The following is a 115,343-nucleotide window of genomic DNA, read 5'->3' as shown; positions in this document are numbered from 1 at the left end:
GCCCGTCGCGCCAATCACTGAAGCGATATTGATAATTCGGCCTTTTCGCGCCTTGGTCATGCCGCGCAGACAGGCTTTTGACAGACGAAATACTGAGCTGAGATTGGTGTCAATCACCGCGTCCCATTCATCATTTTTCATCCGCATCAAAAGGTTATCGCGGGTAATCCCAGCGTTGTTAACCAAAATCGTCGGTGCGCCGAGCCGTTCAGTTATCTGCGCCAGCGTGGCATCAACCGAGGCTTGATCGGCGACATTCAGCACTAAACCGATGCCGGCATAACCTGCTTCGTTCAGCGCCTGCGCGATGCCCGCCGCGCCAGCTTCCGTCGTCGCCGTGCCTGCAACCGTTGCGCCCTGCGCCGCAAGCGCCATTAAAATCGCTCGCCCAATTCCCCGCGATGCACCCGTTACCAGTGCGATTTCACCGTTCAACATCAGTCATCAGCTCCAGCGCTGCATCCAAAGTCTTCGGATCAAAGACCGGCAGCATCGTCAAGGTGTCATCAATTCGTTTGGTCAATCCAGTCAATGTCTTACCGGGACCGCATTCCAGCGCCGCAGTGATTCCCTGCGCAGTCACGGCGCGTACTGTTTCCACCCAACGCACCGGGCTATAAAGCTGTTTGATTAACAATTCGCGCAGTTCGTCCACGCTGGCGGCAGCCGTCACGCTCGCGTTGTGTAACACCGGAACTGTCGGCAGCGTCAACGGCACTTCTGCTAATCGCTCGGCCAATCGCTCGGCAGCGGGGCGCATCAGATCACAATGCGACGGCACACTGACCGGCAGCAACATGGCTTTTCGTGCGCCAGCACTTTTTGCGGCAACGAGCGCCCGATGGACTGCTGCCGTCGTTCCGGCAATCACCACTTGACCAACTGCGTTGAAATTGACTGCCGCCAGCACGTCGCCTTGTGCTTGTTCCGCGCACAACGCAATCACTTGTTCATCGGTCAAATTAAGCACTGCGGCCATCGCGCCTTCACCAGCGGGAACGGCGCTTTGCATAAACTGCGCACGATCTGCTGCCAATTGCACTGCATCAGCAAAGGACAATGCGCCCGCTGCAACCAGTGCGGAGTATTCGCCCAAACTGTGCCCAGCCATCAGCGTTGCTGGCGCGGTCATTTGCGCTTGCCACACGCGCCACACAGCAATGCCGCTGCGAGCATGATCGGCTGAGTGTTTTCTGTTTGATCTAATTCTTCTTTCGAGCCGTCAGTGACCAGTTGCCACAGATTCCGCCCGAGCGCATCAGACGCTTCTTCAAATGTCTGTTGCACGCTGGGATAAACGGCAGCGAGCGCGTCGAGCATCCCAATGGATTGGGAACCCTGACCGGGGAAAAAAACCGCGAATGGTTGTGCCATGAACAGTGCGCTGTATTTGAATCAAAAATTAGTAACGGAGCAGAACCGAACCCCAAGTAAATCCACCACCGAACGCTTCCATCAGCAGCATTTGACCACGCTGAATGCGCCCATCGCGCACCGCTTGATCAAACGCCAGCGGAATCGAAGCAGATGACGTGTTGCCGTGATCGGCAACGGTCACAATCACGCGCTCCATCGGCAAATCCAATTTACGCGCAGTCGCTTGAATAATACGGATATTGGCTTGATGCGGAATCAGCCAGTCGATGTCGTCACGCGTGAGATTGTTGGCTTCCAGCGTTTCTTCACGATGCGTCCCAGCGTGGTGACAGCGATGCGGAAAACTTCGTTGCCCTTCATTTCCATAAACGCTGCTTCGGGGCGACCGTTGCCGTGACCGCCGGGAACCTGCAACAAATCTTTATACGCGCCGTCCGCATGAAGATGGGTAGAAATAATGCCCTGCTCTTCAGATGCGCCAAGTACAACTGCGCCAGCGCCGTCGCCAAATAACACGCAGGTGGTGCGATCCGTCCAATCCAGAATGCGTGAAATGGTTTCTGCGCCGACGACGAGGACGTGTTTTGCTGCGCCAGTGCGGATGAATTTATCCGCAACATCCAGCGCATAGACAAAACCTGCGCACACTGCTTGCAAATCGAACGCGGGGCAGCCGTGCACGTCAAGGCGTTGCTGCAACAGGCAGGCGTGCTGGGAAAAAATTGATCGGGCGTCGTCGTGGCAACCAGAATCAAATCGAGATCGGCAGCCGCAATTCCTGCTGCATCCAAAGCGTTACGCGCTGCGGCTTCAGCGAGATCGCAACAGGTTTCGCCATCAGAAACGAGATGGCGTTTTTCAATGCCAGTGCGTTCATGAATCCAACTGGCTGTGTTTCGACGATCGCTTCCAAATCCGTGTTGGTCATTACCCGCGCTGGCAGATAACTTCCTGTTCCAAGCACCCGTGAATACGTCATCAGGCGGTTTCCCTGTATTGTTCACTGCCGAGGTGGAGACCGACCTGCTCGCTAATCCGCTGGCGCGGATTTCTTTTTCAGCAATATAGATCGCATTTTCAAAGGCCAGCACATCTGCGCCGCCATGACTTTTAATCACGATGCCGCGCAGTCCGAGCAGACTGGCTCCGTTGTAGCGACGTGGGTCCATCGTCCGGCGAAAACTTTTGAGAATCGGCAGTGCTGCCAATCCCGCCAAGCGTGTCCACCACGTTCGTTTGAACTGCGCGGTGAGCGAATGGCGCACGAATTTCGCCACTCCTTCGCTGCATTTGAGCGCGACGTTACCGACGAAACCGTCGGACACGACCAGATCAACATCGCTCAAAAAGATGCCATCGCCTTCGACATAACCGATGTAATTCAAGCCACTACGCGCCAGCAATTCGTGCGCCTGCTTGACTTGGTCATTGCCTTTGATTTCTTCCTGCCCGATGTTGAGCAACGCCACTCGTGGTCTAGCGACGCTATCGACTGCCGCCACCAACTCGCTGCCCATCACTGCAAACTGAAACAGATGCTCGGCAGTGCAATCAACATTCGCGCCGAGATCGAGCATGTGCGTGTGACCGTAAATCGAGGGCACGGCAGTAATAATCGCCGGTCGATCTACATTCGGCAGCATTTTCAACACGAAGCGAGCGGTCGCCATCAGTGCACCGGTGTTGCCAGCACTGACGCAGGCATCGGCTTGACCGTTTTTCACCAAGTCAATCGCCACGCGCATGGAGGAATCTTTTTTATTGCGCAGGGCTTTTGACGGTGATTCGTCCATTGCCACTGTTTGCGTGGCTGGCTGAATACGAATGCGCTCGCGGGCGCTGTTGCCAAGGTGTTCGTTGATCTGCGCTTCTTGTCCAACCAAAATCAGGGTGACATGCGGATTATCCGCATGAAACCGCAACGCAGCCGGAACCACCACATCAGAACCGTGATCGCCGCCCATCGCATCCAGTGCGATGGTGCACGGTGGTGCGGTGGGACGTTTTTTGTCGTGACGGGAACGCATTAATTGCACAACGCCGCTGCGACCGGACTGGCTCACTCAGCCTTATCCAAAACCTTGCGACCACGATAAAAGCCGTCAGCGGTGATGTGATGACGGCGATGCGTTTCACCGCTGGTCGGATCAACCGACAACGTGGGTTTAGTCAGCGCATCGTGGGAACGGCGCATTCCGCGTTTGGACGGGGTTTTGCGATTTTGTTGAACAGCCATGCTTTTTAATCTCCACGCAGAATAGCAACCAGCACAGTAACCGCTGCTTCTGCAACACGTTTAAGGAATACAGGAATTGATCCTGCGTTTGAAAATCAGTGGTCTTGATCGCGCTTCAATCCGCGTAATATCGCAAACGGATGAGGCGCTTTTTCTGTACAAGCAGACGCGATATTTGCGCCTGATTCTTGGTTATTAATCAATGCTGGCGCTGGAGCCTGACAATCACCTTCGTCATGGCGCGGAATTGTTGGAATCGCCAGCAGCAGCTCGTCTTCAATCAGCGCCAGCGGTGACACTGATCGTCAATCACGATTAACGGTTCAAGATCAGACGGCAACGCTTCAGCCAGTGCTTCAGTCGTCACCAACCCCAAACTCAGCGGCACATCAATCGCAATTTCAACCACGCCTAAACACCGCTGACACGGCAGCCGCAAACGTGCTTGAACGCGCCCAGTAACCAACTTGTCGCCCTCGCGGCTGCGCGTAAAACGCAATTGATAATCCACTTGTGAGATGGCGTTATCCGTACCTGCGAGCACGATGGCGTTCAACCGCGTCAATTCAATTAGAGCAACCTGACCGACCAGCGAAAGTTCATTTCGCACTGCTCGCCAAGGATCAAGAGAATTGAGTAATTTAGTTGACATAAGCGCGTAAAGTTAACCGACTAGCAGTGATTTCGTCAATTTGTTTGGTTGTTCGCCAACGACAGACGATTCGCAAGCCAAGCGTTGATCGACAGGTTTATCATTGCGCGTCGCAACCGACACCTCATCGACAGCGCCCGAAGCACGGGCTTGCGGAGAAAATTATGCACAACGACAGAATCATTGCTTTCGTCATGGCTGGCGGGCAAGGCGCCAGATTGCAACCGCTGACAACTGGGCGCTCTAAACCCTCAGTGCCTTTTGGCGCTCGTTATCGCATCGTCGATTTCGTTTTGAGCAATTTGGTTAATTCCCAAATTTCAACGATCTATCTGCTGGTGCAGTATAAATCTCAGGCGTTGATCGAACATGTACGCAAAGCCTGGACCATTTCACCGCTGCTGCAAAGTCAATTTGTCACCGTCGTTCCGCCGCAGATGATGACCGGCGAACATTGGTTCCAAGGTACGGCAGACGCCATTACGCAAAATATCAACCTCATCGAAGAACATCGTCCCAACTTGGTCGCCGTGTTTGGCGCAGACCACATTTATCGCATGGACATTCGGCAAATGGTTGAATTTCATCAGCAACGCAAAGCTGATGTCACCATTGCCGCACTGCCGGTTCCGTTGCGTGATGCGCAGGGATTTGGCGTGATTGCTGCCGATAGCGATGGTCGCATTCAAGCCTTTGAAGAAAAACCCGATCATCCAACGCCAATGCCCACTGATCCCAGTCAAGCCTTTGCCTCGATGGGGAATTACATCTTTAATGCTGATGTTTTGGTCAAAGCATTAAAAGAAGCGCAGGAAGCTGGTGAAACTGATTTCGGACAACATGTTTTACCGCGATTGCTGCGGACACATCGGCTATTCGCATACGATTTTGCTACGAATGAAGTGCCGGGTATTTTACCGTATGAAAATCGCGTGTATTGGCGTGATCTTGGAACCATTGATGCGTATTTTGAAGCGCACCAAGATGTGCTGGGACACGAGCCAGTGTTTGATATGTTTAATCCTGATTGGCCAATCTTTTCAAGCAGCTATCAAGGGCCGGTGGCGCGAATTCTCGGTGGTGAGATTCGCAACAGCCTATTAGCTGCGGCAACGATGATTCATGAAGGAGCCAAGATTACCAATTCAATTATTCGCCGTGAAGCAGTGATTGAAGAAGATGTAGTTCTGGAAGATTGCGTCATTATGGATTATGCGCGAGTGTGTCGTGGAGCGCGATTGCGCAAAGTGATTGTCGATCGCCATAACATCATTGCCGCTGGCGATGAAATCGGTTTTGATCCATTGAAAGATCGGCAGCGTTTTCATGTCAGTGAAGGTGGCGTTACTGTAATTCCAATGGGACGAGTGAATTATTTTGCGCGTGATAATCGCGGTACTGGTGGACGCGGCGGTTATTCGGAATAACGTTAGCGAGTGAATTGGGATTAGCGTCACGGTGCGCTGTGACGCTTAATAATGGTGCTTCTATGGCACCATTTTTATTGCTTATTGTTATCCGCCAGTCATATTCATACAGCGGGTTAATGTTGAAGTCACTGCATGGGTGAATTCATGTCCCAGTGGTTTTAACATGACAGCGGCATAAATTGCCGATTTAACCCGTTGATCTTCAAGCGGATTAGCGCGAATCACGCGCCGCAAATCAATTGATTGTGTTTGGCCGAGGCAAGGCAATAAACTTCCCGCAGCAGTGATGCGAATACGATTACAACTAGCACAAAAATTGTGGCTGTATGGTGAAATAAATCCAATACGGCTGTTTGTTCCTGCAATACGATAATAATTCGCCGGTCCACCGCTGCGCTCGGTGGTGGGGATAAGTCAAATGCTTGATTAAGATCATTGCGAATAGCGTCGCTAGAATAATAAGTGGCACTGCGGTCGCCATTGATGCCGAGCGGCATTTCTTCAATAAAGCTGATGTCGATGCCGTGATTGATGGCGAAGCGAGCGAGATCAAGCACTTCATCGTGGTTATGGTGGTGGAGAATGACGCTGTTGAGTTTGATGTGCTGAAAACCGGTACGGATTGCGGCGTTGATTCCATTGAGGGTTTTGCTGAGTGTGCCGACACGAGTCAGTTGCTGGAAACGTGCTGGTTGCAGCGAATCAAGGCTGATGTTCACTCGTGTCACGCCGGCAGCGTGGAGTGCGCACGCATCGCGGGCAAGTTGCGTGCCGTTGGTGGTAATGCTGAGGTCGTGAAGTGCGGGAAGTGCGCCGAGTTGCTCAAACAGCCAGATGGCGTTGCGGCGGACGAGTGGCTCGCCGCCGGTGATGCGCAGTTTGGTGATGCCGAGTTCAGTCAAACATCTGCCGATGCGGGCAATTTCTTCTAATGTTAACAATTGGTTGCGTGGCAAAAAGCGCGTTCCTTCCGAAACACAGTAGATGCAGCGCAAATCACAACGGTCGGTGATCGAGAGTCGGGCATAGGTGATTTTCCGTCCAAAACGGTCGATTAAACCTGAGAATTCAGCGGGTAAGGGAGCAAGCATGTGACGCATTCGACTCAAATTTCCTATGTAGACAGATCGCAGTCATCAATCTGCTGGCGGGTGCGAGAGTGAAAACAAATCTAAATACTTTGCAGATTAAAGATTCTGCAACCGGAATTCATTATCAATGGTGTCTGAATTGTGCAGATAAAAATTTGAGCTAGACAAACGAAAAGACAGCCTTTAACATTGTCGGTCTCAGAAAGCATTGTTAATGAATGGGGCCATAGCTCAGCTGGGAGAGCGCAACACTGGCAGTGTTGAGGTCGGCGGTTCGATCCCGCCTGGCTCCACCAATAATTTAATTGCTAAAATAACTTATTCAGGTTTTAATTGATGACAAGTTTAGTCCCCATCGTCTAGTGGCCTAGGACATCGCCCTTTCACGGCGGTAACCGGGGTTCGAACCCCCGTGGGGACGCCATATTAAAACCCAGCATTCAATTATTGAATGCTGGGTTTCTTTTTATGCGCTGCGATTTAATGACGCGAAAAATTGCTTAATTATTTTCACACACAAATGCGCCAGCCTTCTCATTCATCGCAACGCCAGTGCTACGGTGTAATGCGTGCCCTGTTTGAGTTTATCGTAATTGCCAAAGACTTCAGTTAAATTGCGTTTCATATATTGGCGCAACCCGTTGATTGTCACCAAATACAGTCGCCCACCGGGGCGCAGCCGCGCATACGCATCGTGCAGCAACAGCGCCAGCAATTCTTTTCCCACTTTTGCCGGAACGTTGCTGGCAATCAGATCAAACTGTTGTCCCTGTTCAACCTGATCGAAACCGTTACTCAACTGGGCGCTGGCGTTTTGAATCCCATTCAGCCGAAGATTACGATTTGCGTAATCAACGGCAACAAAATCCTTATCAATCATCAGTGTGCGCCCTTGATGCGCCTGCACCGCCAGCGCCAGCCCAATCGCGCCATAACCACAACCTAAATCTAAACAATCGGCATTCGCCTCTGGCTGCAAATGGCTCAATAACAGTCGCGTTCCTTCATCAATTTCTCGCGGCGAAAATAATCCCCAAGTGCTCGTTAGTCGCAGATTGCGTCCGCCAAGTTCGACTTGAAATTGAATATCTCGCCGTAATTCAGCGAGTTGTGCAGCAGTCAGCATGAGATGCAATTCCAGAAACAGAAAAAAGCCCCCCTTTGAAAAAGGGGGGTTGGGGGATTTAAGCTCGGGCGGTTGAGAATTTTCAGGATTTCACAACAGCAACCGCCGAATATCGCCCAGCAATTGCGCCAGCAACGTGGTAAATCGCGCTCCGTCTGCGCCATCAACGACGCGATGGTCATATGACAATGACAGCGGCAGCAGCAGACGCGGCACAAATTCTGCGCCATTCCACACCGGCTGCATCGCCGAACGTGACACGCCGAGAATCGCTACTTCCGGCGCGTTGACGATGGGCGTAAATGCCGTGCCGCCGATTCCGCCGAGACTGGAAATCGAAAAGCAACCGCACTGTAAATCCGCTGGAGCGAGTTTGCCAGCGCGAGCTTTAGCACTTAAATCAACCAGTTCCTGCGCCAGCGCCGTGAGATTTTTCTGATCTACATCGCGCACCACCGGCACCAGCAAACCGTTCGGCGTATCCACCGCCACGCCGATATGCGTGAACTGTTTGAACACCAATTGCTCGCCGTCGCCGCTCAACGATGCTTTCAAAATTGGCATTCGTTGTAGCGCCACCGCAACAGCTTTGAGCAAAAACGCCAGCAACGTCAATTTGACACCGTCCGGCTGACTTTTGCGGAACGCCTCCAGCTCGGTAATGTCGGCTTGATCGAATTGCGTGACATGCGGCACGGTTAGCCAGCAGCGGTGCAAATGCCGTCCGCTGAGTTTTTTAATGCGCGACAAATCAACAACTTCAATCGCACCAAAGCGGCTGTAATCGACTTCTGGCGCAGCGGGAAATGCAAATGGCAGAGAAGCTGCTGCGCCACCAGCGTTGCCCTGCGCCAGCGTCTTTTTCACAAAACTCTGCACATCAGCTTTGGTCGCTCGCCCTTTCGCGCCAGAACCTTTCACTCGCGCCAAATCCACACCGAGTTCCCGTGCAAAGCGGCGCACCGTTGGGCTGGCGTGAGGTTTGCGCCCAGTCGCAATTGCGGTCATATCCGCTGGGCGCGGCAACACTGGCGCTTGACGGCGTTCAGCTTCACCGTGGGCGCGAGCTGGCGGTGTGGAATTTTGCTGATCCGGTTGTTCTAACAACGGATTTTCTGGTGCTTTCGCTGGCGCAACGGGCGCTGGAGTGGATTGCTCCACCGGACGCAGCATCAGCAATAAATCGCCGGGATTGAGCACATCGCCGATTTTGACCGCAATTTCTTCCACAATTCCGGCTTGCGGCGCAGGCACTTCCATCGTCGCTTTATCGGTTTCCAACGTCAGCAGCGACTGATTGGCGGTGATGCGATCGCCTGGGGCAACCAAAATTTCTACCACCGGCAAATCACTCAAATCGCCGATGTCCGGCAGAATGACGGAAATAATTTCTACTTCCGCCGCAGGAGCAACGGGCGGCAGTTCTGGTGTCACCGGCAGCGTATCAACAACCACTGCTGGCGCTGCATCAGGCGCACCTTCGCCCACTGCCAGCGTCATCAGTCGCGCTCCCTGACTGACTTTGTCGCCGATGCGCACAATCACTTCTTGAATCACGCCAACTCGCGGCGCAGGGATTTCAATCGTTGCTTTGTCACTTTCCACCGTGAGCAGCGACTGCTCCGCCAGCACTTGATCGCCGGGTGCGACCAGAATTTCAATCACTTCGACATTGGCAAAATCGCCGATGTCGGGAAGCACAATTTCTTCAATGGTTGCCACGCGCATTCTCCTTGAAGTCCGTTACACCGTGACCGGATTGGGTTTTTCTGGGTCAATGCGGTATTTGGCGATGGCCTCAGAAACCATCGTTGTGGGAATTTCGCCCTCATCCGCCAGAGCTTTAAGCGCCGCCAGCGCGATGTAATAACGATTGACTTCAAAGAACTTGCGCAACTGCACCCGCATGTCACTGCGTCCAAAGCCGTCGGTTCCCAGCACTGAATAGCGACGCGGCATATACGGACGAATCTGCTCGGCGTAAAGACGCATGTAATCGGTGGCAGCAATGATCGGACCGCGAGTTCCGGCCAATTGCGCCTCAACATAAGTGGTGCGCTGCTCCTGTTCGGGATGCAGCAGATTCCAACGTTCCACGTCGATTCCGTCACGGCGCAATTCGTTGAAACTGGTGACGCTCCACACCGCCGAACCGACATCAAAATCCTGCGCCAGCAACTCGGCAGCCGCGAGCACTTCGCGCAGAATCGTTCCTGATCCCAGCAATTGCACGCGATGACTGCGTTCTTCGCCGCGCTGGACGCGATACATGCCGCGCAAAATACCCGCCGCGCTGTCTTCTGGCATCGCAGGCTGCACGTAGTTTTCATTCATTGCGGTGATGTAATAGAAACAATCTTCTTGTTCCTGATACATCCGCCGCAGTCCATCGTGAACAATCACCGCCATTTCATAGGCATAGGCGGGATCGTAAACGACGCAGTTGGGAATGGTGGAAGCGAGAATCGGGCTGTGACCGTCTTGATGCTGCAAGCCTTCGCCTGCCAGCGTGGTGCGCCCAGCCGTGCCACCGATGAGGAAACCACGCGCCCGCATATCGCCAGCAGCCCAAGCAAGGTCGCCGATGCGCTGAAAACCGAACATCGAGTAATAGATGTAAAACGGAATCATGCTCTGACCGTGATTGGCATACGCAGTCGCTGCGGCGATCCACGATGACATCGCGCCAGCTTCGTTGATTCCTTCCTGCAAAATCTGCCCTTTTTTGTCCTCGCGGTAATACATCACTTGATCGGAATCCATCGGCTCGTACAACTGACCTTGCGAAGCGTAAATCCCGAGCTGGCGGAACATGCCTTCCATGCCGAAGGTGCGGGCTTCATCCGGCACGATCGGCACCACCAATTGACCGATATTTTTATCGCGCAAAATTGCGGTCAGCAGCCGCACCAGCGCCATCGTGGTAGACATTTCTTTTTCGCCACTGCCGTCGAGCAGCGGTTGAAACGTTTCCAATGGCGGTATTTCCAACGGCGCAGCAATCGGCTGGCGCGCTGGCAAAAAGCCGCCGAGCCGTTCGCGGACTTTATGCAGATATTTGATTTCTGGGCTATCAGCGGCGGGTTTATAAAACGGCGCTGCGCCAATCAGGTCATCAGAAATCGGAATGTTGAAGCGGTCGCGGAAGGCTTTGAGGTGCGTTTCGCCCATCTTTTTCTGCGAGTGGGTGATATTCATTCCCTCGCCAGCGACGCCCATGCCGTAACCCTTGACGGTTTTGGCCAAAATTACGGTCGGTTTGCCATTCGCAGTCATCGCCTGCGCATAGGCATTGAACACCTTGACTGGATCGTGTCCGCCGCGATTGAGTCGCCAAATGTCCTCGTCGGTCATGTTGGCAACCATTTCTTTTAATTCGGGATATTTGCCAAAAAAGTGCTCGCGGGTGTATGCACCGCCCCGCGCTTTGTAGGTTTGATAATCACCGTCCACGCATTCTTCCATGCGTTTGAGCAGCAAGCCGTTTTTATCCCGCGCCAGCAGCGGGTCCCAATAACTGCCCCAGACCACTTTGATGACGTTCCAGCCTGCGCCACGGAAGACTGCTTCTAATTCCTGAATAATCTGCCCGTTGCCGCGCACTGGACCATCCAATCGCTGCAAGTTGCAGTTGACGACAAAGACGAGATTGTCCAACCGCTCGCGGGCTGCCAGCGAAATCGCGCCGAGCGATTCCGGTTCGTCCATTTCGCCGTCGCCGAGAAATGCCCAAACCTTGCGTTTGGTGGTATCGACCAGTCCGCGATCATTTAGATAACGCATAAACCGCGCTTGATAGATCGCCATCAGCGGGCCGAGTCCCATCGACACGGTGGGGAATTGCCAGAAATTCGGCATCAGCCACGGATGCGGATAAGACGATAAGCCGTTGCCGTCTACTTCCTGCCGGAAGTTATAAAGCTGATCTTCGGTAATGCGTCCTTCCAGAAAGGCGCGAGCGTAAATGCCGGGCGCGGAATGCCCTTGAAAAAACACGAGATCGCCGCCGTGATTCTTGTCGCGGGCGTGGAGAAAATGGGTGTACGCCACATCCAGCAGCGTTGCCGAGGACGCGAAGCTGGCGATGTGTCCGCCAAGTTCGGTCGAAAGCCGATTGGCTTGCACCACCATCGCCATCGCGTTCCAGCGGACGAAGGAACGAATCCGCCGCTCCATCGCCCGATCACCGGGAAACGCTTGCTGGCGCTGCATCGGAATGGTGTTGAGATAGGCAGTGTTGGCGCTGTACGGCAAATAAGCGCCAGAACGTCGCGCCTTGTCAATCAGGCGTTCCAGCAGGAAATGGGCGCGTTCCACGCCTTCGTTTTCGAGCACGGCGTCGAGCGAGTCGAGCCATTCCTGAGTCTCTTGCGGATCAATGTCCGGCTTGTTGGTCATGGTGGGTCTCAAAGCAAAGTGCTCACCAGTGGCGGTGTGCGGGAAATGAGGAATTATAACGCTAGATTCTGCATCTTAATCAGGGTCATGCCGCAGCCTGATTTTTTGATTAAGGCGGCGATTACCAGCGTTACAAAATGTCGAATTTTTTGACAGTGGTCAGCGACGGGCAATTAAAAATAACTGCTTGACTTTGCAGGATAAAAATAAAAATCAGTGTTGATTCAGGCGATGGTCGCCAGCGTTGCTGGTGTTGAATTTTTTGACAGTGGTCAACGGCGGGCAATCAAAAATAACTGATTGATTTTACAAAATAAACACAAAAATCAGTGTTGCGAAGCGGGAATTCAGCCGCTGTGAACTGTCGATATTTTTGACAATTTCCGCCAGAAAATGCGGTTTTATTGTTAAGTATTCACTTAAATTATTGAAAAAATTGGGATTTTGATGGCTGGCATTTTTATTGAATGCTGGAGTCTGGTGGTGATTGATCGTTTCCGCAATGAATGCTGAATTCCCCGCGAAGAAGATTGCGGTTATGAGTGTTCTTCTTTTATTAACTTTTTGTTTTTAGATGTCAAGGGAACACTGATTTATTCGATTATTGCGTGATTAAAAATCAGATTGTTACCACGAGTCCCGCCATACGCTATTTAATCAATGTTTCCCTAACTCCATACACAAGAGAACTTGTATGTTGAAAATTAAACCAGTGCGCCGAAAACTCATATCCACGCTCGCAATAACACTGGGGCTGAGTGTTACTACGGTCAAGGCAACTACGATTTGGGATCCCGTCACCGAATTCAGCATCAATAACGGCAATCCCAATGGCGTCTGGTCATATGGCTGGATGCCCACGAATTTCAGCAGCTTTAATCCTTATACGAACGTCCGACCAACGACCCCGTACCCAGGATGGTATCGACCTGGTAGTAGCGGTGAATACTTGACACCTACGATTATGCGCAACGACAGTGGTACACAGGCATGGGGCGTCGCTCCCGGACAATTGACTTTGCACCCGGGGCGAAGCTACGAGCCTTCCGTACTGCGCTGGACAGCGCCCGCCAACATTACAGGATCGGTGACTATTCAAGGGCTGTTCTTGGCAGGCGATTCTGGGCAGATGCAGGTGGATGTCCGCAGAAACGGCGTCGAGATTTGGCAAGCACAGGATCACGGCGCGTTCGACTTGGTCGCCAACGTGGTGTCGGGCGACACGCTAGACTTTGCGGTATACGGTGGTTGGGCCTATGGAAACACACCCCTTGCGGCGCTCCTGACCCTCAGTGATACGCTTCTCGCTTCGACGCCGCCGGTGACAAACACTCCGCTTGCCAGCGCGGGTCCGACTTCTGCCGCTTATGTCCAAGGTGCTCAAACTCTGCCGGGTGCATTGAGCACTTCTACGTGTTCAGGTACAGCAGCCAATACGAGCGTGTCTTCATTGGAATTGCGAGCTGGCTCGGCGCTAACGATGTACGAAGGAGATAAACTTACTGCTCCTAACGGCGTTTTTATTGATGTCGGCGCTACGTTACAAGGTTCCGGCACCATCACCGGCGAGGTCATTAACAGCGGCACGATTCATATCCTTCTCCCTATTTCATGCGCTGATTTAAGTAGTGTTAGCAATATCACTGGTAACAGCATTGCCAATTTCGGCACTACCTATTTAGGAGGCGGCAGCGGCAGTAGTGGTAGCGGCGGCGGCAGCAGTGGTGGAAGTAGCGGTGGTTATTATGCTGGTGATATTACTAACGCTGGCACTATCTCATTTGAGCGAAATTTCGATGGTGAATTCCTTTTAGATGGTGATTTTTCTCAAACTGCCAGCGGGCAAACCATCTATGACATTGCTGGGTATCTCCAAGGCACACAATATAGTTATTTGCATGTCACAGGAGCGGCTGATCTTGCCGGCACATTCGCGGTTAATTTGCTTGATTCGTTCATTCCCACTGACGCATCCACTTTTGACATTTTTCAAGCTGATGGCGGAATCACATTTAATCCGGCAGACTTCAATTTAAGTATGCCCACCGGATTTGATTGGTCAGTTGTTGATAACAGTCTAATTAGATTGACCTATCATGGAATTAGCGATGGAGCCGTATCTGAACCCACAACATTAGCTCTTTTAGGTTTGGGCTTGTTGGGAGGAATGGCTTTCCGTTTATCTCGAAAAGCAGCGTAGACGTAGTGCCGTAGGTTGGGTTGCCGCTTTTGGCAACCCAACAACTAACAATAAGCATCTAATAACCAATTCAAAAGTGAAAAAGATGGCACTATTTTTTGGTATTTAATGGCACTCAGGTTTGATGATCCAGAAGATCAATAGAGATTGACTCCAGAAAATTTAGCAACCAATGAAGATTACGGAAATCTTAGCCATGCTTAAAGATGACGGCTGGTATTTGGTTGCTACAAAAGGGAGTCATCGTCAATTCAAACATCCGACAAAACCGGGGCGCGTAACAGTTCTTGGAAAACCAAATGATGATGTCGCACCTGGAACCAAAAACAGTGTCTTCAAACAGGCAGGCTGGAAGTAAAATGATGCGCTATGCAATTGTCATCGAAAAAGCAGCGGGCAATTTTTCCGCCTATGTTCCTGATCTTCCCGGTTGTATTGCTACGGGTAGCTCGGCTGAAGAAGTCGCAAAGGAAATCAAGGATGCTATTGATTTCCATTTGGAGGGTATGCGAGATGACGGAATCACACCGCCTATTCCACAAAGCTATGTCGAATATGTGGAAGTTGCAGCTTAACCAATTCAAAAGCAAACCTCGCTAACGCAGCCTTTATTGCAGAATGCTGCGTTAGCGGAGTCGCTTAACTTATTAAATAGGCATCGCTTTAACTGCCCACTTCTTCACAGAGATCAATTATGAAAGCAGTCAAATTTACATCTTGGAAGGATGGTGAGTTTTACATTGGTTTCCTCAATGATTATCCCGATTACATGACCCAAGGTTTAAGTCGGGCGACATGATTGGTATACGAACAAAAACAAAGCGATCCCAAATAAACCCAGTATTTTTCTCAATACAAACCAAAAAAGATCATCTATGCCTGCAATTTCTATGTTCTATGGAATTTTGATCTTGATGTATTTTTACGATGACAAAAAACATCATCTGCCTCACATTCACGCTGAATACGGAGAGTATGAAGCATCTATTGCGATAGAGGATGGTGCTGTCTTGAGTGGAAATCTTCCATCTTCAAAACTAAAGCTCGTTCAGGCATGGATTGAAATTCATCGTGAAGACTTGATTATGAATTGGAAGCTGGCGGTTTCTGGAGAGCCCGTATTTAAGATTGATCCGCTACGCTAAAGGAAATTTAAGTGGATAAAATAATTAAAGCCACACCGCTTGATGACTATAAAATAGAAATACTAACAAGCAATGGTATTTCAGGCATATTTGATGTGAAACCATATCTGAAAGGGAGTGCATTTAATGAACTAAAAAACCCATCATATTTCAAATTAGTTCGACCTGCACATCATGGAATATCATGGCCGCATGAGCAGGATTTAAGTTCGGACACGATTATTTATGACATTCAAAATGCTTAACATGGCACTACATTCAACGAAAGGAAATTTAGCAACCAACGAAAGTTTTAGTCATGTTCAAAGATGACGGCCGGAAGTAAAATGATGCGCTATGCAATTGTCATCGAAAAAGCAGCGGACAATTTTTCCGCTTACGTTCCTGATCTTCCCGGTTGTATTGCTACAGGGAGCTCGGCTGAAGAAGTCGCAAAGGAAATCAAGGAGGCTATTGATTTCCATTTGGAGGGTATGCGAGAGGATGGAATCACACCTCCTATTCCACAAAGCTATGTCGAATATGTGGAAGTTGCAGCCTAACAAGCGGTTCAAAAGCAATTTATGCAGCTCTTATTCTAAAATACCGTGCCGGCGGGATCGCTTAACCGATGCGTTAGGCGCAAAGTGAAAACCTAAAATGAGTCTCGCCATGAACAGCAAGATGAATATGATTTATTGGAAATCCGAAAAATTTTGGTTAGGTAAGCTTCTTGAGCATCCTGAGATTATGACTCAAGGTGAAACACTGGAAGAACTAGAAGTGAATTTGAAAGAAGCTTATTTGTTAATGGCAATGGAGGATGTACCAGAGCAATACGATATAAAAGAGATCGCGGTGTGAAAAGAAAGGAATTTATTAGAAGCCTAGAAACTCAAGGGTGTCGTCTCCAACGCCACGGATCGAACCATGATATTTTTCTGAATCCAATAAACGGTAAGAAGCAACCTGTGCCGAGGCATCCCGAAATCGATGACCAACTTGTAAAACATATCCGAAAGCACCTTGGTTTATAAGCGCCTAACAACCAATTAAAAAGCGAATCCCGCAGACGGCTCAACACTTATTCTACAACGCGGCGCTAGTGGTATAAAACAGAATCAAGACACTGAAGAAAATGACGATATGCGAGAAGAATATGATTTTTCCCGTATGAAGGATGGTATTCGAGGAAAAGACGCCAGTGTATTTGAAAACACGGCAATAACCGTCTTGCTTGATTCTGATGTTGCAAAAGTATTTCCAAATTCTCAGGCGGTAAATGAGGCTTTGCGTACCTTAGCCAGAGTATTAAGCAACGCAGAAATAAACGCTCAATAAGCACCATTTTAGACCATCACTCCTGCGCTAATGTGAATGAAAAAAGCCCCGCTAATGTGGGGCTTTTTTTGTGTCTGTATTTAATCGGCGCGTTTAACCCCAGCAGATGTCAAAATTCCTGACCCACGCCAATCCATCGCTGGCAAGCAGCGGTTTACCCGAAAACCGGAGCTTGGCAACGCAACTGCTAAACTGCGTGACCATTCGCATTTCATCGTTTTTCTGCTCGCGGGACATTTCAATCATGGAATTAAACAGCTTTGTCCTGTCTGCGATTGTGTTGCTGACCGCAGCGTCGCTGGCGGTCACGTTGTTCAAACATCTGGGGTTGGGATCAATTCTGGGGCTATTGGTCGCGGGCATCGCCGTTGGACCGCATTCGCCGGGACCGATCGTGACGCCACATGTTGATGACGTGCGCGATTTCACCGAATTGGGCGTGGTTCTACTGCTATTTGTCATTGGTTTGGAGATGCAGCCCAAACGATTGTGGGCGCTGCGCCGTGAAGTATTCGGGCTGGGCACGGTGCAAATTCTGCTCTGCGGCGGCGCAATTGCTGGCTACATCGCGCTTTATCAATCGACATGGCAAGCCGCGTTATTGATTGGCTTGACGTTGGCGCTGTCATCGACTGCGCTGGTAATGCAAATGCTTCACGAACGCGGCGATCTGGCGACTCGGCACGGCACGGCAGCGTTCGCAGTGCTGTTGATGCAGGATTTAGCGGTCGTTCCGCTGCTGGCGCTCGTCCCACTATTTGCGGATCGCGGCATCGAAAATCCCGCGCCCTGGTGGGAACAATGGCTGATAGTGGGCGGCATGATTGGCATGGTGTTAATGATGGGGCGTTATGTGCTGCCATTTGTATTAGAACGGCTGCTGCGCCAAAACAACCGCGATGCGTTTGCGCTGGTGGTATTGCTGTCAGTCTTTCTCGCCGCTGGCGCAATGCACCACGCTGGATTGTCAATGGCGCTCGGCGCATTTTTAATGGGAATGCTGCTGTCATCGACACGTTTTAGCTTTCAAATTCAAGCGCATATCGAACCATTCAAAGGCTTGTTAATGAGCTTATTTTTCGTCGCAGTTGGCATGTCAATTGATCTGCCAGCAATTGCTGCCGAGCCGCTGCTATTAACGCAGCATGTGCTGGTTATTCTGAGTATTAAATTGATCGTGCTGTTTTTAATTGCGCTGATTTTCGGATTATCACGCGGCACTGCGACCCGTTTAGCATTCATGCTGGCGCAGAGTGGCGAATTCGGTTTTGTATTATTTGGTTCTGCCAAATTGATGGACGTGATTGACAGCGACACCTTTGCGCTCGCAGTGAGCGTGATTTCCGTCAGCATGTTGGTGACGCCATTATTGGTGCGCCTTGGCGATGCGCTGGCAAAACACGCCGAGCACCGCAGCGGTATCACCAAATACTTCGATCAAGCCGCCACGGGAATTCCAGTGAAAGGGCGCGTGGTGCTCGCCGGCTACGGGCGCGTCGGACACACCATCGCCACGCTGTTAGAAGTCAATCAAATTCCGTTTATTGCGTTTGATACCAATCCGATTTATGTCGAACGCGGCGAGCGGGACGGACGAGCGGTGTATTACGGCGACATCGGCAATCCCGAATTGCTCCACGCCGCGCAAATCGGCAGTGCGGCGCTGGTGATTTTGACCATTGATCACGGCTTAACTGCGTTGCAAGCGGTGTCGCATATTCGCGTTGCTTATCCACATGTTCCCGTGATTGCCCGCGCCCGCGATTTGGAAGCCTGCGGCAATTTGCTCCGCGCTGGCGCGACTCGCGCTTATCCCGAAGCCATTGAAAGCAGTTTGCGGCTCGGCGCTGAAGCACTGGAAATGCTGGGCGTGTCCACCAGCGAAGTCGATCAACTGCTGTCTGGTGTACGCAGTCAAGGTTATGCGCCCGTCGTTGAATAGGCGCGGTTGCCGTCACTAGCGAAACTCAGTAGGCTCATTTACCACTAAAAACACAACACGTTAGAGGACAAACTCGCCATGAATGACCCCTTCGCCCAAGCCTGTTTCAACATGATTCAACAGCAAGTTCGCCCTTGGGATGTACTCAACGACCGCGCTTTGGAAGCCATGGCTGCGATTGCCCGCGAGCACTTTGTTCCAGAAGCGTATCGCGGGCTGGCGTATGCCGATTTTCCAGTGCCGATCACGCCTGAAGTGCAGATGCTCGCGCCAACCGTCGTCGGGCGACTGCTGCAAGCATTGGATGTGCAACCCGGTGAACGGGTACTCGAAATTGGTACCGGCAGCGGCTACATCACTGCCTGCCTGCATCATCTCGGCGGACGAGTGCTGAGTTTAGAAATTGATCCTGCGCTGGCTGCCGCAGCACGAGCACGGTTGGCTGCGTTAAAAATCAACGGCGTGGAAATCCGCGATGGCGACGCGCTTGCCGGTCCCGTCGCCGGTGGACCGTTTGATGCCATTGCGCTCAACGGCTCCATGCCGAGCGCCGCATTGTTGCCGCTGCTGCGCAAACAATTGGCAGTTGGCGGACGGCTGTTTGCCGTGATTGGCGATGCGCCAGCGATGACTGCAACCTTGATCACGCGCCACACCAGTCACCATTTCGACACAACCACGCTGTTTGAAACCTGCATTCCAGTACTGTCTGGCGTGGTGGAACCGGAACGATTTGTTTTCTAACGGCATCACCAGAATTCCAACGCATTAAAGTTGTCAGTTGATGGTTGTCAGTCAAAACAACGTTGTCACTGAAAACTGCACACTGACAACTCCATCAACTGCGCCACCTCTAGCATTTACCGAAACTATTAACCATGACTCCGACACAACATTTGCGAGCGTTGATTGAAGTGCTCTCAACGCAGGGCTGGGAACATCAGCACGGAATGCACTTGGCTGAAGTTGGGCGACAGATTCTTGAGCAATATCGAGGTTCTAGCTGGATCGAAGTGATCGGACGAGCAGAGGCGCTGATTGGCGTGTTGGGCGAATTCATGCGCGATACGCCGCTGATGTCGCGGCTGCTGCCGGTGTTACGAGCGGCGGAGGGTTTAGCCAATTTATTGGAAAAAGGTCAACAAATCTGCGAACTAGATTTAACGCTGTTGCCAGCACAACCGCAAAATTGGATGTTTGTGGCGATTCAAGACAACAAACTGCTGCCAACTACACTATTAACCGCACTGCGCACCCTCGGTTTTATCGTGGAGCTGCAACCCGCTCATACCGTACTGGAATTTCTGCGCCAGCACTTAAACCGGGTGCACACGATTTTACTGGTAGACAGCGCATGGTTGAGCACCTATGCCGCTGATTTACGAGCACTATTGCCGGAAGCAACCACGCTGACGCCGCCATGCTCACCGCTGGTGGTGGCATTACTCGACACCGAAGATTTTGCGGTGCAATTGGCAACCCGACAGGCCGGAGCGCGGCTGCTGCTGGAGCCGCCGATAACGTTGGAGCGCTTGCTCAGTGAACTTGCAGGCGTGGCATGGATGCCGAGAGTTCCTTATCGCGTGTTACTGCTCGATACGCCAGAGCAACTGGAACAACATCAACAGATATTGCACGAAGCCGGCTGCGCAGTGCTGGCGGGTTCCGATCTGCATGAACTGTGGTCACAAATTGATGCGTTTGCACCGGAAACCTGCGTGATTAACGCCACGTTGCCGACCTGTTTGGGCAGCGATGTCATTGCACTGCTGCGGCGGCAAAAACGCTTTGCGCGGCTCGCCGTCATTTCGCTCTCTGCCGCAGAAATTAACGGTCATCCGCTGGCCTGTTGTGACGGCAATGGCGAGGCGTTTTTTACCACGCCCGTAGTTCCGAAATGGCTGGTGATTGGCGTGATGGCGCGAGCGCGGCAGTTTCGGCGTTTTGAAACGGTGTATGCACAGCGGCGGCAGGCATGGCGCGAATTGAACGATTTGAAAAAAGCAATTGATCGTCATGCCATTGTTTCTATTGCCAGTGCTGACGGCACGATTACCAGCGTCAATGCGAAGTTCTGCGAAGTTAGCGGTTATCTGCGCGAGGAACTGATTGGGCGCAATCATCGGCTGATTAAATCCGGCTATCACCCGCCGGCGCTGTTTGAAGGCATGTGGCGCACCCTGACCAGCGGGCATATTTGGCAGGGCGAAGTGCAAAATCGGCGCAAAGATGGGCGACCTTACTGGGTGCAAGCGACGATCGCGCCGATTCTCAACGATCAAGGACAGCCTGAGCGTTATGTCTCCATTCGTACTGACATCACCGAACAAAAACGCCTGTTGAGTGAGCAAAAACGGCAGGGGCGCTTATTGGAATTGCAACGGCAGGCGCTGGCGCAATTCATCGCCACGCAAGACTTGAGTGCGACTTCATCGTTGTTGTTGGATGGTCTGCTGATTTTGACTAAAAGTGCGCATGGCTTGATTTTGGAAGCAGTTGAAAAACCTGATGGCAGCATCGGTTTTAAGCCGCAAGCCATCAGCGGCATTGCGTGGAATGATCAGACTCGGCAACTGCTGGAAGTAGCGCAGGTCGAGGGCATGGAATTTCGGAATCTGCAAAATCTATTCGGTACGATTTTGCGTGCTGGCGCAGCAGTCATCGTGAATGACTTTGATCATGCCGCTCACGCCTTGCCATTTCCAGTGGGGCATCCGGTCATTCATGCGTTTTTAGGAATGCCCATTCGCAACGGCGATCAATTACTGGGCATCGTCGGTTTAGCCAATCGCCCCGGTGGTTACGATCAAGCTGAAGTAGATTTTCTGCAAACGTTAACCATGACTTACGCCAGCATTCTCGATGCAGCGCGATTGAAAGTGGTGCAGCAGCGCGTTATTCGAGAATTAACGCGGACGCAAGTGGAAAATCCGCCCGCCAATAAATCTACACCCTGTTCTAAAAAATTGACTTCTTTGATCAATCCACCCAACCCCCCTTTGCCAAAAGAGGGCTTGTCAAGTATTCCAGTTTCGCCGAAGGATTCTGCAACTCCACGAGCAGGGGGGATTTCACCCGTGCCGCGCATCCTCATTGCCGAGGACAACATTGCAAATCAAGTGCTGCTGCGGATGCAGCTCGAATTGCTGGGTTATACCGCTGACATTGCAGCGGACGGCGCAGCGGCGTTGGCGAAATGGAAAGACGGCGGTCACGCGCTGTTATTAACCGATTTGAATATGCCGGGCATGGATGGTTTGGCGTTGACACGTTCGATCCGCGCTGCCGAGCAGGAACAAGGCGGTTATCTGCCGATCCTTGCGATCACGGCGTCTTGCCAGCCAGAAGTCGCGCCCGTTGTATGGCATCCGGCATGAGTGAGGTGCTGAATAAACCTGTTGATCTCCAAGACTTGCGTGACCGCATCGCCCACTGGTTGCCGCACACCGTCACCCATGACGACACCGTTGCGCCGATTCACACTCCGGCTGCATCCGACCATCGCGCCATTCTCGACACTGCGCACATCACCCGCATTGTCGGCAATCTCAGTCAACGACAAATCCGCGAGCTGGTCGATTTATTCACTTCGACGGTGCGCACCGAGCTGATTGCGGGGCGAGAGTTGTTGCGCACGGTGGATGCGCGGGCGCTGGCGCTGTTGATGCACAAAATCAAATCCTCGGCACGCATGGTTGGAGCGCTGCATTTTGCGGGGCTGGCGGAGCGACTGGAAACGGCAGCCAATGCCGGACGTCTTGACGCAGTGTCAGTGCTGTTTACTGAGTTAGAACATGCACTTGGTGACGTGGAAACCTTGGGCGAACAACTGAGTGTGTCGGCATCACCCGTCATCAATCACGAATTACCGCCAACGTTGCCACCCGAATCCTTGCCTTATAGCGTGTTGCTGGTGGATGACGATGTGATTGTGCGCCGCCAAACCGGGCTGCTGTTGTCGGCAATCGGCGTGACCGAAATTTTGACCGTCGCCAGCGGTGAAGCTGCGTTGCTGGAAATTGAACGCGCTGGCGTGATCGGTATTGATTTGTTGATTACTGATTTGAAAATGCCGGGCATGGACGGCATCGAATTTTTACGGCGGCTGGCGCAAGTCAATTATCCGGGCGATTTGATTATTGCCAGCGGCGTTGATGCGCAGTTATTGCATACGGTGGCGGATTTAGCGCGATCAAAAGGCTTGCATCTGCGCGGCGCAGTGAAAAAGCCATTAACCCGCGAAAGTTTGACTGAATTATTAACAGCACGGCGGCAAATGAGTCATCAAATCATTCCGGTGCTCGCGCCAGAAATTATGGGCGAAGACCTTCTGGACGGTATTGCCGGCGATGAATTCAGCATCATGTTTCAACCCAAAGTAGACGCAAATACATTAGAAGTTATTGGCGTTGAAGCGCTGGCGCGATGGCATCGCAATGGGCAAATGGTGCGCCCAGATTTATTCATTACTGCGGCGGAGCATTTGGGATTAATTGCGCCATTATCACGAGTGCTGCTGGCAAAAACGCTTGAAGGCGCGAATGAATTGTTTACGGCGGGTTTTAAGCTGGTGATTGCATTTAATCTTTCTGCTAATTGGTTATCTGATTTGCAATTGCCGGAGTTTATTGAAAATAGTCTGAGCAGCAGCTTGTTAATGCCGGAAAACTTAATTTTAGAAATTACCGAAACCACGCTGCTGTCCGATTTAGATGTTTCAATGGATGTGCTCACGCGCCTGCGCATCAAGGGTTTCAAGCTATCAATTGATGATTTCGGCACAGGTTATTCCTCAATGGAGCAGTTGCAGCGTATTCCCTTTGGTGAATTGAAAATTGACCGCAGTTTTGTACAGGGCGCAGGTGAGCGCCCCGCAGTACGCGCTATTCTCGCTGCCAGTATTAATATGGCACGCAAACTCAATCTTTCTACTGTTGCTGAAGGTGTAGAAACGCAAACTGATCTGGATTTAGTGCGCGGTTTAGGTTGCGATTTGGTGCAAGGCTGGCTGATTGCGAAAGCCATGCCTGCGGCGGAACTCATTGATTGGCTAAAGCGACGCAGCACTGAATGAGTAATTACAACAACACATTAAGTAGCACTGCATTATTTTTACTTGCGATAGGATTGGCGTTGGCAGCATTTTTTATTGAGCGCGTTAATGACCATCGTCACGCCGAAGTGATACGCCATTCGGTGCAAGATCGTCTTGAAATAGTGGAAAGCCGTTTAGAAAGCAATTTAATCAGTGATATGCAATTAGTGAAGGCTTTGGTTGCAGTTGTTGCAGCCGATCCTAATCTCGATCAGAAGCGTTTTACACGGGCAATGAAAACGCTATTTGAAGGTCATTCCCGACTAAAAAATATTTCCGCTGCGCCTGATTTAATCATTCGGATGATGTATCCAATTGAAGGTAATGAATTAGCCATTGGCTTAGATTATCGCACTCTTCCGAATCAATATCCTGCGGTTGCATTGGCGCAACGCACTCGAAAAATTATACTCAACGGTCCAATTAAATTGATACAAGGCGGCTGTGGTTTCATTGCCAGAATTCCAATTTATTTAGATACTGAAACCGCAAAAGAGGTATTTTGGGGTTTGAGTTCTACCGTGATTCACTGCGAAAAGCTCTATAAAGACAGCGGTTTATTGGATGAGACGCTGGAATTAGACATCGCCATTCGAGCGCGGAATGATGGCGAAGCATGGGGATCGGTGTTTTTTGGTTCTACTGAAGTGTTTGAAACTGCGCCAGTACTGACAGAAGTTTCATTACCTTATGGCGCATGGCAATTGGCCGCAATTCCACACGGCGGCTGGCCGCAACACGCTGAAAATCTATGGACGCTGCGTATTATTCTATTGATTGTGGGCGCACTGGTATTTTTTCCAGTTTGGGGATTATTACGCGCACTCCACCGTGCCAATGCTGCGCAAGAGAGTTTAGTGAATGCGCTGTCATTAACTGAAGCGACGCTAGAAGCAACGATAACGGCATTTTGGTAATCAAACACAAGGTCAAGTCGTATCGTTTAATCAACGCTTTGTAGAAATGTGGCGCATTCCAGATTTGTTATTAGATAATAAAGACGATCAGCTCTTTCTAGCGCACGTATTGGAACAATTGGAATCTCCGCAGCATTTTTTAGAAAAAGTGCAGACATTATATGCACAACCAGAATTGATTTCTCATGATACTGACGTTTATTGACGGGCGCATATTTGCGCGGTTTTCGCATCCGCAGCGAATTGGCACTACCATCGTTGGTCGTGTATGGAGCTTTTTGGATATTACTGAACAAGATCGCGCCGAACGCAGCGTGAAAGAATTAACCTGGATGGTGACAGAAGCATTAGATCGTTCTGAACGGCAGCGCGTCAATTAGAATCATTAATCGCAGCAATTCCCGATCCAGTGTGGATGAAAGATTCCAATGGCGTATTTTTATCATGCAATGCGAATTCAGCAAAATGATGGGTGCATCAATTACCGAAGTTATTGGCAAAACGGATGCGGATTTTTTCCCGCAGAAGTTGCTGCGCAGTTTCGCGCTGACGATCAAATTGCCGCTGAAAGCGCCACGCCTATTCTGTGCGAAGAGTGGATTACTTACCGTAGTGACGGTCATCGGGCGCTGTGGGCAACGGTAAAAACTGTTTGGTCAACGGATGGGCACAAATTGCTCGGCGTTCTCGGCATTGCCCGTGACATTACCGAACGTCAAACCTTGCTTGCTGAACTCAAACAAGCGCATCAAGCTGCGCTCGCTGCCAGCGACGCCAAAAGCAAGTTTTTATCTACCATGAGCCACGAATTGCGCACACCATTAAATATCATTATTGGTTTTGCGCAGATGCTTGATTTAGGTGCTCCTAATTCATTGTCATGCAACAGCGCGAAGCAGTAAATCACATTCTGAATAGCGGACACCATTTGCTCAATTTAATTAATGAAGTGCTTGATTTAGCGCGTATTGAATCGGGACTATTGGATTTACATCTCGAAAACGTAGCATTTTTACCGCTGCTTGATGAAGTTATTGGGCTGTCACATCCCGCTGCCGCAGCACGCCAGATTACTATTTACCGTGATGTGTCAGTCAAGAATTATGGCTACAAGCGAACGAAAGGCGACTGAAACAGGTATTACTCAATCTATTATCGAATGCTGTAAAATACAATCGTGATGGCGGTCAAATTAAAATTGATTGTGCGTATCAAGGTAATCAAGCACGAATTAGTATCGCCGACACTGGCGTTGGCATTCCACTGGAACATCACACTGAAGTATTCCAACCTTTTCATCGCTTTTCAGCGGAACAATCAATAATTGAAGGTACTGGAATTGGATTATCAATTTGTAAAAGTCTCATTGATGCAATGGGCGGAAAAATCGGTTTTGAAAGCACAGTTAATCAGGGGAGTTGTTTTTGGATTGAACTATTTAAATCCGAGCAACTTACGCCTGAAATTAATTCAGTTGCATTAAATACATGAATCTAATTACAGATGAAATTATTACTGCGATACTGCGATGGAATTTAGTATACACACCAGAGTTTTACTGCGGTTATTCAGTGGTTGGATTGTACTTTCACTGCTGATTGGCGGAATTGTTTTCTATTTTGAAATGAAAAAAGTTGATGATCGGGTGTTAAAGCTCGCAACGCAAGAAGTAAGCACCTTTACCATTGATATTCTTGATCATTTCAATCTGATTGACCAAACGCATGCCGATATTTTACAAAAAATTCAACTAAAAGTTGCTGATTTTTGCAACAGCATTTCATCGTTATTGAATTATACGACGCCTCTAAACAAAAATTTTTAGAGCAAACGAAACCCGAAGCAAAATTAATTGAAGCAGAACTAAAGCAATATACACATTCATTTCCGCTTGAAAACACGGTGCAATATAACAAGTTTTATATCCATTCCAAAATTTATATGCAGGTATTGCTTCCGCTCAAAAATAGCCAAGCAGTTAGCTGGATATTTTGAAGGTTTATATCAGGTTGATGATATTACGCTGCGCAGTATTCGCAATGATGTTGTGCATATTTTGTTATTGGTTGTTATTGTAGTATTTGCCACATCCATTGTGCTTTACCCGCTGATTATTTCACTAACCGCGATCTAATGAAGTTGTCTGATGATTTGCTTCAGGGTAACACAGAATTGATGGCGGTATTAGGCAGCGCCATTGCTAAACGCGATTCTGATACCAATAGCCACAATTACCGCGTCACCATTTATGCGATTCGTTTAGCAGAGGCTCTAAAATTAAATCCTTTTGATATTCATCGTTTAATCGCTGGGGCTTTTTTACATGATGTCGGAAAAATTGGGATTAGCGACAACATTTTGCTTAAACCCGACAAACTCACTGCGGAAGAGTTTGCGATTATGCGAACCCATGTGTTGCTTGGCGTAGAAATCATTGCCCATTCAGCATGGTTAATGGGAGCCCGCGAGGTCGTGGAATATCACCATGAGAAATACGACGGCAGTGGTTATTTGCAGGGTCTTAAAGGCGATGAAATTCCATTTAATGCGCGTATCTTTGCCGTTGTTGACGTATTCGATGCACTCACTTCGCGTCGTCCTTATAAAGCGCCTATGGAGTTCAATGATGCAATGGCAATTCTGCATCGTGATCGCGGTCGTCATTTTGATCCAATAGTTGTAGATGCCTTTAATGTTATTGCGCGAGATTTACATCAAACACGGGTTTAGCTTCTGATCAAGCATTGAAAGTAGAACTTGCTTGGCTGTTACAGCAATACAGGTCACTTTCTAATGCAATTAGAATTGATAAAAAAGCGCGTCAATCGTATTTAAAAATAAAAAAAGAATCTCCTTCCGTTGACTCGTTTTGGAGTTTATGATGATTTTGGCATTCAATCAGTCGTCGTATTCTCCTGCTCGCCGCGCATCACCACGCACTTTTTCTGCTGGATAGCGCACTGCGTTAATGGCGATTTTTTCATTTGCCGCAGCGATTAAATCAATATCTAATCGCTCAGATAGCGAATCAGGTACAGCAGAATATCCGCCATTTCATGCGCGACTTGCTGCTTTTTTTCATCGCTCAATGTTGCGCTTTGCGCTGCGGTTAGCCATTGAAAATGTTCTAACAGTTCACCAGTTTCGCCTGCCAGCGCCATCACTAAATTTTTGGCGTGTGAAATTGTTCCCAATCCCGTTCGTGGGCGAATTGCAGTAAACGTGCGTTTAATTGATCGAGACTATCTGACATTTAGAATTACCTATTAACCTAGTTAAAACCAATTTGCGCAGTCACGCGCTACCGGCAATTTAATGTGTACTGCATTATTTTGGTGAACTTTTTTGTAATCTATTGACTTAAACGCACAACACAAAATACTTCTATCCAGACAAATAATCAAGTGCTAGAATCGGTCACGCATGACCACCTTTTTACGATTGTATTAACCTGATAAAAACTGACCTTTACGCGGTTATTCGTTGTTTTTTATGAGAGCGCAGATGATGAAAAAAACGACACTCATTAGTTTAACATTGTTAGCAGGCAGTGGATTTGCATTTGCTGGACACGGTGCGCATTGGGATTATTCCGGCGCAGAAGGTCCTGAGCACTGGGGCGAACTCGATTCGCATTTTAGCACCTGTCAGAATGGCAAAGCGCAGACGCCAATTGATTTAACGCACATGGTCGATCAGCAATTGCCGCCGATTGATTTTCATTATCGCCCGGATGGAGATGATGAAATCAATAATGGTCACACGATTCAAATCAATTACGAGATGGGCAGTTCAATTACGCTCGACGGTCACGAATACATGCTCAAGCAATACCATTTTCACACGCCGAGTGAAAATCATATTGGGGGAAAAGAATTCCCAATGGAAGCGCATTTGGTACATGTCGATGCTGAAGGTCATCTCGCAGTCATTGCCGTGATGTTCCAAGAAGGTGCGGAAAATCTGGCGTTGACCGTGCCCTGGTCGGCGATGCCTGCGCATGTTGATGAGGAAACGCATTTGACCACTCGCGCTTCCGCTGAGGCGTTGCTGCCGCAAGATCGTAATTATTATCGGTTTACTGGCTCGCTGACCACGCCGCCGTGCACTGAAGGCGTAACTTGGTTGGTGATGAAACATCCGGTCACGGCGTCGGCAGCGCAGATTCACCAGTTTGCGCAGGTGATGGGGCATCCCAACAATCGCCCGATTCAGCCGCTGAATGCGCGAATCATTTTTGAATAAGCGGGATTTTTGCGAATGATGACGGCAACTGCACCGCTGCCGTCAGCGATTACTGGCGTGATTCTCGCTGGCGGGCGGGCGCGACGCATGGATGAACGCGATAAGGGATTGATGTTGTTGTCGAATCGCCCGCTGGTGGCATGGGCAATTGCGGCGCTGAAGCCGCAGGTGACGACGCTGCTGATTAGCGCCAATCGCAATGTGGCGCGTTATGCCGCCTACGGTTTTCCGGTGGTGACGGATGAAATAGCGGATTTTGCCGGACCGTTGGCGGGGATTTTGAGCGCGATGACAGTGGCGCAAACTGCGTGGTTATTGACGATGCCCTGCGATACGCCGCATTCACCGGTGGATTTAGGGCAGCGGCTGGCGCAGGCAGTGATCACGGAACAGGCGACGCTGGCGGTTGCAACTCTCGGTCGCCAGCGCCAGCCATTACACGCGCTATTGCCGGTGGCACTGGCGGCGGATTTGCGCGAATACCTCGCCAGCGGTGAGCGAAAAGTGGGCACTTGGTACGCTCGGCAGCGCGTGGCATGGGTCGATTTCAGCGACCGACCCAATGCGTTTATCAATCTCAATACCTCTGCTGAATTGCGCACTCTGGAATTAAAAATGCCGTCGAATCAATCGCCAAACAGCCGCGTCACTTCTGCCTGACTGCGCGTCAACGCATCTTCAATCGACACTCCGAAAAACCAGTTGCCCGTTACACCGAGACGCTTGCCAGCGAGCGCCGCATCCAGTTGTTGCACCACGTCAACATGCCCAAAACGCAACGCTGGCAGCCGATTATGAATCTGCGTGTGCGCAGCGATGCGCTGCGGAGAAACGTTCAACACTGCGCAGGCATGTTCAATCTGCGCTTCTTCGCACAGCACGCCGGGGCGGAAATGAAAGGCAAAACCGCGATAACGGTCATCAGGCAGAAAATCCCGCGATACCGCTGAATAAAACGCATCGTCCACTGCGATCAATCCGGCGAGCGGTTTCAGTGCTACATCCGCTGCACGAAACACCAGCACCAGCGTTTCAATTTCCGCCATGCCAATGTTTTTAACCAACATTTGCGCGGTTTCAAAACCTGCCGGCAGCAGACTGGCGGCAATATCCGGCGGCACGGCGAGCGTGAGATGACCGCAGCGCAGCGTGTCGCCATTTTCGATTTCAACGCGAAACCCGTCGCCATCACTGACAATTCCGCTGATGCGCTGACTGGTGCGCACCGTAATTGCGGGTTGCGCCGCAATTGCTTCGGCAATCGTCGCCAAACCTTCGGCGAAGGTGAACGCTTTAATCATGTCTTTGCGACGCGGTTTGCGGCGAAACAGCGCCTCGGTCGGATAATCGTCGGCTGGCTGGCAAATGACGGCAGCGAAAGCGTGACGCAGCAAATCCCGATAATTGCGTTGACCCAACACGCTGCCGTAATAATCAGCGACGCTGCGTCCGTCTTTCGGCGCAGTAAACAAGCGCGGAATGGAGCGCAGTGCCTCGAAAATATGCAGCGCCGACACAATCGACCGCCGCTTGCCGCCTTTCCACAACGAATAACCGACCTTGACTTTGGCTTGTGCCTGCGCAGTTAAGCCGAGATCGTCCAAAATGGTCAGCAAATTGCCGTAGCTGTTAAAGCAAGTGTGACCGCCAGCTTCGACCCAAAAATTATCAAGCGCGGCGAAATGCGGGCTGTTGAGACAACCGCCGACGCGGTCGCTGGCTTCCAACACCAACGTCGATAAACCTCGCCGAGCGGAAAAATGCGCCGCACCAAGACCGCTGATGCCTGCGCCGATGACGATATGGTCAAAATCTGTGCTCATAATTCTTCGCTGTCTTTTCGTTTGGGAGTGGTGGAATCAATCGCAGCAAGCGAGAGGTGACTGAGATCGGCGATTGGCGCTGGCGTGATGGGAATTTGGCAGTCTTCGAGACTCCAATTGGTTTCCGTCACGAGACTTAAATAACTGGTATCCAATGCTGACATGTTAACGACCGCCTCCTGCTCGATAAAGCCTTCTTGCGGCAGCACCGTCAACACTTCCGGCGCGTCAATGAAACGCGGATTGGCGCGATCAACGGCTTTTTCAGTGACGGCTGGCGCAACTGGTGTTGGTGTCTCCTCCACCACTGCGGCAATTGGCATCAACTGCAACACTGCGCCGATGCGGGCAAATGCCAATTCAAACTTTGCGGCGGTCGCGGCATCGGCATCGGCGCGTACCAACACCGGCTGCCCGCTAAACAATCGCTCCACGCCCGCCGCATCGAGTTTGAATAACGCTGCAAGTTGCTGGCGCACGAGCGCAGGATCAGTACCCGCCATCAGCGTTCCATCAAAATAAAGATCACAATGAGTATTGGTCATAAAAGTTACGCAGTTGAAAAAAGTTGGCAGTTGTCAGTTAGCAGTGATCAGCCAAAAATACAACGGTCACTGAAAACTTCTTTAATTACAACGGAGCGCCGAACATGGGTAAGGTGTGGTTTGTTGGAGCCGGTCCTGGTGCGCCGGACATGATTACGGTACGCGGTGCGCGATTACTCGCTGAAGCGGATGCCATTTTGTATACCGGTTCATTGGTGGCGGAAACTGTTTTGCAATGGGCAAAACCGGAATGTGAAATCACTGATTCTAAAACGATGGCGTTGGCAGAAGTCACTGCATGGTTATTGGATCGCGCCCAGCGCCACGCAGTGGTGGTGCGGCTGCAAACTGGCGATCCAACGTTATACGGCGTGGTTGCCGAGCTGGCGCGACCATTCGATGCAGCGGGAATTCCGGTTGGTATTGTCTCTGGCGTGTCCTCAGCAATGGCATCCGCTGCTGCCGCTGCCGGTGAATGTTTGACGCTGCCGAACTCACGCAAACGGTTGATTTTCACGCGGCTGTCTGAACGAACCGCAATGCCGGAAAGTGAATCCTTTGCATCGCTCGCCGCGCACGGCTGCACATTGTGCATTTTCCTGTCGATTGAACGAATTGATGCCGTGGTTGCGCAGTTAATCGCAGCAGGCTGGGCAGAAACGCGCCGATCGTCATCGTCCACAAAGCACTTGGCCAGATGAAGTGGTGTTGCGCGGAACCTTGATCGACATGCGCGCAATGCCGCGCCGCACAAATTGACCGTCAAGCGTTGATTTTAGTGAGTCCGGCGCTCGGAGCACGATTACGCGCCAGCACCACCACGTCCAAATTGTACGACGCAGCTTTTCCGCGACGTTTCCGTCCAGCACCATCAGCATCCTGAGTGTGCCGCCATGAGCTTAATTTTATTCGCTTGTTTGCTTGATCTCACCTTTGGCGATCCGGTCTATCGACTGCATCCAGTGCGGCTGATTGGCGATCTGAGCGCATTGATTGAACGGCAATTTTTCGCTCGCGGTTGGAACGAACGCTGGGGCGGTATCGCGCATGGATTACTGGTAATCAGCGCAGTGTTCGCCGTATGGCTGGGCATTCGTGCTGGCGCCGCGTGGATTCATCCGCAGCTCGCGCTGCTGTGGGATTTATATCTGGCTTACAGCCTGCTGTGTTTGCGCGATTTGTTAGAACAAGGTCGGCGCGTACTCCGCAATTTGGACGATCTGCCCGCAGCGCGAAATCAATTAACACAATTAGTTGGGCGCGATACCGCGCCGTTGCAGCGTGACGGCATTGTCCGCGCCACGATTGAAAGTCTGGCGGAAAATCTCACTGACGCAGTGCTGACACCGCTGTGGGCGCTGTGTTTATTTGGCTTGCCGGGGCTGCTGGCGGTCAAAGTTATTTCCACGCTCGATTCGATGATCGGCTATCAAAATCAACGTTATCAAGATTTTGGCTGGGCAGCAGCGCGATCTGACGATTTCATTCATTGGCTTCCAGCGCGACTCTCAGTGCTGGTGATTGCGACTGCTGCTGCGTTGTTACGGTTACATCCGCTGCTGGCGCTGCGCACGGCATGGCGCGATCACGCGCTGCTGCCGAGTCCGAATTCGGCTGGAGCGAAGCCGCTTGTGCGGCGCATTGCGGGTGCGTTTACTCGGTCCCGTGTGGCGCAACGGGCAAGTGGTCAATGAGCGGTTTATCGGCAATTCTGCGTGGCCTGCCGAGCTTGACGCGACGGATTTGCAGCGGGCGTTGACGCTGATTTTGGTGTGTTATCCGCTGGCGCTGGCGCTGGGTTTGAGTTGGCAATAACCGAGTAAGCAATTGATTAATAAGCATCTTTTAATTCTCGGCGGCACGACTGAAGCCTACGCGCTGGCGAGGCACTCGCGCCCTGCGATGATTTACGGGTCATCACGTCGCTGGCGGGGCGCACCGCGCAACCGCGCATTCCCGCTGGTGAATGGCGTAGCGGCGGGTTTGGCGGCGTCGCCGGACTGACGACCTATTTGCGCGAGCAGCGGATTGATGCGGTGATTGATGCGACGCATCCGTTCGCAGCCGCGATGACGTGGAATGCGTTGGAAAGTTGCCGCGCAGCGAAAGTGCCATTGCTGCGTTTGGAGCGCCCAGCGTGGATTGCTGCGCCGGAAGATCGCTGGGAATTGGTAACAGATTGGGCGGAAGCGCGAGCCGCGTTGATTGCAAACGGAGCGCAGCGCGTGTTGCTGGCGGTCGGGCGGCAGGAACTCGCGCCATTTGCGGAATTGCCCGACATTTGGTTGTTGATTCGCGTCGTCACTGCGCCCGATCCGCTGCTGCATTTTCCTGCGTCGCAGATATTGCTGGCGCGGGGACCATTCGACTTGGCTGGCGAACGGGAATTATTCACCGCGCACAACATCGACACGATTGTGTGTAAAAACAGCGGCGGCGACGCAACTGCTGCCAAATTGATCGTCGCCCGCGAGCGCAATCTGCACGTCATCATGCGCCAGCGTCCACCGCGCCCAGCGCAGGAATTGGCAACAACGGTTGCAGAATCAATTCACTGGCTGAATCGGCAGCTTACGGCATGATCGACGAATTGCGCCGAGGCACACTGTTTTCGCGGCTGGATGCAGCGCAATTGGCGCGAGTCAGTCTCCACGCCAGCCGCGTGATGCTGGATGCCGAACAAATGCTGTTTTATCAAGACGATGCAGCAACGCGCTTTTATTTGCTGCTGTCCGGGCAAATGCGGTTATTTCGGTTGGCGGCTGACGGCGGCGAAAAGGTGATTGAGATCGTCAACCCCGGTCAAACCTTTGCCGAAGCGTTGGTTTTTCTCAACGCGCCGCGTTATCCAGTCTGCGCTGCGGCGCTGTGTCCATCGCAATTGCTCGCCATCGACGCCGCTGATTTCGCCAGCATGTTGCGCGATTCGGTGGACACCTGTTTTCAATTGCTCGGCGTGTTGAGTCAACGGCTGCGCGGTTTGATTGGCGAAATTGATGATTTGACGCTGCACACGGCGACCAGTCGCGTGGCGCGTTATTTGGTTGCCAAACGCGAGCCGGGGCAGATGCAGATTGAATTGGCAGTGCGGAAAAGCGTGTTGGCGTCGCGGCTATCGGTGCAACCGGAAACGTTTTCGCGGGTGATTAAAGCGTTGAGCGAACAGGGTGTCATTCAAGTGCTGGGCAATCAAATCACGGTGCGCGACTTAAACCGTTTAATTCAAATCGCAGAAATAGATGACCTAATTGCGCCAGCGTGACGGCAATTAATCCGCCGAACGTCGTCCCCATACCGCATAAATTGGATCGGACAGCGCCATTTGATCGGCGTATTTATCATTTGCCGGACGCGGTAATCCGCGCACACTGAAGGTTTCCAATTCAGTAAAACCGCCCGCAGCGAGAAAATACTCCAGTATTAAACCCGGGCGCTCAAACTCGTGAATCCCTTCCCATAATTGAATAGCTTTGGTTGGAAACCAGCGATTAGAAAAACCAATTACGCAAACACCGCCGGGTTTTAATACTCGCGCCACTTCGCGTAATACCGCAATTGGTTCAATCAGATATTCAATCGACAAACTACAAATCACTGCATCAAATTGCGCGGCAGCAAATGGCAATTGCGGCATCGCGTTGAGATCGTGCACCACGCGTTCGGTTAAACGCGGATTGGCGTCCAATTCTGCCGCATTCATGCCCAGCCCCACCAATTCGGCAAGCGCCAACTCTTCCGGCAAATGTGTTTGCCAACTGCTCATTAAATCAAGCACTTGGCTGTTTGGTGCGAGCAATTGCCCATGCAGCGCCGCCAACTCATCCTGCGCCGTTTGATCGAGATGTGCAATCAAACGCGGCTGGTCATAAAACGCCAGATCGGAGCGACAATCGCGGCGCATAAACGGCATATCTGACCAAAAATCAGTCGGTTGGTCGCGCCAGCGTGTCTGCATTCCCGGACCGTTGGCGGTCAACAACGCCGCGACATCCTGACTGCGCCCGCCGCGCTGCTCGCCCTGCGCCCAAATTCCAGTGATTGTGACTTGTAAATCAAGCGGATAGCTTGCCAGCGGATGATTCAAATCGGCATAAAATTCCGCTTCCGCTGCCGCACCAGCAATCAGGCGAAACGGATGACAATCTTGGGCAAAAATTGTGGACAATTCCTGCAACATGCCGCGTGGATAAAAACGTCCATTGCGTTGCGGAATCAAGCCTTTATTGCCAAATCGCTGATTAAATTGGTGGGGTTTGAGCCGAAAATACTGGCGCGAATTCATTGGTTCCACCAATTCACCGGGCGCAAATGAATAGTGCGTTTGCTCGCCGAGCGAGCGCCCCATTAAATCGTTTTCTAATTGCGGCGGGAAAAAATCCCGCCACAAATTGAGGCGCGGCGTATTAAAACAATCACGGTGTTTCGCTATAGCACTTTCCCAGCGCAATTCGCAGCGCAATTTTGCCAGCGTCTTTTTATCCATTTGCGGCATATTAAGTGCTCTCGCTATCTGCCATCGGCGTTGAATGCGTTTCGATTGCTTTTCCTTTTAAGATACGCTCCACCGTTGACGCATTACGCGCAAGATAGATTGTTAACTCTTCCATATCTGCTTCGGATAATGTCGGCAATACGGCATCAGTGCGCAACAATTGCGCGAGCCGTTGGGCATTTTCCAACATGCGATCATAGGCGTCGGCAGCTTTTTTATCTTGAGTACGAAAGCGTTCAATGCCGTTGTTGTCTTTCACGATGTATTCAATCTCAATCATGGTTATTTTTAATAGTGAAGTGAAAAAGCGGGAATTAAGAATTAAATGCTGCCGTCTGATGAATGCGGCGGCTCTTCGGGAAATGATGCGGTATCGCGGATGTTTTTTTGCACTGCAACTGCGGCAAACAGACTAAGAATAAACGACATCGCATAAAAACCTTTTTCGCTGGTTGAAAAGGTTGCATTTGATAATCCAATCGCCAGCAGCAGAATTGCCAGCCCTAAAGAAAGCCAACACAGCCCAAAATAAATGCCAGTAACGGGAATGCCTTCCAGCCGGTCACGCACTGATTTTTGTAATGACACTGCTGCAAATAAGCCATACATCAAGAGCGTGAAGTAATAGCCTTTTTCATTAAGCAACATTGACGCATTCCATAGCCCAGCAAGATAGGTGAGCACACCAATAAATAATGCTGCCCAAGATGCACCAATAAATGCGCCAGTCGGTCGTGGAGTTAGCATGGGTTTCATTGCTTTTGCTCCGCGTCACACTGTGTTGTAGTGTGACGCTAAAGAATTGCGGTTAATGTGCCGCTTCATCGTCTTTAGAGATACCACCGGGACATTGTTCGGATTCGTACCACATGACGTTAATAATACCAAACGCAAGCGCCAGCAATACGCCCAATAACCATGCGAAATACCACATAAAAAACCCTCTAAATATCAACAAAAAATGCAGCAATGATTGATTTATTCATCGCTGCATTTAGATTGTGGTTAATACGCGAGATGATCCTGTGCTTGAATTTCTTCCACCGTGACACGCCGCCACATCATGGCGTAAGTCCAAGTGGTATAAATTAAAATCAATGGCACAAAAATCACTGCCGCCCAGAACATGACGCTCAGGGTTAAATGACTCGATACCGCATCCCATGCAATTAAACTGCTATTAGGATTGGTGCTCGACGGCATAATGAATGGAAACATCGTGGCGCCAGCGGTGAGAATAACGCCGCTTAAACCCAAACTGCTGGCAACTAACCCCAGCCGGGACGATTTGCCATTGAAGCCAAAACGCCTAATCCTAATCCAGCAAATCCGAGCAGCGGCAGCAGCATTGTTAACGGGTAATTGCTGTAATTCGCCAACCACGCATGAGCTTCCTGCACTACTTCTTTCGTCAGCGGATTTGGCGTTGCGCCCAATTCTGGCATCGAGACCACGCGGAATCCGTCAATGCCGGTCGCCAGCCAAATGCCCGCCAATGCGAACGCAGCGATGGTGGCTAAACCGACTTGTTTGGCGACACCTTTGGCGCGTTCGGCAATCGGTTCGGCAGTGCGCAGTTGCAACCAAATTGCGCCGTGCATGACCAACATGCCGAGGCTAATGAAGCCAGCGAGCAGTGCAAATGGATTGAGTAAGCCTAAAAAGCTGCCGCTGTAATACGGACGCAGGAAATCATCGAGATGAAACGGTACGCCTTGCAATAAATTGCCGAATGCAATGCCGAATACCAGCGCGGGAACTGCGCCGCCGATAAATAAGCCCCAATCCCACGCATTGCGCCAATGTTTATTAGCGATTTTGCTGCGGTAATCAAAGCCGACTGGACGGAAAAATAATCCGAATAACGCCAATAGCATGGCGAAATAAAAGCCGGAAAATGCTGCGGCATAACCAGCGGCCACGCTGCGAAAATCGCGCCGCCAGCGGTAATTAACCACACTTGATTGCCGTCCCAATGCGGACCGATGGTGTTGATGATGACGCGGCGCTCGTCGTCGGTTTTGCCCAAAAACGGCAGCAGCGTACCGACGCCCATATCCATTCCGTCGGTCACAGCGAAGCCGATAAACAGCACGCCGACCAACACCCACCACGCAAATTTCAGTGTTTCGTAATCGAGAATCATCAGAATTCCTCCGGCTTATTCGATTGGTTTCTGCGGCGCAGTGATTGGCGTCATGCCGCCTGCGTGTTCGCTGTTGTGCTCGTGGTGATAACGCCCAGTGTGCAGCGAACTCGGCCCCAACCGCGCAAACTTAATCATCAGGAACATTTCGATAATAAACAACGTGGTGTAGAAAATCAGGAAGCCGGAAATGCTGATAATCAAATCATTTGTCGTCAGGCTGGAGACCGCGATGCTGGTCGGCAGCACTTCACCAATCGCCCACGGCTGGCGTCCGAATTCCGCCACAAACCAACCCGTTTCCACTGCGATCCACGGCGCAGGAATACTCAGCAGAAATAGCCACAGCAGCCAGCGTTGCTGTTGAATCACGCGCTTGGCGTTGAAATAAAATCCCAGCACCAGCAGCAGCAACATCCACACGCCTGCGCCCACCATCACGCGAAATGCCCAGAAAATCGGCGCGACTTCAGGAATGGAATCTTTCACGCCAGTTGGATTTGCTCCTCGCTGGCTTGCGCGGGATTTTCGATGTAAGGCTTCAGCAGCAGCCCGTAGCCCAAATCCGCCTTATGTTTTGCAAATTCCGCCCGATTTTCCGGCGTATCTGCACCACCGCGCAGTTGTTCCAGATAGGAATACGCAATCATGCCGCTGCGAATCCGCACTTCATGCTCCGCCATTAATTCTTTCAAACCTTTGACTTGCGTATCCAGCGAGCGGGTGGCGATCAAACCCAGCAGCCACGGGATTTTGATCGCGTCGTGGGTTTCTTGATCGGTGTTGTTGGGATTGCCGTACACGGTAAATGCCGCTGGCGCAGGTTCGGTTTCCCATTCCGCTTCAATCGCCGCCAATTTCACCCGTTGAATGTCGCCGACCTCATAACCGGATTCATCGCCGAGCAAAATCACCGACAAAATCGACGCCATGCCAAAGCCGACGGCGACGGAAAACGAGCGTTTGGCAAAGGCGAGATCGCGCCCTTTCAACATGTACCACGCGCTGATGCCGAGCACGAACATCGACGCAGTGACATAACCGGCAGCGACGGTGTGGACGAATTTGACCTGCGCGACCGGATTTGTGACCAATTCGGCAAAGCTGGTCATTTCCATGCGCATGGTTTCAAAGCTGAATTCTGCGCCAACCGGATTTTGCATCCAGCCGTTGGCAATCAAAATCCACAGCGCGGAGAGGTTGGAGCCGAACGCCATTAAAAGTAACGCCCAGATGCTGGCGCTTGCTCAGGCGTTCCCAGCCGAGGAAAAACAAGCCGATGAAGGTCGATTCCAAAAAGAACGCCATCAAGCCTTCAATTGCCAGCGGTGCGCCAAACACGTCGCCAACATAATGGCTGTAATACGCCCAATTGGTGCCGAATTGGAATTCCATCGTTAAGCCGGTGGTGACACCGAGGGCAAAGTTAATGCCGAATAATTTGCCCCAAAACTTGACCATATCGCGGTAAATCTCGCGCCCAGTCATCACATACACGCTTTCCATGATGACCAAAATCCACGACAAACCGAGCGTCAGCGGAACAAAAAGGAAGTGATACAACGCAGTGCTGGCGAACTGCCAGCGTGAAAGTTCGATCATGGTACTGTCGAACATAAAGACCGATCTCCTGTGTGAACAAACGTCGAGAGGACAACTTGCGGCGCTTTACTATTCCACAAGATGCTGCATAACTATAGCGTCTTAGGAGTGACGCAGTTAAATACATAAACGATTGATTCAGTTGCCAATTTTTAGCGGTCATCATATTTCCCGCTGATCATTAACAAGTTTTTCAACCGACACTTCATGCAGCAGTGCGACCTGCATCCGTTCGCGCCGAACCCGCATCCACCGCGCCAGCCCATACACCAACGCCAATCCACCCAGCGCCAACAGATCATTCAACGTTTCCCACAGCATTTGCCCTTGCGGACTGAGCGGCATCAGCAACCGACTGAATTGACCGCGTCCGCGCAAACTCAACAATCCGCGATCTTCCAGCGCCCATTCCACTGCGTTCTGCATAAATTCCAATGATTTAAGATAACGGCTCTGCGTCGCTTCACTGGCCAAACTGATCGCCGTATCGCTGAGAAAACTCGCTGACCCAATCACAATCAACCGCGCAGTTGCTGGTGACATTTCCACCACACCAGAAATCACTGGCGGCGTTTTCTCCCGCGCTGTTTCATCCGCTGGCGCAGTGTCGTCATCCGCATTTCCTCCGTTGTTAAAGGATTTCCGCATTTCCCCCTTTGACAAAGGGGGGTTAGGGGGATTTCCGCAAACGGCGATTGAAACTGCCCTTCAATTGCCACCGCCAACAATTTCGGTCCGCTATCGTTACCGCGAGGAAAACCCAGCGCTCCATCCGTCTCAAAATCCGGCTGCATCTGCTCCGAATCGCTCGTCCAGGCTTCGGTCGAACTTTGCAACAACGGCATCACCGTGCGCGACGCATTCGGCGCAGCATCTACTTCCAGCGGCGATGCCCAATTCAACGTGAGTTGCTCAAGATTCGCAGTGATACCCGCGCTGGCGCTCATCAATCCATCGCCGCGCACATCGACAAAGTACGGATAATCAAGCGTTTGCACTTCCTGCACCGCAAAACCGCCGACCTCGCGCTCCACTGGAATCGGAAACGGCGTGTTGTGCGGATCAAGCACCAGCGACGGCTCCAGACGCAGTCCCAACGCACCGAACCAATGTTCCAAACCGGTTGCATGATGCGCGGCGGTAATCCCATCGCCACCGAGATCAACATTAAAACTGGAGGCAGCAATAATGACTGTGCCGCCCTGCATCAGGAATTGATCAATTGCAAATTGCTGTTTGACATCCAGATTTTCTGGCGCAATCACCATTAACAAATCTGCATCTTCTGGCACTTGACCACTGATTAAATCGGTTTCGCGCACACTGAAATGTTCTTGCAATGCCTGCTGCAATAAACTGTATTGCCCGCCGTCATTCGTATTCGCTGGCGTATACAATGCAATGGTGCGCAATACACCGGGCGTAAAGCGTTTAATTGTTGCTTCAATTGCCCGCTGCAATCCCGCTTTATCCAATGATTCCGGCAATGGAATCGGAAAGAAATCCCCCCTGCTCCCCTTTTCCAAAGGGGGGTTCACAATCTCTTCTGCCTCCTTTTGCACAGAAGAAACTGCGTCTGTCCCCCCCTTTGTAAAAGGGGGGTTAGGGGGGATTTCTTCACCAGACTGCGCCACCATATAAAAATAAAATGGCGTCGGATTTAACAAATCGACACGCAGCGGCTCAAAACCAAATTCATCTTGAATAGTTTTCGCTAATGCGCCATCGCCAGCCGCGGGTCTTGAATTTCAAATGTAAACTTACCGCAGATTGCGCTGCCAATTCACCGAGCAGCGTTTCTAAAGTTTGCCGCAATGCGGGCAAGGGTTCGGGCAATTGCGCGGCATCGGAAATAAACCCGTGAAATTGTACTGGCGCAGTGAGATTGGCGAAGACATCACCGCTGCTGCGATACGCATAAAGCACCTTTTTAATAGCGCGAGTTAAATCATATTCAGGATTGCGCAGCCGCACTTCTAAATCGGATTCTGAACGCGCTTTAATTTCAATCAAATCTTGAAAATTCAACGTTTCAAATTGATCGCCGTATTTCACTAACAAATCGAAATAAGAATTCACCACTGCGGCTTGATATTTGGTTTCTGTTTGAAATGCCACCGGATGAATTCCGTATTGCTCACCAGCTTCGCGTTCTAATTCCGGTGACTGCTGCGGATCAATGATTTCAACGCGCACTTGCCCATTTCCAGCCACTGCAAATTCTGCTAATAAATCGCGCAATTGTGGCACAAGCGGCGCTAATAACGGATGCGTTTGGGCGCTGAAATAACCACGAATGAGCAGCGGTTCCTGCAATTGATTTAAATAATTGCGTGTGGTTTCCGAAAGGCGATACAACTGCCCTTGTGTGAGATCAACTCGCGCTGTGTTAATCGGTTGCAGCCACAGATTCACGGCGAGCAGATTGACAATTGACAGTATTATCATCAGCGACCACCGACGATGCTGGCGTGTATTGATTGGCGCATTCGCCCAGCGCAGCCGTTCTAAACTATCAACCGTTAACATTAAAAAAATAGTCGTTAAACTGAGGTAATAGATCAAATCGCGCAGGTCAATAACGCCGCGTGTAATCGACGCAAACCGCGCTCCGCTGCCGAGCAATCGCAGCAATTCGCCGCCGTTATGTCCAAATAATGCGGTTATTGTTGGCGAGCCAATGAGATAAAACAGACTACAAATTAAAGTGCTGCCAATTAATGCGATGATTGAATTGTCGGTGCGAGCAGAAATAAATAAGCCTATTGCTAAATAGGTCGCTGCCAGTAATAGCGTTGCTAAATACGCGCCAATTACGGGTCCCCAATCGAGTGAACCGATGAGCGCGACGGTAATTGGCAGTGGTAAAGTTAATGCCAGCGCCACTTTCACTAATCCGAATGCGGCGAAAAATTTGCCCAAGACTAATTTAGTTGTTGAGACCGGCAGCGTGAGTAATGTTTCTAGCGTTCCAGCGCGGCGTTCTTCACTCCATAAGCGCATCGTTAATGCGGCACATAGGAAAATAAGCAGAATTGGCATCCATTCAAATAATGGGCGCACATCGGCAAGATTGCGGGCGAAAAATGCTTCCACCCAAAAGAATACAAACAGCGATACCGCGAGAAATGTACCAATAAATAAATAAGCAACTGGTGATCCGAAAAAAGCTGCCAATTCGCGGCGCGTCACCCGAATGATTTCAAACATGATTCTTCTCCGCTATTTCGAGCGTCACTGCGCCGAATAGCGCCTCTAAATTATGGCGTTCTGGGGTCAATTCATATAGCGCCCAACCACGTTGCCCAATTGCCGCAGCGATTGCTGGCGCAACGGTGCGGGGGTCGGCAGCGGTCAAGGCGAAACGGTGCAAATCAATCCTGCAAGCCCCGTTTGAAATCTCTTCAACCCCCTTGTTTTGATAAATCCCCCAACCCCCCTTTTACAAAGGGGGGCTTCTTCCCCCCCTTTAGCAAAGGGGGCTGGGGGGATTTGTTCTCAAAGGGAATTTTCAACTCAATCACGGCATCAACGCCCGCAATTTCAGATAGTAGCGGCGCAACTTCGCCCAGCGGTCGATCAAGGGTGACAATCAGCCGCGACTCGCCAATCGCGTTGAGCGGACTATCCAGCGCCAGTCGTCCGTGGCGCAAAATCAACACTCGCTCGCATACCGCTTCGACTTCCTGCAACACATGCGTCGAAATCAGCAGCGTCGCCTCGGCGGAAAGTTCGCGCACCAGCGCCCGCATGTGCTGAATTTGTGCCGGATCAAGCCCGTTGGTCGGCTCGTCGAGAATCAAAATGCTCGGCGCGTGAAGAATGGCGGCCGCCACGCCAACGCGCTGCCGATACCCGCGAGATAGTGTGCCAATCGTCGCAGTGACTTTTGCGCCCAATTCAGTGCGTTCTATTGCTTGACGAATAGCGCTGGCACGATGCGGTGGCATGAGACCGTGCAACGCAGCTTGATAATCCAAATAATCCAATACCGTCATATCAGGATAAAGTGGACAGTTTTCCGGCAAATAACCGATATGACGCTGAATAGCACGACGATTCTGATTGATGTCTAAACCGTGAATACGAATGCTGCCGGCACTGGGTTCTAAATAGCCCGTGAGCATTTTCATCATGGTGGTTTTACCCGCGCCATTATGACCGAGTAAACCGACAATTTCACCGTGATTAATATCGAATGAAACCGCATCAACTGCGGTTAGCGTGTCGTAACTGCGACTGAGCGCACGAACTTCAATCATTAGAACTGCTCTCTATTAAAAAATCGGTTTTGACGCAGCGATGAATTACCAAATAACGGTTAATTTCTATTGATGTCGCTGCAACACTGCAACGACATCACTGCACATCATATCCTGTTAATTGATCAATTCACCTTGCAGCACCCGATTAAACACCAGTTGCCCGTCTTGTGCGCTGATTTCAATTCGATCATTCGGTGCAAATTTACCGGATAAAATCTCCTGCGCCAGCGGATTTTCCAATTGCGCTCGAATTGCCCGTTTCAATGGACGTGCGCCATAAACTGGATCAAATCCTGCTGCGCCTAGATGATCAAGTGCTGCATCGTTAAGCGTGAGATGCAGATCGCGTTCTGCCAATCGCTGTTGCAGAAATGCGATTTGAATCTGCGCAATGGCGCGAATTTGCGCTGCTTGCAACGAATGAAAAACGACGATTTCATCCAGCCGATTGATGAATTCAGGGCGAAATGCGTGGCGCACTTCATCCATCACTGCCTCTTTCATAGCCGAGTAATTCGCTTCACCACTCTGCTGTTGAATAATGCTAGAGCCAAGATTGGAAGTCATTACAATCACTGCGTTACGGAAATCAACGGTGCGTCCCTGTCCGTCAGTTAAGCGCCCATCATCAAGCACTTGCAATAGGATATTGAACACATCGGGATGTGCTTTTTCGACCTCATCCAACAGAATTAAACTGTAGGGTCGCCGCCGAATCGCTTCGGTTAAATAACCGCCTTCTTCATAGCCGACATAACCGGGCGGCGCACCAATTAAACGAGCGACGGAATGCCGTTCCATGAACTCCGACATATCAATTCGCACCATTGCTTCATCGGTATCAAATAAAAATGCGGCCAATGCTTTGCACAATTCGGTTTTACCAACACCAGTCGGACCTAAAAACAGGAATGAACCAATAGGACGCGCTGGATCAGATAATCCCGCTCTTGAACGGCGGACTGCATCGCTTACTGCGCGTACTGCTTCCGTTTGTCCAACGACGCGTTGCTCGATTTCTGTTTCCATGCGCAGCAATTTATCGCGTTCACCTTCTAACATCCGTGAGACCGGAATACCTGTCCATTTCGAGACAATCTCGGCGATTTCTTCCTCGGTAACGCGAGTGCGTAATAACCGATGTTCGCTCTGCGTGAGTGTATTCGCTGCGGTTAATTGCTTTTCCAATTCAGGAATACGTCCGTATTGCAATTCCGACATCCGCGTCCAATCGCCAGCGCGTCGCGCAGTTTCCATTTCCAAGCGCACTCGATCCAATGCTTCTTTAATATGCGCAGTGCCTTGACTGGCTGCCTTCTCTGCTTTCCAAATCTCATTCAGATCGGCGAATTCATGCTCCAACCGTTCAATTTGATCTTTCAAATCAGCTAGCCGTTTACGCGAAGCATCATCTTTTTCTTTCTTCACTGCCTCGCGCTCAATTTTGAGCTGAATTAAACGCCGATCAAGCCGATCCATTTCCTCCGGCATAGAATCAATTTCCATGCGAATTTGCGCAGCCGCTTCATCAATCAAGTCAATGGCTTTATCGGGCAATTGCCGATCCGCAATATAACGATGCGAAAGTGTGGCGGCAGCAACAATTGCGGGATCGGTAATTTCCACCGCGTGATGCACTTCATAACGCTCTTTTAATCCACGCAAAATGGCAATGGTGTCTTCAACATTTGGTGCATCCACCAATACCTTTTGGAATCGCCGTTCTAATGCCGCGTCTTTTTCGACGTATTTGCGGTATTCATCCAATGTGGTTGCGCCGACACAATGCAATTCGCCTCGCGCCAGCGCTGGTTTCAACATGTTGCCAGCATCCATCGCGCCCTCGGCTTTACCTGCGCCGACCATCGTGTGCAATTCATCAATGAAAAGAATGACTTGTCCTTCTTGACGAGCGATGTCATTGAGCACCGCTTTAAGCCGTTCCTCAAACTCGCCGCGAAACTTTGCGCCTGCAATCAGCGCCGCCATATCGAGCGATAACAGGCGCTTAGTTTTGAGACCTTCCGGCACTTCGCCGTTAATAATGCGTTGCGCCAAACCCTCAACGATGGCGCTTTTGCCGACTCCGGGCAGACCAATTAACACCGGATTATTTTTGGTGCGGCGCTGCAACACTTGGATTGTGCGGCGAATTTCGTCATCACGTCCGATCACCGGATCAAGTTTGCCCTGCTCGGCGCGTTCGGTCAGATCAATGGTGTATTTTTGCAACGCCTGTCGTTGATCCTCCGCATTGGGATCATTGACTGCCTGTTGCCCGCCGCGCACTTCCGCAATTGCTTTTTCCAATGCCGCTTTATTCGCACCAGCTTCACGCAATGCCGTGCCCAATACACCTTTATCATCCAGTGCTGCGAGTACAAACAATTCCGATGAAATGTATTGATCATTACGTTGCTGCGCGAGTTTATCGGTGAGATTCAGCAGGCGATTCAAATCGTTACTGAGATGAACATCGCCGCCAGCGCCCTGCACCGTTGCCAGTCGTTCCAATGCTGCACCGAGCGTTGAACGCAGTCGATTGGCATTGACATCAGCGCGAGTTAATAAATGACGAATGCTGCCGCCCTCTTGATCGAGCAGAGCAATCATTAAATGCGCTGGCTCAATGAATTGATGGTCGCGTCCCAACGCCAAACTCTGCGCATCGGCGAGTGCCATTTGCAATTTCGCGGTTAACTTATCCTGTCTCATGTCGTTAACTCTATTAGTTTCCGAAGATTGGCGTTCATTTGGGGAACGCTGATGGGGGAATCAAGCGATGCAAACGCAGTTTTCTGCGCCAGCCTGCGCCAACGATTCCGTTATCATGCGCCTACTCATCGACCGGATTTCTGAACCGCATGTTGACCGTTTTGGCACAATTAAGTTGCGATCAGAGCAACATGTCGCAGAAATAAATAATCTCTTGCTATTTTGCCAATGTGCTAGATTTAAGGTGTCAATCACGGAAATTTTGCAACAGAAAAGTTGTTTGTTGTTGCCCCATCGCAACATTTAACCCCGTCAGCCGGAGAACTTCGATGAGTACCAAACAATCGCAAGCCATTTGGGAGCTGTGTCGCCAAGGATTTCAACGCACTGCGGATGAAGCAGCTCGCTGCTGGCACAGTGGTCAACGTTTTCAAGCGCATGATGTACATGTTGCGCATTCGCTAAAAGACCTGATCGATCAATGCAACTGGGAAATTGAAAAAATGCCCAGCAACCTGTTAATTTCACGAGATTTTTAAGCATTATTTGCCATGTTGACCTATCCTGATCTTGATCCCGTTGTCGTTGCCGTCGGTCCATTAAAGGTGCACTGGTACGGCTTAATGTATCTTTTTGGCTTCAGTGTGGCATGGATGCTCGCCCGCTGGCGCGGTACTCGCGCCGGCTGGTCGAGCGATCAAGTCGATGACCTGATTTTTTACGGCGTGATTGGCACCATCATCGGTGGACGAGTGGGCTACATGCTGTTTTATGGTTTTAACCAGATTCTCGATAACCCGCTGAATCTCTTCAGAGTTTGGGAAGGCGGGATGTCTTTTCACGGTGGGCTGATTGGCGTGTTGCTGGCGATTTGGTTTTTCGCCCACCGCCAGCGGTTGCACTTTTTTCAAGTCGCTGATTTTGTTGCGCCATTAGTTCCACCCGGGTTATTCGCTGGGCGTTTAGGGAATTTTATCAACGGCGAGCTGTGGGGACAACGTACTGATTTACCTTGGGGAATGCGCCTACCGTGCGCACAATTTCCAATGCAATGCGCCGATCAACCACCAGCCACATTGTGGAGTCCGCCAGTGCATCCGTCGCAATTGTATGAAGCTGCGTTGGAAGGTCTCGTGCTGCTGCTCATACTGTGGCTGTTTTCCAACAAGCCGCGTCCAATGATGGCAGTTTCTGGCGTGTTTTTAGTCGGTTACGGCAGTTTTCGGTTTGTGGTGGAATTTATACGGTTGCCGGATGTGCAGATCGGTTATCTGGCATTCAATTGGCTGACGATGGGCAATTGCTCACGTTGCCGATGATTTTAAGCGGGGCGCTGTTGCTGGCGCTGGCGTATCGTCGCCGCGCAATATCCTGATTTTACTGCATTTAAGCTGCGGCGGTGCGCAATACACCGCCGTCATACTGTCAATAATTTTGCCTTTACTGCTTTTGCAACATTACCAACCGCGTCCGCGATTTGCGGTCGTGCCACGCCAGACCGTCACGGTCAAACCAACTCCACCACAGCCCTAATCCTGCCGGTAATAGGCTGAGAATCGCCCAATCAAACCGCGCCAGCGCACTGCCAAAACGCAGATTGCCGCCGTCTTCTCGCACCACACGAAACCGCCACGCCCGCATTCCCAACGTCTGACCGCCTCGCGTCCAAAAGTAGACGTAGAATGCTGCGATAACAGTAATGAGATACAGCCGCATCAATGCCAACGGCAAGGTTGCCTCATAAATCTTTTCATGCGTGATGACTTCATAGGGAATGGAGACCAGCCCAGTCGCTAACATCAGAATGCCGAGCAACAGGATGCTGTCGTAAAGCATGGCACCAAGACGACGGAAAATAGAGGGTTGTTTTGCAAGTGTAATATCGAATTGCATAGTGATAATAACCAATCAGTGAATGACAAATGATCGCTTCTACTGGAAGCCGTGATGTTCAAACGAATCAGTATTAAACCACTTTTATTCCGCCTGTTGCGACGGTTGCCAATGCCGTGGATTGCCATTCTGGTCGGACTGCTGGCAGGGCTGGCGGTGTGGAGCATTCTCGATCACATCCAGAGTTTTCAGGTCGATAAAATCTTTCGACAGGAGTTGCAAGTACAACTTGATCTGCGGGCGCGAGAAAGTTTGATTCGTTTTGATCGTTATCTTTCCGGTTATAGCGCATTGACCCAATTGCTCGCCAATCATCGTCGGTTATCGGATTATCTCGAAACCGCAGTGATCACCGATGAACCCCGACGGTATATCAATTCACCGCCGCCGTGGTTGCCCAATCTATTGATGCGCACTGCGCTTGAATTACCTAGCCAGATTTTGCTTACTAATTTATCGGGAAAAGTGCAGGAAATTTTCCAAACCAATTCCACGCCAGCGCCAACTGAAATTGCTCATCAAGTGGCCGCTTATCTACTGAATCAACACGATTCCAGAGCAATTATCGAACGCATTGCCAATCATTTTTATCTCATTACCAGCGCCACTATTGAACATTTGAATGGGCATCATCTCGGTTATTTAGTAATGCTTGTACCGATTGATGACTTATTTTTAGCAGCATCGCAGCACGGACTTAATGTAGAACGCGCCGCAGTCGCATTGGTTGATGTGATTGATCGACGACTAATTGCCAGTGTTGATGCTACAGCCTTACCACCGGGCAGCCAATTAGAAGATTGGGATGCAACTTACGTTATTACTACACAATCTTTAGACGAATACGCTGGGCAAAATTCGCACCCCTTATTTGCAACCTTTGTTCCGCACAGCGCAGTAGAAAAAATGTCGCGGCATGTGCGCATTTTTGAACGGCGACAACGTTTCATTGCGGCGTTGGTATTCGTCATTGTATTTACTGCGGTAATTTATTTAGTATCAGCGCGATTAAATAAAGTTTTGAAACGAATGACTCGTTTTTCACAACGAGCACTAGGGATTGCCGAACCGGGATTTGATCGTGACGGCAATCAATTGCTGTTATTGGAAGATTGGATTCGTCATTTCACGCAATTGGTATTGATTGCCCGCGAAGAAATGAACCGTAAACATCAGGCAGCAATGCGCGAAAGTGAAGCACTCAAAGCCGCAATGATGGAAGCGTCACTCGATGCAATTGTCACGCTGGATCGTGATGGACAGGTAATTGAATTTAATCGTGCTGCCGAACGGCTATTTAGTGTAACGCGGCAAGAAGCATTAAACGCTTCATTTGCAGAACGGTTTTTGCCGAGTGTCGCTCGCGCTGCATTCAAACGGCTATTAGATCGCTCGCGTCATTTACATCGCCAGCCGCAGGAACGCTGCGAATTGCTGGCATTATTGCCCGATAATGTTGAGCGACCAGTGGAAATCTCTATTGCGTTAATCGGATTGGATGATGAGCGGTTTTATACGCTTTATATTCATGATATTTCTAGTCGCAAACAAGCCGAACAAGAAATTAAAAGTCTGGCACGCTTTGCCAGCGAAAGCCCAAATCCAATTATGCGCGTGACAGCAGAAGGGCTAATTGTATACGCCAATAATGCCAGTCGCCCACTATTGCTGGCATGGCAAGCTGTTGATTATGATGCGCATTTGCCTGAAGAATGGCGCGAAGTTGTGATCTTGGCGCTGGGCGCTGGGCAACCGCTGGAGCGCGAATTTGAGGTTGCTGGGCAATTATATTCATTATTATTTGCACCAATCCGCGATCTCGGTTATGTCAATTTATATGCCCGCGACATTACTGCTGTGCGCCGCGCCGAGCAGGAATCGCGTCAGCATCAAGCTGAATTGGTTCACGTTTGTCGTTTGAGTACACTTGGCGAAGTGGCGACTGGAATGGCGCATGAACTTAATCAACCGCTATCCGCAATTGTGAATTACGCTAATGGTTGTACCCGTCGTTTACAAGGCGGTTCTGGTCAAGTGGAAGAATTAGTTGGCGCAATGAATCAAATCACTGCGCAAGCACAACGCGCCAGTGAAATCATTCGTCGCTTACGGGCATTGGTAGGGAAACAACCACCGAGTCGATCATTAGTTGATTTGAATCAACTTGTGCGCGAAGTAAGGACGTTTTTAGAATTCGATACCAATCGTTTAGGAATTGACATTGACCTAGATTTATTGGTGGTTAATACCATTCCGGTGCGCGTGGATTTAGTACAAATTGAACAGGTATTGCTCAATTTAGTCAGTAATGCGCTGGATGCGTTAGAAGAGCGACATGAAGAACAACGACAATTGTGTATTCGGACAGGAATGCGGGATGGTCTGGCTTGGGTGGTCGTTGAAGATACGGGATTTGGTATTGCACCTGAGCGGCTGGGTGAATTATTTAATCCCTTTGTAACAACCAAAGATACTGGAATGGGTATGGGATTAGCAATTAGCCAAACCATTATTGATAATCACGAGGGTAAAATTTGGGCAGAATCTGAATTAGGACGTGGTGCGGCATTTTATGTCACCTTGCCGCTGGCAATAATTAAACCGGCAACGACTGAATTATCTGACAGCGATACATGTGAATAAATGCTTGCACACAAACAAACAGCATTGCGCTTGCATGTGTCTTAAAAAACAGCGTTTATAGATCATCATGCTATTCTAAACAAGAGAAATAATTATGGCTTTATTACGACATCGCATTATCTTATTGACTATCACAATTTTTGCTGCCAGTTCCGCAATTGCGCAAAACAATTCAGCGGAATTGTTGCTCTATTGCGGTATTACAATGGTGCGCCCGATGACTGAAATTGCGCAGCGTTTTGAGCAGCATGAAAAGGTCAAGATCACCATTGCACAAGGTGGCTCAGAAGACCTTTATCAATCCGCCAAAAAAAGCGGTGTCGGTGAATGGTATTTGCCTGGCGAACCGAGTTACCGTGATAAACATCAGGCGGAAGGCTTACTTGGTGATGCCGTCACTGTAGGTTATAACCAAATGGCATTAATGGTACAAAAAGGTAATCCCAAACACATTAAAGCTGATCCGCGTGAACTGTTACGCAAAGATGTCATCGCTATTATTGGCAACGCAGAATCCGGTAGCGTTGGTCAGGAATCCAAAGTGATTCTGGAACAACTTGGCATTTATTCAAAAGTGGTTCGCGCTACTGCTTTTCTCGCACCAGATTCGCGCAGTCTATTAAATGCGATGAAAAAACAGGAAGCAGATGTCACGCTAAGTTGGCGAGCAACGGGCTATTTTCCTGACAATGCAGCAGTGCTTGATGTGATTGATCTTGATTCCAAACTTGCCAAGCCACAAGCACTGCTTCTCATTCAATTGCAACACACAAAATACCCAGAATTGGCGCAACGTTTCATGCGCTTTACAGCGGGTGATTTTGGTCAAGCGATTTTCCGTAAGCATGGTTTCCTTGATAACCAGACCACTATTAATCCCTAATTTGCGATGAATGCCATCATGGAGCAATTTAGTCAGGACGGCGCAGCGCAAGTGCCAGTGGCGGGTTTAAAAACCACTGGCACATCAATTCGTTGGCTGTTTGGTTTATTTATTTTATGTCTTGTGTTATTAGTTGGGTTACGAATACTTTTTGCAAATCTTCAAGCAGAATTGAGTGCCTATAGCGCCAATGAACGGGCACGTTTATTTATTGGAGAAGAAATAGTACGCAGCATTCATGGTATTGAAAAAGACCTCTATCGCATGGCGTCAACACCAAATTTAGTGGGACTCAAACGAATCAATCGCGCAATCCAAGATCAATTAAATAAATTACAGCACGATCTGCTGGTGCTGAAAAACGGCGGAGTGGTGATGCAGCGCGTACAGCTTAATTTGGATGGACGTGATGAGATGATTAGAGAGGCGAATTATCGCCCCGATCATAGCCAGCAACATGTCATGGAGTTAATTGAAATTGCGCCATTGCTCGAACAATTAACGAGCAAAATTGCAGAATTAGAACGCATGTTAATTAAAAGCTGGGAAGCGCAGGAAAATGAAGATCGCCAAAGTTTTTTTGATCTGCATTTTGAAATTGATGGATTTTTAAAACATGTTCCGCCGTATTTTGAACGATTGGATGAAAATGCCAATCGTTTATTTTTTGATAGTAGTGAACGATTGCGTGAATTAGAAATGGCGTTGCAGTTGCAAAGTGAACGACTAAAATGGGTTGAATGGTCGCTGGTGTTATTAGTGGTGTTATTAACCAGTTTGGCGAGCTGGTTATTTGTAAAACGAATTAACCAAGCCAATCGCCAGCTTGCTGCCACAGTTGAAGAAATGCGCAGTGCGAAGGATGCGGCTGAACGCGCCAGTCGAGCGAAATCGGAATTTGTTTCGCGGATGAGTCACGAATTACGCACACCATTAAATGCCATTATTGGGTTTGCGGAATTATTGGAAGCAGAGCCATTGTCGTTATCGCATAAAAATTATGTGAGTTTAATTGGTAATTCGGGTAAGCATTTAATGGAGTTAATTAATGCGGTGCTCGATCACGCAAAAATTGAAGCAGGTGGATTGACGCTGGAAAGCATTGCTTTTGATTTTCATGCCGCAATTGAATCAGTGAAGACGATTGTTGGCGATCGAGCGCACAGTAAAGGTCTCGATTTTGTGGCAAATATCGATCCAGATTTAGCGCATTTTGTGATTGGCGATCCAACACGATTACGGCAAGTGCTCATTAATTTATTGGTTAATGCGGTGAAATTTACTGAGCAAGGCGCAGTGACATTGTGTATTGCGCCAATGAAAACACAGATTGTATTTAGTGTCCGCGATACGGGTATTGGAATGGAGCCAATGGTGTTGGCGCGGTTATTTAAACCATTTAGTCAGGCGGATGATTCAATTACGCGGCAATACGGCGGAACTGGGCTGGGGCTATTAATTTCAAAAGAGTTAATTGAGGCAATGGGCGGTGAAATTGACGTAGAAAGTCGCCCCGGTATTGGCAGTGTGTTTCGATTTTGGCTGCCATTGCCACCCGCGCCAGAAATGCCGTTAGCCGCAATCAGTGCGCCACAGTCGGTTAAACAGCAGGATTTAAAAAGTTTAGTGAACGGGTTGGTGCTTTTAGTTGACGATAATCTTGTAAATCAGAAACTTGCCGGTGCGATGCTTAATCGTCTCGGATTGCCGCATGAATTTGCAGACAATGGAGTAGTGGCGTTGGAGCGCGTCGCAAACACCAGTTATGCGTTGATTTTAATGGATATGGAGATGCCGGAAATGGATGGAGTGACAGCAACGTTGCATCTTCGCGCCCGCGAGATTGAATACGGCAGTGGGCACATTCCAATTATTGCGATGACTGCTAATGCAATGCAGGAAGACCGTGAGCGTTGTTTCGCAGCCGGAATGGATGGTTATGTATCCAAACCGGTGCGTTTGAGTACGCTGGAAGCTGAAATACGGCGGTTATTTGTATGAAATAAGTTTCCGCTCTTTTTGATTGACGAATTAAAAATCAATTTTAATGCGCTAAAAAAGAGCGAAAAAATTTCTCAATTAACCGATGACCAACGGACCGACTAAATCCACGCTGGGAATGGGATTCTCTTGTAATTTCTCGGCAACCAGAATGTGATTTGCGGCCATGCGTCCAGTCATGGTTGCGGCTTCCATTAAATTAGCTGGCACTTCCAAGCGCAGAAAATCTCCGCCTAAAAACAGATTTTCAATCGGAGTTTCGACCCCCGGACGTCCAGCATAATCACCCGGTGCCCAGCGCGGAAAGTTTTTCTGCATCGTGTAAATGTCATACACAATAGATGCGCCATCTAATTCGGGAATCAATAGATTCAATTCCTCGCGCATGATTCGCTTTACTTCTTCTTCCGGCAACACATTTTCCGGTTCGACTGCATAGGCGTGAAGTTCAATTACCGATCCCTGATGACGTTCTGCCCAATCCTGATATTGCGGTTGCAACTGCGAATAAATCGCAATTGAATCGGTGAATTGATAACCGCTTGTCGTATAAAAAGGGACATCCAGCGGCTTCATTGTTCGATCCAACCAAATGCGCCAAACAATATAGGGATCAGCGACGCCCAACTGCTCGACGCTTTCAATAAATTGTTTATTCGACAGCGTTGAATGTGCAACGATTTCTTTTAATCCGGGCACGTCACACGCCAGCACCACATAATCGGTTTCCAGCGTGGTTCCAGTGGCGCGAGCACTCAAGCGCAATTGTTCGCCTTCCCGCGTGGTATTCATTGCTACCAACGGCATTTTGGTTGGGCCGGCAGTGGGCACACCGTCCGCGTTATATTTCGCGCCGTGACACGGACAGGCAAAACCACCAGTCGCTGCATCCAAACCGACTGGGCAACCCATGTGCGTACAACGTCCTGATACTGCATGAAATTCGCCCTGCGCATCGCGCTTGACGTAATACAAATCAGTCGGACTGCCCCAAAACGGCGTCCACGTCGTTTCCACATCAGCGGCGTCGATGCTGTGATCCTGCGCTGGCATTTCGCCGGGGCGTTTGAGCACAACTTTGGTAATGCGCCCGTCCTGTTCTATTAAATGCTGCACTTCCATTCCCGACAGAATTGTGCCGCCGAGTGCCTTTAAGCGTTCCGTTAATGGCGTCACGACTGAAGTCATGGCATCGTCAATGGTTTGGTCATAGCCCATTCCATCGGGATTGCCGAGATAAAAGAAATGGAAAAACTTAATTCCCTCAGCAGTTGAATACTGATGAAACTGATTAAATGAAGTGTGCGCAAAGGGTTCGACAATGGTATCGACCATCGGCTGATTGATGCCCTGACAGAACGTCTTAAAGTCGATGTTATCCAGCCGGGCAAAGGTGTCTTTTGGATCGTAGCGCATCAACTCGTAAATGTTGCCCATTGGATCATTAAAATCCATAATCGAAATGGATTTTGCTTGATCGACCACTGACAGCAGATTGAACGGAAACAGTGTGGTTGTGTTCGTGAAACACTCGGCTTCTTTGTTCTTAAACAGAATGGGATAATTCTTCACTGGCTTAAAATTGCCACGCAATCCCAATTCATTTAATAAGCCATGCAGATTGTAATACTGATTGAAAAAACCATGAAAACCGTGCTCGGTCGCCATCGTTTCGCCATTCACATCGACATTCCATCCGGTTAAACGTCCACCGAGATTAACCGACCGCTCAACTAACGTCACTTGAAAACCGCGTTTAAGCAATTCATACGCCGCTGCCATTCCCGCCAGCCCACCGCCGACCACCACCACTCGTTTTGGCGTTGTTGGTTTTAATGGAAGCGCATCATTATTGGCAGCAATAAATGGTAAAACAGTGCGCCGAGGTTGGATTGCATACAAACCGAGTGCGCCAAAGGTCAGGGTTCCCAGCGCAGCATATCCAACATTGGTCAAAAAACGACGACGGTGCATAACTTCAATTCTCAATAACAAAAAGGGCGACAAGTTTAACCGGATTGGCGCTGAAAACGCGCTGATTGATCTCACTGCAACCACGATGAAAACTGCGACCGAATCCCATGATAAGCTGTTAATTCGTTATAAATCACCGCGCTTATCATTCATCACCGTTGCAACAGGAGACAACACCCATGACAGCATCTGCTAACGCATCCATTGACGCCGATTATTTATTGGTCGGCGGCGGTCTTCAGAACGCTTTGATTTTACTCGCACTTGCGGCACGACAGCCGCAGGCATCCGTTTTGTTGTGTGAACGCGACACCGCGCTGGGCGGCAATCATATTTGGTCATTTCAGGCGTTGGATATGCCGGAAACGGCGCGACCGTGGGCGGAGCAATTGGTCGAATATAGCTGGCCTGGTTATCAGCTTTATTTTGCAGAATCAGCGCGTTGGGTCGAGGGCGCGTATCGTGCTTGCAGCTCTGAACATCTTGATCGCGTCGTGCAGCAGGTGGTTGCCACACGCCCCAACATTCGCATTTTGACCAATACGACGGTCACACATTGCGACGCGACCAGCGTCACGCTGGCGGATGGGCGGGTGCTGCGTGGACAACTGGTGATTGATGCGCGGGGTCCCGAACACAGCGCCCAGCGTCGTGGTGGCGGTTATCAAAAGTTCGTTGGTTTGGAATGTCAATTGCGGCAGCCGGTGAATATGAACGCACCGATTTTAATGGATACGCGCTGCGCCCAGCGTGACGGCTTTCGGTTTCATTATGTCTTGCCATTTGCTGCCGATCGCGTGTTAATTGAAGACACTTATTTTTCCAATACACCAGATTTGAATGTGGACGCGCTGGCAGCGGGAATTGTTGCGGAAGCTGGGCGATTAGGTTTCGATGTTGAAAAAGTATTACGCACCGAAGTTGGCGTATTGCCAATGCCAGCATTAAGCACCTTTCATCCGCGCAAAACGGGCGCACTCATTGCGGGATATGCTGGCGGTTGGTTTAATCCCGGCACAGGTTATTCATTTGCTGCTGCGGTGCGTTTAGCCGAGCACATTTCTAATGTGCCTGTTGCTGAAGTGTATGGCGATCAGTGGAAAAAATTAGTACGGCATCAACGCATTCAAGCGCATTTTCTCGCTTTCCTCAATTTAATGATGTTTGGCTTTTTTCACGACAGCAAACGCGCTAAATTGATGGAGCGTTTTTATTTAGTGGCTGATGTCGTGGTGCATCGTTTTTTTGCAATGGAAAGCACTTTAGTTGATATGTGGCGCATTATGTGGGTTGGTGCGCCGTGGACGCCAAAAGGCTGGGCAAAACGCGCCACTGCGCCAGCAAATCCACTGCGGTAATTTCGCAATCAGCAATTGAATCGACAAGCTCCCATTGGAGCTTGTTAATCGCCAGCGCAATTACAAAATATCACCAGTTTTTAATGTGTTAATAACGCTGCCAAGCAATTGATCGACGCGCTGAAAACCACGCGGCAATAGCCGCCCACGTCGCCCGCGTTCATTCCGATATGCAATAATATCCGCCGGTTTTAATGTTAAATCGCGTTTCCCTGCCAATACCGTTAACGGGCTATTCGGCGCAATCACCGCCAGCGCCACGACGATTTCTGCTCGCGTCGCCAATTTCGCCGCTGGAATTCCGATTAACCGATTGCCCTTGCCCCGCGCCAGCGCCGGCACTTCATCCAACGCAAATACCAGCAAATAACCGGCGCTGGTGACAACCGCCAACTCTGCGCCAGCCCGATCATCCGGCAATAGCAGCGGCGGCAATACCTGCGCATCGGCAGATAAATTCAACACCGCTTTTCCGCTTTTTGGTTTGGCAATCAAATCGTTAAATTGCACGATGAAGCCGTAACCGGCATCGGATGCCAGCAGATATTGCGCTGCGGGCGCTTCGCCGAGCACCGCGATAAACCGCGCTTCGGCTGGCGCATCAAAACGTCCGGTTAACGGTTCGCCTTGCCCGCGAGCAGACGGTAAACTGTTGATTGCAAGTGCATAACTGCGTCCAGTCGAATCAAGAAACACCGCAGTTTGATGACTGCGCAGCCGCGCCACCATCAGCAGCGTATCGCCAGCGCGGAAACTCAAACCCGCTGCGTCCACATCGTGTCCTTTCGCGGTGCGCACCCAGCCTTTTTCCGACAACACCACCGTCACCGGTTCGCTCGGCATCAATTCGGTGTCATCCATCGCGCTGGCGACATTGCGCATCACGAGCGGCGAGCGGCGATCATCGCCCAATTGCGTTGCCAGCGCCGTAATCTCGGCGCGGAGCACTTGATTTAATGCGCCAGCGTCGCCGAGCGGTTGCTGCAACTGGTCGCGCTCGACAGTAAGCGCAGCCAATTCCGTGCGAATTTTCACTTCTTCCAGCCGAGCGAGCTGGCGCAGGCGCGTATTCAGCACGGCATCTGCCTGCGTTTCAGACAGATTAAATTGTTTGATTAACAATGGTTTGGGATCGTCAACGGTACGCACCAGTTCAATCACTGCATCGAGATTCCGCAGCGCAATCAATAGCCCGTCGAGCAGATGCAGCCGCGTTTCCACCTGATCGAGCCGCTGCTGCAACCGTCGCCGCACCGTTTCGCGCCGAAAGGTCAACCATTCCGTCAAGATGTCGCCGAGCGTCATCACTCGCGGTCGTCCATCCAAACCGATCAGATTCATATTGACGCGATAACTGCGTTCTAAATCAGTGGTGGCGAACAGATGCAGCATCAGCCGCTCGGCATCGACGCGGTTGGAGCGCGGCACGATGACGATGCGCGTGGGGAATTCGTGATCGGATTCATCGCGGAAATCCTCGATCATCGGCAACTTTTTGGCGGTGAATTGCGCGGCGAGCTGCTCCATCACGCGACTGCCGGAAACCTGATACGGCAGCGCAGTAATCACAATATCGCCGCGTTCAACGCAATAACAGGCGCGTTGGCGCACACTGCCACCACCAGTTTGATACAGCTTCAACAATTCAGCTGGCGCGGTGATGATTTCGCCCGCAGTCGGAAAATCAGGCGCGGGAATGAACTGCACCAATTCGGCAACGGTCGCGTCTGGCTGGTCGAGCAAATGCAGACAGGCGCGAGCAACTTCGCGCAGATTGTGCGGCAGGATGTCGGTTGCCATGCCCACCGCAATTCCGCTCGCGCCGTTGAGCAGCAGATTGGGCAACTGCGCTGGCAGCAGCCGAGGCTCTTGCAGCGTGGCATCAAAATTCGCTTGCCAATCAACGGTTCCTTGATCGACTTCGCCCAGCAACAGCGCCGCGTAAGGTGTCAACCGCGATTCGGTGTAGCGCATCGCCGCAAACGATTTCGGATCGTCTGCCGAGCCCCAATTGCCCTGCCCATCAATCAACGGATAGCGATAACTAAATGGCTGCGCCATCAACACCATCGCTTCATAACAGGCGCTGTCGCCGTGCGGATGAAACTTACCGAGCACATCGCCGACAGTACGCGCCGATTTTTTGAACTTGGCGCTCGCCGATAGCCCCAATTCCGACATGGCATACAAAATGCGCCGCTGCACCGGCTTCAATCCATCGCCGACATGCGGCAGCGCCCGGTCGAGAATGACCGACATCGCGTAATCTAAATACGCTTGTTCGGTAAACTGTTTCAGTGGACGACGCTCCAGATTAGTATCTGAATCGCCTTCAAAATCAAAGAGATTTGTACTCATAGCGTGTTAGTTTCGCTCGCAAACAGGCGAACATGATAGGCACAAATCAATGATACCGCTGCTTTCTATGTAACCCGAACTCTATACTGCGCAACTCACTTCTATTTGGAGCACAGGTGATGTCTTTAAACGAAAAAATTGATCATTGGTTATCCACCATTTTTCAGTACACAGAAAAAGCGGTGTTAGTTGTCATTGGCGGGCTGGCGCTCATTGGAATTGGCGAACTGGTGTGGATCATTTTTCAACATCAGGAAGTCAGTCTTCAAGACCTATTGATGATGTTTATTTACATCGAAATCATGGCAATGGCCAACATTTATTTTTTACGGCGTACCGTACCCTTTACCTATCCAATGTTTATTGCCGTGACTGCCTTATCTCGATTAATTGTATTGCAAGGCAAGAATATCGCACCAGAGAATTTGTTGTTTGAAAGCGGCGCAATTTTGTTAGTCAGTATTGCAATTTTAGTGGTGCGATTTAGCCAGCGTCACTGTTTGGGAGAGGAAAACGAAGACGGAGCACAAAAATAAATTAACATCATTCAATTGACCAGTGTCAGTCACACTGGTCTAAATTTGTAACCGCTCAACAGCAAATATCACTCAATAGCGTTTTTGCTGCTTCATTTTCATGCCATGATAAGGCGACTTCACTTTTCATACCAGTTATTAATATGCCAAATCCGCCTTATTCAGATCAACCTGATCCAACGAACCAGATTGCAAATGTTCTCGAAGCGCGTGGAATTGTGACGCCAAATTTGCCAGCGCAGGATACCAGTAAACAAATTGCCGCCCTTTTAGAAGAACGTGGAATAGTGACCCATGAACAACTAATACAAGCAAGACGTGTACACGGCAAATTGAGAGATGATTATTCGCTGACAAAAGTATTGCAGGAATTGGGTTATGTCGATGCTAAACAACTGCGTACTGCTTTACGCGAACAACGCCAAGTTGTGCCATTGGGCAACTTGCTGGTCGAATTAGGTTATCTTAAACCACAGGAATTAAGGTCTGCATTACAAGCGCAACAGTACCCTGAATTTCAAGGCAAAAAGCTGGGAGAAATCCTGCTTGAAAAACGCCTGATTCAAGAACATCAATTAATTGAAGTCCTCGGCGATCAACTCGGATTTTTAAACGAAGAACCCAGTTTTACCGATATTGATCACGATCTTTTATTTCAAGTCACCCCTGACTGGTGTAACCGCTTTCAAGCCATACCGATTCGCCGTAGTAACGATGGAGTGGTGATTGCATTCCGTAATCCATTGGATGGAATTGCCCGGCAGGCGGCTGAAAGCGTTTATGGCAAAGTCATTGCGGCAATTAGCACTCGCAGGGCGATTGAAGATAGCATTAGCAGTTATGAAAATAGTCGTCAACACAGTCGCGCACGTCCGGTTGAATTAAATGAAGCGGATGTGATTAGCGTCGTTGATAGTTTAATTATTGATGCTTTAGAATTAGGTGCAAGTGATATTCATATTGAACCAATGCGCCAGCAGCTTCGTGTCAGAATGCGCCGCGATGGTATTTTGATTTTACATAAAGAATTAGATCGAGCGATGTCGCCAATTATTAGCAGCCGACTTAAAATTTTGTGTCAAGCAGATATTGCCGAAAAGCGTCGTCATCAGGGTGGTGGTTTTCGCTTCGATGATCCACGCAGCGGACGCCGCAGTGATGTTCGCGCATCGTTTTTTGCAACTATTTTTGGTGAAAAAATTGTTTTACGATTACTGAGTCGTAAAGCTGAATTACTCGATATTAATGAAGTTGGCATGGCAAAAAGAATGCTGGAGCGGTTTATCGGCGATGCACTTGATTTACCCAGCGGCGTGATTTTAATTACCGGACCAACGGGCTCTGGTAAAACCACTACCTTATACGGTTGTATCAATTATCTTAATGATAGTGAACGCTGTATTATTACTGCTGAAGACCCAGTTGAATATGTCATTGACGGTATTGCGCAATGCAATCTCAATCCAAAAATCAATCTCACATTTGAGGAAACATTGCGCCACATGGTGCGCCAAGACCCTGATGTAATTGTATTGGGTGAAATCCGCGATCAATTTTCAGCGGAATCAGCAATTCAAGCTGCGTTGACTGGTCACAAGGTGTTAACGACTTTTCATACCGAGGATAGCGTTGGCGGATTGTTGCGCTTGATGAATATGCAAATTGAAACTTTTTTAATTGCGTCAACTGTGGTATCTGTATTAGCGCAGCGGTTGCTGCGTCATGTGTGTAACAACTGTGCAGAACCCTATCGTCCGAATGCACAAGAATTACATCGCTTGGGTGTACATCAAACAGATTTAATTGGGGCTAATTTTCGCAAAGGACGAGGTTGTAGCGAGTGTCAATACACAGGTTATGCTGGACGAGTGAGTGTTTTTGAAATGCTCATTCTTAATGAAACGGTAAAAGATGCTGTGATTTCCAAACGCTCATCCTCGGAAATTCGTCGTGCAAGTATTGAAAGCGCAGGGTTAGTTACACTATTAGAAGATGGTTTAGCTAAGGCGGCGATAGGCGCTACAACCATTCAGGAAGTGTTACGCAATTTACCACGCTTAGGGCGACCACGACCATTTAAAGAAATTTTGCGACTCATTGGTGATATTCCGCAATAATGTAATCATATTTCAATTTGCAGCGATTTTATCTATTTAACTAAGGATGCCTGTGAGCAATAGTAAATCACTAAAAGCACTCATTGATGAACGTTTTGAATCCGACAGTTTACAATTGCCGGTGTTTAATCGCGTCGCATTGGAATTGCAGAAACTCAAGCAATCTGGCAACGCCAGCATCCGCCAAATTTCTGATTTAATTATGAAAGACCAATCGTTAGCCAGTCGGGTACTGCGTTTGGCGAATTCATCTTTTTATGGCGGATTAAAACAGGTTGAAACCATTAGTGCTGCCGTGACGCGCTTGGGAATGAATCGCGTGGCAAATCTAGCAATGGTTGCATCACAGTTAATGGCGCATGACATTCAAACTAAAGCGGTAATTCATTACATGCCAGAATTGTGGCGTCATTCGTTTGTGTGTGCGACTGGTGGACGCTGGCTGGCGCAGCAAACGGGATATGATGCGTTAGCAGAAGAAGTATTTTTAGCTGGGTTATTACATGATATTGGCGAGCTATTTTTACTCAAAGTTTTAGATTTACTGGCGCGTGATGCTGAACATCCAGTGCCAATGACTAAAGCGTTGGTTGGTGAAGTTTTAGAAGCAATGCACAACGACATTGGGAGTCGGTTATTAGCTAAATGGGAATTGCCTGAAGTGTATTCACGAGTTGCTCGTGATCATCATCTCGATGGTTTTAATGAAACTGATGTTATTTTAGTAATTACGCGCTTGTCAGACATCGTGTGTCATAAACTCGGTATTGGTTGTGAAGCGGATTTCGATATTGTATTGGCGGCGACCCCAGAAGCGCAGGTTCTGGGGTTGCGTGAAATTAAATTGGCGCAGTTGGAAGTGTTATTGGAAGATGTAGTTGCTGAGGCAAATGCACTTATTGTTGCGCCAAAATAAGGTCTGGCATTACGGTTAATTTATTGGCGTATTTGCTGCCTGCGCTTTCATCTTATTGACAATAGCATATACGCCAACATGTCGATTGGGACTGAGATTTTCTTCAAGTCGCAGTTCTTGAAACAGATGATCAATATCGAGTGCAGCAATTTCTGAGGCTGTTTTTCCAGAAAATAACCCAATCAATAGCGCAACCACACCTTTAATAATTGCAGTATCGCAATCACCGCTATAATAAAGATGCTCTGGGTGTACAGCATCTGTTTGCGCAACGACATGCACTAAACTCATACACTCCAACACTTGATTATCTGCTGTTTTATACACAGCATTCATTTCTGGCAATGCCTCGCCAAGTTCGACGAGATATTGATAGCGTTGGTCCCAGTCGCCTAATAGATCGAAGTTGTCGATGATTTCGTGAATGTCAGCATGATACATTTGAAGTGCTCGCGGAAAATAACATCACTAAATGCTAAAGGATTCGCCGCAGCCGCAGCGTTCTTTTGCTTGAGGATTGCGAAATTCAAAGCCTTCATTTAATAGGCTGGAACGCACAAAATCAATCTCCACACCATCAAGATAGGTTAATTGTGCGTTGTCAATGACGATTTGAATGCCGTGACTTTCAAAAACGCAATCAGTATCGGTAATCTGTTCGGCATAATCGACGACATAAGCAAAACCGTTGCAGCCACTTTTTTTAGTGCCAATGCGTAAACCAATACTATTGCCGTATCGCGCCAGCATTGCGGTGACATGTTTCGCTGCTGCTTCTGTGAGTGTGATTGCCATGATAAAATTCCTGTGATTAAAAATGCAGGTTAAATTCGGTGCATGATTGCGGTTATGATTTCGATGTTAATTCATCGCTAAACGCATTGATGAAAACAATTTCAATGCGGTCACTGAATACTCTACCTTTTGCAGCATGTTATCGCATGATGTACTCACCTGAGTAGATTAGTCGTCAAATTAAGGAGCAAAATTTATCCGGTTGCTTAACGTGCTGTTCAGCAACCTCAGCATCAAGTCCCTTGTTGCCTGCTGCGCAAATTGCTGGGAGCTTATGATCAGCCGTATCGTATTGATCGGCGGTGATCTTCATGCACAAAACGACAATCTAGTGGACAATTGTCGCCGCTGTGCAGCGAGCGTTTTAACGGTTTGAATTGTCAGATGAAAGAATCCACTTTTTGAATGTTTCTGGTTTTGCGGATTTACACCCATGTCATTGTTGACCTTATCTTTATCCTGTGTTGTCGCTACGGCGACGCTTTGTGCATCGCCTGTCGTGTTGGCGCGTGCCGATCCCGCAGCACCTGCGCCAGCTGCGGCGCTTACTGCATTTCCAGCAACAAATTCGATGAAAACCGCTGGGCTGAATGCCGAGCAGGTTTACGCGATTTTATTGGGCGAAATTGCTGGACGGCGTGGCGACATGAGCACTGCATTTACGCAGTATTTCAAAGCCGCACAGTTGACCCAAGCGCCGCAAATGGCGGAATTGGCGGCACGGGTGGCAATTCGCAGCGAGGATTATGACGCAGCGGATCAGGCAGTGCGGCTGTGGTTAACGCTGGCTCCGAATGCGCCGATGGCACAACAGGTTGCTGCGTTTTTGCGGATTCACGCCGAAGATCAAGAAGGTGCGTTGATTCATCTCAACCGTTTGATTGAATTGAGCGAAGGCGCAAATGAAACGGTGTATGACGATGCGGCGGCGCTCATTGCGCGGGCGTCCACACCAGAATTGCAACTGCGCTTGATGCAGGCGCTGGTGACGCAGTTTCCTGAAAGTGCCGACGCGCAGCAGGCATTAGCGAGTCTTGCTGCTGGGATTTCGCAGTTTGCAATTGCGGATAAAGCGGCACGGCGGGCATTAGAATTGCGTCCGGAATGGAATAAACCTCGGTTATTTTTAGTACGGCTGCTGCTAACGCAGGATAAACGCACCGAAGCGCGACAATTGCTGGAAAGTTTCATTGTCAATACGCCAAACGATCTGGCCATGCAGATGCTTTACGGACAGTTTTTAGTTGAAGAAAAGGAATTCACTTCAGCGCGAGCAGTGTTTGAACAATTATTAAACAGTCAACCGAAAGCGCCAGAAGCATTATTTGCAGCGGGGATTTTATCGCTGCAACTTAATGAGTTTGATCGTGCACAAGCGTATTTCACGCGGCTTTATGATACTGGTGAGCGTCAAAATGATGCCGCGTTTTATTTGGGACAAGCGGCGGAACAAATGAATGATGTTGCGGCGGCGCTCAATTGGTATCAGAAGGTAGAAGAAAACCATGTTGCTGAAGCGCAAATGCGCATTGCGGTATTACGCGCAGCAGCGGGTGATGTCGCCGCAGCGCGAGAAATGTTGCAGCAATTGCGTATTGATTCGCCAGAAGATGCAGTGATGTCAACGCTGGTTGAAGCGGAAATTCTCGAAAACGCTCATCAAGCGGAAGAAGCGATGCAAGTGCTAAATGCTGCATTGAATGAGCAACCGGATGCAGTGGATTTGTTATACGCACGCGGATTGCTGGCAATCAATTTGGGACAATTAGAACGTGGCGAGCAGGATTTACAACAAATCATTACGGTGGATGCCGAAAACGCCAATGCGTTAAATGCGTTGGGTTATACGCTCGCCGATCGCACTGACCGTTATACGGAGGCGCTGGGTTATATTGAACGCGCTTATAAACTCAAACCCGATGAGCCAGCAATTCTCGACAGTTTGGGCTGGGTGCATTACCGATTGGGGCATTTAGAAACGGCGCGGGATTATTTGCGGCAGGCGTTAGCCGCATTTAATGACGGTGAAATTGCAGCGCATCTCGGCGAAGTATTGTGGGCAATGGGGCAGCAAACCGAAGCGTGGACAGTGTGGAATGCGTCATTAGCGGCGCATCCTGATGACGCAGATTTGCAAAAAGTGATTGAGCGTCATCGCGTCCTTAAAACAGAAGCCAATTCAAATAATGCTAAAGGTGCGCCGAAATGACATTAACGCCAGATTTGAATCAGGTTGCAGCGAATGCGTGGCCAGCGCCAGCCAAACTCAATTTGATGTTGCGAATTACCGGACGACGCGCCAATGGCTATCACGAATTGCAAACGGTATTTCAATTCATCGACCGCTGCGACCGGCTGTGGTTTGATGTCCGCGCTGATGGTCAAGTACGGCGCGTGAATGAAGTCGTTGGCGTGGCGGAAGCGGATGATTTGACGGTACGCGCCGCGCTGGCGCTGCAACGAGCGACGGGCTGCGAACTCGGCGCAGACATTCGCTGCGAAAAGAATTTGCCGATGGGCGGCGGTCTCGGTGGTGGCAGTTCGGACGCTGCGACGACGCTGGTGGCGTTAAATCAGTTGTGGAACACGGGATTAAGTGAAAATGAATTGGCAACGCTGGCGCTGCCGCTAGGCGCAGATGTGCCGGTCTTTGTGCGCGGACGAGCGGCGTGGGCGGAAGGCGTCGGTGAGGAATTGATGCCAGTTGATCTGCCAGAATCGTGGTTTTTGGTGGTAATTCCAGATTGTCATGTGTCCACCGGGGCAGTTTTTGCACATCCGCAATTGACACGCAATTCTAATCCCATCAAACTTACCGACTTTCTACGCGGGGATATCACCAACGACTGCTTGTCGGTCGTGCGAAGTGAATATCCGCCGGTTGAGATGGCGCTACACTGGCTTGAACACTGGGGTGGTGGTCGATTAACCGGAACTGGAGCCTGCGTATTTGCGGTATTTGATGATCGAGAACTGGCGCTCAATGCGCACCAACAACTTCCTGCATCTTGGCAGGGTTTTGTTGCACAAGGTTTGAATTATTCGCCATTATTGGCGAAGCGCGACGAACACCGATGAACATGAATTAAACTCAATAGTTGTTTTTATTGGGGTGTAGCCAAGCGGTAAGGCACCGGGTTTTGATCCCGGCATTCCCCAGGTTCGAATCCTGGCACCCCAGCCAACTTCCAATCTCCTCGCAACGCGCAGACAAGAATTTGCCCATGCCTGCCAGCCAATTGATGGTCTTCTCTGGAAACGCTAATCCAGAACTTTCAGTCGAAATCGCCGGTCATTTAAGCCTTCCGCTCGGTAAAGCCGTCGTCGGTCAATTCAGTGACGGCGAAGTGATGACCGAAATTCAGGAAAACGTGCGCGGCCGCGATGTGTTCGTGGTGCAATCAACCTGTGCACCGACCAATGACAACCTGATGGAGCTGTTGGTGATGATCGACGCGCTGCGTTGGGCATCCGCCAAGCGCATCACCGCCGTCATTCCCTATTTCGGTTATGCCCGCCAAGATCGTCGCACCCGCTCGGCGCGTGTTCCCATTACCGCCCGCTTGGTGGCGAAAATGATCGGCGAATCCGGTGCAGATCGCGTTTTGACCGTCGATTTACACGCCGATCAGATTCAGGGTTTCTTTGATATTCCGGTCGATAACGTCTACGCCTCACCGATTTTGCTCGGCGATGCGTGGCGGCAGAAATACGATGATCTGATGGTCGTGTCGCCAGATGTCGGTGGCGTGGTGCGGGCGCGAGCACTGGCGAAACGTTTAGATGACGCGGATTTGGCGATTATCGACAAGCGGCGTCCACGTCCCAATGAAGCCAAGGTGATGAATATCATCGGCGATGTGCGCGGACGTTCCTGCATCTTGATTGATGATTTGGTTGATACCGCCGGAACGCTGTGTCGTGCTGCCGAGGCATTGAAAGAACATGGAGCGCGGCTGGTCGCAGCCTATTGCACTCATCCAGTGCTCTCCGGTCCCGCAGTCGCGAATATCTCAGCATCGCAATTGGACGAATTGGTGGTCACGAACACCATTCCGCTGAGTGCTGCGGCTAAAGCCTGCGGCAAGATTCGTCAATTAAGCATCGGCGAATTGCTGGCAGAAACCATGCGGCGCGTGTCTAACGAAGAATCCGTCAGCTCGTTATTTATTGATTGATCTCAGCATGGCGCGGCATTTTGATGCCGAATTGCCATGACCACGCCGAAAGTCTGGTCGCGGACTTTTGGCGTTTTTCTTTTTATCAACCACAGTGGAGAACGCCCATGAGCGTCAGTTTTAATGTTATTGCCCAGCCGCGTGTTGACTCAGGAAAGGGTGCGAGCCGCCGCCTGCGTCGCACCGGACTGGTGCCAGCCATCGTGTACGGTGCGCATTTGGAACCAGAAATGATTACGGTTTCGCACAACGAATTGCTCAAGCATTTGGAGCACGAGGCGTTTTATTCACACGTCCTTGATCTGACGATTGGCGACGCAGTGTCTAAAGTCGTGTTGAAAGACATGCAGCGGCATCCCGCCAAGCCGTTCATTTTGCACGTCGATTTCATGCGCGTGTCGCAGGACGAAAAGCTGCGCATGATGGTGCCGATTCACTTCATCAACGAAGAAAAGTGTAAAGGCGTCAAGATCGGCGGTCAGGCATCGCACAAAATTACTGAAGTTGAAATCGTGTGTTTGCCCGCAGATTTGCCGGAATTCATCGCTGTTGATCTCATCGACATGGAAATTGGCGACATCGTCCATCTGTCGGAATTGGTGCTGCCAGAAGGCGTGACGCTGGCGCATCAGCCTGATCCTGATGAGCCGGTCGCGGTCATTCATGGAGCGCGTGGCGGCAGCGACGACGCCGAAGAAGCAGCGGTTTAAGCGCGATTAAATGCTGGCGCGGCGCATTTTCATTGACGCAGCGCCAGCACCATTTATTTAGTGAAATCATGGCAATGAGCGACACTGGCATCCGTTTAATCGTCGGTTTAGGCAACCCCGGCAGCCAATATGAAGCGACTCGCCACAACGTCGGATTCTGGTTCGCCGATATCGTCGCCCGCACTGCGTCCGCACCCTTTCGCGTCGAGCCGAAATTTTATGGCGAAATCAGCCGTTTATCCCGTGCTGGCTGCGATCTGCGCCTACTCAAACCCGCCACTTATATGAATCGCAGCGGCCAATCCATTGCTGCCGTGTTGCGTTATTTCGACATTCTTCCAGAACAAATTTTAGTCGCCCACGACGAATTAGATTTGCCAGTCGGCGCAGTGCGCTTAAAACAGGGCGGCGGTCACGCTGGGCACAACGGGCTGCGCGATACGATCTCGGCACTGGGAACCCGCGAATTTTGGCGGTTGCGCATCGGCATCGCGCATCCCGGCGACCGTTCACTCGTCACTGGCTACGTTCTCGGTCGCCCATCGCACGATGACCAGCAACGCATCATCGCCGCGTTAGATGATGCTGAACGCGTTGTGGATGATCTGATTGGAGCGCGTTATCAAGCCGTGATGAATCGACTGCACACGCCGATTTAATTTAATTCTGCTTCATTATCAAGCACTTCAGCGTTTACCGAATTTGCCGCCACCAGCGATTGATGATGTCGGCAACATCCAAATCCTCCGGCCCTGCGCTCCAACTCTGCGCCAATGGCGCATCCTGACTTGCTGGCGGCGGATTCGGACGATCTACCAAAATGCGCGACGGCAGCAGCGACGCATCGCCGATTGCCAACACTTCGCCGCGCCGCAGCGACGCCAGCATATCCGCCAGATTTTTTGCGCCTTCCGGCAATAAACGCCGCACATATTCTTGATCGTCGGCATTGGAAATGCGCAAACATAAATAATTGCCGCATTGCGACAATACTGTTTCTGATAATTCAGTTGGGCGTTGACTCACAATGCACAGCGTCACTCCATATTTGCGTCCTTCTTTGGCAATGCGTTCCATTGCGCGGCGCGTTCCAATGTATTGCGTATCGGTATCGCGTGGAATGTATTGATGCGCTTCTTCACAACCAATAACAACGGGAATTCGTGACGGCGCGGATTCCAATAATTGAACTCGAAAGCCAGCCGACCAATTTGTGCAGAAACGACTGGACGCAAATCGGTCGGAATTGGGCTGAGATCAATCACCGTCACCTGCCGCTTTGGTTCGCCTAAGCCAATGAAATCACGCATAATCCTTCAAGGCTGGCAGAATTGTTGTGTTTTTGCGGATGCAAAAAGAAATCATAACGCGCATCGTTATACATGGATTGAAAGCGCACAAGAAAATCATCAAATGCGCCGTGCAATGGTCCTTTGGCTTTACCGAATTCGAGCTTTTCTTCGTTGGCTTTTTTAAATCGCTGATACAGTTCTTCAATAGAAAAGTACACTGGCGAATCCACTGAAATTCGTTCTAAGCCTAAATGTTGATTGGCTTGGCAGCGCAGGCTAAATAACGCATCGCGTAAAAACGCAATTTGCACCGTCGCATTGCATCGCTGCGTTCAATGAATAAATCAACCAATTCCGAATAGGTCAATAACCAATACGGAATTTCCAATTCACGCGCATCCAAATGACGAGCGGTTTGCGCAGGAAAAATGCCTTGATAAGGCGCGTCTGGCGTGGTGCGCCAGCCATATTCTCCATGTAAATCAAGCAGAACGATGTGCGAATGCGGCAGCGTCGTCACCACTCGTTGCAGCAAACTACTCAGCGTCCACGATTTGCCCGCGCCGCTTTGTCCCAAAATCGCCAAATGTCGCCCGAATAATGCCGATGAATTCAGTCGCGCAGGCAGCGTTGGACGCGCTGACAGTCGCCCAATTTCCAGCATTCCCACTTGTTCGCGCACCAATAATGTCGCCAGTCGTTCGCTCGAAATCAGGTGCACGGTCGCGTTGAGCAGCGGAAAACGACTCACGCCAGATTCCAGCCGTCCCTCGGCATTGATTTCTGCCAAACCAATTAATTCCAAGCGGCGCTCGCGGCTGCTGATGCGACGTTTGTGCGGAACGCCTTGTTCTGGCAATAAATGTCGCTCCAGCGTCTCTTCGCTGCTGCGCACGACTTCTGCGAGCAAGTGCCCGGCGCGGTCGCAAATTTCGACCAGCGTCCCCAATTGACCAATCGGCAGCGTTTCTTCATCGAGGGTCAGAAAAGATAAAAATCCCTCTTTGGCGGGCAGCAGCGTGGCAATTAAGCGACAACCTTCAATGTCGATAATGCGTCCAATCAGGCTCGTTTCGGGCAGTAACATTGTTTATGCTCCTGATTTTGAACGAAATAAATCAATGTGAATTACAGTGGAATCGCGGAATGCTGAAAGCTGGTGAGCGCAGTACGCAACATTGGAGAAAGATCATCGGCGGCGCTGCCGTCGGCGTTGATTTGGCAGTGAATGGTGCGCGCAGTCGCTGCGATTTGATGGTGATGATTGAGAAAAACGTAATGAATCGCAAATGAACGGCGACGAATTTCTGCAATTGTCACCTGCACTTGCACTTGATCGCCGTGACATAGCGGCTGGCGATAATCGGCTTCGGCGTGAATGAGTGGTAACAGCGTTTGCCCGGCGCTAATCATGGCATCCAGTGGAACGCCGAGCGCAGTCATCAAATTTTCAAAGGCGTCATGCGCGTGACGGAACAGATGCGCAAAAAATAGGCGTCCGGCGGCATCGGTATCGTGCAGGCGCAGTGTGAAAAAATATGTAAAGGGCGTGGGAATCATGGGAACTGCGGCGCTGCGAGGAAAAAACGAGACCGCCGCGCCGGGCTGGGCGGCGGCGGTTTGGAGCGAATGGTTAACTTAAGAAGCAGCTAACCGAGTGCGTTTAGCGATTACTGCGCCGCGAGTGCCCATGACAAACACCGCGTTCACTGCGAAAGCAATCAACCCTACGACCAAAATCATGGTCAACGGCTTGCTTTGTGGATCGGCGATGCGCAGGGTTTCACCAATTGGCTTGAGAATGGCAATGTTTGCTGGAGCAGCTAACAGATAGGTGCAGAAGGCGAGGAAAGCGCCGAACAGAACCTGCTTCAGGTCAAGGTAAAAGCCGCCAAGAATAATGGTTAAACTCAGCAGATAAAGCAGCACCAGCGTATATTTTGGTGCGCCGAGTGCCGCAGTAACGCCTTGGGTTTGCAGCAGCCATAACAATCCCAGAAACAGTCCCCAGTGCACGATTTGCTTGATGAGATAGCTAAACCGCGACGCATTACGCGCATAGGTCGGTCCCCAGCCAGACATCAACGAAATCAGTGCTGCCAATGGCACCATAAATTCCCAGTATTTAATCGTCCCACCCAGATCGCCACGGGTGAGCGCGACAAGGATGATGGTGCTGGCATAGAGAATGAACGACGGCAACAGTGCCATCATCAACGAGCCTTGTTTTACGGATTTAGACACGATGAACCCTCCTAAACGGGTTTTTTGAAGGTGAAAATTGCGATCATTGCTGCTCGCAGCGCGAACCAAACGATCATTGCCTAGCTCAATGATATTAACGCTTAACCGAAATGGCGTGTTAAGGAAAAATGCTGAGGACAGCGGCACAAGCAGCAGCGTCTCCACTGCCTACATTGTTGGTTTGATGACTCGATCCAAACTGATGACGGCGGTAGAATAAGCACAGACTAAACGCGATGTTTCTTTATAAATCAAGGGTTTACTATCTATGCCGTTTCTTCGACTTTACGCTGATGGACACTTGCAAAAACAGTGGTCACTGACGACTAATCGACTAACGATTGGTCGAGCAAACGACAATGATATTGTGTTGCCAAATCCGCGTGTTTCAAAACATCATGCCGTAATTGAAAAAGAAGATAATGCGTTTATTTTAATTGATCAACAAAGTGCTAATGGCTCTTTTATTAAAGAACAGCGCGTTAATCGACATACACTTGAATTTTGGGATGAGATTAAAATTCATCCCTATACACTTATTTATATGGCACTCGCAAAATTGCCAGGTGAAGAAGAAGGATTAGATACACAGATTAATAAACCACTACAAAAAGAAAATACCCTGATCATGGCAGCTGATGACGTTGCTCGCTCTTTACAACAAATACAGGCACGAAAAGCCACTGTTGCTTATTTAATTTGCAAGCAAAATAACGAAAAACACGTTTTAGATCAAACAATTATTAGCTTTGGCCGTGCCCGTACCAGCGATATTCGTTGTGGTGGATTATTTGCACCAAATACGGCAGCACTCATTGAACAACGCGGCGATGGTCATTATCTCATACCAAATGAACGCGGACGTGTGTTCGTTAATAATCTTCGCATTGATAGCGCAGTACGTCTTGCAGAAAATGATCGACTTGATATTCAAGGTGCGTCCTTCACCTACTACATTCGCCCAGTACGCAGCTGATTGCTACAAATATTGGCACTCGCTAAACTTCTGCGTTTTGCACTACAATTAACAAGTAGCAATCGCTACTCATTTTTCGCTAGATAATACATTCATGAGAGGTTTTTCATGTCCGCAATACGCAATGAACTCATTAAAACCCTGACATTAACTGCGCCCGCTCAAGCAAAAATGACCGATTTATTTCGGGATATTGATGACAGCATCCAAGGTGTGCGTGTTTATGCCGCAGCGGGTGGTTGCAGTGGCATTAGTTTTGGAATGACTTTTACCGATATGATTAACGATGATGACGGCGTTTTATCTTTCGATGGTTTTAAGGTTATTGTCGATGACAGCACCCTAGAATATCTGCGCGGAGTCGAGATTGATTTCATCGATCAGGATGATGGAAATGCCACTTTTGTATTCAATAATCTGCCACAAATGGGCGGTGGTTGCAGCAGCTGCGGCTCCTCTTCATCAAGCGGCGGATGCTCTTGATTATTATTGGTGCGCATTCCGTAAATAATAAAAAAGCGGCATGAATGCCGCTTTTACATTTTTCAGAAATTCATCACCATTCAATGAAAAATATGAAGAAGGAAATCCCGATTACACCTAAAATTAAAATCGGTATCGTGGGCGGAACTGGCTATACCGGTGCGGAATTGTTACGCATTTTGGTACGCCATCCCCATAGCACACTTGCGGTTATTACCTCACGCGCTGAAGCTGGATTGCCGGTTGCCCAATTATTTCCGCATTTACGCGGTCAAATTGATTTGCAATTCACCGCACCAGATGACAATGCGTTGAGTGATTGTGATGTTGTCTTTTTTGCAACACCCAACGGTACGGCGATGCAGTCTGCGCCACAGCTACTGGATCGTGGTGTGCGAGTCATTGATTTAGCAGCAGATTTTCGCCTGAAAGACCCAGCGGTTTGGGCGCAGTGGTACGGAATGCCGCACGCCTGCCCCGACGTGCTCGCTGAAGCGGTTTATGGACTGCCAGAACTCAACCGCGCTGCGATCCGGCAAGCCCGCTTGATTGCCAATCCAGGCTGTTATCCGACTGCCGTCACGCTGGGATTTTTACCCCTGTTAGAGGCGCAAGTGATTGATCCCAATTGGTTAATTGCGGATGCCAAATCCGGTGCGAGTGGCGCTGGGCGCAAGGCTGAAACGGGATTATTGCTGGCTGAAATTGGCGAAAGTTTTAAAGCCTATGCGGTAACGGGTCATCGTCACGCGCCCGAAATTGCACAAACGCTCGGTCAACTGGGTAGCGGCGCAGTCGGTTTAACATTTGTACCACATTTATTACCCATGATTCGTGGTATTGAAGCGACGCTTTATGCCCGTTTAACCGACGACAACTGTGACCTAGAACAACTGTTCGCTAAACGCTATGCCACTGAAACATTTGTTGATTTTATGCCAAATGGTCAACCTGACACACGCTCAGTGCGCGGCTCAAATATGTGTCGCGTTGCGGTAGCGCGACAGGGAACAAGCAGTGTGGTAATTGTGCAATCGGTGATTGACAATCTGGTCAAGGGTGCAGCAGGACAAGCCGTGCAGAATATGAATTTAATGTTCGATTGGGATGAAACACTGGGATTAGATGCGTTGGCACTTTTACCATAAACACGCCAACTGAATTGGCGTTAATCATTCGCGTATTATGGAGCATACAATGAATACAGAAACAGCTTCAGTACTGATTTTTACTCAGGCCGCTGCCGCAAAAGTAGCGCAACTCATTCAGGATGAAGGTAACACTAATTTAATGCTGCGTGTTGATGTTCGCGGCGGAGGTTGTTCAGGATTTCAATATGGCTTTAATTTTGATGAAGAGACACAAGAAGACGACACCATTATCATTACGGATGGCGTTAAATTGATTGTCGATGCCACAAGTTTGCAATATCTTGTTGGCGCAGAAATTGATTACACTGAAAATTTGCAGGGTTCACAATTCGTCATTCGCAATCCTAACGCAACCACAACTTGTGGTTGTGGTTCGTCATTTTCTGCGTGTCCAAAAGCAGATGAAATTGATGCTTGATGTATTAGCGTTCACTATTCACGCTATTGATTGGCAAAGAAGGCGGTGGTGATGGTGGACTCACTTTCAATGGCGGCAACTGTAGTGGAATAATGCGGCTGTTTTTATCAATCGGTGAAGCGTTATCCTTTGGCATACTAGAAAACCATTGATAACCAAAATAAGTGGCAGCAGCAATCACAACCACGCTGATTAGGTTGACAAGCACTCTCATAGTAGGATTACGCTCTTTTGCAGTAGGCCATTCTTGTGGTTTAGTTTTGTAATCACGCATTGCAATCACCTATAAACAAACGGTTGATGTTGCTTTTTAGAGTGTAATCGGAAAAGCCAGTAGGAAACAAGCTGAGTTTTTTCTCACTTTTTGCATTGACCAATCTATTTTATTGAACTGCCGATAACAGTTCTTTTTGGAGCAAAATCGTCATCACAATGGACGCATTTGAACATACGTTTGCACGTATTCAGCGCGGTACTGCTGAAATTTTACTTGAAGATGCGCTGCGTAAGAAATTGGCGCAGGGAAAGCCATTAAGAATTAAAGCGGGATTTGATCCAACTGCACCAGATTTGCATCTTGGTCATACGGTGTTAATTGAAAAATTACGCCAATTTCAGGAGCTTGGTCACGAAATTTTGTTTTTAATCGGCGACTTTACCGCAATGATTGGTGATCCAACCGGTAAAAGCGCAACACGTCAACCATTAACTCGTGAGCAAATTGAAAACAACGCGGCAACCTATGCTGCGCAAGTGTTTCGCATTCTTGACCCTGAAAAAACGCAGGTAGTGTTCAATTCGACTTGGTTAGAACCCCTTGGCGCAGCAGGAATCCTGCATTTAGCCGCACAGCAAACGGTTGCACGAATGCTGGAGCGCGATGACTTTTCTAAACGTTATAAAGCTGGTCAACCTATCGCAATTCATGAGTTTTTATATCCGCTCATTCAAGGTTATGATTCGGTGGCACTGAAAGCGGATATTGAAATTGGTGGTACTGATCAAAAGTTTAATTTGTTGGTTGGACGACAATTGCAAGAGGTGTACGGGCAAGAACCGCAAGTGGTCATTACGCTTCCTATTCTCGAAGGATTGGATGGGGTGCAAAAGATGTCGAAATCGCTCGGTAATTACATTGCAATTACTGATTCACCAACAGAAATGTTCGGTAAACTCATGTCGATTTCTGATGAATTAATGTGGCGTTATTTCGAGTTATTAAGTCGGCGCGATTGGTCAGAAATTACTGCTTGGCAAGTTGCAGTAGGCGATGGGGCAAATCCGCGAGATATTAAGTTTGAATTGGGTTTGGAATTGGTCACGCGCTTTCATAGTGCGATACAAGCGCAACAGGCGCGTGATGAATTCATTGCGCGTTTTCAGCGTGGCAGTTTGCCTGATGAAATGCCAGAAATACAATTGTCAGATGTTGGTGATGGAATGGCAATTGCCAATGTCTTAAAAGCCGTAGGATTAGTTAAAAGCACGTCAGAGGCCTTGCGGATGATTGAACAAGGCGCAGTGCGGATTGATGGCGAACGAATTGAAGATACGCAATTACGCTGCGCAGCAGGGAATACGCATGTTTATCAAGTTGGAAAACGCAAATTTGCGCGGGTGCAACTTGGTTGAAGCAATACGTTTTCGCCCAATGACTCATGCGGATTTGCCGACGGTATATGCAATTGAGTGTGCGGCTTATCCACATCCGTGGAACCTTGAAATTTTTGTTGATTGCTTGCGGGTTGATTATTGCTGTTTAGTCGTTGAAATCGGTCAAACCGCAATTGGCTACGGGATTATTTCAGTTGCGGTTGGTGAATGTCATATTTTTAATTTGTGTATTCATCCGCATTGGCAACGACGCGGTTTTGGGCGCATATTATTAAGACATTTACTCACGCTGGCGCGTCAACATCAAGCAGGTACGGCATTTTTAGAGGTGCGAGCATCCAATCAATCTGCGCAGGCGCTGTATAGTGCGGAGGGATTTTGTGAAATTGGGGTGCGTCGTCATTATTATCCGACGGTAAAAGGTCGTGAAGATGCAATTGTGCTGGCATTGGAATTGATGCCAATTGATTTTAATGTGTGATTTTCGACTTCTATCGCGCAATTTTGCGTATACTGTGCCGCTGAGAGTTGACTAGGCAGTCGCGCTTTCAATCAATAGAAAGTGAGGAAAGTCCGGGCTTCATAGGGCAGGGTGCCAGGTAACGCCTGGGGGACGCGAGTCTACGGCTAGTGCCACAGAAAATAAACCGCCGATTTCGCGTAAGTTGCGGAAGGTAAGGGTGAAATGGTGCGGTAAGAGCGCACCGCGCCATTGGTAACAATGGTGGCAGGGTAAACCCCACTCGAAGCAAAACCAAATAGGGAAACAGGCAGCTTTTGCTGCATCGCATGGCCCATGCGAGTTTCCGGGTAGGTTGCTTGAGGTGTGCGGCGACGTACATCCTAGATGAATGACTGCTCACGACAGAACCCGGCTTATCGGTCAACTCTCAATTCAATTGCGTATTCTAAAATTCATCACTTTTCAATAAAAAAGGCTTGCATTTCGGCAAGCCTTTTTTATGTGTTTCAATTCGTCAAAATGCGCATTCAAGTCACGACAAAATCTGCTGCCGTTAACACCACGCCAACAGTGACAATTGCAAATTGTACTGCTGCGCCAGCGCCTGATCCATCTGCGTCATAAAACAGCGCCCCGCTATCGGTGTCGTGAATAATGAAATCATTGGCATCTTTCGCAGCGCCAGCAGTATTTGCGACAAAGCTGGTTGTTTTACTCAGTGCCCCCGTCGTCAAGAGCTTTTTGAAGATGGCATTTTCCAATTGAATGGTGTCATCTTTGACATTGAAATCAGTAATGGTATCGACGTTGCTGGCTTTGAGCGCACTATCAAAACGGAAGATGTCTATTTCCGCGCCACCGGTCAGTTTGTCATTGCCACCACCGCCAGCCAGCACATTTGCGCCGCTATTACCGCTCAATGTGTCTGCGTTATTTGAGCCAGTGAGGTTTTCAATTGCAATCAAGCGATCACTGCCGGAACCGCCGGTATTTTGCGCGGTGGTGGTGGCGAGATTCACGATCACGGCTTTGGTGGCGTTGGCATACGACACGGTATCAATGCCAGCGCCGCCGTCGATGACGTTATTGCCTGCACCTGCATTCAGCAGGTTGTTCAGCGCGTTGCCGGTGAGATCAGAAGCGCCCGTGCTCACAATGCGTCCGTTTTCAACATTGGCGGCCAAGGTGTAGCGGGCAAGAGTGCTGGCAACCGTATCGGTGCCGCCGGTGCTGGTTTCGACCACCACATCACCAACATTATCAACAGTATAGCTGTCGTTGCCTGCCCCGCCAATCATGCTGTCGGCACCCGCGCCGCCATCGAGAATGTCATTGCCAGCTCCGCCGTCAAGCGTGTCGTTGCCGTCAAAACTGGATAATTTATCGTTGCCAGCCAAACCGTTTAATTGATCGTTGCCGGCGACGTTGGCATTGCTTTTGAGCTGGTCACTGCCCGCCGTGCCGGTGATGACCAGATCATCAAGCGCAGCTTCAATGTTGAAGGTGAGCGTGGCGGCTGAAGTAGACAGCGCGACGCCGTCACTGACTTTGAAACTGAAATTCACCTTGCCGCTGGGCGGGGCGGTGAACACCAAACCATCGGCAGCAATATCGGTGGCGGTGATTTCTTGATTGCGGGTGACGGCTTCGCCAAACAGCGTGAGGCTGCCGGTCGCTGGCAAGCTGGTGATGGTGACGGATTGCAGGGTGTCGCGGGGATCGGCGTCGCTAAATCCAAAGTTGGCAAGCGTCAGGATCGTGGCGACATTGGCGCTGGCGGTGAGCGTTTGGCTGCTACCGGTTGGGATGTGATTCGCCTCGCCGTCGCCCGTGTTGAGCAGCACGGAAACAGTGTTGCCGTCGTGATTAGCAACGATCAAATCGACTTTGCCGTCGTCGTTGACATCGGCACTGGTGACGCCAATCGGCTGGTCGCCGGTCTTAAAATCAATCTTGTCTGCAAAAAATTGGCTTGAGCCAGCGGCAGAAATGTTTTTCAGCACTGAAACGGTATCGCTGCGTTCGTTGGTGACAATAATGTCAGCGCGACCATTACCATCGACATCGGCGGTGGTAACGCGGGCTGGACTGTCACCAACGACGTAATCCTTTTTTGCAAAACTCACTTTTTCAGCAGTGGAGGTATTGAAAAGCACCGACACGTTGTCGCTGCTTTCGTTAGCAGTGATGAGATCGATTTTGCCGTCGCCATTGACATCGGCGCTGGTCACTGAAGTTGGCCTAGTACCCACAGTGACATCGACTTTGGCCGCAAAACTGACAGTTCCGCTGGTGCTAGTGTTAAGCAGCACCGAAACGTTGTTGCTGGAGTAGTTAGCGGTGATTAAATCGAGCTTACCGTCATTGTTGACATCAGCACTAATCACTGAATATGGAGAAATGCCGGTGGCAAAATCAATTTTGGCGGCAAAACTGACGGTTCCGCTGGCGCTGGTGTTGCGTAGCACGGAAATGCTGTTGCCGCCAAAGCTGCTGCTGGAGATGGTGCTGGCGATCAAGTCAGCGAAACCGTCGCCGTCAATATCGGCGCTAATAGCCGAGACGGGATTTTCTCCAGTAGTCAATTGAAACTGGTCAGCAAAACCAATTGCCCCCGGAAAGCTGGTGTTTTCCAGCACGGAAATCCTGCCGGAATAACCTCCGGAGGAGTAGTAATAGTAATGACCGACAATCAAATCGAGCTTGCCATCACCTGTGATGTCGGCAGTAGTCACCGAATATGGGTTATCGCTAGTGGCAAAAGTGCTGCTGGATCAAAAGAGAGCGTGTCACCGGTGCTGGTGTTAAACCGCACTGAAACCTTGTTCGCGCCATAGTTAGTCGCCACTAAATCGAGCTTGCTGTCGCCATCAAAATCAGCGGTGGCGACCGAATACGGAGCATTGCCTACTTCAAAATCAATTTTCTCGGCAAACGACACAGTTTCATCCGTCCCCGCGTCGGCATAACTCGTCCGCACTGCGCCAGCGGACGCTGCCGCGTCAAGTGGATTGAGGTCGTCGAGCAGCGTGTCAGTCGTTTGGAAAGCAACGGTCATAATGAAACTCCGATGGTGTTGATAAAAAGTTTAACGCATTGATTTTATAGCATTTGCGGGCAGCGGTTTTGCAAAATTTTAAGCATGACGCAAATTCATTTACAACTGCTTGGTTTCATTGAAACTTGGTTTGCGCAGCGTACAACAGATTTGTATCAAGTGTTGCAAAGCCTTATCTTTATTATAAGATGCAATTTAATTGTAAACGGTGACTGCTGTAACTTTTTAGAATATCATAACGAAAATGTTTTCAATAAACAGGATTAACTTGCAGTCGCCGAAGTTCTATAAACACTAATCTGCCTTAAACAGAGCAAAAAATCACCCATGACTGAACTCATTCACGAGCTGTTAATTCATCAAGCCCAGCGCACACCAGCCAATGCAGCATTACGCGCTTCTGGAATAGAATGGTCTTATCAAGCATTGGCGGAAGCAGTGCACAATGCCGCAGCACATTATTTAACGCTGGGTTTAGAACGCGGCGAACGTATTGCGGTATATTTAGAAAAGCGCCCAGAAACGGTGATTGCGTTATTCGCAGCAGCAGCGGCTGGTGGCGTATTTGTTCCGATTAACCCGTTATTAAAACCGGAACAAGTTGCGCACATTTTAATGGATTGTAATGTGCGGATTTTGGTGACTTCGGCAGAACGTTTAACGCTATTGCAAACAGTGCTTAATCAATGTATTGATTTGCAAACGGTGTTAATCGTAGGCGACAAAATCCCTGTTGATCCTCCTTTATTCAAAAAATGGCAGTTATTTTCTTATTCGCTTTCGCTTGAAAATGAAGCATTAAAAAGATTTCACCGCGTGATTGATGGTGATGTTGCAGCAATTCTTTATACATCCGGCAGTACTGGACGACCGAAAGGCGTCGTGTTATCGCATCGCAATTTAGTTGCGGGCGCAGTGAGTGTGGCGAGTTATCTCGACAATCGCGCCGATGATCGGATTTTATCCGTATTGCCACTGAGTTTTGATTACGGATTGAGCCAGCTCACGACGGCATTTCGCGTCGGCGCGTGCGCAGTATTAATGAATTATTTGCTGCCGCGTGACGTAATTCGCGCTGTGATTAAAGAACGCATCACTGGATTGGCTGCCGTGCCGCCGTTGTGGATTCAACTCGCCGAATTGGAATGGCCGAAAACAGTCGGCGAACATTTGCGCTATTTCACTAATTCTGGCGGCGCAATGCCGAGTGCCACGCTCGCTAATCTTCGCGCCAAGTTGCCGCAAACCAAGCCATTTTTAATGTACGGATTGACTGAAGCATTTCGCTCAACCTATTTGCCACCGGAAGAAATCGACCGCCGCCCCGGTTCAATGGGACGGGCAATTCCAAATGCCGAAATCATGGTGGTGCGCGAAGATGGTTCACCGTGCGCTGCGGGCGAATCGGGCGAATTGGTGCATCGCGGCGTTCACGTTGCGCTTGGTTATTGGAATGATGCGGAAAAAACTGCCGAGCGGTTCAAACCTGCACCCGGTCAACCGGCGGAATTGCCGCTCACAGAAATCGCCGTGTGGTCGGGCGACACGGTGACGCAGGATGCCGATGGTTATCTGTATTTCGTCGGTCGCCGCGATGAAATGATCAAAACGTCCGGTTATCGCGTCAGTCCGACCGAAGTTGAAGAAGTGATTTATGCCACTGGTTTGGTTGGAGAAGTCGCCGCGCTGGGCGTCGCGCATTCGGTGCTGGGACAGGCAGTAGTGCTGGTGGTGTACGCGCCAGACGCCAGCGCCGAACTCAGCGCCGAACTGCTGGCAGCGTGTCAGGCGCAATTGCCGACATTCATGTTGCCAGCGCGAATCATCGTTCATGCCGAGCCGTTGCCGCGCAACCCGAATGGCAAAATTGATCGCAAACGGCTGGCGTTGGAATTGGCGGATTTATTTTAAATTGCGCACAAGTTATTTTTAGATAAAAATGCGCCGGCATATTACGCAGTGATTGGGTAAATTCTTTTATTCGATGAGGAAATTGTTTATGCGGGTTTCGTCCGTTAATCAGATTGTCACCATGATAATGACCATCGTCGCCGTTAACTTGGTTGGATGTAAAACCATGTCTGCCACAGATATGATGAGCACAGGTTCCAGCCTATTGGAAGCGACATCAATCACCGACGCGCAAATGATGCAAGAAGCACGAGCGGCAGCAGTGGCTTCAGACCAGAATAATATCCTCGCTCCATCGAACAGCAAATATCAAAAACGGGTGAATAAACTCGCTAAAAATTGAAATCTGTTAATGGATTCCATTGAATGTTAAGTTTATATGACCAAGACATCAATGCGTTTGCGATGCCAGACGGTACAATTCGGGTTATTCGGGTTAATGGATAGTATGAATGACGATGAGCTGTTGTTTCATTGTTGGTCACGAAATTGGACACGTTGCAAAGGTCACTTAAAACAACGGATCGTGCTTCATTGCTCACCAAAGTTGGGCGCGACATCATTACTAAAACCGCGAGTCAGCAAGTTGCGCGTTGACTGCTTCACAACTCGGCGATTTCACCGAAAAAGTCATTAACGCCCAGTTCTCACAAGCGAATGAACGTGAAGCAGATGATTATGGACTGGAGAGCTAAAACAAAGCGGCAGAATCCAGAAGGTGCAGCGACGGCATTAGAAAAACTCGCGGCAATGGGTGATAGCAATTCGACTTTTGTCACGCAAATGCTCTCGACCCATCCTGAGCCGAAGGCACGCGCAGAACGGATTCGGAAAGCGATTTAAGATCGCTTCATTTCAACCGTTCTCTATTCAAAGAGAGCGGTTTTTTATTGCCAATTGAGCATGAAAATGACCATCATCCGTCACACCGCACCGCTGGCATTTCCAATCAGTGATAACCAATTGATGATCGGCAGTTTTTCTGCAACGCGGCTGGCGGCGCGAGTCGGGCAAACGCCGTTTTATGCCTATGATCGCGGTTTATTACTGCCCGCATCGCGCAGCTCCGTTCTGCGTTGCCGTCCGCAATTCAGTTGCATTACGCGATCAAAGCCAATCCGCTGCCTGCGGTGGTGCAGCATTTGGCGGGATTGGTTGATGGTTTCGATGTCGCGTCTGGTGGCGAATTAAATACCGTGCTTGATACGCCGATGTCGCCGTTAAACATCAGTTTTGCGGGACCGGCGAAACAGAAAACTGAATTAACCCAAGCCGTTGCAGCGGGAATCGTTATCAATCTGGAATCGGAGCGCGAGCTGCGGGCAGTGACGGAAATCGGCGCGGCGCTGGGCATTCAGCCGCGAGTGGCAGTGCGGGTGAATCCTGATTTTGAATTGAAATCATCGGGCATGAAGATGAGCGGCGGCGCGAAACAATTCGGGATCGACGCCGAGCGTGTGCCGGCAGTGTTGACCGCGATGAAGGCGCTAGACCTTGAATTTGTTGGTTTTCATATTTTCAGCGGTTCGCAAAATCTCCGCGCTGCCGCGATCAGCGAGGCGCAGGAACAAACGCTGGCGCTGGCAATCCGACTGGCGCAGGACGCGCCAGCACCGGTGCGGTCGCTCAATCTCGGCGGCGGCTTTGGCATTCCGTATTTTCCCGGCGAGCAGCCACTGGATTTGAACGCAGTCGGCGAGCGGCTGGCAGAATTGCTGCCGGCGGCGCAGCGCGAATTGCCCGACGCAGAATTTGTCATTGAGCTGGGGCGGTTTATCGTCGGTGAAGCGGGCATTTATGTGTGTCGCGTGGTGGAGCGCAAAATTTCACGCGGACAACTGTTTTTGGTGACGGACGGCGGACTGCATCATCATCTCGCTGCGTCCGGCAATTTCGGGCAGGTGATTCGCAAAAATTATCCAGTCGTGGTCGCCAATCGCATCAACGCAGCGGATGAACCGGAAATTGCTTCGGTCGTCGGTCCGCTGTGTACGCCGCTGGATGTGCTCGCGGATAAAATGCCGCTCGGTCACGCGCAGGAAGGAGATTTGATTGCAGTATTGCAATCAGGCGCTTATGGTTTAAGCGCCAGCCCAACAGCATTTTTAGGACATCCAGCAGCGATTGAAGTGTTGGTGAATTAGAAAAATCATTTTGAGGTTATTTGCCCATGACTGCTCCGAATACGCACACCTTGCCCGCAGCGATTCAAGCCACGCGCCACGATTTCAATTCCGCCAGCGCCGGACGCATTCACTATTACGCCGACACCAGCGCCAGCGGTCGTCCGCTGTTGTTAATTCACAGCATTAACGCTGCGCCCAGCGCCATTGAAATGAAACCGCTGTTTGAACATTACCGCGCCCAGCGTCCGGTTTATGCGCTTGATTTGCCCGGCTTTGGGCATTCCGACCGCAGCAAACGCCGTTATTCGCCGGAACTGTTCGCAGGCGTGATCGCGGAATTTTTGGAGCAAGTGGTGAAAGTTCCGGCAGATGTCGCCGCGTTTTCGCTCGGTTGTGAATTTGCCGCTCGCGCCACGCTGCAACAGCCGACATTGGTGACGAGCCTGACGCTGTTATCCCCGACTGGTTTTAATCTGCGCGGCTTACCGACCGGCAAGGCAGCAGAACGGGCATATCAATTCCTCAGCGTTCCGGTCGTCAATGACGGTTTATTCAGCCTGCTCACGACCCGCGCCAGCATTAAATTTTTCTACAATCAAGCATTTGTGAATGGCATTCCGCCGGAATTGATCGACTACGCCCACGCGACCACGCATCAGCCGGGGGCGAAATACGCGCCGCTGTATTTCCTATCCGGTCAACTGTTTACACCGCAGGCGGGCGAAACGCTGTACAGCAAATTGACCGTGCCAGTGCTCGTGCTATACGACCGCGATCCAAACATTGATTTCCATGAGCTGCCGGACTTTTTGGGGCGTCATCCCAATTGGCTGGCGCAGCGCATTGTGCCGACTCGCGGAATGCCACAATGGGAACGCCCAGCGGAAACCGCCGCAGCGATGACGCATTTTTGGGCGACTCGCGCCGCGTAACGCGGTCACTTCTTTTGCGCATGGCATCTGCTGTGCAATGGTCATGCGCCAGCTTCTTTTTGATTGTCCGACTCATTCATCCATGCTTGCACCGCTCAAAGTTTTAGAGCAACTGCGGGCGCGGTTGCACGAAACCATCAGCTTATTGCCGCTCGATCAAGCGGATGGTTTCGTGTCGCTGATCCTCGCACTGCCTCACGCCCTCACCATCGCGCCGGAATTGCCCGGACCGCAGTTTCATTTTGCCCACAATCATCGTGATGAATTACGCGCCGGATATGGCATTGCTGGCGAATGGCAAGCAGAAGGCGCAGCGCGATTGCCGATGCTGGGCGCGGTGGTTAAAGCTGCCACTGCCAATTGGCAACAGATTGATCCAGACGAAACCGGCTTTACGGGTTTTGGAATGCTCGGTTTTGCCGCAGCGCCGGTGGATAAATCTAAATCTCCTTTTTGCAATAAATCCCCCAACCACCTTGTTTTGATAAATCCCCCCAACCCCCCTTTTTCAAAGGGGGCTTTCCTCATCCTTTGCGAAAGGGGGGCTTGAATCTCCCCCTTTAGAAAAAGGGGGGTTGGGGGGGATTTCTTCCGACACGCTTCCCAATACTTTGTTTTGGTTGCCAGAATTGGCGTTATGCAGTCAAGCCGGACAAGCGGCGTTGATTCTGACGACTGCGCTGCCGGCAAAACGCGAGACATTACTGCCGCGCTGGCTGGCGCAGTTGGATGCAATCGTGCCGCTGCTGGCGCAACCCGCACTTGATCCGCTCACGCCCGCGCATTTAGAACGCGGCGCGAGTGAACCGGATTTTGCAGTGTGGCGTGAGTTGGTGAACACCGCTCTGAGCGACATCGCGCTGGCGCGATTGGAAAAAGTGGTGATTGGACGGCGGCTGCGGTTGGAAGGACATCGCCGTTTTGATTTAACCCGCCTCAGTGCTGCGCTGCGTTACCTGTTTCCGTCATGTCAGGTCATTAACATTCGGCGCGGCGTATCTAGTTTTGTCGCTGCCACGCCGGAGCGTTTATTTACCCAATGCCGCGACCGGATTGAAGCCGATGCGCTCGCTGGCACAATCAGTCGCGCCGAAGATGCAGAACGCGATGCAGCGATGACGTTGGAACTGCTGCATTGTGAAAAAAATCTGCGTGAACATCAGGTTGTCGTGGATGCAGTGACCGCTGCATTGCGCCAATGCTGCCGTCATCTCGACGCGCCGGATGGCCCGCGCATTTTGCAGCTCAATAATGCGCAACATCTGTGGAGCATTCTGCGCGGGCAGCTTGAACCGGACGTGGATGTGTTTCGACTTGCGGAATTGCTCCATCCGACTCCGGCAACCAACGGGCAACCGCGTCAAGCTGCGCGGACTTGGTTGCAGCAAACGGAACCGCTGGAGCGTGGTTGGTATACCGGCGCAGCGGGAATCGTCGCACCGGATTTGACGGGAGAACTTTGGGTGCTGCTGCGCTGTGCGCAGATCAATGATCGTGTCGCTGATTTGTATGCTGGCGCGGGCATCGTGACTGGTTCTGATGCGCTGAGTGAATGGCAGGAAACTGAGCACAAGCTCGCCGCCATGTCTACTGCGCTGCAATTTGCTTAAATGATTGTTATTGATGGAGAAATCGAATGGATGAACACTGCGATCAAGGTTGCCAGAATCTGCGCTGGGCGCTGGCGTTGCTGGACGGATTGGTCGCTGGCGGAATGCGCCATCTCGTATTTTCGCCCGGTTCGCGTTCGACACCGCTGCTGCTGGCAGCGCAACGCCAAACCAGCCTGACCTTGACACCGATTTTAGATGAGCGCAGCGCCGCGTTTTTCGCACTCGGGCTGGCGCGAGCGGCTGGGCATCCGGTGGGATTGTTGTGCACTTCGGGCAGTGCGCTGGCGCATTGGTTTCCGGCAGTGATTGAAGCGTATGAATCGGAAATTCCACTGATTTTATTATCCGCCGACCGTCCGCCCGAACTGCGCGGCTGGGGCGCAAATCAGACCATTGACCAAACGCGACTATTCGGCGGTTTCGTGCGCGAGTTTCACGATCCCGGTCCGGCGGAAAGTGGCGCAGCGGCGCTCAAAATGATGCGTACCCTCGGCGCACGCGTCGCCGCCGTCAGTCTCGGCAATTGGCCTGGTCCGGTGCACATCAATTTGCCGTTTCGAGAGCCACTGGTGCCAACCGCAGAGTGCAGTGCCGAATCTAATCCGCCACTGTCGTTGAATCGCAACAGTGGTCATAAAACGACATTGGCGAGCAGCGAGCAGAGTTGGGGCGAAGATATCGACGTGTGGACGCGGGATTTAACTGCGATGATGTCTGGACGCGGGCTGATTTGTTGCGGTCCGGGGACATTTTCACCGGTGGGCGAGTCATTAGCGCCCTTGGGTTTTGCCGAGGCGCTGTGGAAATGTTCTGAGCAACTGGCGGTGCCGGTATTGTGCGATCCTTTATCCGGGCTACGTTTTGGCGCAGATTCCACCCATCGCATCACCCGCTACGACAGTTTTCTGCGCCATCCCGCAACAGCAGCGGCGCTCAAACCCGATTGGGTATTGCGCATTGGACGCGCCCCTGTGTCGAAAACGCTACTCAATTGGCTGGCCGATATTCCGACGATTTTGGTCGATCCCGGTCAAGGCTGGAGCGATCCGAATAAAGATGTGCGTGTGCGGGTTAATGCCGACGCCAGCAGTTTTTGTCTGTGGCTGGCGACGCTGGCGCAGGATGTCATGGATAAACAAACACATGCGGATTGGTCAGCGCAATGGACGGCGATTGAACAACAATGTGCGCAATTGACTGCAAATTATTTAGCGCAAGCGCCTTGGTGTGAAGCGCATTTATTAACTACTTTATTAGCGCATTTACCCGCAGATGATGGTTTATTTTGCGCCAATTCAATGCCCATTCGTCAATTAGATACTTGGTCGGGCGGGCGTTCGGCACCACTCGGTATTTTTGGCAATCGCGGTGCGAGCGGTATTGATGGGCAAACTTCAACGCTTGCGGGCTTAAATGCCAGCGGCATTCCAATTACTGGTGTGCTTGGCGATTTATCGTTTTTTCACGACCTTAGCGGGCTTTTATTGTTACGCCAATTACAACGCCCGTGCATTGTATTGAATAATGGTGGCGGACGTATTTTTGATTATCTGCCACAACGGGGTTTACCGGATTTTGAACGCTTGTGGCGCACACCAATTGATCTTGATTGTGGCGCGTTATTACATCCATTTGGCATTGCACATTGTGCAGTCACCAATGGTGATGAATTCCAAGCAGCACTGCGTGAATGCGTTAACCCAAGTGAACACCAGAGTAGCGGCGTGATTGAAGTGCGCATTGATGCAGAACTCAGTCGTCGCGTTCATTACGAATTTTGGCAACACATTCAGGCGAGTCAATCAATATGACTGACTCATTTACATTGACCACTTTTTATTAATCACACTGCGTATGATCACGCCATTGTCTCAAACCGCAATTTCTTCACACAATCCAGCGGCACAATTTACTGCGCTGCGCCAACATGTGAATCACAGCATTCTTGGTCAACACACCTTAGTTGATCGCCTATTGATTGCCTTACTTGCTGACGGTCACTTATTGGTTGAAGGTGCGCCGGGGCTGGCTAAAACTACGGCAATTAAAGTATTAGCGAGCGGATTGGAAGGTGATTTTCATCGCATTCAATTCACTCCAGATTTATTGCCTTCTGATCTCACTGGAACCGAGATTTATCGCCCGCATGACGGCAGTTTCCAATTTGATCGCGGGCCAATTTTTCACAATTTATTGCTTGCTGATGAAGTCAATCGCGCACCCGCAAAAGTGCAATCTGCATTATTAGAAGCAATGGGCGAACGACAAGTCACTGTCGGACGTGAAACCTATACGTTGCCACCATTATTTTTAGTGATGGCAACACAAAATCCGATTGAACACGAGGGCACTTATCCATTGCCGGAAGCACAATTGGATCGCTTTTTAATGCACGTTCGCGTGGATTATCCTGATTATGAAACTGAGCGAGCAATTCTCACGCTTAATCGCAATCAAGCACGAAGCAATCAAACAGAATCCACTGGTGCGATTGTGAGCCAAGCTGATGTTTTTGCTGCGCGAAAAGCGGTTCTCGATCTTTATATGGCTCCAGAAATCGAAACCTATTTGGTGCATTTGATCATGGCAACGCGCCGTCCCGCTGATTATGCTTTAGATTTAGATGGTTGGCTGCGTTTTGGAGCAAGTCCACGCGCCACAATTGCGCTTGATCGGTGCTCGCGGGCGCGAGCGTGGTTGAATGGTCGTGATTACGTTTCACCCGAAGATGTGCAAGCAGTTGTACCAGATATTTTACGGCATCGCGTATTGCTATCTTATGAAGCGGAAGCGGATGGGCGTACTGCTGATAATTTCATTGCGGCGCTATTGCGGCGAGTGCCAGCACCATAACTGAAAACCGGAATTAAAAGCATGTGACTATTCCATAGAATTCACTGCTTTAAGAATACGCACAGTTGCCACTTTATCGCAGTGGCAATTTTAACTACAAACGCACCACTGTCAGTGATTTTATAATTGAATTGTGCGCATAATTCGATCCGTTTCGCTCAAAATTTTTAGCACAGATTGATAGTGTTTAATCTCTGCAAACGTCAATTCTCGCCCTTTACGATCTTTTAACCATTTTTGCGCTGGTTGATAGCCGCCAATATAAAACATCCACGCAATTTCTGGCACTTCATCAAAATACTGCATTTTATTGATCCACACTTTACCAACGTCATAACGCGGTTTATCAATGACCAGATTTCCTTCCCCCTTAAATGAATAAGGCGTCTCACCAATTGCAGCGGGTTCCATTAAATGTAAACGCCGCAATTGTTTACCTTGATCAGCAATTGCCCAAAACGCAGTTGGACTGCGCGGCCAAGGAATACGCGGAAAATCAGTTTTCAAAAATTCCGCATAGGTTTCTCGATATTCAGTGCAATGCAAAACACCATAAACATAATCAAATACGGCAAGTTCATTTGGAATGCCGCGCTGTGGATGCGTCGCCAGTGTTTGCAATTGTTGATATAACGCAGGATCAAAATTGATGCGGCGGGTGTTTTCAGTCAATTGCTCTTCGGAATAAAGATAAAGCGGCGCAGCTTGCGCAATGCCCTTATTAGTAAACACACTGCGATTATCAAAAATCGTATCCGTTAACATGATGTTGACCGGCGGAATTTCACCGCTAATTGTCTGCCGTGAATAAATTAAACCGACGTTTTTATCTGCGGATACTTTATGACACTGTGGATCAATTTTTTGAGTTTCAGCATCAAGGTAAAGCGGAAACGCTGATCCAATTTCTGAAGTTTTATTTGAGACTAAACTGGATTCAGAAATGGTGGAGTGAACGAGAACGTGATGAAAACCATGCGGAGTTTTTTGTTGCGCACTGATGGTCATAGAAATGTTATCTTTATTGACGCAGCGTATTTGATCAGTCAATTGATTTTCGGGATAAAGATAGAGCGGGAAAACAGAGTTAATGTCATAAGCACTAAAAGTTTTATGCCCAGCTATCGAATTAACAGTCATGCCACCAATACCATCTTTAGTCTGACTGGGGCTACACAAAGCTAAATTCTGATAACCAATCATGTGCCGCATCACATTGTGGCGAGGATAACAAATTAAACCGCGTGATTTCCCGGTGTAATAAATCCAGCGCAGATCAAAAGGACGATAAGCAATTAGCACAATGTATTCTATTCCGAAATGGTTTTTAATATCTTCTTGCGCCCATTGCACTTGCCAATCTCGTGTATCCTGACCCAAATTGTATTTAATTCGCGCTTGTTCTGGTGGTAATGCGGCAAAATCCTGTATTCGTTCCCATAGCACCATCTTATTCATGTCAATCGTCAATGCGTCGCGGGCAGTGACAATGCCGACCGAATTGACTGGCATCAGTTCCTGCACACTAAACCCAGCCCGATAAACTGCGCCTTGTTCATTATCACGCCGCACAAATGGATACAGTGGCGCAGTATGAATTAGCGGCTGCCAATTGTTTCCCGTTAATTCGTGTTCTCGCAATGCCGCATATTTTTCTACCCGATTGCCCCACAAATCCGCATGAAACACTTCAGCCAGCGGTTTTATCGCTGCGTCTGTTTTCTTTTTCACAGCGATAATAATTGACACGCCCTGCTGAATATCAAACACGTTTTTATCTGGCTGACCGTCTGGCGTGACTTCTTTCTTTTTCGTGTTGCCGTGTAAATCCAACACATAAATCGTGTTAAACGTGTTGAGCAAATGCCAGCGCATTCCGCGAAACGTTGGATTATCTAAATAACCGTGATTGGTAATAAAACCCAACACGCCCTCGCCGTTTTTACGAATCATGTGCTCGGCAAACCGAATAAACTTTACATAATCATCATTGATCCATTTCGGATTACGTTCGTTGAGCTTGTCTATTCCACCCGGCTCTTTTTTATACACATCCATTAAACTGGTGATCCAGTCGCCTTTATTCACACTCTCGCCCGAATACGGCGGATTGCCCAATACACACATAATTGGTAAATTGCGTTTTACCGTATTTGCAGATTTGGCTTCATTCGATAGCCACTGCGCAAACGGCAAGTTTGGAGTGCTTAAACTGCCTTCTTCCAGCGTGTTGGTTAAATACACTGATAAACGCGGCGGCGCACCCGTTGGCGTATAACCCAGTTCGGTCAAAATCATATCCAATTTAAGATGGCACATTGCATAAGATGCCATCAACAACTCAAAACCATGCAAGCGCGGAATCAAATCGGTTTCAAGATAACGCGACCACACGCCAGCTGCGACGTTTTTAATACGCGGTGCAATGTGTTTAATTACTGCCGCTAAAAAAGTTCCGGTGCCAACTGCGGGATCAAGAATTTGTACCCGATGCACCTCTTTTTTCATTGTAATGGGCTGACCTTCGTTATTACATTTTCCGGTATCCCAATCAATTGTCACTTTTGAGGTATCGGCTAAACCATCTGGCAAATTGAATTCAGTTTTTAAGACGCCATCCATTGCGCGGACAATGAAATCAACCACCGCTTCTGGCGTATACCAAACGCCCCGCGCTTTACGTTTGGCGGGATTATAAGCCGTTAAAAACGTTTCATAAAAATGCAAAAATGGATCGGTTTTTTCGGTGAGTTTGCCAAAGCCAGCCAGCACCTGCGCAATATCAGTGACCTGAAACACCAGCACCAAATCATCAATAATCCACGCGATGCGTTCATCTAAATCGACGCCAGCAATATACGCAAATAAAGCGCGTAAAAATGGATTGGATTTCGGCAATAAATTGAGTGCAGTGTGACGATTAAACTGCTGCGGGTCGGTTGTGTGTAACCGCGCAGCAAATAATCCATACGCCAACGTTTCCGCATACACATCAGCGAAGTCATCACGCGTAATCCCTTTGATTAAATTATCTTGAAAGGCTTGGAATTGCTCGGTTAATTCCGTGTGCTGGTTGGCGTCAATTTCAAGCGTGTTGCGCAGAATATCTTTAATCAGTGAGGCTTTACCCGCCATGCGCTCGGCTAATACTTGCGGAGTTGTGATGCTGATTGGGCGCTGTTGAATAAAATCCAACAGCAAATTTTCTAACGCAGCGAATTGCGCTGCATCAGCACGAATCCCATCGCGCCAGCTCCCAATGCACACCGACGCAATCAAATCGCCATTGCGGAAAAACTGCCAATCCAAACAATTGGTATAAATTAAATTGGGTAATGCTTTGCGATAACGGTCTTGTTGCTCTCGATTCTGTTCATTAAAATTTGACAGCGCGACCGTGACATCCTTGGCTTCAATATGTCCAATCACGCGCTCGCCGGATTGAATCATAAAATCCGGCGCACCGCAGGCAATGCGTTTGGGTTCGTTAATGATATTGAGATCGGCGGCTAAACTGTTCAATAATGCCGATAATGCCGGGCGATAAGAATGTTCGGTTGCATTGCCAGTGGCATAAATTGCGGCGATGTCGTTAATAAATGCAGTGAGCGATAACATGCGCTGTTCTCAAGTGGTGTTGACAGTAAAAGCCCCCCTTTGAAAAAGGGGGGTTGGGTGGATTGATCAATAGGCAGTTGGGGGGATTTCGATTTAATGCGCCGCGTCCCAATTGTCACCATGACCAATATCAACGATTAACGGCACAGCTAATTCCGCTGCTGCTTCCATTGCAATACGAATTCGTTCGCTCGCCATTGCCACTGCGTCGGTGGCAATTTCAAATACCAATTCATCATGCACTTGCAGCAACAATTTCACTGGTGGTTGTTCAGTTTCAATCCAGTGATCCACTGCGAGCATGGCGCGTTTAATAATATCAGCAGCAGTGCCCTGCATCGGCGCATTGATTGCGGTGCGTTCGGCAGCAGCGCGACGCGCTTGATTGCTGTGGTTAATCTCAATTAAATGCAGCCGCCGTCCGAATAACGTTTCGACATAACCATTTGCCCGCGCTTGTTGGCGAATACGTTCCATAAATTCTTTTACGCCAACGTATCGTTCAAAATAACGTTCCATATAACTCGCTGCCTCGCGTTTGCCGCAGCCAATTTGCTGCGCCAATCCAAATGCGGACATTCCATACATCAATCCAAAATTAACGGCTTTTGCTGCTCGCCGCTGTTCGGTGGTTATTTCATCCAGCGGCAATTGCAAAATCTCGGCAGCAGTAGCGCGATGCACGTCTAAACCATTCACAAATGCCGATAGCAATCGCTCATCGCCGGATAGATGCGCCATGATCCGCAGCTCAATTTGCGAATAATCCGCTGACACAATTTGATAACCCGATGTAGCAATGAAGGCTTGACGAATACGTCGTCCGTCTTCGGTACGAATTGGAATGTTCTGCAAATTCGGATCGCTGGATGACAACCGTCCAGTTGCAGTAATAGCTTGATGATAGGAAGTGTGTAATCGACCGGTCGTTGAATTGACCAATTTGGGCAGCGCGTCGGTGTAAGTCGATTTGAGTTTGGCCAAACTGCGATGGTCGAGAATTAAACGCGGCAGCGCGTGTTGCTCGGCGAGTTGTTCGAGCACGTCTTCTGAAGTGGACGGCTCACCTTTGGGCGTTTTGCGCACGACCGGCAGCTCCAACTCGGTAAACAAAATCGCGCCAATTTGTTTGGGCGAATTGAGATTGAAGCGCCGCCCTGCCGTTTCATACGCATTCAATTCCAGCGCCGCCAGTCGCTGCGCTAATTCCACACTTTGCTGCGCCAGCAAATTGCTGTCGATTTTGACACCAGTGCGCTCCATCCGCGCCAGCACCGGAATCAACGGCAATTCAAGTTCCTGATAAAGCTGAGTTAATTTTGGATTTGCTAACACTTGCGGCCACAACTTCTGCTGCAAACGCAGCGTGATATCAGCATCTTCAGCGGCGTATTGCGCGGCAGTTTCGACCGTCACCTGATCGAAGGTGATTTGCTTCCTGCCCTTGCCCGCCACGTCCTCAAAATGAATCGTCGTGTAGTCGAGATGTTTTTGTGCCAGCGCATCCATGCCGTGACTGGCGGCAGTGCTGTCAAGCACATAACTGGCCAACATCGTGTCGTGGGCGATGCCGCGCAGCGTGATGCCGTAACGCGTCAAAATGTTGAGATCAAATTTGAGGTTTTGCCCAACTTTGGCGCGGCTGGCGTCTTCCAACAGCGGTCGCAACTGCGCCAGCACCGTCGCCCGCTCTAGCTGCGCAGGCACGTCAAAATAGCGGTGCGCCAGCGGAATGTACGCTGCCTGCTCCGGCGCGACGGCGAATGACACGCCGACCAATTCCGCAGTCATCACGTCCAAGCCGGTCGTTTCGGTATCAAACGCAAACAGCTCGGCAGCGGCGAGTCGCGCCAGCCAAGGTTCCAATTGTTCCGGCGTGAGAATCAGGTCATAAGTGGCGCGAAGCTGCGGCGGTGCGGTCGGCGCAGTGCTGGCTGGCGCGAGCAAATCAAGATTCATCGCGCCGATAGTTTTCAGCAACCGCGCGATTCCAAACGCAGATACAACTCGCGCAGCGCGACGTTATCCGCCGCAGTCGGGCGCAAATCGGTTGGATGCAGCGCCAGCGGCACATCGCATTTAATCGTGGTGAGCTGGCGCAGCAGCGGCAATTGCGGGAGCGCAGCGCGGAGGTTGTCGCCAACTTTGCGCGGAATGGCGTTGGCATGGGCGATGATCCCGTCCAAATCGCCAAATTGCGTCAACCATTGAATCGCCGTTTTATCGCCGCAGCCCGGCACACCGGGAATGTTGTCGCTGCTGTCACCTTTCAGCGCCAGATAATCAGCGATGCGCTCCGGTGGACGCCGAACGTCTGACACACCGGCCGGATCAAGCAGACGGTTTTTCATGGTATCGAGCAGATGAATGCGCTCGCAGACCAGTTGCGCTAAGTCTTTGTCGCTGGTAGCAATTAGCGTGGCGATGCCAGCCGCAGCAGCCTGCGTCGCCAGCGTTCCAATCACATCGTCGGCTTCCACATCAGGAACAATCAGCAATGGCCAGCCAAGTGCCTGAATTGCGGCTTGCAGCGGCGCAAATTGCGGGCGGAGATCGTCCGGCAGCGGCGGGCGCTGCGCTTTGTAGGCAGGGAACAGCTCGTGACGAAAATTGCGCCCGCCAGCATCGAATACGACGCCGAGATAATCGGGCTGATATTCATCAATTAAGTTTTGCAGCATGATGAGAACGCCGACGACTGCGCCAGTCGGTTCGCCATGTGCATTAGTCAATTTAGGCATCGCGTGATAAGCGCGAAACAGATAGCCAGAAGCGTCAACAAGAATGAGTGGGTATTGCGTAGACATAAGCGCAGGAATTAGCAGTGAAGAATGAATGAAGAAATAACGCAGAACGCTGGCGCTGTCCACTCACTGAAAACTGCATCGCACAAAGATAAGCATCGAACATCATTGTTTACTGACAACTGTCAACTAAAATCAGCAATACACCGAAAACTCCGTATCATCGGCGCAATTGCCTTACTGCAACCTAATTTAATCTCGTCCGCAACAACCTGTTCATACGCTGCTGCATCAAGCAAATTGGCAAGCGCATTCACATCATTCAGTTTTAACCGAAAAATCCAACCTGCTGCATACGGACTGCTATTAATTGCATCTGGCGTATCCGCGAGCTGTTGATTTGCTTCAATCACTTCACCAGCCAGCGGCGCGTAGATATCCGACGCAGCTTTAACCGATTCAACCACCGCAGTGGCTTCATCTGTCATCACCACACGCCCTAATTCCGGCGTTTCTACGAATACGATGTCACCGAGTGCTTCTTGCGCATGATCGGTAATACCCACCGTCACCGTACCATCGCCATTATCACGCACCCATTCATGGGATTTGGTGTATTTTAATTCAGTTGGAACAGCATTCATCTCGATTTTCTCAGGTTAATTAAACATCAGGTGATTACAATTCAATACAGCTTTTGCCATTGCGCACGAATGGCGGTTTAACCACTCGCGCAGGCACTGCTTTACCGCGAATTTCCACTGCGCAATGCGCCCCCAATCCCGATTCTACTCGCGCCAGCGCAATTGACCGCTCTAGCGTGGGTGAAAATCCACCAGAAGTAATTTCGCCCACGACCACTCCATCGCACAATACCGATTGATGATCGCGGATGATTCCCGCTCCGGTCAATAATAAACCGACTAATTGGCGACATTGCGGATCATCGCGCCGCGCAGTCATTGCCGCCCGTCCAATAAAATTGCGCTCGACAGGTTCCCACGCAATCGTCCAATTCAAACCCGCATCCAATGGACCAACTGTCTCATTCATTTCGTGCCCATAAAGATTCATTCCCGCTTCTAAACGCAGCGTATCGCGGGCACCAAGTCCACATGGTTTAACTCCAGCAGCCAATAGTTTCTGCCAAAAATCAACAGCTTGTTCCTGTGGCAATAGAATCTCAAAACCATCTTCGCCAGTGTAGCCGGTGCGCCCAATAAACCAAGATTGCGCTTCATCTTCAACTGCAAAAAAAGGTTGCATTTGCAATGCAGAATCGCGGAGATTAATTGGCAGTAACGGCGCAGTTTTTTTCGCGCTTCAGGCCTTGCACTGCAATCATAGCCAAATCAATACGGGATTGAAGATTAACCATAAATCCACTGCGCTGCGCTTCTAGCCACGCCAGATCACTGTTTGCAGTGCCCGCATTAACCACTAAACGATAGCGATTAATTCCGCGACTATAAACGATTAAATCATCAATAACGCCGCCCTGTTCGTTGAGCAAACAGCTATACAATGCTTTATTAGGTGCAGTTAGACGCGCAACATCATTGGCGAGGACATAACGCAAAAAAGCGCACGCATCCGCACCGTCAATATCAATTGCCCGCATGTGCGATACATCAAACATTCCCGCAGCACGGCGCACGATATGATGTTCTTCAAGTTGTGATCCATAATGCAGCGGCATTTCCCAGCCACCAAAAGGAACAATCCGCGCACCGAGGCGCTGGTGTTCTGAAAACAACGGAGTGCGTAATCCCATTTAATAAAATCTCTTTTTGGAGCAAAATGCGAGCAGTCAATATAGACTTTAATTCAGAAAAATTCTAGCCATCCTCTTTGCATTTTATATCGCAATTCTATAAAAAATGTGTGCTAAACGAAATGAATCACCTAGATAAAACAAATCCATCGCTGACGCAAAATCAGCTTACGCAACTCACCGCACAGATAAAAATATGGGGTGAACAACTGGGATTTCAGCAACTCGGAATTACCGATATTGATCTTGCTGTAGCGGAAACACGGTTATTGAATTGGCTCGCCGCTGGGCATCATGGCACGATGGATTACATGGCGCGACACGGTACGCGGCGATCGCGCCCAGCAGAATTGGTTCCGGGAACATTGCGCGTTATCTCAGCGCGAATGAATTATTGGCATGAACCGCCTGCGACAAGTGCACAGATACAAGTTGATCCTATTCAAGCATTTATTTCTCGCTATGCGTTGGGACGTGATTATCATTGTGTGTTACGAAAAAGATTACAGCGCCTTGCGAATCAAATTGCGGCAATCATTAACCCATTTGGTTATCGCGTTTTTGTTGATTCCGCACCGGTTTTAGAAAAACCACTGGCGGAAAAAGCTGGATTAGGTTGGATTGGTAAGCACACTAATCTTATTCATCCTCGCGCTGGATCATGGTTTTTTCTCGGTGAAATTTACACTGATTTAGCATTACCGATTGATACGCCAATGCGTGATCATTGCGGAAATTGTCACGCCTGTTTAGATTGCTGTCCAACTCATGCTATTATTGCTCCCTATCAATTGGATGCACGACGTTGTATTTCTTATTTAACGATTGAATATCGCGGCAGCATTCCAATCGAATTGCGTTCATTATTGGGCAATCGCATTTATGGTTGTGATGATTGCCAACGCGTGTGTCCATGGAATCGTTTTGCAATTCAAACCGTAGAGCCAGATTTTATGACGCGCAATCATTTAAATGCCACCACGCTAATTGAATTATTCGCATGGAATGAAACCACTTTTTTACAGCGCACCGAAGGTTCGGCAATTCGGCGGATTGGTTATGCGCAATGGTTACGCAATCTCGCAGTGGCACTTGGCAATGCACATCATTCGCCGCAATGTATCACCGCACTTCATTCGCGGATCAATTATCCTGATTCGCTGGTGCGTGAACATATTGAATGGGGATTAAATCAACAACATGCACTTGAAATAACTAATGGTATTATTTAACGCGTAAAACACAGATCATTGCAGTGCACTAAAATCATTGCATTCTGGCTGAATTTGTTTTAGAAAATACGAGAATTTAGAATGACGCGGAGATGACAAATGACTGACAATAATGGTGTTACTAAAAAACCAGCAGCGAAAAGAACGGCGCAGAAAAAGAAAGTCTCTTCTGCTGTTGATGTACCGGAAAAAACGGCGTCATCACCTGTTACTGCACCTACAAAAACATCAGCAGCAAAATCAATGACTGCTGAAAATCCGGTTAGTCTCCAACAGATTGCGACAGTTTCGCCTGATGTTCGCCAGAAAATGATCGAAGATGCTGCTTATTTCAAAGCCGAAAAGCGCAATTTTGCACCCGGTCATGAAGTGGAGGATTGGGCGGATGCCGAACGTGAAATTGATGATTTAATCAATCATGCTAAAACCATGACTGGCAATTAAAAATTGATAGTTGCATGATCTGCATTTTATTCATCAAAAAACCTGCGTCACACGACTCTTAATAGTGTGACGCATTTAATAACATTCTGCACCATTCCAATCACTTTAATTCCTGTCTCGTTTTATTATAAACCGAGTGCATCTAAAAAGGCTTGATCTGCTGCTATGGTTGCTAACTGAGCATCCGATACTGCATTAGATTCAGAAATTCCTGCGGCTCCTGCTGTTTGTCGTGCTTGTTCTTCTACAATACGATCAGGATCGGTTTCTTCACGCTCAAAATCATGCAGTTTAATGAAATCAGTCTTATCCATTGCTAATTCCATATAAAAAACATTGCGACTGGTCGTGTTAAAAGTGACACGCCGTGCCTGTGGACGATCCAAATTCGTATCAATACTTACCATCACTTCTTTATTGATAGTGAGCATTTTTGGTTGATTCTGGTTAATACATACTTGTAATTCATGTCCAACATTGCCAGTGAAATCACCTACAATCTGGTTCATTAATTCTCCAAGCATATTCCCAACTTCCTCAGAAGTATGTCGACTGGCTAATTCAGATTCTGGCATTCCCATTGAAATCATATAGGCACGATAAAGCTCCATAGCTGATGCTGCTGAGAAGTTCATAATGACCAACCCAGAAAAACCTCCATCAAACAGTACAAAGCAACCAATATCAGGACGCAGACAAGTACGGGTAATGCGCTGTACCATTGCGGAATAGCTAATCGGCGTTTTTGTTGCTGCAGTCAGCACCTTGCGTACTGAATTACACAACATCACTAAAATATCATCGGTCGTTATCGTTTTTGTCTTTGCCACGGTTATCAATCCCAATACATCAAATAATCACAAAGACTGTTTGTTCTAGTGTGAAAGTACAACACCAGCAACATTAACAGCCACTACTGAACAAAGGTTGTTCGCTAATTTCGTCTTATACTGTAACATGCTATTAAGTAATGAACAGCAGATTTTAAAATTAAATACAGGAAAAATAACAATGAGCCTCAATTGGAAAGAAATAGACAGCGTATTTTTAGATTTAGATGGCACTCTTCTTGATCTTCATTTTGATAATCACTTTTGGTTGGAACACGTACCGCTGCGTTATTCTGAAAAGCGTGGGTTATCAATAGCGGAGGCAAAAGCTGAACTCTTTTCTCGTTATCGTGCAATTGAAGGCACATTGGAGTGGTATTGCGTTGAGCATTGGAGTCGTGAATTAGATTTAAACATTGTTCAACTTAAACGGGAAGTAGCACATTTGATCGCAGTACATCCACATGTCATTGATTTTTTAGAAGCAGTGGTCACGCTCAGTAAACGGCTTGTTCTTGTCACTAATGCACATCAACACTCACTTAAATTGAAACTTGAGCGCACTGCATTGGGCGGTTATTTTGATCGCATCATCTCAGCACATGACCTAAAAACTGCTAAGGAATCGCCAACATTTTGGTCGCATTTTCAGGCAATTGAACCTTTTGATCCTCAACGCACACTATTTATTGATGACAATTTAAACGTTTTATATCAAGCGCAACGCTTTGGTATTCGTTGGCTCGTTGCAGCAATGACACCAGATTCTACTACGGTACGCCGTCATATCAATCATGAGTTTTTAGCAATTGGCGATTTTTCAGAATTGTTGCCGATGTCATTATGACACCGGCAAGCCTGTCATCTCATTGCTCAAGCAACAGATTGGTAATACAAGTTTTGTGGATGTTTTGCTTCCGCAAAAAATGACCAACGTTCTGCAATCAAACCAAAATACTGAATGATAAATGCGAGAATGGGTAGTGTGGGTGAAGCAGTGATGTAAGCCGCACCAATGAGTACAATTGGAATCGGAAAGACCACAATTAAAAAGATGCGGCGCATCATTTCAATCGTAGACTGACTTTGACCATGAAAAAACTCACGGGTATTGAAACTGCCACCAGTCGCTCCCTGTGCTTTTTGAGCAATCGCAGTATGACGAATACCAATTGCAGTCTGAACACTGCTTCTATGTTTAAGTTTGGCATTGCGAATTAAATGTGCAGCGCGTGATGCCAATCCAGCAAGCGTAAGAATTACTGCCCAAGTGCCAAAAAAAGTAACGAGCGGATTGCCGATATACGCTGAATAAGCGGCAGCAAGCATGAAGCCAGAAGCTGCCCCTAAAAAGAGAAAATTAGCTACAGTTAATGGTGTATGCCATTCTTGAATAAAACGAACACCACCATAAACCATTGCAGTGCACACAAAAAGCGCAAAACTGGCAATTGTTCCCATTAAACCGAGCAGCAGCGTCGCATCGACTTTTAACAATTCGCCAACCTGAAATAATGGCATTGTCCAGCCCAACCAATGCACTGCGCCATACGCAAATACCAGTGCCATGACAATTGGTAATACAATCACTTCCCGTGCTAGCCATGAAGTGCGCCATTTAGTTGCTGCTCGCCAAGCGCGTTCGGGATGACCAAGATGAAAGAATGAAGCCAATAGCCCGACAATCAGTAATATCAACGCTACTAAACTGCCGATAGCATAAAATTGATCGACTTGCGTCGGTAAAAAGCGGGCAATGGCGTAGAGTTGACCTGTGACCAGTGCGAGAAATAATCCCTGACCAGCACCGATCAGCGTGGTTAAAAAGATGACAGAAAAAGCAGGGTGCATGAATTGAATTCCAAAATGAGTGATCAATAAATAGTGGCGAAATAACCGCCTGCTTTTTACCAAGCCACGTCGTCAAGTGTTTCTTCACCAGTGTAATCGGTGAGGTCTTCTTTACGCAGAGGGTTGTCAATACGAGTGAGTTCATCAGGGTCAATATGCAGCACGATTTTACGGCGTGGCAAATAATGATTTGATGGTTGAGTTCCCCATTCCGGCATCAATTGATAACCGCCGCGTTCACGAATAGCAATGGACACTGCGGAATCAGGATCATGAACATCACCAAAGAGCCGAGCACTTGCTGGACATGCCAATACGCAAGAGGGTTTGCGATCCCGGTCGGAGAGTTTGGCGTCGGCAATACGATCAATGCACAATGTGCATTTTTTCATTACCCGTTGCAGTTCATCTAATTCCCGCGCACCGTATGGACAAGCCCATGAACAGTATTTGCAGCCAATACATTTGTCATAATCAACCAATACGACGCCATTGTCTGGGCGTTTATACGATGCGCCAGTTGGACACACCGGAACACAGGGCGGTTCTTCACAATGTAGGCAGCTTTTGGGGAAATGTACCGTTTCGGTTTGCGGAAATTTTCCGACTTCAAAAGTCTGTACGCGATTAAAAAAAGTGCCAGTTGGCGAACCATCGTAAGGGTTTTGATCGGCTAATGGACCAGCCCAACCAGACGTATTCCATTCTTTACATGAAGTCACGCAGGCATGGCAGCCAACGCAGACATTAAGGTCAATGACGAGAGCGAGTTGAGTCATGATTTTTTCCCGAAAATACCAGCCATATAAGCCTGCCATTTACCACGCGGTTTATCTTGTCCCGGCAGACGTTTCATCGGTGCAAATTGCGGTGAACTCACTTGCTCCTCACCATCGGCGGCTTTATAAACCCGCACCCGCACATCAAACCACGCGGCTTGCCCCGTGACTGGATCAGAATTCGACAGATGTTCGCCCGCATCGCATGGCGGTAATTCTCAGAAATCACATGGTTAAGCAAAAAGCCCTTGCGTGCTTCATCGGCATTTGCGCCCAATCCCCAAGCGCCCGCTGCCTTGCCAATCGCGTTCCACGTCCACACCGTGCCCGGCTCAACTGCCTCAGAAAACCGGCACATACAGCGCACCCGACCGTGCGGCGATTCCACCCAAATCCAATCGCCATCGCCAAAACCGTTCGCTAAACCGACACCCGGGTTTACAAACAAATAGTTATGGCTGTGAATCTGCGCAGCCACGCATTTTGGCTGTCCCAACTGTGATACATCGCCATCGGGCGCTGCGTCAGTGCGTTGAGCGGATAACGCCGAGGATCAGTGACTTGCATCTCCAGCGGATCGTAAAAGAACGGCAGCGGATCAAAATAGGTTTCAACGCGCTGGCGCAACCGTTCCGGCGGTTGGCGACCGGGCCATTTACCTGCGCGGCGAGCCGGAATTTTTGCAGCACTTCGGAATAGAGATGCAGCGTAATGGGTTCGGCATAACGAATCATGCCGTGTGCTCGCGCCCAATGTAAATAACCCTTATTCCAATTGCGCATGTATTGATAACTGCGCGGCAATTCGTGATGAAATACGCAACCATTTGTGCGTACATTTCCCATTGCCGAGGATTCGGTTCGCCTTTTAAAAACTTCTCGCCAGATTTGCCGCGCCAGCCTGCTAAAAAGCCAATGCCTGAACCGGGCGATGTTTCATAGTTGACGATTAAATCTGGGTAATCACGGTATTTGCGACTGCCGTCAGCATTGGTAAATGCCGGTAGTTTTAACCGTGAACCCAATTCAACCAATACTTCCTGAAAGGGTTTGCATTCGCCTTTTGGTGGCAGAATTGGAATGCGCACTGCATCGACGGACCATCAAACTCTGAAATCGGGCGATCCAGCATTGACAGCGCATCATGGCGTTCTAAATAACTGGTGTCTGGCAATACCAAATCCGCAAATGCAACGGTTTCCGATGCAAAGGTATCGCATACCACGAGAAATGGGATTTTGTATTCACCATTTGGTTGTTTGTCTACCAGCATCTTGCGCACTTCGCCGGTATTCATTGACGAATTCCACGCCATATTTGCCATGAATAACAGCAGCGTGTCAATTGGATAGGGATCGCCGCGCCACGCATTCGTGATGACGTTGTGCATTAGCCCGTGCACTGATAGCGGATATTCCCACGAAAAGGCTTTATCAATGCGTACTGCCTCGCCATTGCTATCCACAAATAAATCTTCTGGTTTAGCCGGCCAGCCCAGCGGCATTCCATCCAATGGCGTATTCGGTTGCACTGCTTCTGGTCCATGCGGCGGTTTAGGGCATGGCGGAATAGGACGCGGATATGGTGCTTTATGGCGAAAACCACCGGGGCGATCAATTGTTCCCAAAATGGTCATTAATACGCCCAATGCGCGAATGGTTTGAAAACCATTGGAATGTGCGGCCATGCCGCGCATTGCATGAAAAGCGACGGGATTGCCGGTGACTGAACTATGTTCATTATCCCAGCAATCTGTCCACGGAATTGGCAATTCGATTTTTTGATCGCGGGCGGTGACGCCCATTTCGTGCGCCAGCCGCCGAATGGTTTCTGCGGGAATGCCGGTGATTGGCGCTGCCCACTCTGGCGTGTATTGCTCGACGCGCTCTTTCAATAATTGAAATGCGGGTTTTACGGGTGTGCCATCATCAAGCGTATAGCTGCCCATTAAACGTGGATCAGCGCCCGGCGTGTGGGTACTGATAGGAATGTTTAATTCACGATCCCACCACAGTTTGTTTTGTGGATCAAAACAACCTTCTTCAATGTGCATTTCAGCGCGATAAAATAAACCGTGATTATCGCGTTCGGGGTCGTCAATGACCAATTCAGCAGAATTGGTGTACTGAATTAAAAACTCACGGTCGTAAAGACCCTGTTTAATAATCTCATTGGTAATCGCCAACAGCAATGCGCCATCTGTGCCGGGTTTAATTGGTATCCATTCATCAGCAATTGCGGAATATCCGGTGCGAATTGGATTGACGGAAATGAAGCGACCGCCGCGCCGTTTGAATGCAGCAATATCAATTTTAAGCGGATTGGAATGATGATCTTCGGCAGTGCCAATCATTACAAAGAGTTTGGCGCGTTCTAAATCGGGACCGCCGAATTCCCAGAATGAACCGCCGATGGTGTAAATCAATCCAGCAGCCATATTGACTGAGCAGAAACCGCCGTGCGCAGCGTAATTCGGTGTGCCGAATTGTTTGGCAAACATGCCAGTTAATGCTTGCATTTGATCGCGGCCAGTAAATAACGCGAACTTTTTTGGGTCTTCAGCGCGAAGTTTACTGAGTCGTTCAGTGAGCATTCCGAATGCTTCTTCCCATGAAATAACTTCAAATTCACTGCTGCCACGTTCTGCGCCAGCTTTACGCCGCAGCGGTTGCGTAATTCGCCCCGGTGAATACTGTTTCATAATTCCCGAACTGCCTTTGGCGCAAATGACGCCTTTATTCAATGGGTGATTCGGGTTGCCGTCGATATAGCGCACTTCGCCGTCGCGCAGGTGTACGCGAATCCCGCAGCGACAGGCGCACATATAACAAGTGGTTTCCTTGACCTCGACGCGGCCAATTTGACTGTCCGAGTGAGCAACTGGGTCTTGCATGGAATAACCACCTTTAATGAAATCTTGACGAAATAAGGGACGCATTCTAAGCATCAAACAACGGCAGTTTCAAACATACACCGTTTTTGAACGCCTGTTGCAGTGCATCAATTCGCCAATCCAAAGCGCACCTGCACATCACGCGGCGGCGCTAAATGCGGCGCAGTGGTAATCAGGAGATGCGCTCCAGCGCGGGCGTAATCTTCAGCATTATGAACGTGGATGCCACCAGCGGCAGCGAGTACAGCCTGAGAACCCAGCGCTGCGCGTACTTCTTCAACACCCTGAACAGTAAACTTTTCTAATTGCAGCACGTCCGCATTTGCCCACAGCAGCGCTTCTTCCAACGTCGCTACTTCGACGACAATCCGCTTTTCTGGACACTGCCGCCGCAGTCGTGCGAGCGTGGCTGCGGGACATTCTGCACCGAGAAATAGCCGATGCTCGGCGAAAATCAACAGCGTTTCCGAGAGTCCATTGCGGTGCATCACTGCGCCGCCAGCGCGAAAGGCTTTCGATGCAAGACGCCGATTGCCGGGAACATTTTTGCGCGTTCCTGCCACCATCGCCGACGCATCACCGCGTCGTGCAGCAGCGACAATGCCCGCCGCACTGCTCGCCACGCCCGAACACCATTCCACCAAGGTTTGTGCGGTTTTCCAGCCACGATGCAACGCGCCAGCACTGCCCTGCGCTTCCAATAACAGCGTTTCCGTCGGCGCGGCAGTACCAGAAGGAACGCAAAGATGCGCCTTCGTACCGCACAATTGGAACATCCGCACTGCTTCCTCAGTCCCGCACACCACCATCGGATCGCGGGCGAAAAAACGAATTTGTCCCGAACAGGCAGCAATCCCAAGCGAATCAGTGGTCAAATCGCCAAAAGGCACATCTTCGGCGAGTAGTTGATGCAATTCATGGTCACTGAGAATAGAAGGAGTGTGGTTCATAATTGAGTTTTCAGTTGTCAGTTAATTGTGGCGGTTATCAACGCCGATAGCACTTCAATCCAACCAATAGAGTACGAATTTAATGCACATTCTTTATCTTGATGATGATCCTCGCATGGAATCCACTTTGCGGCGCATTGTACGACGCCATGGTCATTCCTTTGAGTTCTGCACCTCTATTCAAACCTGCAAAATAGCAGTATTGGCACTAACCCCCGATTTGTTACTGCTTGATCTTGGGCTGGGACAGGAAAGCGGACTAGATTTAATTGAATGGCTGGCGATAACTAAACAGCGCATTCCCGTCGCTTTTTTATCTGGCTATGGCGATGATCTTTTAGATACTGCGCAACGTATCGCCAAAGCACGCGGAATTGAAGTACGTGGTTTGGTATCTAAAGCACTATTAGCCAACGATTTGATGCCATTACTTAATCCACATCAACCATTACAACCATTACAACCATTACAACCACTGCATTCGCCATCAATCGCTCCAAATTATACTGCATTGTCACATTCGGAAGTACACAATCCACCATTCGATGCAGAATTATTGGCTGAACGGCTTAAAGCTGGAGCGTTGGAGCCATTTTTTCAGCCCATTATTTCGTTGGTTGATGGCCGACCTTGCGGAGCAGAAGTGCTGGCACGACTGCGATTAGCAGACGGCTCGTTATTGGCAGCACGGGATTTTATTCCACTGGCAGAAACCGCCAATTTAATTGATCCTCTCACCCAAGATTTATTCAACAAAATTATCCTACTGCGTGAACGGTTACAACCGCTAGACCTCAATTTTCTATCGGTAAATTTATCACATTTTACCATTGAAGAACCGCAAGCAATTGAACTATTGCAAACACTGGTGACGGGACTAGATGGCTGCTGTAGGGTGCAGGTTGAAATTACTGAAACTTGGGCGCGGAATGATCGCCAAGTATTACGCGATTTTGCGGCACGAGCACAATTGATGGGCGCATCGCTAGCCATTGATGATTTTGGCACTGGTTATGCGTCATTGCGCAATTTAGCAGAATTGCCATTTAATTTTCTGAAAATTGATTTGAGTTTTGTTTCAGAAATGTTTGATTCAATTAAAGCCATGACGGTATTGATGGCCGTGATCAGTTTTGGACAGCGCCTTGGTCTTAAACTCATTGCGGAAGGAGTCGAAACTGAAGCGCAACGTGATTTATTATTTCGTGCCGGATTAGATTTAGCGCAGGGTTATCTCTTTGGACGCCCGGGCAGTATTGATCTACTTGAGGAATTGTGTTCACAATCACAGTTTTATCTTGATAATGGTGTTATTTTGCACAGTTTAAAATAACGCCATTGCGATCACGCTGGCGTATCATCAAATCACTAGATCGTTATATCACATTTCAATTTTTTAGGTGAAAAGCTGTTATGCCAATACCACAACTTTCCAACCATTTGTATCTTAAAAAGATTCTGTTCACTGTATTGCTGGCAGTGGCAGCAATCGCCGGTAATGTGCTGCATCTTTCACTCTTTTTTGGCGTTGATCTGTTATTCGGATCAATTGCTGCGTTATTGGCACTGGTTTGGTTGGGTAGAGCTTCCGGTATTTTAGTTGCCGCAGCAGGCGGAGCCTATACTTTATTGCTCTGGGATCATCCCTATGCGCTATTGATTTTTGTTGCAGAAGCTGCCGTTGTGGGCGGGCAACGTGAATGGGCACGGCGACGCGGACGCCCTTTGCTACCGCTGGCGCTTGCTGATGCGTTGTATTGGTTACTCATTGGTATTCCGCTAGTTATTCTGTGTTATCGCGTCGGATTAGAAATGAACTGGTCACAAACATTATTAGTGGTATTCAAACAGTCACTCAACGGCATTTTCAATGCAGCAATTGTTAGTCTATTTATATTATTTGTGGCGCTGGTGCGACGACCACAGGGTGGAATGCGCATTTCTGAATTACATTTTTCCAGCCTGTTATTCGCTACGCTATTACCGGGATTGTTAATTTCCAGTTGGAATAGCCAGCGTTATGGCGTTGAAATTGAAAGTCGGCTCGGTGAACGCTTGCAGTTATTCGCGCAATTAACGCTACAGGAACTTGATAAATACGCTGCGAATGCACACCCAGAATTATTAGATGCTGAAATCAAAATGCTTATACAGATTTACAATTCCAGCCTATTAAAAAATGCAGATTTGCAAATGTATATCACCACTGCCCAAATGCCGCCGCCATATCCAATTGATAGTGTGATGCGTTTACATCAAGCAGTACCAAAAGATGGAGTTGATTCACGGAATGGAACGCTATCGTGAAGGGCGTTATGACATTGCTGTGCCATACCCAAAAACTGGTGGCGCATTGGTAATGTCAGTAATTGCGCCAATCATTGACCGTGTGCAAACTGAAGTACGATACACATTGGCGTTATTGATGGCGCTAACGCTGTTGGCATTATTAGTTGCGCAAATCGGCAGTCGTCATTTGGCGTTATTACTACAACGTTTAGTCATTAGTGCGCGGGCGCTGCCAGTGGCAATCCGCGATCAAATTTCGTGGATTGCGCCACCCAAGTTTTTTTGTTGAAATGAATCAATTAGCTGATACGCTCACTATCATCGGTAACGCATTAACCATAAATTTTCGCTTACTTAATATCGAACGCACCAACTTCCGCGCTTTTTTTGAGAGTATGGATGATAATTTTTGTGACTACATTAAACGGGCAAATTCTCGATATTAATCCTGCGGTGAAAGTAAATTAGGTTATTCAGTAACCGAATTAGTTGGCAAATCTATTTCGTTAATTCATCCCGCAGATTTTTTGAAGCCAGTGATGAACTGTGAGCGAATGCGCAATGGTTTAACCAATACTACAACCGACCGCTGTTAATGAAAAACGGTGAACAATACCTGCAACGGCGCGAGTATGGCGTGGACATTGGAATGGTCAAGAATGCTTTTTTGAATTAGTAAAGATCAAACTGCGGAATTGGCAGCGCGAGCTGCATTAAGTCGTGAGCGAGATTTATTTTCTGCAGGACCAGTGTTTACCATTACTTGGGATGTCGCAGAACACTGGCCGGTAATCAAGTCTCGAATAACGTGACTGATATTCTTGGCTATACGCCAGCAGAAATGCTAGATGCCGATTTCCGTTACGCAGATATCATTCATCCTGATGATTTAAAAACAGTAGTTGATGAAATTAATTGGTATATTAAATATCGCGCGACACCTTTGAGCAATCCTATCGCCTGCGTTTGTATTCTGGTGAATACCGTTGGTTTTACGATTTTACGCACTTGATGCGCGATGCTAAGGTCAACTTAATGAAATTCGTGGTTATCTTTTTGATCAAAGTCATTTGAAAGAAGCGCAGTTGGCGTTAATTCAGAGCGCCAGCGACTCGTCAATGTGATTAACGGCACACAGTTGGGTACTTGGGAATGGAACATTGCTACTGGTGAAGTGACAATTAATGAGTATTGGGCAAAATTTGCGGCTATACCGTAGCTGAATTAGAACCGTGTCTTATGCCACTTGGCAGCAATTAGCACATCCAAAGAATTGGCGCGTTGTGAGGAGAACTGAAAATACATTTGGCTATCCCAATCATCGCTATTCGTGTGAGTTACGAATGCGCCATAAAGATGGTTATTGGGTGGGTACTTTCTGAAGGGAGCGTGGTCATCACGATGCGAATAACCAACCACAAATTATGGCGGTACGCATACTAACATTAATGAACGTAAACATGCGAAATCCAACTTCGTCGCCGCGAATTTCTCGATCATTTATTAGTGGAGCTGGCTGGTGAACTGGTTAATTTAACGCCAACACTTGGTATTATACGGTTATTGAACGCGCATTAGGGCGGCTGGGGCATCATTTGATCGTACCTTTTTTTGCAAAATTGATCATATACCAATACCGTTAGCAAAACCCACGAATGGACGGCAGAAGGTGTTATTCCGCTGCGTGATCAATGTCAGTGTATTGCAATTGATCGTTTCTTACATCGTAAATCGCTGCGTCGTAATGAAGCTGTGATGATTCCACAAATTGTAGACCTGAATAGAAATTGGCAGGAAGAATGCTCGTTTTCGTTGCTCAGGATACGCAATCATTGTTATTTATGCCGGTCATGGATGGCGGTCGTTTAATCGGCTTTTTGGATTAGATGCAGTACGTTGCCATCATTTACGAAAATAAAGTTGAATTTATGCGGGTATATGCCAATTTGCTGGCCAGCACTTTTCAACGTGAAGGCACTTATGAATCGTTGCGTGATAGCGTGGTGCGTTATGACTTACTTGCGCAGCAAACGCGCTCAATTGCATGGGAAGTCAATGCTGAAGGTCAATTCACTTATCAGTCCTTTAGTGGAATCTATTTTGGGTTATCGCCCAGATGAATTGATTGGTAAACAGCATTTTTATGATCTCTCTCAGAAGCGGAACGCGAGGCATTTAAAGCACAAGCATTTGAAGTATTTGCGCGTCAGGCTGTTTCAAGATTTGGTTAATGTGGCACAACACCGCAATGGGCAACGGGTTTGGCTGCTCACGCACGGTCAACCGTTTTTTGATGCGAATGGCACATTGCTCGGTTATCGCGGCGCAGATCAAGACGTTACTGCTTGGCAAGAAGCCTTATCGCGGCTCGCTGCAAGTGAGCAGCGGTTTCGGATTGTGTTTGACCATGCGCCGCTGGGCATTGCCATTCCTGATGCCAAACGGCGTTTTATTTACATCAATCACGCTTACGCCAAACTGTTGGGGCGTGACGTGAGGCGCTGCTGGGACAGTGTCTTGACGGCATGATTCATCCCGATGATCGCCTGAAATTGCAACACTTTTTGCGGAATTGGCATCGGGAAAACGCACCAATTATCAGGTCAATCGGCGTTATCTGCGCCAATGGCGAAGTGGTGTGGGGAGATGTGCGGGTCACGATGATTCCGGGTTTGGATGGAGATAGCGCTGCCGTGTCGATGGTGGAAGACATCACCGAACGTCTTGCGGCGCAGGAACACAATCAACGACTGCAACACGATCTCGACGCTGCCCGCGAACGCGCCACATTGGACATCTTGCCAGCGGAATTTCCCATGATTTCAATAATTTGCTGGGCGTAATCGACGCAAATCTGCTTTATCTCAGCGAGGGCATCAACAGAACTGCTGATCCAGAAATTGCTGAAGTGCTGGAGGAAACGCAAAGCGCACTTGGTCACGCCAAAGTCATCACCGCCGGAATGCTGTCACTGAGTCGCGCTGGGGGCATTCAATGCGAACGGGTGGAATTGCGCGTTGTATTTGATGAATTAATTGGGATTTTGCGCCACCTGTTACGCGCATTATTGATGCGCAATTCGATGTTGCTGCCGATCTCACGCTTCAGTAACGCTGCGTTTTTACAGTCTGCGTTGCTCAATCTGGTGCTCAACGCCCGCGACGCGATGCCCGACGGCGGTCAACTCAAATTAACCGCCAGCGCCCAACCGACTGCGCCGGAATCGCCACCGCGTTTAGGTATTGCGCCGATTGGCGCTCACGTTGCCATTTGCATCAGCGACACCGGTCACGGAATGCGCCCGGAGACGCTGGAACGGATTTTTGAACCGCTGTTTTCGACCAAAGCCAAGCAACGCGGTCACGGGCTGGGACTATTTATGGTGCAGGAATTTGTCATTCGCAGCGGCGCAGCATTGACAGTGGATTCGCGGCTGGGTGAAGGCACGGAATTTCGTCTGCTGCTGCCCGGCGCAACAGAATTGCCGGATGACGCAGAGGATTTAAACGCGATGCTGTCGATGTCAATAAACAAGGTGCAACGAGTGTTATTGGTCGATGACGATCCACGAATACGCGAAGCAATTGGACGGTTATTGACTGCGCAGGGCTGGCGGTTTTGCACGGCGGAACATGGTGCAGATGCGTTGCAACTTCTCAGCGCAGATAGCAATTTTGATTTCGTATTATCAGACATCGCCATGCCCATTATGGATGGCTTTAGTTTGTTTGAAAAAATGGCGAAAGAGCATCCGCAATTGCCGGTAATTTTAATGAGCGGTCAGGATTTACAACCAGACTGTCATATCGACTGCAAACACCATCACGCGCATTGTCCATCAGTATTGCGTAAACCATTGGACATGCAGCAATTACTGCATACCGTTGAATTGGTCTGTGCGGATGCACTGCCACGTTGTCAGCCGCATTGCGTTTTCAAATCAGAAACCGTAAGTTGGGTTGATGCAATCAACCCAATTTTAACGCATTAAAAAACATCTCTTTTGCGCAGATGCTGTCATTCAATCATTGCGATGTTGATCTGAATTGTTGGGTTGCCAACAGCGGCAACCCAACCTACGACTATTATCCCAACCGACGCAGTAATAATAATGCGCTAGAAATAAATAACAGTGGCGGAATAATCGCTGCAAGAACGGGATTCATTCCAAACAGCAGAGCTAAATAAGCAAAGGTACGGCTAATCAAATAATAGAGAATGCCGATTAAAATGCCGACAAATAACCGCCAACCCATGCCGCTGCTGCGCGATGAACCAAGTAATAACGGTGTTGCCAGTAAAATCATGGATAACATCAAAAACGGATAAACCACTTTAGCCCAAAACACTACTTCATAAGCGCCAGCATCCTGTTTATTAATTGCCATAAACCGAATATAACGGTATAAACTCCACGCTGGCAGTAAATGCGGATTTGCAATTACGATTTTAAGTAATCCCGGATCAAGCAACGAATCCCAACCCGTTTGTGCAATGCGCTCTACTTGCACACCGCCGTCACTAATTCGACTGCGGACAATGTCTTCTAATATCCAATGTGCATTCCGATAACGTGCTGCGCTGGCGTGAGTTTCAATCAACGTTTCTGTCGCTGCATCGAATTGATAAATGAAAATATCGCGTAAATCAGCGCCTGATTGAATTTCGCGGATGTTGACATAAGCACCTTCATCAATCGCCCAAAAACCATCGAGCGTTTGCTGCGCAATTTCTCCCGATAAGGCTTGGCGCCGCAATTGCACTCCGCGTTGTTCTGTCATTGGCGCAATGACTTCGCCGAGCACCAGCGCCAGCACGACTAATAACACGCCGCCGCGCAATCCGGCGAATACGATTTGCCACACTGATAATCCCGCAGCACGCATGGCGACCAATTCAGAGCGATTGGCTAATGCACCCAATCCAATTAACGCGCCAATTAATGTGGCAATTGGAAAAATCTGATAGGCGTAACGCGGTAAACTCAGCACCATAAAGAGCAGCGCATCCGTTAATTGGTAATTGGCAGTGCCAATGTTGTCTAAATCATCAGCAAGAATCACCACGCCTAATAGCGGCAGCAAAATGCCGAGCGTCAGTAAGGTGCCGCCAATCACTGCCCACGCGAGATAACGATCAATCAGGCGCATGTGTATTCAGGTCTGTTATTTGCCAAAGTGTTCAATCATCCTATCACTATCACGCCAACCGGCTGATGTTCCAACTTTGTGTGTGATTTCAACGTTTATTTGAGGAATGCTGACCATGAAAATGACTTTACGCACCGGCGCACTGGCAACCCAGACCGCCTTGCCTTGTTCTCAGTGTTTTTGCGCAGGAGCCATTGAGCGGCGCAGCGGCAGATATTGATCGCGCCAGCAATGGGCGATTGAAGGCGTTGTGGGAAAAGGGCGATCTGAGCGGTGAAACGGGGCGCACGCTGCTGTTGTATGACGTGCCCGGCGTGACTGCCGAGCGGATATTGTTGATGGATTTCGGTAAATCATCAGCGTTGACGCGGGCGAATTACCGCAAAACGCTCGCCGCTGCGATCAACGCGATTCAGCAAATGCACGCGGGTGAAGCAGTGCTGGCGCTGCCGGATCTTGCCGGACGGCATGGATGCGTATCTGGCGCAGCGCGAGGCGGTGATGATCGCTGAAGAGCGGATTTATCGTTATA

General features: G+C 49.3%; 108 protein-coding genes, 3 tRNA genes, 1 other RNA gene and 14 pseudogenes (1 of these 126 running past the window's edge). 75 read left to right on the top strand and 51 right to left on the bottom strand.

The features are described from left to right. The 7 genes and pseudogenes from fabG to CXB77_RS12355 form a co-directional block, all read right to left on the bottom strand. On the bottom strand, nt 1–438 hold the 5' portion of the coding sequence (fabG, locus tag CXB77_RS12385) for a 3-oxoacyl-ACP reductase FabG (RefSeq protein WP_146108813.1). The gene continues 303 nt to the left of window position 1, outside the view; the window shows 438 of its 741 coding nt (coding positions 1–438); the start codon lies at nt 436–438; the stop codon falls past the left edge of the window. Further along, nucleotides 425–1,374 (bottom strand): annotated as a pseudogene (gene fabD, locus CXB77_RS12380) (ACP S-malonyltransferase). The gene fabG and the pseudogene fabD overlap by 14 nt, the downstream one beginning before the upstream one ends. A gap of 28 nt (nt 1,375–1,402) precedes the next feature. Continuing rightward, nucleotides 1,403–2,356, bottom strand: a pseudogene (locus tag CXB77_RS12375) (beta-ketoacyl-ACP synthase III). Continuing rightward, nucleotides 2,356–3,404, bottom strand: a pseudogene (gene plsX / locus CXB77_RS12370) (phosphate acyltransferase PlsX). Before plsX ends, CXB77_RS12375 begins: the two co-directional pseudogenes overlap by 1 nt. A 32-nt stretch (nt 3,405–3,436) precedes the next feature. After that, on the bottom strand, nt 3,437–3,613 hold the full coding sequence (gene rpmF, locus CXB77_RS12365; protein ID WP_105074159.1) for a 50S ribosomal protein L32: 177 nt from the start codon (nt 3,611–3,613) through the stop codon (nt 3,437–3,439). Between the two features lie 95 nt (nt 3,614–3,708). Further along, the gene (locus CXB77_RS12360; protein ID WP_105074158.1) at nt 3,709–3,912 is read right to left on the bottom strand and encodes a hypothetical protein; all 204 of its coding nucleotides are present in this window, start codon (nt 3,910–3,912) and stop codon (nt 3,709–3,711) included. Further along, nucleotides 3,894–4,265 carry a YceD family protein gene (locus CXB77_RS12355; protein WP_105074157.1) on the bottom strand — a complete coding sequence of 124 codons (372 nt, stop codon included), beginning with the start codon at nt 4,263–4,265 and terminating at the stop codon, nt 3,894–3,896. The genes CXB77_RS12360 and CXB77_RS12355 overlap by 19 nt, the downstream gene beginning before the upstream one ends. 164 nt (nt 4,266–4,429) lie before the next feature. Here CXB77_RS12355 and CXB77_RS12350 point away from each other — a divergent pair, with 164 nt between their 5' ends. Beyond that, a complete protein-coding gene (locus CXB77_RS12350; protein ID WP_105074752.1) occupies nt 4,430–5,692 on the top strand; it encodes a glucose-1-phosphate adenylyltransferase in 1,263 nt (420 codons plus the stop codon). Nucleotides 5,693–5,779: 87 nt separating this feature from the next. On the opposite strand, the gene CXB77_RS23935 is transcribed toward CXB77_RS12350, so the two are convergent. Both CXB77_RS23935 and CXB77_RS23930 read right to left on the bottom strand, forming a co-directional pair. After that, nucleotides 5,780–6,061, bottom strand: a complete 282-nt coding sequence (locus CXB77_RS23935; RefSeq protein ID WP_347338171.1) for a hypothetical protein — start codon at nt 6,059–6,061, stop codon at nt 5,780–5,782. A 227-nt stretch (nt 6,062–6,288) separates the two neighbouring features. Beyond that, a pseudogene (locus CXB77_RS23930) lies at nt 6,289–6,786 on the bottom strand (radical SAM protein); the annotation flags it as partial. A gap of 220 nt (nt 6,787–7,006) precedes the next feature. Here CXB77_RS23930 and CXB77_RS12340 point away from each other — a divergent pair. Then, nucleotides 7,007–7,082 (top strand) — tRNA-Ala (locus tag CXB77_RS12340). A gap of 52 nt (nt 7,083–7,134) precedes the next feature. Beyond that, nucleotides 7,135–7,210, top strand: a tRNA-Glu gene (locus CXB77_RS12335). 114 nt (nt 7,211–7,324) lie between these two features. Here CXB77_RS12335 and CXB77_RS12330 read toward each other — a convergent pair. The 3 genes from CXB77_RS12330 to aceE all read right to left on the bottom strand — a co-directional run bounded on the left by CXB77_RS12330 (nt 7,325) and on the right by aceE (nt 12,310). After that, the gene (locus CXB77_RS12330; protein ID WP_105074156.1) at nt 7,325–7,912 is read right to left on the bottom strand and encodes a class I SAM-dependent methyltransferase; all 588 of its coding nucleotides are present in this window, start codon (nt 7,910–7,912) and stop codon (nt 7,325–7,327) included. A gap of 90 nt (nt 7,913–8,002) precedes the next feature. Next, on the bottom strand, nt 8,003–9,634 hold the full coding sequence (gene aceF, locus CXB77_RS12325; protein ID WP_105074751.1) for a dihydrolipoyllysine-residue acetyltransferase: 1,632 nt from the start codon (nt 9,632–9,634) through the stop codon (nt 8,003–8,005). 21 nt (nt 9,635–9,655) lie between these two features. Continuing rightward, a complete protein-coding gene (gene aceE / locus CXB77_RS12320; RefSeq protein WP_105074155.1) occupies nt 9,656–12,310 on the bottom strand; it encodes a pyruvate dehydrogenase (acetyl-transferring), homodimeric type in 2,655 nt (884 codons plus the stop codon). A gap of 697 nt (nt 12,311–13,007) precedes the next feature. Here aceE and CXB77_RS12315 point away from each other — a divergent pair. From CXB77_RS12315 to CXB77_RS12215, 20 genes are all read left to right on the top strand, one after another. After that, nucleotides 13,008–14,510, top strand: a complete 1,503-nt coding sequence (locus CXB77_RS12315; RefSeq protein WP_172452664.1) for a PEP-CTERM sorting domain-containing protein — start codon at nt 13,008–13,010, stop codon at nt 14,508–14,510. 172 nt (nt 14,511–14,682) lie between these two features. Next, the gene (locus CXB77_RS12310; RefSeq protein ID WP_105074153.1) at nt 14,683–14,868 is read left to right on the top strand and encodes a type II toxin-antitoxin system HicA family toxin; all 186 of its coding nucleotides are present in this window, start codon (nt 14,683–14,685) and stop codon (nt 14,866–14,868) included. Between the two features lies 1 nt (nt 14,869). After that, nucleotides 14,870–15,085: a type II toxin-antitoxin system HicB family antitoxin gene (locus CXB77_RS12305; protein WP_242445690.1), complete on the top strand. Its 216-nt coding sequence runs from the start codon at nt 14,870–14,872 to the stop codon at nt 15,083–15,085. 300 nt (nt 15,086–15,385) lie between these two features. Beyond that, entirely contained in the window at nt 15,386–15,655 is a 270-nt protein-coding gene (gene dhiT / locus CXB77_RS12300) for a type II toxin-antitoxin system toxin DhiT (protein WP_105074152.1), read from the top strand. Between the two features lie 11 nt (nt 15,656–15,666). After that, the gene (locus CXB77_RS12295) at nt 15,667–15,900 is read left to right on the top strand and encodes a DUF2442 domain-containing protein (protein WP_105074151.1); all 234 of its coding nucleotides are present in this window, start codon (nt 15,667–15,669) and stop codon (nt 15,898–15,900) included. An 84-nt stretch (nt 15,901–15,984) separates the two neighbouring features. Next, the gene (locus CXB77_RS12290) at nt 15,985–16,197 is read left to right on the top strand and encodes a type II toxin-antitoxin system HicB family antitoxin (RefSeq protein WP_105074749.1); all 213 of its coding nucleotides are present in this window, start codon (nt 15,985–15,987) and stop codon (nt 16,195–16,197) included. A gap of 109 nt (nt 16,198–16,306) precedes the next feature. Then, the gene (locus tag CXB77_RS12285; protein WP_105074748.1) at nt 16,307–16,498 is read left to right on the top strand and encodes a type II toxin-antitoxin system HicB family antitoxin; all 192 of its coding nucleotides are present in this window, start codon (nt 16,307–16,309) and stop codon (nt 16,496–16,498) included. Then, the gene (locus CXB77_RS12280) at nt 16,495–16,671 is read left to right on the top strand and encodes a type II toxin-antitoxin system HicA family toxin (protein ID WP_105074150.1); all 177 of its coding nucleotides are present in this window, start codon (nt 16,495–16,497) and stop codon (nt 16,669–16,671) included. The genes CXB77_RS12285 and CXB77_RS12280 overlap by 4 nt, the downstream gene beginning before the upstream one ends. A gap of 109 nt (nt 16,672–16,780) precedes the next feature. Beyond that, nucleotides 16,781–16,975, top strand: a complete 195-nt coding sequence (locus CXB77_RS12275) for a hypothetical protein (protein ID WP_105074149.1) — start codon at nt 16,781–16,783, stop codon at nt 16,973–16,975. Between the two features lie 244 nt (nt 16,976–17,219). Further along, nucleotides 17,220–18,917, top strand: coding sequence for a cation:proton antiporter (locus CXB77_RS12270; RefSeq protein WP_105074148.1), 1,698 nt, complete (start codon nt 17,220–17,222; stop codon nt 18,915–18,917). Nucleotides 18,918–18,995: 78 nt separating this feature from the next. Continuing rightward, complete coding sequence (locus CXB77_RS12265) at nt 18,996–19,661, top strand: protein-L-isoaspartate O-methyltransferase family protein (RefSeq protein ID WP_105074147.1); 666 nt, start codon at nt 18,996–18,998, stop codon at nt 19,659–19,661. Nucleotides 19,662–19,795: 134 nt separating this feature from the next. Beyond that, complete coding sequence (locus CXB77_RS12260; protein WP_105074146.1) at nt 19,796–22,294, top strand: response regulator; 2,499 nt, start codon at nt 19,796–19,798, stop codon at nt 22,292–22,294. Further along, entirely contained in the window at nt 22,291–23,991 is a 1,701-nt protein-coding gene (locus CXB77_RS12255; protein ID WP_172452663.1) for an EAL domain-containing protein, read from the top strand. The genes CXB77_RS12260 and CXB77_RS12255 overlap by 4 nt, the downstream gene beginning before the upstream one ends. Continuing rightward, nucleotides 23,988–24,929, top strand: coding sequence for a CHASE domain-containing protein (locus CXB77_RS12250; RefSeq protein WP_105074144.1), 942 nt, complete (start codon nt 23,988–23,990; stop codon nt 24,927–24,929). Before CXB77_RS12255 ends, CXB77_RS12250 begins: the two co-directional genes overlap by 4 nt. A 46-nt stretch (nt 24,930–24,975) precedes the next feature. After that, entirely contained in the window at nt 24,976–25,134 is a 159-nt protein-coding gene (locus CXB77_RS19800) for a hypothetical protein (protein ID WP_172452662.1), read from the top strand. Then, nucleotides 25,115–25,309 (top strand): hypothetical protein, encoded by a 195-nt coding sequence (locus tag CXB77_RS12245; RefSeq protein ID WP_105074143.1) that lies wholly within the window; start codon nt 25,115–25,117, stop codon nt 25,307–25,309. Before CXB77_RS19800 ends, CXB77_RS12245 begins: the two co-directional genes overlap by 20 nt. 69 nt (nt 25,310–25,378) lie before the next feature. Continuing rightward, the gene (locus tag CXB77_RS12240) at nt 25,379–25,831 is read left to right on the top strand and encodes a histidine kinase dimerization/phospho-acceptor domain-containing protein (protein WP_172452661.1); all 453 of its coding nucleotides are present in this window, start codon (nt 25,379–25,381) and stop codon (nt 25,829–25,831) included. Next, nucleotides 25,810–26,061, top strand: a complete 252-nt coding sequence (locus CXB77_RS12235; RefSeq protein ID WP_105074141.1) for a sensor histidine kinase — start codon at nt 25,810–25,812, stop codon at nt 26,059–26,061. The genes CXB77_RS12240 and CXB77_RS12235 overlap by 22 nt, the downstream gene beginning before the upstream one ends. Then, complete coding sequence (locus CXB77_RS24670; protein ID WP_105074140.1) at nt 26,058–26,420, top strand: sensor histidine kinase; 363 nt, start codon at nt 26,058–26,060, stop codon at nt 26,418–26,420. Before CXB77_RS12235 ends, CXB77_RS24670 begins: the two co-directional genes overlap by 4 nt. A 642-nt stretch (nt 26,421–27,062) precedes the next feature. Beyond that, complete coding sequence (locus CXB77_RS12215) at nt 27,063–27,659, top strand: HD-GYP domain-containing protein (RefSeq protein WP_105074137.1); 597 nt, start codon at nt 27,063–27,065, stop codon at nt 27,657–27,659. Between the two features lie 168 nt (nt 27,660–27,827). Here the strand turns inward: CXB77_RS12215 and CXB77_RS12210 are convergent. Next, nucleotides 27,828–28,182: pseudogene (locus CXB77_RS12210) on the bottom strand (nucleotide pyrophosphohydrolase). 254 nt (nt 28,183–28,436) lie between these two features. Here CXB77_RS12210 and CXB77_RS12205 point away from each other — a divergent pair. Together CXB77_RS12205 and mobA are read left to right on the top strand one after the other, a co-directional pair. Then, nucleotides 28,437–29,174 (top strand): carbonic anhydrase, encoded by a 738-nt coding sequence (locus CXB77_RS12205; protein WP_105074136.1) that lies wholly within the window; start codon nt 28,437–28,439, stop codon nt 29,172–29,174. A gap of 15 nt (nt 29,175–29,189) precedes the next feature. Further along, complete coding sequence (gene mobA / locus CXB77_RS12200) at nt 29,190–29,834, top strand: molybdenum cofactor guanylyltransferase MobA (RefSeq protein ID WP_347338133.1); 645 nt, start codon at nt 29,190–29,192, stop codon at nt 29,832–29,834. Here the strand turns inward: mobA and CXB77_RS12195 are convergent. Both CXB77_RS12195 and CXB77_RS12190 read right to left on the bottom strand, forming a co-directional pair. Next, nucleotides 29,801–30,997, bottom strand: a complete 1,197-nt coding sequence (locus CXB77_RS12195; RefSeq protein ID WP_105074135.1) for a protoporphyrinogen/coproporphyrinogen oxidase — start codon at nt 30,995–30,997, stop codon at nt 29,801–29,803. The genes mobA and CXB77_RS12195 overlap by 34 nt on opposite strands. Then, nucleotides 30,994–31,542, bottom strand: coding sequence for a hypothetical protein (locus CXB77_RS12190; RefSeq protein ID WP_105074134.1), 549 nt, complete (start codon nt 31,540–31,542; stop codon nt 30,994–30,996). Before CXB77_RS12190 ends, CXB77_RS12195 begins: the two co-directional genes overlap by 4 nt. 104 nt (nt 31,543–31,646) lie before the next feature. Between CXB77_RS12190 and CXB77_RS12185 the strand changes: the two genes are divergently transcribed. The 6 genes from CXB77_RS12185 (at nt 31,647) to CXB77_RS12170 (ending at nt 34,804) form a co-directional block, all read left to right on the top strand. Next, nucleotides 31,647–32,243: a cobalt-precorrin-4/precorrin-4 C(11)-methyltransferase gene (locus CXB77_RS12185; protein ID WP_242445689.1), complete on the top strand. Its 597-nt coding sequence runs from the start codon at nt 31,647–31,649 to the stop codon at nt 32,241–32,243. A gap of 192 nt (nt 32,244–32,435) precedes the next feature. Next, nucleotides 32,436–33,236: an adenosylcobinamide-phosphate synthase CbiB gene (gene cbiB, locus CXB77_RS12180; protein ID WP_347338132.1), complete on the top strand. Its 801-nt coding sequence runs from the start codon at nt 32,436–32,438 to the stop codon at nt 33,234–33,236. Beyond that, nucleotides 33,190–33,357, top strand: a complete 168-nt coding sequence (locus CXB77_RS23925; protein WP_347338131.1) for a hypothetical protein — start codon at nt 33,190–33,192, stop codon at nt 33,355–33,357. Before cbiB ends, CXB77_RS23925 begins: the two co-directional genes overlap by 47 nt. Before the next feature lie 12 nt (nt 33,358–33,369). Continuing rightward, complete coding sequence (locus tag CXB77_RS22045; protein ID WP_242445688.1) at nt 33,370–33,546, top strand: hypothetical protein; 177 nt, start codon at nt 33,370–33,372, stop codon at nt 33,544–33,546. Beyond that, entirely contained in the window at nt 33,468–34,124 is a 657-nt protein-coding gene (locus CXB77_RS12175) for a cobalt-precorrin-6A reductase (protein ID WP_242445809.1), read from the top strand. The genes CXB77_RS22045 and CXB77_RS12175 overlap by 79 nt, the downstream gene beginning before the upstream one ends. Continuing rightward, nucleotides 34,121–34,804: a Crp/Fnr family transcriptional regulator gene (locus CXB77_RS12170; protein ID WP_105074133.1), complete on the top strand. Its 684-nt coding sequence runs from the start codon at nt 34,121–34,123 to the stop codon at nt 34,802–34,804. Before CXB77_RS12175 ends, CXB77_RS12170 begins: the two co-directional genes overlap by 4 nt. A 6-nt stretch (nt 34,805–34,810) precedes the next feature. On the opposite strand, the gene CXB77_RS12165 is transcribed toward CXB77_RS12170, so the two are convergent. The 12 genes and pseudogenes from CXB77_RS12165 to clpB form a co-directional block, all read right to left on the bottom strand. Further along, entirely contained in the window at nt 34,811–36,034 is a 1,224-nt protein-coding gene (locus CXB77_RS12165; RefSeq protein ID WP_105074132.1) for a class I SAM-dependent methyltransferase, read from the bottom strand. Between the two features lies 1 nt (nt 36,035). Continuing rightward, complete coding sequence (locus tag CXB77_RS12160) at nt 36,036–36,314, bottom strand: YebG family protein (RefSeq protein ID WP_105074131.1); 279 nt, start codon at nt 36,312–36,314, stop codon at nt 36,036–36,038. A gap of 41 nt (nt 36,315–36,355) precedes the next feature. Next, a complete protein-coding gene (gene yiaA / locus CXB77_RS12155; RefSeq protein ID WP_105074130.1) occupies nt 36,356–36,790 on the bottom strand; it encodes an inner membrane protein YiaA in 435 nt (144 codons plus the stop codon). A 52-nt stretch (nt 36,791–36,842) separates the two neighbouring features. Continuing rightward, nucleotides 36,843–36,968, bottom strand: a complete 126-nt coding sequence (cydX, locus tag CXB77_RS12150; protein WP_105074129.1) for a cytochrome bd-I oxidase subunit CydX — start codon at nt 36,966–36,968, stop codon at nt 36,843–36,845. Between the two features lie 71 nt (nt 36,969–37,039). Beyond that, nucleotides 37,040–38,180, bottom strand: a pseudogene (gene cydB, locus CXB77_RS12145) (cytochrome d ubiquinol oxidase subunit II). A 15-nt stretch (nt 38,181–38,195) separates the two neighbouring features. Next, nucleotides 38,196–39,797, bottom strand: a pseudogene (locus CXB77_RS12140) (cytochrome ubiquinol oxidase subunit I). A 147-nt stretch (nt 39,798–39,944) separates the two neighbouring features. Beyond that, nucleotides 39,945–40,430 (bottom strand): hypothetical protein, encoded by a 486-nt coding sequence (locus CXB77_RS23920; protein ID WP_146108810.1) that lies wholly within the window; start codon nt 40,428–40,430, stop codon nt 39,945–39,947. Next, entirely contained in the window at nt 40,343–41,419 is a 1,077-nt protein-coding gene (locus CXB77_RS22040) for a Gldg family protein (RefSeq protein ID WP_431520749.1), read from the bottom strand. Before CXB77_RS22040 ends, CXB77_RS23920 begins: the two co-directional genes overlap by 88 nt. Further along, nucleotides 41,396–42,992 (bottom strand): annotated as a pseudogene (locus CXB77_RS22035) (DUF7088 domain-containing protein); the annotation flags it as partial. The gene CXB77_RS22040 and the pseudogene CXB77_RS22035, both read right to left, overlap by 24 nt. Continuing rightward, entirely contained in the window at nt 42,985–43,155 is a 171-nt protein-coding gene (locus CXB77_RS19785; RefSeq protein WP_172452657.1) for a hypothetical protein, read from the bottom strand. The gene CXB77_RS19785 and the pseudogene CXB77_RS22035, both read right to left, overlap by 8 nt. Before the next feature lie 31 nt (nt 43,156–43,186). Continuing rightward, nucleotides 43,187–44,044 carry an ABC transporter ATP-binding protein gene (locus tag CXB77_RS12125; RefSeq protein WP_105074127.1) on the bottom strand — a complete coding sequence of 286 codons (858 nt, stop codon included), beginning with the start codon at nt 44,042–44,044 and terminating at the stop codon, nt 43,187–43,189. 117 nt (nt 44,045–44,161) lie between these two features. Continuing rightward, nucleotides 44,162–46,762 (bottom strand): ATP-dependent chaperone ClpB, encoded by a 2,601-nt coding sequence (gene clpB / locus CXB77_RS12120; protein WP_105074126.1) that lies wholly within the window; start codon nt 46,760–46,762, stop codon nt 44,162–44,164. A gap of 329 nt (nt 46,763–47,091) precedes the next feature. Here clpB and CXB77_RS12110 point away from each other — a divergent pair, with 329 nt between their 5' ends. Both CXB77_RS12110 and lgt read left to right on the top strand, forming a co-directional pair. Next, complete coding sequence (locus tag CXB77_RS12110; RefSeq protein ID WP_105074124.1) at nt 47,092–47,301, top strand: hypothetical protein; 210 nt, start codon at nt 47,092–47,094, stop codon at nt 47,299–47,301. A gap of 12 nt (nt 47,302–47,313) precedes the next feature. Then, a pseudogene (lgt, locus tag CXB77_RS12105) lies at nt 47,314–48,137 on the top strand (prolipoprotein diacylglyceryl transferase). Nucleotides 48,138–48,202: 65 nt separating this feature from the next. On the opposite strand, the gene CXB77_RS12100 reads toward lgt, so the two are convergent. Further along, nucleotides 48,203–48,655 carry an RDD family protein gene (locus tag CXB77_RS12100; RefSeq protein WP_105074123.1) on the bottom strand — a complete coding sequence of 151 codons (453 nt, stop codon included), beginning with the start codon at nt 48,653–48,655 and terminating at the stop codon, nt 48,203–48,205. A 54-nt stretch (nt 48,656–48,709) separates the two neighbouring features. Between CXB77_RS12100 and CXB77_RS12095 the strand changes: the two genes are divergently transcribed. The 3 genes from CXB77_RS12095 to CXB77_RS12085 all read left to right on the top strand — a co-directional run bounded on the left by CXB77_RS12095 (nt 48,710) and on the right by CXB77_RS12085 (nt 54,182). Next, nucleotides 48,710–51,298, top strand: a complete 2,589-nt coding sequence (locus CXB77_RS12095; RefSeq protein ID WP_242445687.1) for a PAS domain-containing sensor histidine kinase — start codon at nt 48,710–48,712, stop codon at nt 51,296–51,298. A gap of 124 nt (nt 51,299–51,422) precedes the next feature. Further along, nucleotides 51,423–52,181 carry a substrate-binding domain-containing protein gene (locus CXB77_RS12090; RefSeq protein WP_242445686.1) on the top strand — a complete coding sequence of 253 codons (759 nt, stop codon included), beginning with the start codon at nt 51,423–51,425 and terminating at the stop codon, nt 52,179–52,181. 6 nt (nt 52,182–52,187) lie between these two features. After that, a complete protein-coding gene (locus CXB77_RS12085; RefSeq protein ID WP_105074121.1) occupies nt 52,188–54,182 on the top strand; it encodes an ATP-binding protein in 1,995 nt (664 codons plus the stop codon). A gap of 78 nt (nt 54,183–54,260) precedes the next feature. On the opposite strand, the gene CXB77_RS23135 is transcribed toward CXB77_RS12085, so the two are convergent. Next, on the bottom strand, nt 54,261–56,156 hold the full coding sequence (locus CXB77_RS23135; RefSeq protein ID WP_105074120.1) for an FAD-dependent oxidoreductase: 1,896 nt from the start codon (nt 56,154–56,156) through the stop codon (nt 54,261–54,263). A 179-nt stretch (nt 56,157–56,335) separates the two neighbouring features. On the opposite strand from CXB77_RS23135, the gene crtY reads away from it, so the two are divergent. Beyond that, nucleotides 56,336–57,514 carry a lycopene beta-cyclase CrtY gene (gene crtY / locus CXB77_RS12070; protein ID WP_105074118.1) on the top strand — a complete coding sequence of 393 codons (1,179 nt, stop codon included), beginning with the start codon at nt 56,336–56,338 and terminating at the stop codon, nt 57,512–57,514. A gap of 60 nt (nt 57,515–57,574) precedes the next feature. On the opposite strand, the gene parC is transcribed toward crtY, so the two are convergent. After that, nucleotides 57,575–59,872, bottom strand: a complete 2,298-nt coding sequence (gene parC, locus CXB77_RS12065; protein WP_105074117.1) for a DNA topoisomerase IV subunit A — start codon at nt 59,870–59,872, stop codon at nt 57,575–57,577. Nucleotides 59,873–59,991: 119 nt separating this feature from the next. Between parC and CXB77_RS12060 the strand changes: the two genes are divergently transcribed. The 3 genes from CXB77_RS12060 to CXB77_RS12050 all read left to right on the top strand — a co-directional run bounded on the left by CXB77_RS12060 (nt 59,992) and on the right by CXB77_RS12050 (nt 63,441). Beyond that, nucleotides 59,992–60,408: a phosphate-starvation-inducible protein PsiE gene (locus CXB77_RS12060; RefSeq protein WP_105074116.1), complete on the top strand. Its 417-nt coding sequence runs from the start codon at nt 59,992–59,994 to the stop codon at nt 60,406–60,408. Nucleotides 60,409–60,551: 143 nt separating this feature from the next. Beyond that, nucleotides 60,552–62,525, top strand: coding sequence for a GspE/PulE family protein (locus CXB77_RS12055; RefSeq protein ID WP_105074115.1), 1,974 nt, complete (start codon nt 60,552–60,554; stop codon nt 62,523–62,525). 52 nt (nt 62,526–62,577) lie between these two features. Continuing rightward, a complete protein-coding gene (locus CXB77_RS12050) occupies nt 62,578–63,441 on the top strand; it encodes an HDOD domain-containing protein (protein ID WP_242445685.1) in 864 nt (287 codons plus the stop codon). A 15-nt stretch (nt 63,442–63,456) separates the two neighbouring features. Here CXB77_RS12050 and CXB77_RS12045 read toward each other — a convergent pair whose 3' ends face one another. Both CXB77_RS12045 and CXB77_RS12040 read right to left on the bottom strand, forming a co-directional pair. Then, nucleotides 63,457–63,882 (bottom strand): SufE family protein, encoded by a 426-nt coding sequence (locus tag CXB77_RS12045; RefSeq protein ID WP_105074113.1) that lies wholly within the window; start codon nt 63,880–63,882, stop codon nt 63,457–63,459. A gap of 27 nt (nt 63,883–63,909) precedes the next feature. Next, nucleotides 63,910–64,236 carry a HesB/IscA family protein gene (locus tag CXB77_RS12040; protein ID WP_105074112.1) on the bottom strand — a complete coding sequence of 109 codons (327 nt, stop codon included), beginning with the start codon at nt 64,234–64,236 and terminating at the stop codon, nt 63,910–63,912. Nucleotides 64,237–64,669: 433 nt separating this feature from the next. Here CXB77_RS12040 and CXB77_RS12035 point away from each other — a divergent pair, with 433 nt between their 5' ends. From CXB77_RS12035 to pth, 6 genes are all read left to right on the top strand, one after another. After that, nucleotides 64,670–66,445 carry a tetratricopeptide repeat protein gene (locus CXB77_RS12035; protein ID WP_105074111.1) on the top strand — a complete coding sequence of 592 codons (1,776 nt, stop codon included), beginning with the start codon at nt 64,670–64,672 and terminating at the stop codon, nt 66,443–66,445. Next, a complete protein-coding gene (gene ispE / locus CXB77_RS12030; RefSeq protein ID WP_105074110.1) occupies nt 66,442–67,314 on the top strand; it encodes a 4-(cytidine 5'-diphospho)-2-C-methyl-D-erythritol kinase in 873 nt (290 codons plus the stop codon). The genes CXB77_RS12035 and ispE overlap by 4 nt, the downstream gene beginning before the upstream one ends. A 30-nt stretch (nt 67,315–67,344) precedes the next feature. Then, a tRNA-Gln gene (locus CXB77_RS12025) sits at nt 67,345–67,420 on the top strand. A gap of 40 nt (nt 67,421–67,460) precedes the next feature. Further along, nucleotides 67,461–68,414, top strand: a complete 954-nt coding sequence (locus tag CXB77_RS12020; RefSeq protein ID WP_105074109.1) for a ribose-phosphate diphosphokinase — start codon at nt 67,461–67,463, stop codon at nt 68,412–68,414. Nucleotides 68,415–68,521: 107 nt separating this feature from the next. Beyond that, nucleotides 68,522–69,124 (top strand): 50S ribosomal protein L25/general stress protein Ctc, encoded by a 603-nt coding sequence (locus CXB77_RS12015; RefSeq protein ID WP_105072353.1) that lies wholly within the window; start codon nt 68,522–68,524, stop codon nt 69,122–69,124. A gap of 74 nt (nt 69,125–69,198) precedes the next feature. Beyond that, on the top strand, nt 69,199–69,783 hold the full coding sequence (gene pth / locus CXB77_RS12010; protein WP_105072354.1) for an aminoacyl-tRNA hydrolase: 585 nt from the start codon (nt 69,199–69,201) through the stop codon (nt 69,781–69,783). Nucleotides 69,784–69,817: 34 nt separating this feature from the next. Here the strand turns inward: pth and CXB77_RS22020 are convergent, their stop codons facing one another. From CXB77_RS22020 to CXB77_RS11995, 6 genes are all read right to left on the bottom strand, one after another. After that, nucleotides 69,818–70,201 (bottom strand): ATP-binding protein, encoded by a 384-nt coding sequence (locus tag CXB77_RS22020; RefSeq protein ID WP_242445684.1) that lies wholly within the window; start codon nt 70,199–70,201, stop codon nt 69,818–69,820. Then, entirely contained in the window at nt 70,162–70,434 is a 273-nt protein-coding gene (locus tag CXB77_RS22015; protein ID WP_242445683.1) for a hypothetical protein, read from the bottom strand. The genes CXB77_RS22020 and CXB77_RS22015 overlap by 40 nt, the downstream gene beginning before the upstream one ends. After that, entirely contained in the window at nt 70,413–70,646 is a 234-nt protein-coding gene (locus tag CXB77_RS22010) for a hypothetical protein (protein ID WP_242445682.1), read from the bottom strand. The genes CXB77_RS22015 and CXB77_RS22010 overlap by 22 nt, the downstream gene beginning before the upstream one ends. A 17-nt stretch (nt 70,647–70,663) precedes the next feature. After that, nucleotides 70,664–71,503 (bottom strand): ATP-binding protein, encoded by an 840-nt coding sequence (locus CXB77_RS22005; protein ID WP_242445681.1) that lies wholly within the window; start codon nt 71,501–71,503, stop codon nt 70,664–70,666. 41 nt (nt 71,504–71,544) lie between these two features. Further along, nucleotides 71,545–71,976: an acyl-CoA thioesterase gene (locus CXB77_RS12000; RefSeq protein WP_105074108.1), complete on the bottom strand. Its 432-nt coding sequence runs from the start codon at nt 71,974–71,976 to the stop codon at nt 71,545–71,547. 78 nt (nt 71,977–72,054) lie between these two features. Further along, entirely contained in the window at nt 72,055–72,660 is a 606-nt protein-coding gene (locus CXB77_RS11995) for a hypothetical protein (RefSeq protein ID WP_105072355.1), read from the bottom strand. Nucleotides 72,661–72,928: 268 nt separating this feature from the next. On the opposite strand from CXB77_RS11995, the gene CXB77_RS11990 reads away from it, so the two are divergent. The 4 genes from CXB77_RS11990 (at nt 72,929) to erpA (ending at nt 75,688) form a co-directional block, all read left to right on the top strand. Further along, the gene (locus tag CXB77_RS11990) at nt 72,929–73,636 is read left to right on the top strand and encodes an FHA domain-containing protein (RefSeq protein ID WP_105072342.1); all 708 of its coding nucleotides are present in this window, start codon (nt 72,929–72,931) and stop codon (nt 73,634–73,636) included. 108 nt (nt 73,637–73,744) lie between these two features. Then, entirely contained in the window at nt 73,745–74,119 is a 375-nt protein-coding gene (locus CXB77_RS11985; RefSeq protein WP_105072343.1) for a HesB/IscA family protein, read from the top strand. Between the two features lie 92 nt (nt 74,120–74,211). Then, nucleotides 74,212–75,267 carry an N-acetyl-gamma-glutamyl-phosphate reductase gene (argC, locus tag CXB77_RS11980; protein WP_105074745.1) on the top strand — a complete coding sequence of 352 codons (1,056 nt, stop codon included), beginning with the start codon at nt 74,212–74,214 and terminating at the stop codon, nt 75,265–75,267. A 49-nt stretch (nt 75,268–75,316) separates the two neighbouring features. Beyond that, the gene (gene erpA, locus CXB77_RS11975; RefSeq protein ID WP_105072344.1) at nt 75,317–75,688 is read left to right on the top strand and encodes an iron-sulfur cluster insertion protein ErpA; all 372 of its coding nucleotides are present in this window, start codon (nt 75,317–75,319) and stop codon (nt 75,686–75,688) included. Nucleotides 75,689–75,692: 4 nt separating this feature from the next. Here the strand turns inward: erpA and CXB77_RS11970 are convergent, their stop codons facing one another. Next, a complete protein-coding gene (locus tag CXB77_RS11970) occupies nt 75,693–75,962 on the bottom strand; it encodes a hypothetical protein (protein WP_146108809.1) in 270 nt (89 codons plus the stop codon). 158 nt (nt 75,963–76,120) lie between these two features. Here CXB77_RS11970 and tyrS point away from each other — a divergent pair, with 158 nt between their 5' ends. The 3 genes from tyrS (at nt 76,121) to rnpB (ending at nt 78,197) form a co-directional block, all read left to right on the top strand. Beyond that, nucleotides 76,121–77,320: a tyrosine--tRNA ligase gene (gene tyrS / locus CXB77_RS11965; RefSeq protein ID WP_105074106.1), complete on the top strand. Its 1,200-nt coding sequence runs from the start codon at nt 76,121–76,123 to the stop codon at nt 77,318–77,320. Beyond that, nucleotides 77,313–77,783: a ribosomal protein S18-alanine N-acetyltransferase gene (rimI, locus tag CXB77_RS11960; protein WP_347338130.1), complete on the top strand. Its 471-nt coding sequence runs from the start codon at nt 77,313–77,315 to the stop codon at nt 77,781–77,783. Before tyrS ends, rimI begins: the two co-directional genes overlap by 8 nt. Before the next feature lie 43 nt (nt 77,784–77,826). Next, nucleotides 77,827–78,197, top strand: an RNA gene (gene rnpB / locus CXB77_RS11955) — RNase P RNA component class A. Nucleotides 78,198–78,292: 95 nt separating this feature from the next. Here the strand turns inward: rnpB and CXB77_RS11950 are convergent. Next, entirely contained in the window at nt 78,293–80,500 is a 2,208-nt protein-coding gene (locus tag CXB77_RS11950) for an FG-GAP-like repeat-containing protein (protein ID WP_105074105.1), read from the bottom strand. Next, on the bottom strand, nt 80,497–80,823 hold the full coding sequence (locus CXB77_RS11945) for an FG-GAP repeat protein (RefSeq protein WP_105074104.1): 327 nt from the start codon (nt 80,821–80,823) through the stop codon (nt 80,497–80,499). Before CXB77_RS11945 ends, CXB77_RS11950 begins: the two co-directional genes overlap by 4 nt. A gap of 327 nt (nt 80,824–81,150) precedes the next feature. Between CXB77_RS11945 and CXB77_RS11935 the strand changes: the two genes are divergently transcribed. From CXB77_RS11935 to CXB77_RS11900, 9 genes and pseudogenes are all read left to right on the top strand, one after another. Next, a complete protein-coding gene (locus CXB77_RS11935) occupies nt 81,151–82,734 on the top strand; it encodes an acyl-CoA ligase (AMP-forming), exosortase A system-associated (RefSeq protein ID WP_105074102.1) in 1,584 nt (527 codons plus the stop codon). 166 nt (nt 82,735–82,900) lie between these two features. Further along, nucleotides 82,901–83,077 carry a hypothetical protein gene (locus CXB77_RS19780; RefSeq protein WP_172452655.1) on the top strand — a complete coding sequence of 59 codons (177 nt, stop codon included), beginning with the start codon at nt 82,901–82,903 and terminating at the stop codon, nt 83,075–83,077. Nucleotides 83,078–83,412: 335 nt separating this feature from the next. After that, a complete protein-coding gene (locus CXB77_RS19775; RefSeq protein ID WP_172452654.1) occupies nt 83,413–83,577 on the top strand; it encodes a hypothetical protein in 165 nt (54 codons plus the stop codon). 60 nt (nt 83,578–83,637) lie between these two features. Further along, a pseudogene (locus CXB77_RS11925) lies at nt 83,638–84,878 on the top strand (pyridoxal-dependent decarboxylase, exosortase A system-associated). Between the two features lie 26 nt (nt 84,879–84,904). Continuing rightward, complete coding sequence (locus tag CXB77_RS11920) at nt 84,905–85,792, top strand: alpha/beta fold hydrolase (protein ID WP_105074100.1); 888 nt, start codon at nt 84,905–84,907, stop codon at nt 85,790–85,792. Nucleotides 85,793–85,835: 43 nt separating this feature from the next. Further along, complete coding sequence (locus CXB77_RS11915) at nt 85,836–86,342, top strand: hypothetical protein (protein ID WP_197711055.1); 507 nt, start codon at nt 85,836–85,838, stop codon at nt 86,340–86,342. 25 nt (nt 86,343–86,367) lie between these two features. Beyond that, a complete protein-coding gene (locus tag CXB77_RS11910) occupies nt 86,368–87,402 on the top strand; it encodes an isochorismate synthase (protein WP_242445680.1) in 1,035 nt (344 codons plus the stop codon). Nucleotides 87,403–87,428: 26 nt separating this feature from the next. After that, entirely contained in the window at nt 87,429–89,216 is a 1,788-nt protein-coding gene (gene menD, locus CXB77_RS11905) for a 2-succinyl-5-enolpyruvyl-6-hydroxy-3-cyclohexene-1-carboxylic-acid synthase (protein WP_105074098.1), read from the top strand. A gap of 43 nt (nt 89,217–89,259) precedes the next feature. Further along, the gene (locus CXB77_RS11900; RefSeq protein WP_105074097.1) at nt 89,260–90,258 is read left to right on the top strand and encodes an AAA family ATPase; all 999 of its coding nucleotides are present in this window, start codon (nt 89,260–89,262) and stop codon (nt 90,256–90,258) included. A 120-nt stretch (nt 90,259–90,378) separates the two neighbouring features. On the opposite strand, the gene CXB77_RS19770 is transcribed toward CXB77_RS11900, so the two are convergent. The 4 genes and pseudogenes from CXB77_RS19770 to gcvT form a co-directional block, all read right to left on the bottom strand. After that, nucleotides 90,379–93,876, bottom strand: a complete 3,498-nt coding sequence (locus tag CXB77_RS19770) for a type ISP restriction/modification enzyme (RefSeq protein ID WP_197711054.1) — start codon at nt 93,874–93,876, stop codon at nt 90,379–90,381. A 93-nt stretch (nt 93,877–93,969) separates the two neighbouring features. Then, nucleotides 93,970–96,683: pseudogene (polA, locus tag CXB77_RS11890) on the bottom strand (DNA polymerase I). Between the two features lie 194 nt (nt 96,684–96,877). Next, nucleotides 96,878–97,264: pseudogene (gene gcvH, locus CXB77_RS11885) on the bottom strand (glycine cleavage system protein GcvH); the annotation flags it as partial. A 34-nt stretch (nt 97,265–97,298) separates the two neighbouring features. Next, nucleotides 97,299–98,394, bottom strand: a pseudogene (gene gcvT / locus CXB77_RS11880) (glycine cleavage system aminomethyltransferase GcvT). Nucleotides 98,395–98,516: 122 nt separating this feature from the next. On the opposite strand from gcvT, the gene queG reads away from it, so the two are divergent. Together queG and CXB77_RS20365 are read left to right on the top strand one after the other, a co-directional pair. Then, a complete protein-coding gene (gene queG, locus CXB77_RS11875; protein ID WP_105074095.1) occupies nt 98,517–99,626 on the top strand; it encodes a tRNA epoxyqueuosine(34) reductase QueG in 1,110 nt (369 codons plus the stop codon). A gap of 99 nt (nt 99,627–99,725) precedes the next feature. After that, the gene (locus CXB77_RS20365) at nt 99,726–100,070 is read left to right on the top strand and encodes a DUF2934 domain-containing protein (RefSeq protein ID WP_105074094.1); all 345 of its coding nucleotides are present in this window, start codon (nt 99,726–99,728) and stop codon (nt 100,068–100,070) included. A gap of 125 nt (nt 100,071–100,195) precedes the next feature. Here CXB77_RS20365 and CXB77_RS11865 read toward each other — a convergent pair whose 3' ends face one another. Then, nucleotides 100,196–100,900 carry a DUF3334 family protein gene (locus tag CXB77_RS11865; protein ID WP_105074093.1) on the bottom strand — a complete coding sequence of 235 codons (705 nt, stop codon included), beginning with the start codon at nt 100,898–100,900 and terminating at the stop codon, nt 100,196–100,198. A 181-nt stretch (nt 100,901–101,081) separates the two neighbouring features. On the opposite strand from CXB77_RS11865, the gene yrfG reads away from it, so the two are divergent. Continuing rightward, on the top strand, nt 101,082–101,747 hold the full coding sequence (gene yrfG / locus CXB77_RS11860) for a GMP/IMP nucleotidase (protein ID WP_105074092.1): 666 nt from the start codon (nt 101,082–101,084) through the stop codon (nt 101,745–101,747). A 26-nt stretch (nt 101,748–101,773) separates the two neighbouring features. Here yrfG and soeC read toward each other — a convergent pair whose 3' ends face one another. From soeC to modD, 4 genes and pseudogenes are all read right to left on the bottom strand, one after another. Then, complete coding sequence (gene soeC, locus CXB77_RS11855) at nt 101,774–102,751, bottom strand: sulfite dehydrogenase subunit SoeC (protein WP_105074091.1); 978 nt, start codon at nt 102,749–102,751, stop codon at nt 101,774–101,776. A gap of 56 nt (nt 102,752–102,807) precedes the next feature. Then, nucleotides 102,808–103,530, bottom strand: coding sequence for a sulfite dehydrogenase subunit SoeB (soeB, locus tag CXB77_RS11850; RefSeq protein ID WP_105074090.1), 723 nt, complete (start codon nt 103,528–103,530; stop codon nt 102,808–102,810). Further along, a pseudogene (gene soeA / locus CXB77_RS11845) lies at nt 103,527–106,422 on the bottom strand (sulfite dehydrogenase subunit SoeA). The gene soeB and the pseudogene soeA overlap by 4 nt, the downstream one beginning before the upstream one ends. 107 nt (nt 106,423–106,529) lie before the next feature. After that, entirely contained in the window at nt 106,530–107,372 is an 843-nt protein-coding gene (modD, locus tag CXB77_RS11840; protein WP_105074089.1) for a ModD protein, read from the bottom strand. An 82-nt stretch (nt 107,373–107,454) separates the two neighbouring features. Between modD and CXB77_RS11835 the strand changes: the two genes are divergently transcribed. The 9 genes from CXB77_RS11835 (at nt 107,455) to CXB77_RS11805 (ending at nt 113,652) form a co-directional block, all read left to right on the top strand. Continuing rightward, nucleotides 107,455–108,705 carry an EAL domain-containing protein gene (locus CXB77_RS11835; RefSeq protein WP_105074088.1) on the top strand — a complete coding sequence of 417 codons (1,251 nt, stop codon included), beginning with the start codon at nt 107,455–107,457 and terminating at the stop codon, nt 108,703–108,705. Between the two features lie 80 nt (nt 108,706–108,785). Further along, nucleotides 108,786–109,679, top strand: a complete 894-nt coding sequence (locus tag CXB77_RS11830) for a hypothetical protein (protein WP_105074087.1) — start codon at nt 108,786–108,788, stop codon at nt 109,677–109,679. Next, nucleotides 109,663–109,950 carry a hypothetical protein gene (locus tag CXB77_RS11825; protein WP_105074086.1) on the top strand — a complete coding sequence of 96 codons (288 nt, stop codon included), beginning with the start codon at nt 109,663–109,665 and terminating at the stop codon, nt 109,948–109,950. The genes CXB77_RS11830 and CXB77_RS11825 overlap by 17 nt, the downstream gene beginning before the upstream one ends. Nucleotides 109,951–110,469: 519 nt before the next feature. After that, entirely contained in the window at nt 110,470–110,673 is a 204-nt protein-coding gene (locus CXB77_RS11820; protein ID WP_146108808.1) for a PAS domain-containing protein, read from the top strand. Between the two features lie 220 nt (nt 110,674–110,893). Beyond that, nucleotides 110,894–111,043, top strand: coding sequence for a hypothetical protein (locus CXB77_RS19760; protein WP_172452653.1), 150 nt, complete (start codon nt 110,894–110,896; stop codon nt 111,041–111,043). A 504-nt stretch (nt 111,044–111,547) separates the two neighbouring features. Continuing rightward, nucleotides 111,548–111,781 (top strand): hypothetical protein, encoded by a 234-nt coding sequence (locus CXB77_RS19755; protein ID WP_172452652.1) that lies wholly within the window; start codon nt 111,548–111,550, stop codon nt 111,779–111,781. Further along, the gene (locus CXB77_RS11815) at nt 111,672–112,190 is read left to right on the top strand and encodes a PAS domain-containing protein (RefSeq protein ID WP_347338127.1); all 519 of its coding nucleotides are present in this window, start codon (nt 111,672–111,674) and stop codon (nt 112,188–112,190) included. Before CXB77_RS19755 ends, CXB77_RS11815 begins: the two co-directional genes overlap by 110 nt. Beyond that, complete coding sequence (locus CXB77_RS11810; RefSeq protein ID WP_105074083.1) at nt 112,187–112,504, top strand: PAS domain S-box protein; 318 nt, start codon at nt 112,187–112,189, stop codon at nt 112,502–112,504. The genes CXB77_RS11815 and CXB77_RS11810 overlap by 4 nt, the downstream gene beginning before the upstream one ends. Continuing rightward, on the top strand, nt 112,492–113,652 hold the full coding sequence (locus CXB77_RS11805) for a response regulator (protein WP_105074082.1): 1,161 nt from the start codon (nt 112,492–112,494) through the stop codon (nt 113,650–113,652). The genes CXB77_RS11810 and CXB77_RS11805 overlap by 13 nt, the downstream gene beginning before the upstream one ends. Nucleotides 113,653–113,746: 94 nt before the next feature. Here CXB77_RS11805 and lptG read toward each other — a convergent pair whose 3' ends face one another. Continuing rightward, nucleotides 113,747–114,811 carry an LPS export ABC transporter permease LptG gene (gene lptG / locus CXB77_RS11800; RefSeq protein WP_105073075.1) on the bottom strand — a complete coding sequence of 355 codons (1,065 nt, stop codon included), beginning with the start codon at nt 114,809–114,811 and terminating at the stop codon, nt 113,747–113,749. Nucleotides 114,812–115,005: 194 nt separating this feature from the next. Between lptG and CXB77_RS11795 the strand changes: the two genes are divergently transcribed. Then, nucleotides 115,006–115,323, top strand: a complete 318-nt coding sequence (locus CXB77_RS11795) for a M17 family peptidase N-terminal domain-containing protein (protein ID WP_105074081.1) — start codon at nt 115,006–115,008, stop codon at nt 115,321–115,323. Nucleotides 115,324–115,343: the final 20 nt, after the last annotated feature.

Source organism: Chromatium okenii (genome assembly GCF_002958735.1).
GTDB lineage: Bacteria > Pseudomonadota > Gammaproteobacteria > Chromatiales > Chromatiaceae > Chromatium > Chromatium okenii_A.
This window is presented reverse-complemented; position numbering and strand designations above follow the sequence as displayed.

Excerpts from the sequence above, each read along its gene's own strand:
- CXB77_RS12095 (WP_242445687.1), top strand. The coding sequence starts at position 48,710 with ATGTTCAAACGAATCAGTATTAAACCACTTTTATTCCGCCTGTTGCGA.
- erpA (WP_105072344.1), top strand. The coding sequence starts at position 75,317 with ATGAATACAGAAACAGCTTCAGTACTGATTTTTACTCAGGCCGCTGCC.
- CXB77_RS11945 (WP_105074104.1), bottom strand. The coding sequence starts at position 80,823 with ATGACCGTTGCTTTCCAAACGACTGACACGCTGCTCGACGACCTCAAT.
- argC (WP_105074745.1), top strand. The coding sequence starts at position 74,212 with ATGAAGAAGGAAATCCCGATTACACCTAAAATTAAAATCGGTATCGTG.
- CXB77_RS12205 (WP_105074136.1), top strand. The coding sequence starts at position 28,437 with ATGAAAAAAACGACACTCATTAGTTTAACATTGTTAGCAGGCAGTGGA.
- tyrS (WP_105074106.1), top strand. The coding sequence starts at position 76,121 with ATGGACGCATTTGAACATACGTTTGCACGTATTCAGCGCGGTACTGCT.
- CXB77_RS12255 (WP_172452663.1), top strand. The coding sequence starts at position 22,291 with ATGAGTGAGGTGCTGAATAAACCTGTTGATCTCCAAGACTTGCGTGAC.
- CXB77_RS12285 (WP_105074748.1), top strand. The coding sequence starts at position 16,307 with ATGAACAGCAAGATGAATATGATTTATTGGAAATCCGAAAAATTTTGG.
- CXB77_RS12305 (WP_242445690.1), top strand. The coding sequence starts at position 14,870 with ATGATGCGCTATGCAATTGTCATCGAAAAAGCAGCGGGCAATTTTTCC.
- clpB (WP_105074126.1), bottom strand. The coding sequence starts at position 46,762 with ATGAGACAGGATAAGTTAACCGCGAAATTGCAAATGGCACTCGCCGAT.
- CXB77_RS12055 (WP_105074115.1), top strand. The coding sequence starts at position 60,552 with ATGCCAAATCCGCCTTATTCAGATCAACCTGATCCAACGAACCAGATT.
- soeB (WP_105074090.1), bottom strand. The coding sequence starts at position 103,530 with ATGACTCAACTCGCTCTCGTCATTGACCTTAATGTCTGCGTTGGCTGC.
- CXB77_RS19775 (WP_172452654.1), top strand. The coding sequence starts at position 83,413 with ATGGACTGGAGAGCTAAAACAAAGCGGCAGAATCCAGAAGGTGCAGCG.
- CXB77_RS11815 (WP_347338127.1), top strand. The coding sequence starts at position 111,672 with ATGACTTACTTGCGCAGCAAACGCGCTCAATTGCATGGGAAGTCAATG.
- CXB77_RS11915 (WP_197711055.1), top strand. The coding sequence starts at position 85,836 with ATGCGCCAGCTTCTTTTTGATTGTCCGACTCATTCATCCATGCTTGCA.
- CXB77_RS12240 (WP_172452661.1), top strand. The coding sequence starts at position 25,379 with ATGCGAATTCAGCAAAATGATGGGTGCATCAATTACCGAAGTTATTGG.
- CXB77_RS11835 (WP_105074088.1), top strand. The coding sequence starts at position 107,455 with ATGCACATTCTTTATCTTGATGATGATCCTCGCATGGAATCCACTTTG.
- CXB77_RS20365 (WP_105074094.1), top strand. The coding sequence starts at position 99,726 with ATGACTGACAATAATGGTGTTACTAAAAAACCAGCAGCGAAAAGAACG.
- CXB77_RS19770 (WP_197711054.1), bottom strand. The coding sequence starts at position 93,876 with ATGTTATCGCTCACTGCATTTATTAACGACATCGCCGCAATTTATGCC.
- CXB77_RS12110 (WP_105074124.1), top strand. The coding sequence starts at position 47,092 with ATGAGTACCAAACAATCGCAAGCCATTTGGGAGCTGTGTCGCCAAGGA.
- CXB77_RS12160 (WP_105074131.1), bottom strand. The coding sequence starts at position 36,314 with ATGATTGAGATTGAATACATCGTGAAAGACAACAACGGCATTGAACGC.
- CXB77_RS19800 (WP_172452662.1), top strand. The coding sequence starts at position 24,976 with ATGTGGCGCATTCCAGATTTGTTATTAGATAATAAAGACGATCAGCTC.
- CXB77_RS12045 (WP_105074113.1), bottom strand. The coding sequence starts at position 63,882 with ATGTATCATGCTGACATTCACGAAATCATCGACAACTTCGATCTATTA.
- CXB77_RS12245 (WP_105074143.1), top strand. The coding sequence starts at position 25,115 with ATGATACTGACGTTTATTGACGGGCGCATATTTGCGCGGTTTTCGCAT.
- CXB77_RS11900 (WP_105074097.1), top strand. The coding sequence starts at position 89,260 with ATGATCACGCCATTGTCTCAAACCGCAATTTCTTCACACAATCCAGCG.
- CXB77_RS12215 (WP_105074137.1), top strand. The coding sequence starts at position 27,063 with ATGAAGTTGTCTGATGATTTGCTTCAGGGTAACACAGAATTGATGGCG.
- CXB77_RS19780 (WP_172452655.1), top strand. The coding sequence starts at position 82,901 with ATGTCTGCCACAGATATGATGAGCACAGGTTCCAGCCTATTGGAAGCG.
- CXB77_RS12260 (WP_105074146.1), top strand. The coding sequence starts at position 19,796 with ATGACTCCGACACAACATTTGCGAGCGTTGATTGAAGTGCTCTCAACG.
- aceE (WP_105074155.1), bottom strand. The coding sequence starts at position 12,310 with ATGACCAACAAGCCGGACATTGATCCGCAAGAGACTCAGGAATGGCTC.
- CXB77_RS11825 (WP_105074086.1), top strand. The coding sequence starts at position 109,663 with ATGGAACGCTATCGTGAAGGGCGTTATGACATTGCTGTGCCATACCCA.
- CXB77_RS12275 (WP_105074149.1), top strand. The coding sequence starts at position 16,781 with ATGCGAGAAGAATATGATTTTTCCCGTATGAAGGATGGTATTCGAGGA.
- CXB77_RS11810 (WP_105074083.1), top strand. The coding sequence starts at position 112,187 with ATGATTCATCCCGATGATCGCCTGAAATTGCAACACTTTTTGCGGAAT.
- CXB77_RS12330 (WP_105074156.1), bottom strand. The coding sequence starts at position 7,912 with ATGCTGACTGCTGCACAACTCGCTGAATTACGGCGAGATATTCAATTT.
- queG (WP_105074095.1), top strand. The coding sequence starts at position 98,517 with ATGAATCACCTAGATAAAACAAATCCATCGCTGACGCAAAATCAGCTT.
- lptG (WP_105073075.1), bottom strand. The coding sequence starts at position 114,811 with ATGCGCCTGATTGATCGTTATCTCGCGTGGGCAGTGATTGGCGGCACC.
- CXB77_RS22020 (WP_242445684.1), bottom strand. The coding sequence starts at position 70,201 with ATGGAACGCATTGCCAAAGAAGGACGCAAATATGGAGTGACGCTGTGC.
- CXB77_RS12040 (WP_105074112.1), bottom strand. The coding sequence starts at position 64,236 with ATGGCAATCACACTCACAGAAGCAGCAGCGAAACATGTCACCGCAATG.
- CXB77_RS11830 (WP_105074087.1), top strand. The coding sequence starts at position 108,786 with ATGCCAATACCACAACTTTCCAACCATTTGTATCTTAAAAAGATTCTG.
- CXB77_RS12185 (WP_242445689.1), top strand. The coding sequence starts at position 31,647 with ATGGGTAAGGTGTGGTTTGTTGGAGCCGGTCCTGGTGCGCCGGACATG.
- CXB77_RS23135 (WP_105074120.1), bottom strand. The coding sequence starts at position 56,156 with ATGCACCGTCGTCGTTTTTTGACCAATGTTGGATATGCTGCGCTGGGA.
- mobA (WP_347338133.1), top strand. The coding sequence starts at position 29,190 with ATGATGACGGCAACTGCACCGCTGCCGTCAGCGATTACTGGCGTGATT.
- CXB77_RS12165 (WP_105074132.1), bottom strand. The coding sequence starts at position 36,034 with ATGCCGCAAATGGATAAAAAGACGCTGGCAAAATTGCGCTGCGAATTG.
- CXB77_RS12085 (WP_105074121.1), top strand. The coding sequence starts at position 52,188 with ATGAATGCCATCATGGAGCAATTTAGTCAGGACGGCGCAGCGCAAGTG.
- CXB77_RS12270 (WP_105074148.1), top strand. The coding sequence starts at position 17,220 with ATGGAATTAAACAGCTTTGTCCTGTCTGCGATTGTGTTGCTGACCGCA.
- CXB77_RS11935 (WP_105074102.1), top strand. The coding sequence starts at position 81,151 with ATGACTGAACTCATTCACGAGCTGTTAATTCATCAAGCCCAGCGCACA.
- cbiB (WP_347338132.1), top strand. The coding sequence starts at position 32,436 with ATGAGCTTAATTTTATTCGCTTGTTTGCTTGATCTCACCTTTGGCGAT.
- CXB77_RS19755 (WP_172452652.1), top strand. The coding sequence starts at position 111,548 with ATGCAGTACGTTGCCATCATTTACGAAAATAAAGTTGAATTTATGCGG.
- CXB77_RS23920 (WP_146108810.1), bottom strand. The coding sequence starts at position 40,430 with ATGCGGAAATCCTTTAACAACGGAGGAAATGCGGATGACGACACTGCG.
- cydX (WP_105074129.1), bottom strand. The coding sequence starts at position 36,968 with ATGTGGTATTTCGCATGGTTATTGGGCGTATTGCTGGCGCTTGCGTTT.
- ispE (WP_105074110.1), top strand. The coding sequence starts at position 66,442 with ATGACATTAACGCCAGATTTGAATCAGGTTGCAGCGAATGCGTGGCCA.
- CXB77_RS12355 (WP_105074157.1), bottom strand. The coding sequence starts at position 4,265 with ATGTCAACTAAATTACTCAATTCTCTTGATCCTTGGCGAGCAGTGCGA.
- CXB77_RS12035 (WP_105074111.1), top strand. The coding sequence starts at position 64,670 with ATGTCATTGTTGACCTTATCTTTATCCTGTGTTGTCGCTACGGCGACG.
- CXB77_RS12290 (WP_105074749.1), top strand. The coding sequence starts at position 15,985 with ATGCGCTATGCAATTGTCATCGAAAAAGCAGCGGACAATTTTTCCGCT.
- CXB77_RS22040 (WP_431520749.1), bottom strand. The coding sequence starts at position 41,419 with ATGGTGGCGCAGTCTGGTGAAGAAATCCCCCCTAACCCCCCTTTTACA.
- CXB77_RS12310 (WP_105074153.1), top strand. The coding sequence starts at position 14,683 with ATGAAGATTACGGAAATCTTAGCCATGCTTAAAGATGACGGCTGGTAT.
- pth (WP_105072354.1), top strand. The coding sequence starts at position 69,199 with ATGAGCGACACTGGCATCCGTTTAATCGTCGGTTTAGGCAACCCCGGC.
- parC (WP_105074117.1), bottom strand. The coding sequence starts at position 59,872 with ATGAGTACAAATCTCTTTGATTTTGAAGGCGATTCAGATACTAATCTG.
- CXB77_RS11970 (WP_146108809.1), bottom strand. The coding sequence starts at position 75,962 with ATGCGTGATTACAAAACTAAACCACAAGAATGGCCTACTGCAAAAGAG.
- crtY (WP_105074118.1), top strand. The coding sequence starts at position 56,336 with ATGACAGCATCTGCTAACGCATCCATTGACGCCGATTATTTATTGGTC.
- CXB77_RS12195 (WP_105074135.1), bottom strand. The coding sequence starts at position 30,997 with ATGAGCACAGATTTTGACCATATCGTCATCGGCGCAGGCATCAGCGGT.
- yiaA (WP_105074130.1), bottom strand. The coding sequence starts at position 36,790 with ATGAAACCCATGCTAACTCCACGACCGACTGGCGCATTTATTGGTGCA.
- CXB77_RS12250 (WP_105074144.1), top strand. The coding sequence starts at position 23,988 with ATGAGTAATTACAACAACACATTAAGTAGCACTGCATTATTTTTACTT.
- CXB77_RS12015 (WP_105072353.1), top strand. The coding sequence starts at position 68,522 with ATGAGCGTCAGTTTTAATGTTATTGCCCAGCCGCGTGTTGACTCAGGA.
- CXB77_RS11920 (WP_105074100.1), top strand. The coding sequence starts at position 84,905 with ATGACTGCTCCGAATACGCACACCTTGCCCGCAGCGATTCAAGCCACG.
- CXB77_RS12170 (WP_105074133.1), top strand. The coding sequence starts at position 34,121 with ATGATCGACGAATTGCGCCGAGGCACACTGTTTTCGCGGCTGGATGCA.
- CXB77_RS22005 (WP_242445681.1), bottom strand. The coding sequence starts at position 71,503 with ATGTTACTGCCCGAAACGAGCCTGATTGGACGCATTATCGACATTGAA.
- soeC (WP_105074091.1), bottom strand. The coding sequence starts at position 102,751 with ATGCACCCTGCTTTTTCTGTCATCTTTTTAACCACGCTGATCGGTGCT.
- CXB77_RS11990 (WP_105072342.1), top strand. The coding sequence starts at position 72,929 with ATGCCGTTTCTTCGACTTTACGCTGATGGACACTTGCAAAAACAGTGG.
- CXB77_RS12125 (WP_105074127.1), bottom strand. The coding sequence starts at position 44,044 with ATGATTGAAGTTCGTGCGCTCAGTCGCAGTTACGACACGCTAACCGCA.
- rpmF (WP_105074159.1), bottom strand. The coding sequence starts at position 3,613 with ATGGCTGTTCAACAAAATCGCAAAACCCCGTCCAAACGCGGAATGCGC.
- CXB77_RS12000 (WP_105074108.1), bottom strand. The coding sequence starts at position 71,976 with ATGATTCCCACGCCCTTTACATATTTTTTCACACTGCGCCTGCACGAT.
- CXB77_RS12190 (WP_105074134.1), bottom strand. The coding sequence starts at position 31,542 with ATGACCAATACTCATTGTGATCTTTATTTTGATGGAACGCTGATGGCG.
- CXB77_RS12020 (WP_105074109.1), top strand. The coding sequence starts at position 67,461 with ATGCCTGCCAGCCAATTGATGGTCTTCTCTGGAAACGCTAATCCAGAA.
- CXB77_RS22015 (WP_242445683.1), bottom strand. The coding sequence starts at position 70,434 with ATGCGTGATTTCATTGGCTTAGGCGAACCAAAGCGGCAGGTGACGGTG.
- CXB77_RS12060 (WP_105074116.1), top strand. The coding sequence starts at position 59,992 with ATGTCTTTAAACGAAAAAATTGATCATTGGTTATCCACCATTTTTCAG.
- CXB77_RS12265 (WP_105074147.1), top strand. The coding sequence starts at position 18,996 with ATGAATGACCCCTTCGCCCAAGCCTGTTTCAACATGATTCAACAGCAA.
- modD (WP_105074089.1), bottom strand. The coding sequence starts at position 107,372 with ATGAACCACACTCCTTCTATTCTCAGTGACCATGAATTGCATCAACTA.
- yrfG (WP_105074092.1), top strand. The coding sequence starts at position 101,082 with ATGAGCCTCAATTGGAAAGAAATAGACAGCGTATTTTTAGATTTAGAT.
- CXB77_RS11985 (WP_105072343.1), top strand. The coding sequence starts at position 73,745 with ATGTCCGCAATACGCAATGAACTCATTAAAACCCTGACATTAACTGCG.
- menD (WP_105074098.1), top strand. The coding sequence starts at position 87,429 with ATGGATGAACACTGCGATCAAGGTTGCCAGAATCTGCGCTGGGCGCTG.
- CXB77_RS12100 (WP_105074123.1), bottom strand. The coding sequence starts at position 48,655 with ATGCAATTCGATATTACACTTGCAAAACAACCCTCTATTTTCCGTCGT.
- dhiT (WP_105074152.1), top strand. The coding sequence starts at position 15,386 with ATGCCTGCAATTTCTATGTTCTATGGAATTTTGATCTTGATGTATTTT.
- CXB77_RS12350 (WP_105074752.1), top strand. The coding sequence starts at position 4,430 with ATGCACAACGACAGAATCATTGCTTTCGTCATGGCTGGCGGGCAAGGC.
- CXB77_RS12235 (WP_105074141.1), top strand. The coding sequence starts at position 25,810 with ATGCAACAGCGCGAAGCAGTAAATCACATTCTGAATAGCGGACACCAT.